Raw genomic sequence first — 115,343 nt, forward strand, 5'->3', positions numbered from 1 at the left:
AGGCACCGAGGGTACCGTAAAACTTGAACTCACCGATTCCCTTGGCAATAAGAGCGACATATATTTAACAGGCGTATCATCCACCGCCATGCAGTACTACGCCGTGAACGTCTCATCTATCCTGGGTAACGCGAATCTCGCTCAAGTTAAGAACGTCACAGTGGTGGTCGAGGGCGATAACAAGATAGGTAACTTGGCCATAGACTACATGAAAAACTCGTCCACCATACCGCCTGATCCGACGAAGTCTCTCATAAACGTCAATATCCCGGCCACCGACATATTCGTCCCATCGCCCATGATGATAAATCCCTCATCGGCCACAGGAACGATGGTAAGGACGGACCACGGCATGGCTATAACAGGATATAACACCTCCAGTGGAGTAAACGGCGGCTGGATAGGCTCTGACTTAAATTACACTCTAGCCCAGAACCTCTCGGGGACTACAATAGTTATGGGAGTCCAGGGAACAGAAGGTACCCTCCGCTTTGAGATCACCGACGCGTCTGGTAACAAGAGCTCCATATATTTAACAGGCGTCTCGTCTTCCAGCATGCAGTACTATTCGATTGACTTATCGAAGCTCTCAGGTAATGCCAACCTCTCAAGCGTAAAGGACATCGCGGTAATAGTCGAAGGCGACAATAAGACAGGGAACATAGCCATAAACTACACCCCTAAGACCATCACCACAGCCAATGACCCCACTAAGACCGGCGGTGACGTGAATATCCCCATTAACTCTCTCACAGACCCGGCTCCCGGTGTATTTAAGCCCACAGCCGTAATAGGAACTCTCACGCTCACCACCTACGGATTCGCGATAAATAACTACGATACAAAATCCGGCGTTAACGGCGGCTGGATAGGGGCTAACCTAGGTTACGCCACCTCAACCGATTTAACAGGTAAGACCCTTATAATAGGAGTGAAAGGCACCGAGGGTACCGTAAAACTTGAACTCACCGATTCCCTTGGCAATAAGAGCGACATATATTTAACAGGCGTATCATCCACCGCCATGCAGTACTACGCCGTGAACGTCTCATCTATCCTGGGTAACGCGAATCTCGCCACTGGCAGATGTAAATCTTCCGTCTCAAAGTCTTTATTCCCCCGGAATCACAAGATTCCCTGGTACCAACAACGTGACTGCAAACGTCGACGTTACGCAATATGGCCTTAAGCTTACTTACGATACAAATCCAGCTGTAGGCGAGATTGGAAGATTTACATCACCGACAAATATCGGTCTATCTATGACGCAGTGGCTGCTTATAGCAAAAGGTGATCTGGTTGTTACGGGCGTTAGTCAGCAAGATGCATTTGCCATGCTTGCAAAATCCATCACCGCGCTTAAAGATCTTCCTGCAGATCAGAAATGGAACGGTTTTTACTATTGGTATAATTTTGTTAATGGTGTGCCGCAAAAAGATCCTAATGCAGCCGTGCATGTTATCTCTCAGGCTGATAACGGTAATCTTGCAGCCTCGCTTGCTGCGGTTATAGGAGCGTACAAGGCTCAAGCTGACGCGAGCGCGGATCCCGCGGATCCAATAAAACTACTTGTGGATAACGCGCAGACCATACTTAACGGAATGGATTGGACCAAACTTACCGATACGACTGTAAATAAGATGTATCTTGCATTGAACATAGATTCCAGTAATGTCGCTACTCCTCAAGGATTTCCGGATGGAACGCCTTATTATGCGGATAATATATTCGACGAATTAAGGCTTGGGGTCATATTCGGTATAGTTCAAGATGGCATAAACCAGGCTATATGGACAAATCTCGAGAAGAAGAATACTACGGTTACGGTAGGGGGTGGAGCGAGTGTAGATACGTTGAAGTCTGGCAGCGGTTCCATGTTCCAGCCGTTCTTGCCGAGCATATTCTTCAAAGAGGCGGCCTGGTCGAGCGCCAATGGATCATTAAGCGGCTTTGGGGTTGCCTTAAGGAACTTCGCTATTGTCCAGGACTATTTCGCAAAGACCAATGGATTATCATCATTATTATCTGCTTCTATGAATCCGTATACGGCGGACGGATATGCAGCGTTCGGTGTCGCTGCTCTCGCGGCCTTCGCGCCGCCGCAGAATGTCAGCGCGCCTTATGCTTCAGCGCTTGCGTACCTTACAGACCCCTCAATGGCTATGAGCTGGCTAGGCGCTTTGAGCGGCGTTACCGGGATCGATACGCCGTTTGGTTTCAAAGACGCCATCGCTATTAACGGCAGCACAAGTAATCGTAAGCTGGCGTTGGACGATGGGATGATCGTATTGGCATTGCAGGGCGATACGGTTGGAAATTATGTTGAAAATTATTTTGCCAGTATCAATAAGTTGGATACCGTAAAAGGCCTTTATCAAAATGCCTTAAGCTTAAGCGGTCAATCGGTTGTTACGCCGCCAGCGTTGACCGCTGAGCAGGAGGCTCTGCGTAAGGCCCTACAGGCTAAGCACTTCCTGGCGTTTAAAGATATAGTTGATACTGCCACCGGATGGGTTTGCGACTATTTTAACATTCAGAGCGGCTGGTCGGCTGGAGGCATTGTCTATGATCAGCCTGTTAACTTAGGCGGTACGCAAAATATAATAGTAGGCGTAAAGGGCAACAGCCATAGGGTGAAAGTTGAGTTTAAAGACAGCTTGAATAATGCCGTCTCAGTCTATCTTGAAGGCGTCGACCCGAATCAGGAAAGGATATTTGCGATACCCACGTCCTTACTCCAGAGCATAGATCTTACTAAAGTCAAATATGTGACATTCGTTGTAGAGGCGGAGAACGCTACAGGTACGTTGTGGATCAGCAGAACGCCGAACCCTCTGTGGATATCACCTTCAACAACCCTGACAAGCCAGGATATCAATATTCCCGGACAGGGAGTGGATTATCCAGCCATCAATTCTCTGATTAACGTTACTACGGCGGAAGCCACTGAAAGAGGAATGAAAGTGGTGTACAATATTCCCGTCGGCGGCGTATGGGCCGGTGCGGGGTTTGCGTATAATGTGGCGGGAGTCGCGGCCTCCAGAGACTTAAGCGGCCTGACGAATCTGGTGTTTGGATTACAGGGCACACCGCAAAGGGTCAAGCTCGAAGTCAAGGATTCCGCTGGCAATTCAGTTTCCGTATATCTGGGCGGCATAGATCTTAACAATGAAAAGATCTGGTCTATCCCGACGTCGGATCTCACCGGCATAGACTTGACAAAAGTCGCTTATATGTATTTTATAGTCGAAGGCGATAACCAGAGCGGCACGTTATTTGTAAACAGGGTAAAAGCTACTCAGTGGATAGCTCCAGCTCCGATAGTTCCTGCTCCTCCGGCGCCGAACCTGCCTACGACAGGCAGGAATGTTTATGGTGTGGCCGATCCTGCGGCGACGGCATCGGTCAGTACGACCTCGACGGGCTTTACATTGACTTATAACACAATGCAGACGACTTGGGCCGCCGCGTCAATTAATTACACTTCGACAATAAATATGAGCAGCATCGATGCTCTGGCATTTAAAATAAAGGGCACTCACACAAGGATCAAATTTGAGATAATAGATAGCAGCGGTGTAAAATTTTCCCTGTATCTTACGGGCATAAGCGACGTTACAGAGCAGACATGGGTGGTCAACAAATCTCTAATAACCGGCATAGATTGGACCAAGATTACAATGCTTAACTTTGTTATTGAAGGCGTAGGTCAGGTGGGCACCCTGGATGTAACAGCTAATCAGTAATTCCTGGGTTGCGCTTGCGGAGATTCGTTTCACGAATCTCCGTTTCTCTATACATTCCGTATAATATCTGATATAATTGTAAAATTCATGGGGCTGTGGTGAAGAGGGATCACATCACAATGGCATTGTGAGGTCACGAGTTCGATTCTCGTCAGCTCCACCATACTCGTGCAGTTTAAGGAAAACCTAAATCGGTTTTCCTTAATGTTCCTTTCCCTTATGTTGAAGCAATGAAAGAAGCTTGCGAGCGCCGAGGTGCTGGAACTGGCATACAGGCCGGTCTCAAAAACCGGTGTCCTCACGGGCATGAGGGTTCAACTCCCTCCCTCGGCACCAATAAACTATGCGCATAGGATTACATGTATCGATTGCCGGGAAGATCTACGAGTCGCTTGAACGCGCGAAGGCTCTTGGCTGTAATACTATGCAGATTTTCAGCCGGAACCCGCGCGGGTGGCAGACTGGGAAGCTCGTCTCTTCAGATATTGTGCAGTTTAAGCGGCTAAAAAAAGAATTTGATATAAATCCGGTAGTGGTTCATATCCCTTACCTGATCAATCTCGCGTCTCCCGACGCCGGACTTTATAGAAAATCGATAGACGCCTATATTGAAGATCTCGGGCGCTCAGATGAGCTTGGCGCGGAATATTTCGTTACTCATCTTGGAAGCCATGTGGGAAGCGGAGAGACGGATGGCATTAAAAGGTTCGCGAAGGCCTTGAATGAAATAATGAATAAGGCGAAACCAAAGACGAAGGTGCTCCTTGAGAATACCGCGGGTTCAGGATCGATCATAGGCTATAAGTTCGAACAGATCAAAAGCATAATAGATGGCCTGGATGAAACCGAAAATATAGGCGTATGTTTGGATACCGCGCATACCTTTGAATCCGGTTATGATATTAAGACCAGGGCAGGCCTCGAATCCACGTTGAAAGCGTTTGATAAGCTTGTCGGTCTTCAGCGCATTAAAGTAGTGCATTTTAATGACAGTCTTTCCGGGCTTGGTTCGCATGTTGACAGACACCAGCATATCGGAAAAGGCAATATAGGTCTCGAGGGCCTGAAGCGCATAATAAATCATCCTAAACTTAAGGGCGCCGCGTTTATAATGGAAACCCCTAAAAATACGGATAGAGACGATAAGATGAACATGCGTTCGGCAAAAAAGATGATCAAGGACAGATGATGGACGAGAAACTATTTCCTTTTGATACGATAGAGCCGAAGTGGCAGCGGTTCTGGCGCCAGAAGAGGCTATTCAATGTAGATACCAATGATGCCGCGAACAAATATTATTGCCTGATGATGTTCCCATATCCGTCGGCGGCGCTTCATGTCGGCCATGGTCGCAACTATATCATAGGCGACGCGGTCGCGCGCTATAAGATGATGCGCGGTTTCAATGTGCTGACGCCGATGGGATTCGACGCGTTCGGCCTTCCGGCCGAGAACGCCGCCATAAAAGGCGGCATCCATCCCGAGACCTCCACCCTAAATAATATCAATACCATGAAAACCCAGTTTAACCGCTGGGGCGTCGAATACGATTGGGATAGGGAAGTCATCTCGTGCCTTCCGTCATACTACAAGTGGACACAGTGGATATTTCTGAAACTATACGAGAAGGGATTGGCCTATAAGAAGAAGGCTTTTGTCAATTGGTGCCCATCCTGCAAGACGGTGCTTGCGAACGAACAGGTCGTAGAGAACGCCTGCGAGCGCTGTTCCACGGAAGTGACACAGAAAGATCTGGAGCAATGGTTCTTTAAGATCACGGAGTACGCGGACCGGCTGTTGAACGATATCGATAAACTGACCGATTGGCCGGAGCGCGTGAAGGTCATGCAGCGCAACTGGATCGGCAGGAGCCGCGGCGTGGAGATAGATTTCAAAATGGAGGGATCCGGCGGGACCCTCAGGTGCTTCACGACCAGAGTCGACACCATATACGGCGCTACGTTTATGGCCATAGCTCCGGAGCATCCGATGGCCCTTGGTTTAATAAAAGGCGCTAAGGATGAGGCAAGACTATCGAAAGAGATACAGAAGATGCGCGATGTCTCCAGGATCGACCGCTCCGACGCGAAAATCGAAAAAGAGGGCGTATTTACCGGCCGATATGTCATAAACCCGGTGAACGGCAATAAGATGCCTGTCTATGTGGCAAATTATATCCTGATGGAATACGGGTCGGGCGCTATCATGGCGGTCCCTGCCCATGACCAGAGGGATTTCGATTTCGCGAAGAAATATCAACTTCCGATAACTATCGTTATAGATAATCCTGAAAACCCATTGAACGCGGGAACCATGAAAGAAGCATATACGGACGAAGGCGCTATGACTAACTCCGGACAGTTTAATGATATGCCTTCGCCTTCGGCCATAGAAAAGATAGCCGATTATTTCGAAAAGAACGGGTATGGAAAGCACTCGACGCAGTATAAGCTTCGCGACTGGCTTATCTCGCGCCAGAGATACTGGGGCGCCCCGATCCCGATAGTCTACTGCGGCAAATGCGGCACCGTTCCTGTGCCGGATAAAGATCTTCCGGTCTTACTGCCCCATGATGTGGAGTTCAGACCGACCGGCGAGTCGCCGCTCAGGGCGTCTAAGGAATTCGTGAATACCAGATGCCCGGCTTGCGGCGGCGCTGCCTCGCGCGAGACCGACACGATGGATACATTTGTCGATTCGAGCTGGTATTATCTACGCTATATAACGCCCCGGACGGATGATAAGCCGTTCGATACGGCCATCGTAAATAAATGGCTTCCGGTCGATCAGTACATCGGCGGGGTGGAGCACGCGATACTGCACCTTCTCTATTCCAGGTTCATAACGAAATTCCTGCACGATATCGGCCGCGTCGGGTTTGACGAACCGTTTAAGAACCTCTTCACGCAGGGGATGATCACGAAGAACGGCGTGAAGATGTCGAAATCTAAAGGTAATACCGTTTCGCCGGACGACCTGATCAACGAATACGGCGCGGACACGGTAAGGCTCTACACGCTATTCATAGGGCCCCCGGAAAAGGACGCCGAGTGGTCCGATAGGGGAGTCGAGGGCGCTTTCAGGTTCCTGGGAAGGGTTTGGCGGCTGACCGAGAAAGTGCGCACCTCTAAGGCGAAGGCCCCCGCGGGAGCGGGATTGTCGCAGGAAGAGACGAATTTACGGCGCAAGATCCATCTGACAATAAAGAAGGTGACCGACGACCTTGACGGCGGTTTTCATTTCAATACGGCGATAAGCTCTATAATGGAGCTGGTGAATGAGTCATACGATCTTATCGGCAAGGCCGAGGACGCCGGCAGTTCCATTGTTTTGCACGAAGCCGCAGAAAGCGTTATTGTGCTCCTGGCGCCGTTCGTTCCGCATATCGCCGAAGAGATGTGGCAGCTCATAGGGAAGAAGAACAGCATATTCCGTTCGCCCTGGCCCGCGTTCGACAAAGATGCGATAGTGGAAAATGTTATCACCATGCCTGTCCAGATAAACGGAAAGCTCCGGTCTACGATAGAGGCTCCAGTTGATATAAAAGAAGAGGCGTTAAAAGAACTTGCGCTCGCCGATCCTAAAGTCAGTAAATGGATATCCAGAAAAGTTGTTAAAAAATTTATAATTGTCCCTAAGAAACTCGTTAACATAGTAATATGACCGCCTAAGAGATATCCGGCATTCGATATGTTCAACCTGGAAAGACTGGAAAAGAAGTTAATAATATTTTTACTGGCCGCTCTTCTGGTCGGCACAGGTGTAATAATTTATAGAAGATCGTCTCCCGTAGGAAACTTACGCATAGAATCTCACCAAGCTTCGCCGGTCTCATCCGGCAAAGATATCTCCGAAAGCAGTAAAAAGATCAATATCAACAAGGCCTCTGTCGAGGAATTGACGGGCCTGAAAGGCGTAGGTCCGGTCCTGGCGGGCCGTATAGCGGAATACCGGCTGAAGAACGGGTTATTCGTTTCTACAGAAGACCTGAAGAAGGTGCCGGGCATAGGAGATAAGCTTTTTTCAAAGATAAAAGACGATGTTTCTTTAGAGTGAGGGCCGTAGATGAAACGCCCGATCCTTTACCTCCTGGTACCGTTCGCTCTCGGCATAGTTTCCTCGGCTCTTTTCAAGGCCTCCCCGGCCTATACCTTTTCCCTGACTGCGCTCTTCCTGCTGGTTTCGATATTATCCATTAAAAAGAACCTGCTTTCGCACACAGCGTTATATATAGCCGTATTTTTATTCGGTATCCTCTATTACCAGAATTCCATCATACTTCCGGGCGATCATATATCGAGATTCGCATCGGATACTCCTGTAAAGGTGTCTTTGCAGGGCGTTATCTCGGATGACCCCATAGTCAGCTTTACATCCTATCATAAAAGCAAAACTAGTTTTGTATTAAACGTGGATTCTGTGAAAGAAGGCGGTTCCTGGCGCGAATCGAGGGGACTCATCGATGTGGGTCTGTATGCCCGCGTTAAAGAACCGCTTCATTTCGGCCAGAAAATAATAATTGAAGGGATAATATCAAAACCCGTCGGGTTGAAAAATCCCGGGCTATTTGACTACACAAAATATTTAGCGATAAAAGATATATACGCTCGATTCAGAGTTAAAGAGGGAGATGCCGTAGAAATAGTAAGCGATCGTATTTCAAACCCCGTTAAGGCCGTGGCTTACCGCTTACGAAATTGGATGCGAACGGTTATGGATAAGCACTTCGAAGCTCCGTATAGCGGTTTTATCAAAGCTATAATGATAGGAGACAGGACCGATCTGAGATACAGCTTGAATAACGATTTCATAAAGACGGGGACGATCCACGCAATTGCCATAAGCGGGCTTAATGTCGGCCTGATCGCCGCGATCTTCCTGGGTGCGCTGGCGCTTTTCAGGCTGCCGAAGAAGATAAGCCTGGTCCTGGTTGCTTGCATAATGATTCTGTACACATTTATAGCCGGTTCAAGCCCGCCCATAGTAAGGGCGGTTATAATATTTATAGTATTTGTAGCCGGATATCTGATAGACAGGGAATCGGAGATGCTGAATTCTCTGGCATTTACCGCATTTATAATGCTTTTAGCGAGTCCTAAAGAGCTCTTTGACCCAAGTTTTCAATTATCATTCATATCGATTGCCAGCATGATAATATTCATGCCAAAAATAAACAGTTTCCTTGGGATAGATATGATCAAGCGTAATTCATTTTGGGGTAAATCCAGATTATACATATTGAGCGCTGTCTCAGTCTCCATCGCCGCGTGGCTCGGTACATGGCCGATCGTAGCCTTTTATTTTAACATCATATCTCCGGTGGCTTTGATTGCGAACCTCGTTGTGGTTCCGGCATTATTCTTATTGACCGCGGCCTCTTTTATATTTTTACTTGCGGACATCCTTTCCGAATTTTTAGCGGGGATTGTAGCCCATGGAATAAGCGCGTTTTGCGGAACTATTTTTACGGTAAACCATTTCCTCGCAGGCTTCCCGTTTGCCTATATACGCGTCGCCGCTCCGTCTCCGGAGTTTATGATTATTTATTATGCCGCGATATCTCTGATCGTCATGCCTCCCAGGGTCGAGTTTGGAAAACTCAAGCTTCGAAGGGCCGGGATGCTCATACTGATGTTGCTATTTTTTAACGGACTGGTATGGTCGGATGCCTTGGCGATAAAAGACGGGCTCTTAAAAATCACTTTTCTGGATGTAGGGCAGGGGGACTCAGCTCTCGTAGAGCTTCCCGGAGGGGAAAATGTGCTGATTGACGCCGGTTCGGGCGGCGATGAAGAGAGTTTCGATGCTGCCAGGTCAGTGGTGGCGCCGTACTTATGGAATAAAAAGATAAATAAGCTTGACGCTGTGATCGTGACACATTTTCACGAAGACCACCTTGGCGGAATTATATATATACTAGAGAACTTTAAAGTCGATCGCGTTATGGATAGTGGCGCCTCCTGTGAAAAAAGCGTGATATTTGACAAATATCAGCGCGCAGTCAAAACTAAAAAAATACGTCACGAAATAATGAGAGAGGGCGATGCTATTAATTTTAACGGCGGAACGATCTTTGTGCTTAACCCCGAGAAAAATAAGGAGATCGCCGACTGTAATGAAAATTCCCTGGTCCTGAAAATTCATTATAGAACTTTCGACGCGCTTTTTTGCGGCGACGCCAGCGGCTATGCTCTCGAAAGGATGACGGATAAATATGGAAATTTTTTGGGATCGGATATTATCAAGATACCGCATCATGGTGGGAATGTAGGAAGCGAGGCCGCTGTAAAAAACTTTTTTGACGCCTCCGGCGCTAAAATCGCGGTTATCAGCGTCGCTAAAATGAATAAATATAGGGCGCCGTCACAGAAGACATTAAAAGCTTTAACTGATTCAAATCCAATTATTTATAAAACTAAAGATAATGGTACTGTCATAGTGTCGGTGAATAAAGAGTCGTATGATGCGAAACCGTACCTGGAGGATAACTAGCTTTTTTCTACCTAACCTTGACAATATACATAAAATATGGTAGAGTAATATCGTAGTTAACAATCATAATGTTTCGCAGCATAGGAGAAATGGATAATAGAGTGGAGAATTTTGCAAACATAGAAGATAAGAGACGTTATAAGAGAGTAGACTCCAACGTTCCAATAAGGTATAAAAATCTCCGTGTAGCGACGGAGCTTCCCGCGGGCGCTACTTCAGTAAATTTAAGCGAAGGCGGAGTCTGTTTTCATACGAATAAATTTATATCATTGGCCTGCCGTCTGGTTGTAGAGATCTCTATACCTACCACATTGAAACCGATCAAGGCAATTTCCAAGGTCGCATGGATCAGAAGGATACCATCGACCGACCAGTATGAACTTGGAAATCAATTCCTGGAAATTAATAGAGAAGATAAGACCAATATCCTCAATTTTGTAAACCAGAGCCTGAGCTCTGCCAGCGTAAACCCTGACCTTCCCAAAACGATATAATCCTTTCATCACTTTCTTTTGACTACTCCGATAGCTGCATGGTATAATCCTACCTAATTATGAAAAGATTTATACCTATTATAATAATAGTGAACCTGCTGCTCTTACTCGTGTTACCATACACGGCCCGGGCTTATTGGGTCTGGACCCCCGAAACGAAAAAGTTTATAAATCCCAAGTACGCTGTTAAGGACACCCCAAAAGAACAATACGACTGGGCGATGGACTTTTATAACGCTAAAGACTATAAAAGGGCCGCTACAGAATTCGAGAAGCTTGTGAAGAACTATGAATATTCCGAGTATGCCGCTGAAGCTCAGTATTATGCCGGCCTGTCTTATGATAGCCAGGGTAAATATTATATAGCTTTTCAGAGCTACCAGAAAGCGATAGACAATTTTCCCCACGTAAGCAATATAGATGAGATAATATCCAGAGAATTCAATATAGGCAATATCTACGCGTCGAAAAAGAACCCCAAGGTGTTGGGCGCGGAGATAATGACGTCTTACGACAGAGCCGTCGAGATATATAAGAAAGTTGTCGAGAACGCGCCGTTCGGAAAACTTGCCGATGAGGCGCAGTTCAAAATGGCAGCGACCATGAAGGATGCCGGCAGGTATGATGAGGCCACGATCGCTTTCCAGAAGATACTCGATGATTACCCCTCTTCTAAGCTATATGAGCAGGCAAGATATGAGATGGCTAATAGCGCATATAAGGCATCTCTTTCGCCGGCATATGACGCCGCCCCGACCGATAAGGCCCTGAAAGCTTTCGAGGAATTTGCAGGTACCACTGCCGATGAGAAATTAACCAAAGAGGCGCATACGACCATAAAGCGCCTTAAGAACAAGGCGGCGGAAAAGTCATTCATGACCGCGGAGTTTTACGAGAAGCAGAAACATTATGTAAGCGCTATAATATATTATCAGGATGTGATCGACAGGTATCCAGACAGTATTTCCGCGGAAATAGCGGTTACAAGGATAAGGGATCTTAAGAGCGGCAACTATTCGCATAAGCCCGCGGCGGAGTTTGAGGCCGGAAAGAAGGGCTGGACTCCATGGTTCGGTAAAAGCGAAAAGAAAGTTAAGAAGATCGCGCCCCAGAAGACCGCGCCGGCCGCCATAGCGGCTCCCGCTGTTGTTACGGCACCAGCTGCCGCAGTAGCTCCTGTCGAATCAGCTCCTGTTACAGCTGCGCCTGTTGAAACGGCCCCTGCCGCTGTGTCACCTATCGCAGCGCCTTCTGAGGCAGCTACGCCGCCCGCTGTTGTGGCGGCGCCTGTTGGGACCGCTCCTGTTGTGGCTGCACCGGCGTCTGTTGCAGAGAAACCGGCAGAAGTTGTTAAGCCCCCGGCTAAGAAGAGATGGTGGGCTTACGGCCTCAACATCGATAAAAAGACTGAAAGCAAAACCGAAAAGTCCGATAAAAATAAGACTAAAAAAGGATGGGCGCCGCTCAATTTTGATAAGAAAACGGAAGGGACAAAAAAAGATGAATAAATGCCTTATGACGCTATCTTTAATATCGCTATTGGCCGTTTCCGGATGCGGGTACACGACGGCATCTTTACTGCCTCCCGAGTTTAAGACAATATGCGTGGAAAATGTCAAAAACAGTATCAATGTCGCCGCCGAACAGAGCGAGCTCAGAATGTACAGAGGCTACAGGCCCGGCATGGAGACCGATATAACAAAGGCTGTGATAGACAGGTTTCTGTTTGATGGGAACCTTAAGATAGCTCCCGAAGAGAAAGCAAACCTTGTATTGAAGAGCGAGTTGGTCGACTATAAGCGGGATTCCCTGCGTTATGACGCGAATGACAACGTGGAAGAATATAGAATAAAGCTTATAGTTAATATGCAGCTTGAAGATGCTTTAAACGGTAAGGTTCTCTGGACAGAGAAGGGGTTCGCCGGAGAAACCACATACCGCCTCTCAGGCAGTGGCTCGAAAAGCGAGGCCGCGGCGATAAATGATGCAATAGATGATCTTGCAAAGCGTATAGTAGAGAGAACTATTGAGGCATGGTAACTCCGCAAGTCTCGGTCTTTTTATTTATCGGAGACGATAAATACCTGAAAGAAGAAGCCTTAAAAGACCTGAGGTCGTCCCTCCAGGGAAAATCCCAATACCAATATGACCAAATAACATTCTATGGCGGTGAGCTTGAAGCGGGAGAGGTTTTCAGCCAGCTTAATACCGTGCCGCTTTTATCCGATAAGCGGCTCATCGTTATAAAGGATATAGAGAAGGCGCCTGATGAGTTCAGGAATAGTCTTATAGATTACATAAAAAAACCTTCAAAGTCCGCATATCTTATCCTGGAAGCTAAGAATGATTCCGTATTAAAAGATTATGATGAAGCCATTAAGCGGATCAGTGTCCGGTATCTTGGAATGCCTACGGGTTCTATGCTCATATCCTGGATGAAGAGCTATGTCGGCGAAAAAGGCAAAACGATAGACAATGGCGCCTCTGCCATATTAAAAGAACTCGAGGGTAATGATCTGTCTTATCTTTCGCAGGAACTGGACAAATTAGTTACATTTATAGGCTCGAGGAAAGAGATAAGCTCGGATGACGTGGAAGAGCTTGTCGGCAAAAGCCTGGTCATCTCCGCATTCGACATAACCGATGCGATAGGCCGAAGGAATATAACCGATGCCATAAAGATAAGTTCGAATTTGACCTCTAACGGCAAGAAAGAATATGAGATAATAGGTATCCTCTCCTGGCACCTTAAGAGGATGTTAAAAGCCAAGACCTTAAAAGAAAGGGGCGAAAATGACTATACTATTGCCTCTATTTTAAGGATCGGCCGGAGATTTCAGGATGAGTTTTTCAGGCAGCTTGCCGGATTTAATATGGGAAAGATAAGATCGAATATAGAGCTTCTGCTGCGGGCAGATCTGGATATAAAAAGATCCAAATTTAGCCCCGGAACGGTCCTGGAACTCGCTCTTATAAGGTTATGCCTTCTTTAGAGATGAGAATTTCTTCATAAGGCGGGTTATCTTTCTGGATGCGGTATTACTCTTTAAAACCCCTTTTGACGCGGCCTTATCTATTTTAGAAACAACCGTATTAAGCGCTTTTTTGGCTTCATCCGGTTTTTTGTCTGCTACGAGCTTTTCGAAGCCCTTGACAAGGGTCCTTATTTCGGTCTTTGTGGATATGTTCTTGAAATGCCTGAGTTTGGCTTTCCTGAGCTCTTTATACGCGGTTCTTTCGATTGGCACTTTTCGACTCCTTAGATTTGAAATATCTTTTATCAACTGAATTAAATCGTGTAATTATAACATTTAGGGTATTTGAGGTCAACCTTTTTATGAGTAATAAAAGTATGATGCGTTCGACAGGCGTTATCGGCTTCGCGACGGCCCTGAGCAGGGTGTTGGGCTTTATAAGGGACATTGTATTCGCGAATTTTTTCGGCACGAGCATGATCGCCCAGGCTTTTGTAGTAGCGTTCAGGATCCCGAATACGCTTAGAGACCTTGTCGGCGAAGGGGCGATGAATTCGGCCATAGTGCCCGTCCTTTCCGAGTATAAGGCCCTGGGAGATGAAAAAGAGTTCGTTCGCGCATCGAGGGTCCTATTCAATATATCGCTGGCAACCCTTTCGGTATTGACCGTTCTGGGTATAATATTCTCACCTGTTATTGTCCGGGTCATGGCGCCCGGTTTTATGGCCGATCCCGAGAAATTTCAGATGACGGTCATGTTAAACCGCATGATGTTCCCGTATCTTATTGTAATAGGGCTCACAGCGTACTCGATGGGAATATTGAATTCGCTTAAGCATTTTGCCGCGCCGGCATTCGGGCCGTGCCTGATGAACCTGTTACTGATCGTCTCGACAGTATGGCTATATCCGAGGATAGGCGTGATGGGCCTTGCCATAGGAGTGCTGGCCGGGGGAGCTGTTCAACTGGCATTGAATATGCCGTTCATGTATGGACACGGGATCAGCATAAGGTTAAAAGACGGGTTCAGGCATCCGGCCGTGAAGAGGATAGGGAAATTGCTGATGCCCCGCGCGCTCGGTTCCGCCGTATATCAGATAAATATATTCGTCGATACGATACTTGCTTCTCTCTCTTCAGTGGTCGGAGCAGGCGGTGTCGCGGCATTATATTACGCGAACAGGCTCATACAATTTCCGCTGGCCATATTCGGGCTTGCGCTTGCTCAAGCCGCGCTTCCTAAGATGAGCAGGGAATTCGCTTCGAACGATATAGAGCAGATGAAGGGGACTCTTTCGTTTTCTCTTCGGACAGTTTTCTTAATAATGACGCCCGCGAGTTTTGCTCTGGCCGTGCTTGGGCTGCCCATAATAAGGATACTATTTCAGAGGGGCGCGTTTACGGCCTATTCCACCTCCATAACCGAAAGCGCCCTCTTCTTTTACTCATTCGGATTATTATCATACGGCGGCATAAAGTTATTGGTTACTGCTTTCTATTCGATGCATGATACCAGAACCCCTGTAAAAACCGCCTTTGCGGCCGTGCTTATAAATATAACCTTTAGTCTGATATTGATGTGGCCCATGAAGCTGGGAGGATTAGCGCTAGCCACGAGCATAAGCGCAAGCTTCAACTTCATAACGCTCTACATTTTACTCAGGAATAAACTGGGTGACTTCGGTACTAAAGCCATAATCGATTCGTTCTTAAGAGTATTGGCCGCCAGCCTTGTTATGACGGCGGTCTTAAAAGCATTATCGATAATGCTGGCGCATTTAGGCCCTGTTGGTCTTTGTGTCACGATAGCGTCTGGTATGATCTCATTTCTCGCGGTCGGGTATATTATCGGCGTGAAAGAGATAAGAGGTTTTTCTACATGGATATCAGAGAGAAGGTAAGGGGGCTCCCCGTATCGCCGGGAGTATATATAATGAAGGACTCGTCCGGCAGTGTCCTTTATGTGGGGAAAGCGATAAATTTAAGGAAGAGAGCCTCTAGCTATTTTTATCCGCATCGTGCGCTTGCCGAAAGGACCAGGGTTATGGCCGGCAAGGTGGCGGATATAGCGTATATCGGAACATCGACGGAGGCAGAGGCGCTCATATATGAAAATAGCCTTATCAAACAGCTTGCGCCTAAGTACAACGTCGCGCTGAAAGATGATAAGAGCTACCCGAGGCTGAAACTTACCATGAACGAAGAATTTCCCCGTTTATTAATTACGCGCAAGAAGGCCGATGACGAAGCGCTCTATTACGGCCCTTATACAAGCGCGAAGCTTCTTAGGGAAGCGCTCGTAATGCTTCGCAGGATGTTTCCGCTCCGTACATGTGTCAGGATGCCCAAGAGTGTCTGTCTGAATTATCATATTAAGCAGTGTCCGGGCCCGTGCGCGAAGAAAGTGGACTGGAAGAGTTACATGGATACGGTTGCGGAACTTAAGTTATTCCTTGAAGGAGACAGGTCAGCCCTTATAAAACATCTGGCTGGGAAGATGATGGAGGCCTCAAAAAGAGAGGACTATGAAGAGGCGGGCCGGTTAAAAGCCAGGATAGAGGCCCTGAGCTCGATCAAAGAGAAAGCGATAAGCTATCTGCCTCGCGAGGAGGTTGAAGAGCTAAGGGACATGCTCGGCATAAAGGGATCGATCGAGATCATAGAGGCATTTGACGTGTCGAATATAATGGGTGAGGCCGCTGTAGGGTCTATGGTCTATTTTTATAAAGGCAGGCCCAGGAAGAGCGAGTATAGAAGGTTCAAGATAAAAAATGTGACGGGAGTGGATGATTATTCGATGATGCGCGAGATCGTAAGGCGGCGCTACTCTCGGTTGCTTAATGAAAACAAGAGATTGCCCGATCTTATCCTGATAGACGGCGGCAAGGGCCACCTGGCTGCTGCGTCAGTAGAATTGACGAGGTTGGGGCTCTCGGATATACCGATAATCGGTCTGGCGAAAGAATTTGAGCATATATATTCGAAAGAGAGGCCCGACCCGATAATACTGCCGAGAGATTCCAAGGCGCTGCACCTATTGGAGCGCATACGCAATGAGGCCCATCGCTTTGCTATCACATACCATAAGCATGTTCGCTCACGGAAGATATTACCGGGATTTAGGAGGCATAGATGATAAGCGATTTTGAACGCAAAGTGTACAGAGCGACCCTTGATATTCCAAAAGGCGAAACCCGTTCGTATAAATGGATTGCCGCACGAATAGGAAAACCCCGCTCGTCAAGGGCGGTTGGTAACGCCCTCAATAAGAATCCGTATTCTGGAATCGTGCCGTGCCATAGGGTGGTGAGGTCGGACCATTCCATAGGCGGGTTCGCTAAAGGCCCTGCTCTGAAGCGTAAGATGCTGGAGCGTGAAGGCGTTGACTTGAGCCTGTTTAAGCTGTTATAATCATCGAAAAGGAGATTTGCGCCCAAATGATAGAAGAGTTGAAAGAAGCCATCAAGACGATCGAAGAGAAGCTGAATAACCTAAGAGGTTATCTTTGACGTCGACCTTAAAGATAAGAGGATAAAAGAGCTCGAGGCCGAGATATCCGGCTCCGATTTTTGGAATGATGAGGCGCATGCCAAAGAAGTTATTAAGAATTTAAAGGACTTCAAATCTACAGCCGATCCCTTCCTTAAGATAGCAAATGAATTCAAAGACATAAAGGAGATCGTAAGCATCGCCGGGCCGGACGACCAGGAGTCTTTAAAACATTTCAGGGACGAGTTGACGAAGCTCTCCGGGAAGCTCGACCGCCTTGAGTTTAACAGCTGGCTTTCTGAGGATGCGGACAGAAATAATGCCATACTCAGCATAAATGCCGGAGCCGGCGGAACGGAATCCTGCGATTGGGCAGAGATGCTCCTCAGGATGTATTATAAATGGGCTGAAGGAAAGGGTTACACGATAGATACGATAGATCAGATGCAGGGCGAAGAGGCGGGGATAAAGAGCGTAACCGTTATGATAAAAGGGGATTATGCTTTCGGCCTTTTGAAGTCGGAATCAGGTGTCCACCGCCTTGTCAGGATATCGCCGTTCGATTCGAACAAACGGCGGCATACCTCGTTCGCATCGGTCGACGTAATTCCGGAGATATCGGACGATATCCAGATAGATATAAAAGAGCCGGATCTTAAAATAGACACATACAGGGCCGGCGGCAAGGGCGGACAGCATGTAAACAAAACAGACTCTGCGGTCCGTATCACGCACATACCCAGCGGTATCGTTGTCCAATGCCAGAATGAAAGATCGCAGTTTAAAAATAAGCAGGTCTCCATGAAGATACTGAAGGCGAAATTATACGAAAGGGAGAGGCAGAAGAAAGTGAAGAAGATCGAGAGCGCCTACGAGGCAAAGAAGGAGATAGCGTGGGGAAGCCAGATACGGTCTTATGTGCTGCATCCTTATTCGATGGTTAAGGACCATAGGACGGATTGCGAGACGGGTAACGCGCAGGCCGTCTTGGACGGGAAGATAGATAATTTCATAGAAGCATACCTTAAGATGACGAAAAATTAGAGGCGAAAATGGTAAATTTTATATTGAAGAAGATAATCGGCACACAGAACGAGAGAGCGCTGAAGGACGTCAGGCCGGTCGTCGAACAGATAAACTCGCTGGAGAGCGCGGTCTCGGGATTATCCGATACTGATCTCCGCAATAAGACGGCCGAGTTTAAGATAAAGATAGCGGAGAAGTATAAAGACTTGAGAGAAGAGCTCGAGGAGATTGACGCCGCTTACAAGGCGGCGACATCACCGGGTGAGAAGGAGAAATTCAGGCGTAAGTACAGAGATGTTAAGAATGGCATATTCGAAGAGGTGCTACCCGAGGCCTTTGCGGTCGTGCGCGAGGCATCTAAAAGGACCGTCAAGATGCGCCATTTTGATGTGCAGCTGATGGGAGGCTTGGTCCTGCATCGGGGGAAGATTGCCGAAATGGCCACAGGAGAGGGAAAGACGCTTGTCGCGACGCTGCCTGTCTATCTGAACGCGCTTACGGGCGAAGGAGTGCATGTAGTCACGGTGAATGATTATCTGGCCAAGAGAGACCGTAACTGGATGGGGCCGATTTATGAATTTCTGGGCTTGAGCGTAGGGACCATACAGCATGATATGGACCAGCGTTCAAGAAAAGAGGCCTATGCCTGCGATGTGACATATGGAACGAACAACGAGTTCGGTTTCGATTATCTCAGGGATAATATGGTCATACATAAAGACGACATGGTTCAGCGCCCTTTAAATTACGCGATAGTGGACGAGGTTGATTCTATACTCATAGATGAATCAAGGACTCCGCTCATCATATCGGGGCCGGCCGAAGAATCCACCGATAAGTATTATATAATCAACAAGATAGTGCCGAAATTGAAAGGCAAGACGATAACCGACAAGGAAGAGATCGAGGCAAAACATAAAGGGCTCGATATAGAGAAGGGCATAGATTATGTGGTGAACGAAAAGAACCATACGGTCAACCTTACCGAAGAGGGAGTGGTCCGCTGCCAGGATCTGATCGGCGTCAAGAACCTATATGAGGATATCCAGTCCGAGTGGGAACACCACATAAGGCAGGCCATAAGGGCGCATGCGCTTTATGAGAAAGACGTCGATTATGTCGTGAAAGACGGCGAAGTTATGATCGTCGACGAGTTTACCGGGCGCCTTATGCCGGGGAGGAGATGGTCCGACGGCCTGCATCAGGCTGTTGAGGCTAAGGAGAACGTGAAGATAGAGAGGGAGAACCAGACCCTCGCCACGATAACATTTCAAAATTATTTCAGGATGTACAAGAAGCTTGCCGGTATGACCGGTACTGCGGAGACCGAGGCCGTCGAGTTCGGAAGGATATACGGCCTTGACGTAGTGGTGATGCCGACCAACAGGCCGATGAAAAGGGCCAATCATCCCGATGTCATATATAAAACGGAGCGGGAGAAATTTAACGCGGTTTGCAATGAGATAGCCCAGCTTCATCAGGCCGGAAGGCCGGTCCTGGTCGGAACCATTTCGATCGAGAAGTCGGAGCACTTGAGCGGCTTGTTGAAGCGGATGAGCGTGCCGCACCATGTGCTGAACGCGAAGTACCATGAGATGGAAGCCGAGATAATCGCGAAGGCCGGACAGAAATACAGCGTAACGATCGCGACCAACATGGCGGGCCGCGGCACGGATATTGTGCTGGGCGAATCGGTCGCGAACCTCGGCGGCCTTCATGTGCTCGGCACGGAACGGCACGAGGCTCGGCGCATCGATAATCAGCTGCGCGGCCGATCAGGCAGACAGGGCGATCCGGGCTCGAGCCGGTTCTACCTCTCATTGGAAGATGATCTTATGAGGATATTCGGCTCGGACAAGATAAAGGCGGTCATGGAGAGGATGGGGATGGAAGAGGGACAGGATATCCAGCATCCTTTCATAACGAAGGCCATTGAGACCGCCCAGAAGCGGGTCGAATCGCATAACTTTGAAATACGAAAACATCTTCTCGAATACGATAATGTGATGAATAAGCAGAGAGAGGTAATTTACGATGAGCGCCGCAAGGTGCTTTTCGGCGATGACCTTAAAGAATATATATACGAGATAATGGAAGAGGTCCTGGATGGCGCGCTCGAGACATATGTAAATGAGAAGATGAGCGCCGATAACTGGGATTTTGAGGGATTTAGGCAATATCTGGATTCAAGATTCGCGCTTAAGACAGGAGGCCTGAATCTCGAAGAGATGAGAGTCCCGGAGATACGGGATGTTTTGCTGGAAAAGTTAAGAGCCTCTTACGAAGAGAAGGAGAAGGAGCTCGGTCCGGAGATGGCCAGATACCTCGAAAGGATGATATTGCTTCAAGTGGTCGATACGAGATGGAAGGACCATCTCTACGCCATGGATGCTTTGAGGGAAGGTATAGGCTTAAGGGCTTACGGCCAGCGAGATCCTTTGATAGAGTATCAGCATGAAGGCTACAATATGTTCATGGACATGATAAATCGTATTAAGGAAGAGGTGGTCGAATATCTTTTCAAAGTAAAAGCCGTAAAGGAAACAAAGAAGGAGTCTTCGGTGTTTGACTTCTCGAAACAGCAGCTTATGCATGAAGAGAAGACTCAGTTCGCTGATTCACTGGCACAAGCTGATCCCGAAGCCGCCGCGAACTATTCAGGGCAGTTGCCGGAACAACACACCGTCCCTTTCAAGAGAGAAGAGCCTAAGGTCGGCAGAAACGATCCGTGCCCGTGCGGGAGCGGAAAGAAATACAAAAAATGCTGCGGAAGATAGGAATGCGGATATTTCTTGCCACACTCTCTTCGACCCTGCTTATAATATCATTCCCTGATTACAATTTATGGTTATTTGCCTGGGCGGCCCTTGTGCCGCTATTCTTCGCTGTCGAAGGGCAAAAGCCGTTAAGGGCATTCGCGGCGGCCTATTTTACCGGGGTGTTGTTTTTCTTCGGGACCGTATATTGGCTGATACATGTAACTCTCCCCGGGATGGTAGCGGCCATTTTATACCTGGCTGTCTACTTTGGCATATTCGGGCTTATTATTTCGCCGGCCGTTTCCTGTCCATCGCACCTATCGTTATTTGTGATCCCTTCTGTATGGACGGCGCTTGAATATTTCAGATCGCATGTCTTTAGCGGCTTCGGATGGAATCTTCTGGCCCACTCTCAAAGTCACAATCTTCCGATGATACAGATAGCGGATACCGTGGGCAGTTACGGCGTAAGCTTTCTTATAGTCCTGGTTAACACCGCCATATTCTTCACTATTAAAGACATGCGGAAGAGGAAGTACTCGACGCTTTATCCAGTTATTGCCCTTGCATTCGTATTTCTTGCCGCCGGATACGGTGTATTGAGGTTAAATAATATCTTTACGGGCCAGCGGCTTAAGGTCGCCGTGGTGCAGGGTAACATAGCTCAGGATGAAAAATGGGATTCCGCGTTCCGGCAGTCGATAATAGATAAGTACGAGGCGCTGACCGCGGCCGCGGCAAAAAATTCTCCCGATCTTATCGTATGGCCCGAGTCATCGGTTCCTGGTTTTCTTGAGACAGAAGAAGACCTGTTTCAGCGGGTTACGGGAGCGGCAAGAAGTGCACATGCCGCCCTGCTGGTCGGAGAGCCAAGACAGGGATCCGGCGGCGAAGATGTCTATTACAACAGCGCCACGCTATTCGATAAAGACGGAAAGTTGTTGGACAGTTATGATAAGATCCATCTCGTTCCTTTTGGTGAGTTCATTCCGGCTAAGAATATATTTTCATTTGTAGAAAAATTCACAAAGGCGACCATAGGGGATTTCTCGCCCGGCAAAGAATATACGGTCTTTAAATTTATCGTGCAGCGGAACCTGAAGACCGACGATTATAATTGGAAGCTCGTAAAGAAGGTGAAGTTCGCCGCCCTGATATGTTTTGAGGATATATTTCCTGAGATTTCCAGACAGTTTGTGAAGAACGGCGCCAACTTTCTTGTAAATATCACCAATGACGCCTGGTTCGGGAATTCGTGCGCGCCGAATCAGCACGTTCAAAGTTCCGTATTCAGGGCCGTGGAGAACAGGGTCAACGTTGTAAGGGCCGCCAACACTGGAGTCTCCTGCTTCATAGACCAGAAGGGCAGGATCACCGGCTCGGTGAGTTCTGAAGGCAAGAGTACATTTGTCGATGGCTTTAAAGTTGATGATATTGTCCTCACTAATACAAGGACGTTTTATACGATTTACGGTGACCTATTTGCATATCTATGTATATTGGTTGCTGCTCTGTATCTATTTTCCCTCGCTGTGCCTCAAATCAAAAAACTGTAACGGCCCAGCCACCAGAATTACCCCCGTCGTTATTGCGATCCCGCCCGCAGTTTTCCTATAGGCGGGAGAAGCAATCTCAACAATGTTAGGCAGAAAAAAGATAGCTATCTTTCTATTAATTTAACATAAATATATGATATAATCTCTCTACATATGTTAATATCCAGGAAAGGCCATAGTTTTTTATATAGAGCTACAATATCAATTGTAGTCTCTATTTTTGTGATCAATGACTTAGCTTTCGGGAATCTCCTGCTTTCACAGGAGGCCAATAAATCTGTATTGGCCCCGCCCTTAGCTACAAAACTCCAGGGCGCTTTCCGTGATAGATGGGCGCTAATTGATATAGGTTACATTATCGGTAGGATGCTGGTACTTGCCAGAGATCACAAACTCCAAAACCCAAAAAGCATTCTGATCCCTGTCATTAAGAGCCATATCCGCGATGGATCCGGTGAATCTGAAATGCTGCTCCAAGGATACGATATTGATGGCATAGAGGAGATTAGGGAGGATGGAGAGATAGTAGGCTTTGGCCTCCCCGTCACAGAGAATGGTGTCATAATACATAAGCTTGTTTATAATCTGCAAAGCGGTGGCAACTTCTTAGAAATGAGTGATGGAACGAAAGTTTATGTGAGGACAGAAAAATATACAACTGCTTTTGTAAAAAGGCTGATAGCCCATCCCGAAAGAAAACGTGAAATTCTTGCGGGTTTAACTGATGCTCAGAAAGAAGAGGTAATGCATAGAGCAGTTGAAGCATTACAATCTCAAATCAGGCAAGTTCCGAAAGTATATTTTGAAGATCACATTAAAAACTATGTTATACGGCTCAAGATACTTGCTATCCTGGGTATTTTAGACGGCATAGCTGTATATCCAATGATGGGGATAGATGTTTTCCCCGCCCAGTTTTGCCGGACCGTCGGTATAAATAGCGGGAATTACATCGACTACATGTTTCATGAAATTGAAGTTACAAAGCCTGAAGTGTACAATGCCGCGGGAGTGGATCCCTCCATTATACGTAATTCTCTGATCTATGAAAAAGACGATATCCTCGATATAAATGGGATAATAAGCCATGTGAATAGAAATAGAATTTCCGGCGAGGACCATACGGCCTTGATCCTTAAGGGGGTCTCATGGCTGAAGAAATACGGATTTAATCCTAAATGGTCGCTTAATGCGGCAGAAACATGTAGGGAGTATTTGATTCCGCTGTGCGATAAACTGCTTAAGGCCGGCGACCATATAGTGGCATTTAACGAAGATATGGAATACTGCGACTGGTTGATAAAAACCGGAGAGTATGAAGAGGTGGATTTAGGTATCGATAAAGATATTCTGATGAGCCCTGATATGAAATCATTGGCGCAACCCGTTAATGACAAAGGTGAGCTATCCAGAGATGTATTTGAGGTAGGGGCTGATTTTATTGTTTTACGAAAGAAGCCGAAGATTTTGCCGCAACTCACATCAGGTAAAGGTGCGGCACTCTCGGAACATGTCGGCATAGAAGCTCCTCTGTTATCCGAAGACGGCAAGTCGGATGTAGGATCTACAGCTTTATCATTCGAAGATAAATCACAGGCAGAGTCATTTCCCGTCATAGAACGCGGACGCGTCAATAATATCGATTATAAAATATGTTGGGCGAATCCAAAAGGCAAAGTATTCAGAGAAGACCGTAACCCCATACGTCAAAAACTCATAAAATTTTTAGAAGACCCAGGAAGAGTCGAGGCTGTCTTAAAAAATATAGGCAGTGACATAACATATAAAGAAATTGCCGTTGTAAATATTCAATATTTGAGAGCGTCTGAAAGAATAGTGTTCAGGATAAAATTATCACTGATCGATGGGGTTACAAACCGCACAGGGTTTCATGTCAATAGGCCAATCTTCGAAATGGCTGTCAAAAGCGCAAGAACATCCAATATGAATCAAGCTGAAGTATTTAAGGGGCTCAAAGGGATGGGCTTCGCACCCGAGTTTGGTGAACTGTTTGATGACATTTACTATGAGGAATGGATAAAAGGCCCGACAGTCCACGCAGGCGCGAAAAATGGCCTGAACAGTGAAGAAATCCGAAAAATAACGGCTACATGGATGAAAGTCGTAAGATATCTGTCAAATGGTAACAGCTATACTCAGTATCCTATAGATGTTAACCCGTCAAATATCATGTATAGGAACATAAGTAAAGAACCTGAATTTGTCGTTGTCGATATCCTTGAACGTAGACCCAAATATAATAACCCCGCGCTTTTTATACATAGCATAGTGAAATTTTATATCTATGGAAAGGGTTTCGGTATAAAATCTATAATCCCCAACGATATTAAGCCTATCTTAGAAGGTATATATGAGGGCCTTGGTTATGACAAAGCCAAGACGACAACTTTCCTTAAAGATGCCTTAAATCTTTGCGTGAATAAATTATACGATCCTATGGTACGTTCTGCTATAGAAGAATTTCTCGTGAAACTAGAACTTGATAATACTCGTCCACCAACTGCTGCGTTTGCTGCCAATGGGGCATCTGTGCCTGATATGTTTATGAAAAAGTATATTTCGATTGTTAAAATATTCATGCATCTGGGGATCGTGCCGGTGGACTCCGTTGAGATAATGAAGACGGTTTATAGCCCGGGCGTGGGTGAAGTCTGCCGTCTCATTGAAAAGGACCCCTCCTTGGAAGAAGAATTATTCGGAGTGACACCTAAATCTTTTCCCGTCATTCATAAGGAGATTAGGAAGATCGTTATCTTTTCGGATGGTTCTGCTGTTTTAGGTATGGGGACAAAAGGGCCTCATGTTATGCGAGCTGTCTCAGAGGGCAAGAGGATGCTCCTTAAGTGGTTCGGCGGAGTCGACGCGGACATAGCCTTTGTCGACACAAAGAAGCTGTGGAAACTATACAAAAAAGAAAGAGATCCCAAGAAACGGGCATTCCTGGCTAAAAAGATTGAGGATAAAGTCTTTGGGTCCGTGAAAAGCTATGTAGAGCGCGTGAAGCAGAAGGAAGGGCTTAAAACAGTTGTCATGCTAGAGGATATAGCCGCGCCTGTCTGCTTTAGCTTAGAGGAGCGTTTGAATGGTTCAGCGATCCCTACCATTCACGATGATCAGCATGGCACGGCCATTGTATTTGCGGGAGGGCTTTTACGCGCGGCAAGAGAGACTGGCAGAGAAAATAATATAGGTGCGATGAAAATTGTTATAGCTGGTGCGGGCTCAGCCGGGATAGCGACAGCGAGACTATTACATCGTTTAGGATTTGGCATCGATTTAAAAAATGGCGGGAATATAATAATGTTGGATAGTAAAGGCGCCTTGCATTCAGGCAGGACGGACATAAACGGGGAGAAGTCAGAAATGGCGGCTCTTAATATTCAAGGATTTTCGGGGAATAATATGGAAGATATACTTAAAGGCGCCGATGCTTTTATAGGATTAGCCGAGCCGGGATATTTGTGGGGCAAGGAGAAGGTTTTTGAAGGCATGAATAAAGATAGCGTTGTTTTCCTTGGAGCGAATCCTAAGCCTGAAGCGGATCCTGCCGTGTTGAAAAATATGCCGAATATTAGGTTCATCGCCACGGGAGCATTTGGCTACCCCCAGGGAAGCACTTTTAATAACAGCTATTCTTTCCCTGCGATCTTTCGGGCGCTTAGAGATGCTCCTCCTACATTGGAAAATTTTGATATCATGAAGATAGAAGAATCCGCGGCCTGGGCAATCTCGCGCCTTCCTCTTTCGCGGGATGACTTAATTGCCGGCCGGCTTTTGCCTCCGACATTCAGTGAAGGCAAATTTAATACCGCCGTATTTGCGAGTATTTTTCAAGAGGTCTCCCACGAAATCGGATCGAACGTCAACGTAGAAAGCGTTTTACGAAACATAGAGGGGCAGCACATGAGAGCATATGCGGCATTAACTGAAAGTGAGCGGGAAGCTTTAGCGATTACAGCGGCGCCCGCTCCTGCATCGCCTGAATCCGAAAGCATTCACTCCACAAACTTCCAAGATATCATTAACTACATCCAGGCACAACCACAAAGCCAGCCTCTTATAATAGCCCTAGGTACAGACTGGATGAGAGGATATGAGAAGGGAAAAACTCAGTACAATGCCCTTAACCCGCTTATAAGCTCGATACGTAACTACTGTGAATCAAAGGGTATACCGTTCATTGTCGACGAAGATAACAATCTGCCTGGCCGAATAAATACTGAAAAAACAAGAGACGGCAAGTCAAACGCGAAAGTAATCGTGTTAGCTGGAAAAGATACGGTCAAGTTGCCTGAATTTGCGCCACTGAGGGATGATAAGAACGTTGTAGTAGGAATTAGTAAGCAGGAGCCTGCAACCGACGAATATATATATATCCGACTGATGGAGATGTTAACACTTGCTCTAAAATTATCCGTAGGCATAGAAACCATCCCCGATAATACTCCAATAAAGATTGTAAAAGACGATAAGCTCCATATATACATATTTATTCCTCCCGCCCAGCCAATGGATTACGAGAAACTTAAGGCTATCTACAGAGTCCAGGAGTTCGCGTAATCGTTTCGACATTTGTAGATAGTTCATGGTATATTGATAAAACATGGGTATCCCATCAAATAAAAAGAAGCTCCTGATAGGCTTCGTTCTTATCTCCGCTATATTTCTCTTCCTAAGGCTTAAAACATTAGGCCATCTCCTGATGTGGGACGAGGCATGGAATATCCTTTCATTGAGAGCGTTCCTGAGTAACGCTAAAGCGGATCCTTTCTACTGGGGATATTTTTTCCACCCTCCTTTTTACATGACTTTCGCGCGGTTCTTCGCGCCGTTTCAAGCGGGATTCGATATAAGGCTGGAGTCGCTTTCCTTAGTATTTTCATATGCGACGTTATTAGTCACCTATCTATTGAGCGCAAGGATAGGGGGATGGAAATACGCATGGATGAGCGGGCTCTTATTGAGCCTGATGCCCGCGTCAATAGGCTATGACACATGGATAAAGAGGGACGGCCTGGCATCGGTGTTATGCTACCTTGCCATTTTACTATTATTAAAGAGAAAATTCTTCTGGTGCGCCATAGCGCTTTCCTTCGCTTTATTAAGTAAGGAGAGCGCGCTATTTTTTATCGTTGCCGTCGTGCCGATATTGTTTCTATTGAAAGAGAGGATCACTATAAAAAAGATTACGGTAATGTGCGCGACGATATTTATCCTTACATCATGGTGGTATATATTATTTAGCTCTCTCACCAAAACAGTTTTTAAAATTTATTTTCAAGCAACAGATTATTATACATTGTGGGCAAATTCCCCTATATATTATTTCAAGAAATTACTGCCGGACCTGGGAGCGGCAATGCTTCTCTTTTTCATAATAGGAGCATTCTATATTTTATATCTGATATTCCATAATAAGCAATTCAGGTGGGGCATACCGCTCATCATTGTAGCGGCCGTATACATTCCAAGCTCTTTCTTCATCACGGCTAAGGCCCCGTGGCTATGTTTATCCGCCCGCCCGGCTCTGGCAATGGCCGCCGGCGCAGGGATGCTGCTCTTAATAAAGATGACGAAAAGATCGAGATTAATTTTAGCGATCCTGATCCTATCTTTTATGTACACTCTTTATACCGGACTGGCCTTCTCATATCCGCAATATCATATGGAAACGCATCCGAACGGTTGGCCGGGAGCAGACGCCTCGAAAAAGCTTGCCTGCTACCTCAATGAACATATGAAGGACGACGATAGATTGATGATCACGGAATTTGCTTATTGGAGCATGCCTGTCTGCGCAGTATTCTTATATTATTGGAAAGGATGCCCGATAGAGATAATAAAAGGGGAGCAGAAGGCCGAGAATGTAATAAAAGAGATAGCTATGAATAAAATATCATGGTTTGTGATAGCCGACTCACCTCATCCAACTCTCAATTTTCATCCGCTGGTAAAAGATGCAAGCAATTCAGTATTGGGAAAACCCGTTCCAGTCGGCTGGTCATATGTCTGGAATACAAAGAAATTATGGTCAAGTGATAAGTAGTTATTCTTAGCTATTCTAACCTGGTTAGATTTGCCAGGTTACCCCCACAGATTCCTGTCAAGGCTCCTGTAAGAGATCGCCTCCGAGATATGATGTGCTTCGATGACGTCTTTTCCGTCCAGATCGGCTATAGTGCGCGATACCTTCAAGATCTTGTCATAGGCCCTTGCGGAAATGCCGAGCTCCAGGATCGCGAGCTTTAGCAATTCCTCACTCTCTTTATCGAGCATACAGTATTTTTCAAGCTCGGCAGATTCCAAGCGCGCGTTGAAATATAGGCCATCGTTTTTGTAACGCGATCTCTGGATCTCCCGCGCCTTATCTACACGCTTTCTTATCTCTTCCGACGGCTCACCACGGCGCTTTTCCGTAAGATGCTCCATTTTAAGCCGGGGGACCTCCAAGTGTATGTCGATCCTGTCCAGAAGCGGCCCTGATATTTTTGAGAGGTAGTTCTGTATCTGCATCGGCGAGCAGTGACATTCCCGTTTCGGGTCCGTGAAGTAACCGCACGGGCAGGGGTTCATTGCCGCGACAAGCATAAACTTGGCGGGGTAGGTGAGTGTGTTGGCGACTCTTGCTATGGTCACCGAGCCTTCCTCTATAGGCTGCCTTAATGCCTCGAGTACGTTCTTCCTGAATTCCGGAAGCTCATCTAGAAAGAGGACGCCGTTATGTGAGAGGCTTATCTCCCCGGGGCTTGGATTAGTTCCTCCCCCGACAAGCGTGGCGTCCGATATAGTATGATGCGGAGAGCGAAACGGCCTGGTGCCCATAAGGACTCTATTTGTCGGAATCAGCCCGGCCACGCTGTGTATCTTCGATGTCTCGAGCGACTCTTCGATCGTCATCTCAGAAAGGATCGTGGGCAGCCTTTTAGCAAGCATGCTTTTTCCGGAGCCGGGAGGGCCTATTAAGAGGACGTTGTGTCCGCCGGCAGCCGTGACCTCGAGCCCGCGCTTGACGTGTTCTTGGCCTTTTACATCACGAAAGTCTATCTTATACTTTGAATTTCTCTTTAATAGTTGTTCGCTATTAGAAAACTCTCTTTTTATTTCGATCTTTTTGTTTATAAAGTCAACGACCTCTTTAAGCGTTCTGGCAGGGTAGACCTCGATATCTTTTACTGCAGCAGCCTCCTTTGCGTTATGGCCTGGCAGGATGAAATTCGTCTTATCCATAGATTTTAGTCCCAGGGCAATGGCAAGGGCGCCTTTTATCGACTTCAGCTTACCGTCCAGAGATAGCTCTCCGCAGAATATATATTCTTTCAACTCCGCGCATTCGATGACGCCTTCACATAAAAGCACCGATAGGGCGATAGGCAGGTCGAGATCCGCACCCTCTTTTTTTATATATGCCGGTGCGAGATTTATCGTTATCTTCTTAGCCGGAAATGAATACCCCGAATTTCTTATCGCGGCTTTTATCCGATCCCGGGACTCCCTTATCGCGGTGTCCGGCAGGCCCACGATATTGAAGGCCGGTAACCCTCCGCCGATGTCCGCTTCGACAGTAACTTCATAGGCATTGATCCCTAAAACACAGCTTGAATATATTTTCGCGATCATCGACACTCTCCTTATTAGTAATAAATTTCCTCTACAGCATTTTCAATGTGTTCTATCTTCTCCAATGCGTGTTGACAGTCTAATTTCACAGAGATCACATCTATCCTCCAGCTTGAATCGACGCGTCCGTATCTTTTTAAATAGAACAGGGCATTTTTTATGATATGAGCCTGCTTGACCCTCGTCACGGACAGGAAGGGTGGGCCGAGAGAAGAAGTAGTCCTGGTTCTTACTTCTATAAAGACTATTGAACCTTCGTGTGTTGTCACTATATCCAGTTCGCCGAAAGGCGTTCTGAAATTTACGCACTTAATTCTATAGCCTTTAGCTTTTAAGAACTCCAAGGCAAGTTTTTCGCCCAGGCTTCCTATCTCTTTTTTCTCCCGGCCCATCTATTTATCCTCCGTAGGCTTCCAACACCACCTTTTCTATCTCGTCCTTGATCTCCCGGCTTAACGGGATGACGGTGTTGTACCACTTACCATCCTTACCGGCCTCGCGAGGCATGCTCACGAAGAGGCCGTCCTTACCCTCTACCACCCTCAGGCCGTTTATGACCAGGCTATCCATGACCGACATGTCACAGAAAGCTTTTGTGGCACCCTCGCCGTCCAGCTTATGTATGCGCGTTACGGCAAGCTTCAGATCTTCCTTTACCATTTGATTCACCTCCTTTCAAATGAGCGCATTGCGTGCTCCCACTATATAAAGACGCTGAAAGTGCCAAAATTGTTGCAATTTATTTTAAAATAAATTGCATCCCGTGGGTTTTCCGCAAAGGGATTGCAAAATTCTCAACAATATTTTATTCCAATTTTGTCCCGAGCTCGCATCTAAGTGGCCGAGGGGCAAACTTTTTTAAAATAATTTTATCCCGGGACAGGGCAGAGGAGCGGGTTTTATGGGTTATGATCTCTTGTTGCGGTCTATATCAAGCGTCTCAAGGGCGTCACCTGCGCCTCTTGCGCCGTCTCTTTTCCACGCTTCATATATCATGACGAGCATTCTGGTAGATTTCGAGTCCGCTACCCACTTCATGCCCAAGAGTAGAGTAGCTACCAGCAACTGTATAAAAAATCGCGGGGTTATGAATGAGAAAGAGAATGATATTATGGCCAGCAGAAGGTAAATATTTATTTTTTTCATAGTAATTTCCCTCAATTTTTTAAATGGTCTCTTTTTGTCGAATGCAGTAACAGCTTCATGGGCCGCCACGATTATATTCAGACATTGATCGCAAGAGCTTAGGTGCTTTTCCAGCTGCTCCCGCTTATCTTTCGACAGGCCTCCGGCAAGAAAATCCGCAAGCACATACTCTGCAGGATGCGCGGTTATTTTTGTATTCAGATTGACCATATATCCTCCATATATAAAGACGCTAAAAAGGCCAAAATTGTTGCAAATTATTTTAAAATAATTTGCATCCCGTGGGCTTTCCGCAAAGGGATTGCAAACTTTTTTAAAATAATCATTTGAACTCCTCTAAATGTTTCTTCAATTTACCCTTAGCCCTTTTTATATAATTGGAAACAGTCCCTTTTGGCAGGTTTAATATATCGGCTATCTCTTCGTATTTTTTATCATGCAGGAGATTCAATTTTATAATGAGCCTTTCCTTGGGAGGCAGTCTCTCCATAGCTTCGTCTATTTTTTCAGAAAGCTCATCCTTGCCCAGCTCTTCAGGGGGAGTCGGACCGGAAGAGGGGATAAGCTCTATGAGCTCAGTTTCTCCTATCTTATCAGACAGAGAGACCATCTTTTCAGGTTCTATGCGCCGCCTATTACGCATATATTGCATCGCGGCATTGCCCGATACTATGGCAATCCAGTAAGGGATACTGTCAGGGTTCCTGACATTATTGAGTTTCTTACCTGCGCATATCGAGGCAAGGATGTCCTGCTGGATATCCAGTATTTCTTCATGACCCAGCGTAATGCCGCATCCTCTCAGCCGTTTTTCAATAGCCGTATATACGAGTTTTACGTATTTTTTAACGAATTGGCTGGTAAAAGGGTCTTTGTCCATGATGGCACTTTAGCATAAAATATGCTAAAAAGTCAAATAAATTTAATCTTTTATCAATTTAACATAATCGGCTAAATTACCCCATCATTTGACTTATTCCGTTTATATAGTATAATTACTGTAATATTGGCGGATTGTCTAAAAACGCAAGAGGAGCCACACATTGGCGGATACCGATAATAAAGATTCAGGGCCTTTAAACGAATATCTGGTAGATGGCAAATATTCGATAAAGGACCTTGTCGACATTAAAGGGCTGCGCCCTATATTCGAAATGCTGTCTGAATTGACCGGAGTCGCGATAGGGCTTAACTCATATCCGGATGAGGAGATCCTGGTAGCTACGGCATGGTCGGATATCTGCACAAAATTCCATAGAGCCAACCCCGAATCGGCCAAGGCCTGCCTTAAGAGCAATTTGGCTTTGAGCGGTAAACTGAAAAAAGCCGGCGACATTAACATCGAGTATTGCGATAACGGGTTGGTGGACGGCGGGACGCCTATAATAGTTAAAGACAAGCATATCGCGACGCTTTTCGCGGGGCAGGTCTTTTTTCATAAGCCCGATATTGAAAAATTCAAAGAGCAGGCCCGAGTTTTCGGATACGATACTGAGAGATACCTGGAAGCCGTTAATAAAGTAAGTGTTATTACGAGCGAGAGATTCAAGTCAGTCCTTTCATTGCTTGGCAGGATAGCCTCATTAATCGCGGAGTTGGGCTATAACAACCTGGAAGTCAAGAACAGAAATCTGGGGCTTCGGGATGATGTGCTCTACCGCGAGAAGGCCGAAGCCAGGATAATACATCTTAACTCCATCCTTAGAGCAATCAGCAGCGTATCCCAGCTTATGATAAAAGAAAAGGACAGGAGCGCACTTCTCGCAAAAACTTGCCGTATATTGGTCGATAGCAGGAATTACCGTCTGGCATGGATAGGGTTGATCGAAAATGGGACGTTTGAGATAAAGCCTGCTGCTTGCGCGGGCTTTGATGATGGATATCTTGAAAGTATTCATGTCACCTGGGATGATTCACCGAACGGCCAGGGTCCTACAGGTATAACCGTAAAGACAAGAAAACCGTCTATAGCAAACGATATTGCCACCGATCCAAGTTTCGCGAACTGGCGGGGTGAGGCGATAAGACGCGGTTATCGTGCTATGGTCTCAGTGCCCGTAGTCATGGAGGAGCGTATTTACGGTGTCATAAATGTATATTCCGATCACCCTAATGCCTTTGACGAACAGGAGGTCAGCCTGCTTGCCGAATTGGCCGGAGATCTGGGATTTGCTTTATACACCGCGGAGATCGAATCAGAGAGGCGGGAATCTGAAAAGGCCCTGGTTGTGTCGGAGGAGAGTTATCGTTCCATATTCGATTCGGCAAATGACGCGATCTTCATCCAAGACATAGAAACGGGCCGAATAATAGACGTCAACCAGAAGGCCTGCCAGATGTATTTGTACAGTGAGAATGAGATGCTGCACCGCAGCATAGGAGACTTGAGCCTTGGCGAGAGCCCGTATACACAGGAAGACATGATCAATGTAATAAATAAGACTTCCAGCGGAGAGCCGCAGCTGTTTGAATGGGTCGCGAAAGACAGGGCCGAGAGGCTCTTCTGGGTGGAGATCAATCTGAAACGGGCCGTAATAAACGGAAAATACCAGATACTGGCGATTGTGCGCGATATCACCGATCGTAAAAATACGGAAGAGAGATGGGAGAAGATACACGAGACATTCCTGAGCTTCGGGCCCGACCCTTCTGAAAACATTAACAAGCTTACCGCCTTGTGCGGAGAGATCATGGGCGCCGACTGTGCCATGTATAACAGGCTCGAGGGCGAAACATTGCATTCATGCGGACAATGGAACGTGCCGCCCGGGTTTCAGGAGATGGATATGGCTCAGGGCCATATCTGTTACGATGTTATTAAGAAAGGCTCCGATGATATAACCGTTATAAGCAATCTTCAGGAGAGCGGGTATGCCGAGACCGATCCCAACGTTAGAAGCTACAATCTCCATACATATGTCGGGCAGGCCGTAAAAGTCGGCGGCGAATATATCGGCACATTATGCGTGGTATACCAGCAGGATATCGAGCCTTCGGATGAAGACAAAGAGATAATGGGCTTCATCGCGCACGCCATAAGCGTCGAAGAGGAGCGCAAGAGCTCGGAAGAGATAAACCAGATGGCGCAGTTCGCGATCGAGCGTTCCGGCAGCTCTGTATTCTGGATAGGTCCGGATGCCCGGATCCTGCATGTCAATGATATGGCGTGCACATCCTTAGGATATTCACGCGAAGAGTTATTGGCCATGACCGTATCCGATATAGATCCGAGTTATTCCGGAGATGTCTGGCCGCGGCATTGGAAAGAGATCAAAGATCGCGGTTCCTTCCTTATTGAGACGCAGCATCGCCGGAAAGATGGCACTACATTTCTGGTGGAGGTCTCTGTCAATTATCTTGAGTTCCAGGGCAACGAATATAATTTCGCGTCCGCCCGGGATATAACAGAACGAAAGGCCCAGGAGGAAGAGCTGGTCAGGCGCGACTATCAGCTCGAGATCCTTTCGCGCACCAGCCAGCATATTAACGCGATCCTGGAAGTGCCGACGATATTGAGAACGCTGATAGCCGCGGCTATAGAGCTTGTCGATGCCACCGCCGGAACGGCGGGAGTGGTGGTGGGCGATAATGTGGTATTCAAAGAATACCACAAGGATGGCAAAATTTATTCTGTCGATTATACATTTAAGCCCGGCGAGGGCCTGTGCGGATGCATAACAAAGTCGTTGAGGACGTATATCTCCAATGACGTTGAACATGATCCCAGCGTGCTTCCTGAATTTAAGGAGATGCTCGGGCTGCATAACCTGATCAGCATACCGATATTGAACAGGGAAGGAAAACTGCTCGGATGCCTGGAGCTATATAACAAGAAGGATGCCAGGCAGTTCGATGCCCAGGATGTCTTTATGCTTCAAGGCATGGCGGCTGGAGCGGCCGTAGCGCTCGAGAACGCCAATATGCTCGTGCAGCGTAATAAGAGCCAGGAAGAGCTCGCGTGGCAAAAGATGTTTTATGAGAATCTTCTGAACGAAGCGAATATATGGATAGAGGTTGTGGATAAGGAAGGGAAGACCCTGCTGTGGAATAAAAAAGCTGAGGAGATCACCGGTTTTAAAAGAGAAGAGATCATAGGTAATCTGAAAAAATGGGAGCTGGAATATCCGGATCCGAAGCAGAGGGGCAGGCTTATTAATTTTGTAAAAAAGTTAATACCCTCAGGTAAAAATATAAAAGATCTCGAGACCGAGATAGCGACGTTGGTGAACGGTACGAAGACGATGTCATGGTCTTCCACGATAATCTGCGACAGCTATGGCAAGATAATAGGCAGCATGTTTCTCGGTAACGATGTTACGGAACGCAAGGCTATCGAGAAGGAAAGGGAATCCCTCAATAAAGAGCTTACCAAGACTAACAAGAGATTGAGCCAGCTTGCCCTGAAAGACTTCGAGACAGGACTGCATAATCACCACTATCTGATGGAAGCGATAGAGCCGGAACTCTATCGGGCCAAGCGTTACGTCCATCCGCTATCGGTGGTAATGATAGATATCGATTATTTCAGGTCCATCAACGACCTTTATGGCCACGAATTCGGCGACATGGTATTGAAGCAGTTTGCGACTCAGCTGAAAAAGATGGTGCGCCGCTATGACATAGTGGTGCGTTTCGGGGGAGAAGAGTTTATAATACTCTCTTCCGGCGCGGACAGGACAAGGGCCATTGCCCTCGCGCACAGGCTCATGGAAGCGTTATCCATCTACAATTTCGGCGACGACAAACATTCCGTGAAGATCAGGATGAGTATGGCGGTGGCATCATATCCGGATGACCCGATCGAGAACGGGATGGATCTCGTGCATCTTGCCGAGAAGCTGCTGGACAAGGCGAAGGAGGCCGGCGGGAACAAAGTATTTTCTTCGATAGACACTAAGAACGGCAAAAAACACGTACCTGTCGAAAGCGAGCCGACCGATATCCAGTATCTCAAAAAGAAGATATCGAGCCTTACGAAACGCGGAAGGCAGAGCCTGATGGAGTCTATCTTCGCTTTTGCCAAGACTATCGAGATGAGGGACCATTATACGGGCGAGCACGCTGATTCCACCGTCCACTACGCGACCCAGATAGCGAGGGCATTGAAGCTCGAACAGGAAGAGATAGACCATGTGAGGCAGGCTGCAATATTGCATGACCTGGGCAAGGTTGGCATAAGCGACAAGATCCTGCTGAAGAGATCCAAGCTCACCAAAAAAGAATTTGATGAGATTAAAAAACATCCGCAGATCGCGGCTGATATAATAAGGCCGATACAGTTTATGAAAGATATAATACCGCTCATTCTTTATCATCATGAAAAATGGAACGGTACCGGTTACCCTATGGGTATAAAGGGCCAGTCGATCCCCGTGGGCGCAAGAATAATATCGATAGCGGACGTTTACCAGGCGTTGACTTCGGACAGGCCTTATAGAAAAGCTTTCTCGAAGAAAGAGGCGATGAAGATATTAAAAGAGAACGTGGGGATACAATTCGATCCGAAGATAGTCAGGATATTTCTCAATATATTAAAAGGGGAAAAAGACAGGCGTCGTCCTGCGGTACCCGCAGGCAATGAACATGAGCATGAGAGGGCAAAGGGAAAGGTATGATAGGGGATATAGAAGAGAATGAATTGGTAAGGCAGAGGAAAGAGAAACTTAAGGCAATTACGGATTCCGGCGTTTACGCATACGGCGGAAAATTCCAGACAACTGCGAATATCGGGGGTTTGAGGGCTGACTTTGTCGAAGGCAAGACCATTGTCGCGGCCGGCCGTGTAATGGCGGTCAGGCTGCACGGCAAGAGCATGTTCTATGATCTGAAAGACTCCTCAGGCAAAATACAGGCGTATATAAAAGAAGACACCATCGGAGCCGATAACTTCGCCTCAATAAAGAACAATATCGATATAGGCGATTTCGTAGGAGTGTCCGGCGAGACCTTTAAGACGCGCACCGGAGAGCCTACGATCGTTGTAAAAGAGTTCAGGATACTATCGAAATCCTTGAGGCCGCTTCCGGAGAAGTGGCACGGCCTTAAAGATGTCGAGACGCGGTATCGTCAGCGTTACGTCGATCTTATAGTCAATGATGATGTTAAAAATATATTCATCGCCCGTTCAAAGATAGTAGCGGGTATCCGCAAATTCCTGGATTCGAAGGGCTTTTTAGAGGTGGAGACGCCGATGATGCAATCGATAGCCGGCGGCGCGGCAGGCAAGCCTTTCAAGACCCATCACGAGGCGCTCGACATAGATCTCTTCTTAAGGATAGCTCCGGAGCTTTACCTGAAGAGGCTTCTCGTAGGAGGATTCGAGAAGGTTTACGAGATCAATAGGAACTTCCGCAATGAAGGCATCTCGATAAAACATAACCCTGAATTCACAATGCTCGAAGTCTATGAAGCCTATTCCGATTGCGCGGGCATGATGAAGCTTACGGAAGATATGATCACCTCGCTTGCCCGTGATGTGCTGGGCAAGACGGAGCTTGAATATGGCGGCAAGGTCATCGATCTCTCGAAGTGGGAGAAAGTCTCCTTTGCGGAGCTGATGAAAGCGGAGTTCGGTATAGCCCCGGAAGATCCGCCGCAAATGTGGATAAAGAAGCTCAAAGATAAAGGCATAGAGATAGAAGGAAAAGAGGTCTCGAGAACCCAGGTGATCAATATAGTGGGTGAACTGGTTGAGCCCAAAGCGCATAACCACCCTGTCTTTGTCGTAGATATGTTTAAAGAAATGTGCCCGCTGGCTAAGACCAAGGCCGATAACCCCGCGCTCTCGGACCGTTTCGAGCTCTATATGGGCGGTATGGAGATAGCGAATGCCTATTCTGAATTGAACGATCCGATCGAACAGAGGAGCAGGTTAATGGAGGACCTCGCTGCCGCCAACGATAAGCGGCGGGTCATTGACGAGGACTTTGTCACGGCCCTGGAATACGGTATGCCTCCCGCGGGAGGCCTCGGTATAGGCATAGACAGGCTGGTCATGATACTTACGAATTCCCTATCAATACGGGATGTGATACTTTTCCCGCAATTAAAACCCCTCGCTCCCGGAAAATTTTAGGAGATTTAATGTCGACTCACTGGCAGCTTCTGGTAAGCCTGCGGTATCTCACTTCAAAGCATAAAGAGAAGTTCATATCCGCGATAAGCCTCATATCCATACTCGGAGTTGCCATCGGAGTGGCGGCGCTCATAATAGTGATAGCCGTTATGAGCGGGTTCGATGAGGACCTGAAGTCGAAGATTATAGGCACGTATGCTCACCTGGAAGTGGTATCCGACTATGGGGTCACTCCTTCAAAGGCCCTCACCGACAAGATTCTTGGTACTAGGAATGTCAGGGCCGCCGCGTATTTTTTAAATACCCAGGCGCTCATACGGCATAACGAAAGCGTCACAGGCGTTATCATTAAAGGCATAGAACCTAAGAATGAGATCCGGATAAATAAACTTGGTGACTATGTGAAGAAGGGGTCTCTCGATCTGGGCAATAGCGGCATAGTTATCGGAAGCGAGCTTGCCGATAAGCTGGGTGTTAAGCTGGGCGATTTTATATCCCTGATAGCGCCGTCCTCGATCGATCTGAAAAAGATAGCCTTCCCGGGGACATTTAAAGTCGAGGGCAGGAACTACAGGGTCTCCGGAATATTTACATCCGGCATGTATGATTATGATATGAACCTGGCCTATGTCAGCATTCCGGAGGCTCAAGGCCTTGCAGGCGTTGCCTCGGATATCGTTAGTGGAGTGGCCATCAAAGTCGATAACTCCGACGACGTCGATAGTACGAGGAGGGCGCTTCAGGCGATGCTGGGGCTCCCGTATGATGTGCGGACCTGGGTAGATATGAATAAGAATCTGCTCGCGGCGCTCAAGCTCGAGAAGACGGTGATGTTCATAATACTTACGCTTATCGTCATGGTCGCCTGTTTCAATATAGCGAGCGCTCTTATTATGACGGTCCTTGAGAAGACCAAAGATATTGGAATATTAAAGGCGATAGGCGCGACTAATTTCAATGTGATGGCTATATTCGCTCTTCAGGGCTCATTCATAGGGGTACTCGGGACATCATTGGGGACCGGCCTTGGCATAGGAATGTGTTATTTATTGAAGAGATACAGATTTATTACCCTTCCGAAAGAGATATATTATATCGATAAACTTCCGGTGAAGCTTGAGCAGTGTGATATACAGCTTATTGTGCTATCGAGCATATTGATAAGCTTGATCGCCACGATATACCCTGCGTACAAAGCATCGAAGCTCCAACCTGTGGAGGCGCTTAGATATGAGTAATATCATACTCCGGGCGCATAATGTCTCAAAGTCTTATTGTATGACCGGGACGAAGTGCGTCAGGGCTGTCGATAAGGTGAGCCTCGAGATAAAAAGGACTGAGTCTCTTTGCATTGTAGGCCCAAGCGGCGCGGGTAAGTCGACTCTTCTACAGTTACTCGGCGGATTGGACTTTCCGACCACAGGTAATGTCACGCTCGACGGCATCGACATATATAAACTCTCGGATAAGGAGAGGGCAAAGATCAGGAATAAGCGCGTCGGCTTTGTCTTCCAATTTTACCATCTCCTGCCGGAATTCAGCGCTCTTGAAAATGTGATGCTTCCCGCCATGATAGGCGGCAAGTGCGTGAAAGAGAAAGCCCGCGGGATATTGAAGTCGGTGGGGCTGGGGGACAGGGCCTTTCACAGGCCGGGCGAGCTTTCCGGCGGCGAATCGCAGAGAGTCGCGATAGCGAGGGCCCTCATAAACGATCCCGAAGTCCTGTTATGCGATGAGCCGACAGGTAATCTAGATTCAAAGACCAGCGAATCTATCTATCAGCTGCTCTTCGATATAAAGTCAAAGTCCAGCGCCGCGCTCGTAATTGTCACTCACGATGAAAACCTCTCCAAACGCACAGACTCAATCATCCGTCTCAAGGATGGCCACATCGTCAGCTAGCCCAGTAATTTTTGCCTTCGCCATTGACTTAATATTAGACGTTATATATAATAATTAGACTATATTATATTAGGGAAATTACGCTATGAAAATATATATGAACGGTGAGCTGGTGGAAAAGGAGAAGGCCGTTATCTCGGTCTTTGACCACGGCCTATTATACGGGGATGGTGTCTTCGAGGGGATACGCATCTATGATAATCTCATATTCAGGCTGAATGAGCATATCGACAGGCTATATCGATCCGCTGATGCCATTCAGCTTAAGATTCCTATGACGAAGACAGAGATGATCGAGGCCGTCATCCTGACCCTTAAGGCAAATAATCTGAGTAACGGTTATGTCAGGCTCGTTGTCACCAGAGGTCCGGGAGACCTGGGGCTAGATCCGAGAAAATGCAGGAAAGCCACTATCTTTATCATTGCCGATAAGATCGCGCTTTATCCGAATGAGTTCTACCAGAAAGGCCTGTCCATAGTGACGGCCGCTACAAGGCGTAATTTTCCGCGGTCTCTTGATCCCAGGATAAAGAGCCTGAACTATCTGAATAACATCCTGGCGAAGATCGACGCGATAAAGGCCGGCACCGAGGAAGCGATAATGCTGACGCACGACGATTATGTCGCCGAGTGCACGGGCGACAATATATTCGCTGTGCGTGGCGGCGAGCTCCTGACGCCTCCAGTGAGCGTGGGCGCTCTCGAGGGGATAACGCGTGACGCAGTGATAGGCCTGGCGCAGAAGATACATATACCGTTTTGCGAGAAGATGCTCAGGATGGATGACCTCTATAACTCAGAGGAGGTTTTTCTTACGGGCACTGCCGCGGAGATAATCCCCGTTATTGCCATAGATGGCCGCAGGATCAACGGCGGCAAACCCGGCGATAAAACGCTGAAGCTTATGGTGGAGTTTAAGAAACTGACTAAAACGGACGGAGTTAAATATTAAGAGAGGGGCGGCGAAATGCTCTGCAATATATGCGGTAAAAATGAGGCTACAGTACATCTTACGGAGATAGTGAACGATAAGATGACCAAGCTCCATCTGTGCGAAGCTTGCGCCAAAGAGAAGGGCGCGGAGATGGAAGAGCATTTTGGAATGAGCGATCTCCTTGCGGGCCTTGCGGACATGGGCGCGAATCTTGAGCCCGGGGTCCTCGATGATGTAAAGTGCCCTGTTTGCGGGTTCACATATCAGGATTTTAAAAAGGTGGGAAGGCTTGGCTGCGGAGATTGTTACGAGGCATTTAAAAAACAGCTGGACCCGCTCTTAAAAAGGATACATGGCGCAAATCGCCATGTCGGAAAGGTTCCTCTCATGGTAGGAAAGAACGTAAAAGAAAAAAGAACATTGCAGGAAATGAAGGTGCAGCTTGAGAAAGCTATAATGGCTGAAGAGTTTGAGGAGGCCGCTAAGCTCAGAGATATGATCAGGGATCTGGAGAATAAGAAAGCTGTTAAAAATGATAACGATAAATGATTTATTAAGACAGGATAGCGAATGGCTTAAGGGCACCGGCCCCAACTCGGATATAGTGATGTCGTCGCGCACGCGTCTGGCGCGAAATATCGAAAAGGCGCCATTCTCCAACCATGCGAACCCGAAACAGCTTGAGGATGTGCTGAACCAGGTCAAGGACGCGGCCCTTTCCGTTAACTTTCTGAAGAACGCGACGTTCTTTCGTCTTAAGGACCTTAGCGAGGTGGACAGGCTCTTTCTGGTCGAGCGCCACCTGATGAGTCCTGAGCATGCCAGAGATGCGGAATATAAAGGCCTTATAGTGGATCCCAAAGAGATCGTAAGCATAATGATCAACGAGGAGGACCATTTAAGGATACAGATTTTACAGTCAGGCTTAAACCTGATGGAGTGCTGGAGGATAACGGACGAATTAGATACGGAACTTTCTAAGAGGCTGCCATATGCCTACTCGCCGAAATGGGGATATCTTACGGCATGCCCAACCAATTCAGGAACGGGCTTAAGAGGGTCTGTGATGCTTCATCTTCCGGCCCTGGTCTTCGCCGGGCAGATAAATAAGATACTTCAGGCGATCGGGAAGCTTGGGCTTAATATCAGAGGGTTTTACGGGGAAGGGACCGAGGCGACGGGAAATATATTCCAGGTATCCAATCAGGCCTCAATGGGAATGACCGAAGAAGATTTGATCGATAGCATAAACAAGATAATAAACCAGACGGTCTACAGGGAGGAGATGACGAGGAAGTCGCTTATCCTGAAGAGTAAAGATGCCCTCACGGACCGTGTGTCGAGGGCTTACGGGACGTTAAAGAGCGCCCATATAATTTCGAGCAATGAGACGATAACGCTACTTTCCGCGATACGGCTGGGCATAGACCTTGGGGTGGTAAAAAATCTGGACAGAAGGATGATCAACGAACTTTTTATCCTGACCCAGCCGGCGCACCTGCAGAAGCTGGAAGGCAAGGCCCTGAACGCCAGTGAGCGCGACATAAAACGCGCGGACCTGATTCGCGAAAAGATCAAATAATTTTTATTACGGAGGATAACTAAAGATGCCGATGTTCAATCGTTTTACTGAGAGAGCCAGAAAAGTGATACTTCTAGCCAAAGAGGAAGCGAAGAGGTTCAATCATGACTATATAGGGACGGAACATATATTGCTGGGGCTGGTAAGGGAAGGCGAAGGAGTTGCCGCCGCGGTGCTGGCAACCTTCGGATTGAGCCCCGACAAGATAAGGCTGGAAGTCGAAAAGCTTGTGCAGCCCGGCCCCGCGACCGTTGTTTCAGGAGACCTTCCGTTCACGCCCAAGGCTAAGAAGGTTATCGAGCTTGCCATAGATGAGGCCAGGTCATTAGGACATAATTACATCGGAACAGAGCATCTGCTGCTGGGGCTTATCAGGGAGGGGGAGGGAGTTGCCTCTCAAGTCCTGATGAACTTAGGGCTGGAGCTCGATAAGGTCAGAGAAGAAGTTATGAACCTGCTCGGCTCAGAGGTCCCGGGATATGAAATGGGACAGAAAGTTTCGCAGGCGAAGACCCCGGCCCTTGACGCATTTGGCCGCGACCTGACGAAGCTCGCCAAGGATGATAAACTCGATCCGGTCATCGGCAGAAAGAACGAAATAGAGCGCGTGATACAGATATTATCAAGGCGCACTAAAAATAATCCTGTACTACTGGGAGAGGCGGGAGTGGGAAAGACCGCCATAGTCGAAGGGCTTGCCCTTAAGATAATAGCGGGAGAAGTGCCCGAGACGCTTAGAGAGAGACGTATAATTATACTTGATCTTGCGCTGATGGTTGCCGGAACGAAATACAGGGGCCAGTTCGAAGAGAGGATCAAGGCGGTGATGGACGAGATAAAGCGCTCTAAAGATATCATCATATTTATAGATGAGCTTCACACGCTTGTCGGAGCCGGCGGCGCGGAGGGAGCGATCGACGCGTCCAATATAATGAAGCCCGCGCTTTCAAGGGGCGAGATACAATGCATCGGCGCCACCACGCTCGATGAATACAGGAAGCATATTGAAAAAGACGCGGCGCTCGAAAGACGGTTCCAGACGATCATGGTCGAACCGCCGAGTGTCGATGAAACCATCGAGATATTAAAGGGCTTGCGCGACAGATACGAAGCTCATCACCGCGTAAAATTCACGGATGAGGCGATCGAGGCGGCGGCTAAGTTTTCAGACAGGTATATAAGCGGTAGATATCTGCCGGACAAGGCCATAGATCTCATAGATGAGGCCGGCGCCAGAGCGCGTTTATCGGTTATGACGGCTCCGCCGGACGTTAAGCATATCGAGGAGAAGGCTGAGAAGGTGCATCAGGAAAAGGAGGCCGCTGTAAAGAATCAGGACTTTGAGAAGGCGGCCAAGTTCAGGGACGAGGAGAGGAAGATCAAGGATGAATTAAATAAGACGAAGAGGGAGTGGAAAGAGTCTAAAGGAAAATTTGAGCCGAAGGTGGTCGGCGATGATATAGCGGTGATAGTCTCTAAGATAACCGGCATACCTATAGTCAGGATGGAGGAGAAGGAGCAGGATAAATTTCTCAAGATGGAAGAGATACTTCATAAACGCGTTATAGGCCAGGACGAGGCCATATCGGCGATAGCTCATGCCGTGAGACGTTCACGCGCCGGTATCAAAGATCCGAGAAGGCCTATAGGCTCTTTCGTATTTCTTGGCCCGACCGGTGTCGGCAAGACTTTAGTCGGGCGCGCCCTCGCGGAGTTCATGTTCGGCGACGAAGACGCTATCATACAGATAGATATGTCCGAGTATATGGAGAAGTTCAATGTCTCAAGGCTCGTCGGAGCGCCTCCCGGATATGTCGGATATGAGGAGGGCGGGCAGCTGACTGAAAAAGTGAGGAGAAGGCCCTATTCCGTGGTGCTGCTGGACGAGATAGAAAAGGCTCATCCCGACGTATTCAATTTACTTCTGCAGATGCTCGAGGAAGGCCGTCTTACCGATTCTTTCGGCAGGAAGGTTGATTTTAAGAATACCATTATCATCATGACTTCAAATATAGGCGCTGAGATGCTGAAGAAACAGGGCTCTATAGGGTTTAAGTCTCAGGCCGAGGATGTGACATACCAGTCGATGAAAGAGAGGCTTCTGGACGAAGTCAAGAAAGCATTTAAACCCGAATTCCTGAACAGGGTCGATGACATAATAGTCTTCAGGTCGCTCACGAAAGAGGACCTCATCCGGATCGTCGAGCTTGAGGTAAAGGATGTCGAATCGCGCTTGAAAGAACAGCACATCACGATAGAGCTGACCCAGGAAGCAAAAGAGTTCCTTATCGAGAAAGGATTCGACAGAAATTTTGGCGCTCGCCCGTTAAAGAGGACGATACAGCGTTTTCTGGAAGATCCCATGGCCGAAGAGATAATAAAAGGCACGTTCAAGAAGGGCGGTAATGTTAAAATATCCGCGAAGGTGGACCATCTGGTATTTGACTTAAGCTGAAGCAGGTAGTTGCTCATGCGCCATATAAGAACAAGAAGACGCTACAAGGTAATCTTAATACTGCTCTGTATTATATGCTTTACTGTATTCGTTGAAAACAGAGTCGAGGATCTGATCCCTCAGCTGAAGAGCCTTGCGGAAGCTAAGGTTGAAGACGCCCTCGGAGGCAAGGCCAGCTTCTCCATCGGATCGATAGACGGAGGCATAATTCATCCTATAGTGCTGAACGATATACGGATAAAGCGGATGGACGCTTCACAATTCGCTCAGAGTTTTGCGATAGACAGCATACGTACCAACTATTATATTAAAGACGTCATAAGGGCAGTGAGCGGTTCGGAGTTGTCGCCGCTTCTGGATAAAAATTCCACGACGTATGTGAAGTTCTCGGTTAAGAACGGCGACGTAAAAGGGTTCGTCGGGTTACATGGAGACCTCAGCGATTCGAGGATCGACGGGTACCTGACCCTGTTTCACGATGATAGGATAAATTTCAGCGGTTACATAAAGAATGGTAAATTCTACGCGGAGATCAAGCCCGGCAGACCCGGCATGGGATCGGTCAGGGCATTCGGAACCATATCTGCCGATAGCACGTTTATAGTGAATTTTAAATTTGACCACTTGAAGGTATCCGGGTTCGATATAGCCTGCGATGCCGTTTTAAAGAATGAATTTATAAAAAATTCAGATACGAATGCTTTGGACCGTATAGAGGGCGAGTTTGAAGCTCATAATCTGATATTGAACTTTAAGCCGTTTATCGATATCAAGACAAGCTATAAGATCATGCGCGATTCTGTCGAGGTGACAGACCTTAGTCTTGGAGAGGTATTTAAGGCTTATGGAAAAATCTCTCTGAAGAATCCGAGAGATATGGAGCTGACGCTTTTGGCCAATAATGTCAGCTTAAGCTGGCTCATGCTGACATTCGGCAAGAAAGAGGCGACATCGGCGCTTACCGGCACAATGAGCGGCAAATTTGAGCTCAAGGGGCCCCTCAGGAAGGTGAAGGTGACCTCCCATTTCGATATAAAAGGCGGAACGATAGGGGGCCTCAATTTCGATTATATGACAGCAACCCTGAACGGCGAACTTCCGTTTTTAAAGATAGAGGATTCCAGGATAACCAGAAATAGCGGATACTTTGCTCTCGCGGGCGAGCTTGATTTAAGGCGTCTCGGTAAGGATAATATGTTCGATAACGTAAAACTTGTCACCGATGATACGGCGATAACCTGGGACGAATGGAATTCAACGAAGAACAAAGACGGCCAGGAGCTTAATATGAAGAAGAATCTGGTCGGGCATTTCGGTTTTGGGTATAAAAAATTCGTAAAAGAGGATAAAATAGACGAGTCTCTCAGGGATTCGGATGAGGTGCATTTTGATTACAATCTGCAGGCCAATGACAGTATCAAGGTCACGGTAGGGCAGGATAAAGATTTTTTCGGTTTCGAACATAAGGACAAATTTTAAAGATGAAAAATATTATGTCGAAAGCATCGGGATTTACCGGAATGCTGGGCCGCAGGTTCCTGAATATGATAAGGTACGCCGGCGGCGTATCGGTGCTTATGGGGCAGACGCTCTTCTGGATCCCGATACCTCCATTGAGGCTACGCCATATAGTGGAGCAGATGTCCAGGATCGGCGTGGACTCTCTCCCGATAGTTTCAATGATAAGCCTTTTCACCGGTATGGTGCTTGCGCTTCAGAGCGCGTATCAGCTTCAACGTTTTGCGGCCGAGATGTATGTGGCTTCGCTGGTCGCGTTTTCGATGACCAGGGAGCTGGCGCCCGTCCTGACGGCGCTTATCATAGCGGGAAGGGTCGGAGCGTCGATCACCGCGGAGCTTGGCACCATGAAGGTGACGGAACAGATAGACGCGCTCGAAACTCTGGCGACAAATCCTGTAAAGTACCTTGTCGTGCCGCGTTTTATGGCCCTTGTGATAACGGCGCCGATCCTTACTTTGTATGCTGACTTCATCGGTATTGTCGGCGGATACCTGGTAGGTGTATACAAGCTCGGAGTATCTCATGCCATGTATATGAAGAATACGTGGGATCCGCTGAAATATAAAGATATATGGACGGGGCTCGTGAAGAGCCTTGTCTTCGCGATAATAATTTGCATAGTGGCCTGCTATGAAGGTATGAAGACCGAAGGAGGGGCTGAAGGCGTGGGCCGGGCCACTACGGCGAGCGTCGTCGTAAGCTTCATATTGATAATAGCGTCCGACTGTTTCATGACGGCGCTTTTCTATTTTATCGGAAGGTAATGCGGGAAATATGATAGAGATAAAAAACGTTCACAGGTCTTTCGACGGCAATCAGGTGCTGGATGGCGTAAACCTTACTATAAATACGGGGGAGACGACCGTAATCATAGGGCGCTCGGGTTGCGGTAAGAGCGTGCTCTTAAAGCATATCATAGGGCTTCTCAAGCCCGACTCGGGTCAGATATTGGTTAACGGTAAAGATGTGACGAAGATGGACGATAAAGAGCTTAGCGCCTTGCGTATGAAGTTCGGAATGTTATTTCAGGGCGCCGCGCTATTCGATTCACTGAACATATTTGAGAATGTGGCCTTCTCAATGATCGAACATACCACCACCGACCGCGAGACTATGAGAAAAAGGGTGAAAGAGTGCCTTGCGCTTGTCGGCCTTAAGGGGATAGAGGCTAAGAAACCTGCCGAACTTTCCGGAGGCATGCGTAAAAGGGTGGGGCTGGCGCGCGCTATTGCCAGATGGCCGCAGATAATGCTCTACGATGAACCGACCACCGGCGTCGACCCGATAATGGGAGACGCGATAAACGACCTGATAGTGGATCTTCATAATAAACTGAAGGTAACGTCGATCGCCGTTACGCACGATATGACGAGCGCTTACAAGATAGCGGACAGGATAGCGATGTTGTACAAAGGCAAGATAATAGTTGTCGGTACCCCGGAAGAGATCAAGAACACTAAGGACCCGGTAGTAAAACAATTCATTACCGGCGCCAGTAAAGGGCCTATAACTGAAGGTATGGATTTCGATTAACCGATTTCGTACCATTTAAAAGAGAGGTAAAATTCGGAGGTATTAATGGAGACGACGAAGGCATTTGAAATTAAGGTGGGCGCGTTCATACTAGCGGGCGTCGTGATAGGATTTCTGATAATTTTTTCGATCGGCGACATCAACCTGTCGAAAACAGGTTATAAGATAGCCGTGAAATTCGATTTCGCGAGCGGTATAGGGGCCGCGGCTCCTGTAAGGCTCTCCGGAGTCGGCGTGGGCAGGGTGGACGGCGTGAATGTTGTATATAGCGATAAGGAAAAAAAGTCATATGCCGAGGTGCGCGCCTGGATACAATCTGACGCGAGGATCGAAGAGGACGCCAAGATCACTATAAATACGCTCGGCCTCCTTGGCGAAAAATATCTTGAGATATACCCCGGCACACCGGGCGCGAGCCTTGTGAAAGACGGGGCTGTCCTCGTAGGGCAGAATCCGGTAGTCATGGAAAAACTTACGGAGAATCTGGTGGATCTCTCAAATTCCGTAACAACTATAGTGAAGCGCCTTGAAAACGGCGAGGGCACGATAGGTAAGCTTTTAGTCGAGGATGGAGTTTATAATGATCTGCGATCGATCATGGGTAACGTTAAAGATTTCAGCAGTGATCTTAAATCTACGGGTACGAATTTTAAAGATTTCAGCGAAGATCTTAAGAAACACCCCTGGAAGCTGTTAGCGAGGCCAAGGGGAGAATAAGGGCCGATGTCAGAGACATCGGCACTTAGCTTGTAATACGGCTGAATAAACTAGGAGAGAGCATGACGATAACATTTTTAAGGTTATTCTTTGTATTCTTGAGCTGTATAGTAGGTTATTATGTAGGGTCTCTGTTAACAGGTTTTAGCGCCAAAGGCTCTTATATGGGCGCCAGTATGGGAGGATTCGGCTCTCTCGCGATAATTCTGCTGGAGCTGGGCATGAAAAGGCTTTCGATAAGGAACCTTTCCGCTGCGGTCTTTGGACTCATCTTCGGGTTCTTCATGGCGTGGATCGTGACAAGCGTGCTTCGTCTTATCCCGATGTCGATAGAACTATTCGCATCGCTGCAGATAATAATGATATTAATCTTTTGCTATCTGGGTATGGTGATCGCGATGAGAGGGAAGGATGAATTCAATCTGATCATACCCTATGTCAAATTTGTGAGGCAGGATAAGAAAGACGATATAATTCTTTTGGATACAAGTGTTATTATTGACGGCAGGGCTGCCGACATGCTGCATACTAAATTCATCGAGGGCAGGCTGGTTATCCCGCGTTTTGTTCTGAGGGAGCTTCAGCAGATAGCCGATTCGCAGGATGCCTTGAAGCGTAACCGGGGGCGCCGAGGCCTCGATATATTGAATAAGCTGCAGAAGTCCACTGATTTCGATGTGCGTATCCAGGAAGAGGATTTTCCTGATGTAAAAGAAGTAGATGCGAAGCTCGTTAAATTGGCGAAGCTTCTTGGAGCCAAAGTATTGACCAACGATTTCAACCTGAATAAGGTTGCTGAACTGCAGGGCGTGACTGTGCTGAATATAAATGAGCTTGCCAATGCCCTGAGGCCGGTGGTGCTGCCGGGTGAGGTGATGGAAGTCAGGATCAGCAAAGAAGGCAAGGAGCATAACCAGGGCATCGCTTACCTCGATGACGGCACTATGATCGTGATCGATAACTCCAAACATTTAATATCTCAGTCTGTCAATGTCGTTGTTACGAGCGTGCTTCAGACCTCCGCCGGTAGAATGATATTCGCGAAACTTGAAGATCCAGCAAAGGCCGGCAGCGGAAAGCAGAGATGAGCTTAGCTCGGACGGTAGCGATAGTACCGGCTGCCGGTTACGGCAGCCGACTGGCCCTCAAGACCAAGAAACCTTTTGTTCTTCTGAAGGGAAAGCCCATTATAGCGCATACGCTCGAAGCGCTCGAAAGATGTAAGGCGGTAGATGAGATTGTAATAGCCTCCGAATCGTCCTGTGTTGGTAGATTCAAGGACCTGGTTAGAAGATACCGTTTCGGCAAAGTGAGCGGTATCGTCATTGGCGGCAAGACGCGCTTCGAATCCGTGAAAAATTGCCTGATGAAGATAGGCCCCTCATTTGATATAGTGATAGTTCATGATGGCGCGCGGCCGTTCGTAGATGATACCGCTATCTCCGAATCAGTAAGGCTGGCTCGAAAGTTCGGCGCCTGCATTGTGGGGACGCCTGAGACCGACACGGTCAAGCTTGTTGACAAGAGGCTTTTTATAAAGAAGACGCTTAATAGAAACAGAATATTCCGCGCCGAGACGCCGCAAGTTTTTAAATATGACATCATAAAAAAAGCTTACGCGACTACGGATAAGGCCAAAATAACAGACGACGCTGGCCTTGTGGAGCATTTAGGAATGCCGGTTAAAATCTTAATCGGAACGCGTAATAACATGAAGATCACCACGAAAGAGGACTTGAGATTAGCGGAGGCGCTATTATGAGGGTCGGCATAGGTTACGATATACACAGGCTGGTCGAGGAACGGAAACTTTTTCTGGGGGGAGTTGAAATACCGTATATTAAGGGGCTTCTGGGATATTCGGACGGTGATGTCGTTATGCACGCGATAGCGGACGCGATGCTGGGCGCTCTTGCCCTCGGCGATATAGGGCAGCATTTTCCCAATACCGATCCCAAATACAAGGGCATATCCAGCGGTGAACTGGTTAAAAAAGTGCTTATAATGGTTAAAGAGAAAAACTTTGTGGTGAATAACGTTGACACTATGATACTTGCCGAAGAGCCGAAGGTATTTCCGTTCAGAGACAGGATGGTCGAGGTATTATCAGCAGTATTGGGTGTCGCTAAAGATAGGATTAACATAAAAGCAACTACCGCCGAAGGCGTCGGCGCGATAGGCAAAGGCGAAGCGATATCCGCATATGCCGTAGTGACACTGGAAGAGAAGGAGTGACAATATGACCGTATGCATACATGTGGTATTTAATATTCTGCTGATCTTTGTCGCGTTCTGGGCCATTATCGCGATATCTTTTCGCGGAGAGATAAAGGCCGTTTTCGATCGCGATCCCGCGGCGGTTAATTTTCTCGAGGTACTGCTAACGTATTCGGGCCTTCACGCGATAATCTTCTACAGGATAGCCCACTCGCTCCGGCGATTTAAAATACCGTTCTTCCCGAGGTGGCTGTCTCAAGTAGGGAAGTTCTTTACCGGTATCGAAATACATCCCGGCGCCGAAATAGGCAGCGGGTTCTTCATCGACCACGGCATGGGCGTGGTCATAGGCGAGACTACGGTGATAGGTGATAACGTGCTTCTATACCAGGGCGTTACGCTCGGGGGAACTGGCTTGCAGAAAGGCAAGAGACATCCCACTATCGGGAATAACGTTGTCATAGGCGCGGGCGCCAAAGTCCTCGGCAATATAACTATAGGTGATAGCTCATATATCGGAGCGAACGCGGTTGTCATTAGAGATGTGCCGCCCAACTCTACGGTAGTGGGAGTGCCCGGACGCGTTACGAAACAGGACGGAAAAAAGCTGGATGTGAGCCTTGACCACATGCATGTGCTCGATCCGATACTTCAGGAGATAGACGAGCTTAAGAAGAAGATCGAAACGTTGGAGAAGAGGGGAGATTAAGCGCGCCGTGAAGGTATATAATTCGCTCACAAGGAAGAAAGAAGAACTTGTGACGATAGCGAAGGATAAAGTAGGCATATATGTTTGCGGCCCCACCGTATATGACGAACCTCATATAGGACACGCCAGGAGCGCTTACATATTCGATGTCATAAGACGTTACTTGAAGCACAAGGGCTACCAGGTGAAATTTGTGCGTAACGTCACGGATGTCGACGACAAGATTATCAATAAGGCTAAAGAAGCTGTCAGCCATCAGCCATCAGCTTTCAGCTTGGTGGAGGCCTCGAAAGAGGTCTCGAAGAAATACCTCGACTCATACCATCGCGACATGGATCTCCTTGGCATCGGCCATCCCGATAAAGAACCAAAAGCCACAGAGTATATTCCGAAGATGATACGGTTCATCGAGAACCTGATAGAGAGGGAGGCCGCTTATATTGCCGATGGAGACGTATATTTTGATATAAAGAAAGCGAAAGATTACGGTAAGCTCTCCAATCAGAATATAGAGAAGATGGAGACGGGCGCCCGTATTTTGCCGGGAGAGAAGAAGAAGGATGGCCTGGATTTCGCCCTCTGGAAAAGCGCAAAAGAGGGCGAGCCCTGTTGGGACAGCCCGTGGGGAAAAGGGCGGCCCGGATGGCATATCGAATGCTCGGTTATGAGCTCCGATATCCTTGGGGATGAATTCGATATACACGGCGGCGGTATAGACCTTATATTCCCCCATCATGAGAATGAAGTGGCGCAGTCCGAAGGAGCCGGCAAGGCTTTCGCGCGTTATTGGATGCATAATGGTCTATTAACTATCGATAGCGAGAAGATGGCGAAGTCCCTTGGCAATTTCATATCCATCCAGGATTTCATGAAGAAATATAAAGACGCGGATTATCTGAAGCTGTTATTCCTGAATACGCACTACCGCCATCCCGTCGACTACACCGAAGAAAAGATAGGCGAGATGAAGGCCCAGAAGGAAAGGTTCGCCATTCTTTTTGATAAGATCGACAGGATCGCGAAAGCGGCCCCGGGCCTCCGGGATGCGGCAACCCGGGCTGCGGGCGAGGGGGATGAATTCAGGAAGAAATTCGATGAGGCCATGGACGATGATTTCAATACGCCTCTTGCGCTCGCGTCGCTATTCGACATCGTGACATCCGCTAATAAATTGATGCAGGATAAAGACGATTTCACCCGGGGCGAGATAGAAGAATTATTGGCCATCAAGAAACTCATAGCGGACCTTGGCGCTGTGCTCGCGCTCGATCTCGAAAAAGACCTCACCAGACAAGACGTCGACGAGGCTAAGATCCTTCGGCTCATCGAAGAGAGAAATACCGCCCGGGATAATAGAGATTTTAAGACCGCGGATCATATACGAAAGAAGTTATCGGAAGAGATGGGCGTTATTCTCGAGGATGAAAAAGGCGGCACCGTATGGCGAAGAAGAACTTAAAGCGCGGAATATTTATAACGTTCGAGGGCATAGAGGGCTGCGGCAAGAGCACGCAGTCGAAATTGCTTTACGACAGCTTAAAGGCCGCCGGATATGCTTGCGTATATACACGCGAGCCTGGAGGGACATCTCTCGGTGAAAAGATACGGGAGATTATTTTACATTCGGACGGCATAAAGATATCGGACCTGTCCGAGCTCTTTCTCTTCGAGGCCGCGCGCTCTCAAATAGTAAAAGAGGTAATATCTCCTGCTCGTAAAGCGAATAAGATAGTCATCTGCGACCGTTTCAGCGATGCCACATTCAGCTACCAGGGCTATGGCGGGAAGATTCCGATAGAGATAATAAAAATTCTGGACCATGTCGCGACAGCCGGGCTAAAACCTGATCTTACGATACTTCTTGACGTGGATACGCTGACGGGCCTCGAGCGCGCCAAGCGGAAAGGCACCGACAGGATGGAGAAGAAAGATATTGCTTACCATAAGAGGGTGCGCTCCGGCTACCTGGACCTTGCCCGTCGTTATCATAAAAGAATAAAGGTTATCAGGACCTCCGGTACTATTGAAATGACCCGGCGTGCGGTGGCCTTGGAGGTGAAGCATGTCATTTAATCCACACGTGACCGAAGGGAGGAAGCCCCGCGGGGGCTTCACAGATATAAGAGGCCATGACGCGGCAATATCTTTTCTTAAAAGATCCGCCTGTAGCGGAAGGTTAGCGAACGCCTATATTTTCTGCGGTCCCGGCGGCATAGGCAAAAAGCTCACGGCACTCAATTTTGCGAAGATGGTGAATTGCCTGGAACCGAATGAAGGACTGGGGTGCGACAACTGCTCTTCCTGTAAAAAGATAGACTCGTTTAATCATCCGGATGTGCATTTAGTGGCCCCGGACAAGAAAGGCGCGTCGGTAAAGATAGACAACATCAGGGCTATCATAAAAGATATCGGTTTAAAATCGTATGAAGCGAAGACGAAATTTTATATAGTAGACTCGGCCGACAGCCTTACCGAGGAAGCGGCTAACGCGCTCTTAAAAACACTCGAAGAGCCTTCCGGCGATTCAACGCTTATCCTGATAACGGAAAACCCCAGACGGCTGGCTCCGACCATAAGATCGCGTTGTCAGTTCGTGAAGTTTCTTCCGCTCGATGCGGCGACCGTCGAAGAGATATTGGCTGTATCGCATAATGTGGATAGGGTGAAGGCGCGTGTGCTCGCGAAGATCTCCTGCGGTAGAGTCAGCGAAGCGCTTGAGTTGAACGATGAAGACTACTTTAATAAAAGAGAACATATAATAAAAACGCTCTTATCCAGAACTTTGTCGGATCTGGAGTTCGACAAGGTATCCAAGGTTGATATGAAGGCTATCCTGAACATAATGCTGACATGGTATCGTGACATACTGGCGGCAAAAGCTGGCGGCCAAGATTTTGTGAATATTGACAAAAGAGATCTCGTTTTAATCGAGGCGGGTAAAACAGGTTTCGAGAAATTGGATAATCTCTTAAAAGGCATAATTTCGACTCAAGGTTATTTAGATCAGAACGCTAATCCCAAGCTTGCCATGACGGCGCTGGGATTGATGTTGTAAGGAGCACATATGCATGAAGTGATACAGGTAAAATTAAGAGAGTCCGGTAAGATCACATATTTCTCTACGGGTGGGGTGATTTTTAAGGCCGGCGATTACGTTATAGTCGAAGCCGACAGGGGGCTTGATTACGGGCAGGTATTGTCAGAGACCGAGGCGATCGTCGATTCCGATCTCGAAGAGCCTTTGCGAAAAATTATACGTAAAGCAAACCCGTGGGACATGAACCAGGTCGACAAGAACAAGAAGAAGATAAGAGAGGTCATGGAATCCTGTTCCAAAAAGATAAAGGACAGGAAGCTCGCAATGAAGCTGATCTACGCCGAGTTCTCCTTCGACCGCTCAAAGATAGTCTTCTATTTCACCTCAGAGGGAAGGGTCGATTTTAGGGATCTGGTGAAGGACCTCGCAAGCGCTTTTAAGACCAGGATAGAGCTTAAGCAGATAGGCGTGAGGGACGAGGCGAAGATGCTGGGAGGCCTGGGCCCATGCGGAAGGGCGCTCTGCTGCGCGACTCATCTTAAAGATTTTGAGCCCGTGACCATAAAGATGGCGAAGGAGCAGAACCTGCCGCTCAACCCGACTAAGATATCGGGCCTCTGCGGACGGCTCATGTGCTGCCTCGGATACGAGTATAGTACGTATAAAGACCTGATGAAGGGCCTTCCACGAGAAGGAGAGATGATAAAAACTCCGAAGGGTAACGGCAAAGTGATAAGCATAAATGCGTTAAGACGCGCCGCGATGGTAGAGCTTGAGGATGGAAGCCAGATAGAAGTGCCATACAATAAATAAACTCCAGGGATAAGATGTCTAAAAAATACTACATAACCACTCCGCTTTACTATGTAAATTCCAAACCGCACATAGGGCACTCCTACACTCAGGTAGCCTGCGATACGCTGGCGAGATTCCTGCGCCAGAGCGCGCGCGACGTATTCTTTATGACCGGCACCGATGAGCATGGCGAGAAGATCGAGAAAGCCACGATCGCCGCAGGCCTTAAAGAAGGCGAAGAACAGAAATTCGTAGATGGGATCGTCCCCGTATTTAAGGGTCTCTGGGAAAAGCTTAATATCAAATACGATTACTTTATCCGCACCACAGACGCCTATCACATAAATACGGTACAGTCTTTCCTCGATAGGCTGTACAAGGACGGGAAGATATATAAGAAGGATTATAAGGGATGGTTTTGCACGCCCTGCGAGACTTTCTGGACCCATACCCAGAGTCCCGACGGTATCTGCCCCGACTGCAAGCGTCCGCTCGAGAAACTCGATGAGTCAAATTATTTCCTTAAGACATCGGAGCATCAGAAGTGGCTCATTGATCATATAAATAATAATCCCGGCTTTATAAAACCCGACTTCCGGAAGAATGAAGTGCTGGGATTTCTTAAGAATGAGGAACTCATGGATCTGTGCGTCACCAGGCCGAAGGCGAGGATGAGCTGGGGCATAGAGGTGCCTTTCGACAAAGACTATGTCACATATGTATGGTTCGACGCGCTCATCAATTACGTATCCGGGATAGGCTATCCGCACGACATGGAAAGGTTTGTGCAGATGTGGCCCGCCGATGTCCATGTAATAGGCAAAGATATACTGAGGCATCATGCTGTATACTGGACGATAATGCTGCATGCGCTCGGTCTAGAGTTGCCGAAGACGATATTCGCGCACGGGTGGTGGGTAATAAAGGGCGAGAAGATGTCGAAGTCGAAAGGTAATGTCGTAGATCCGATCGATATCGTTTCGCGGTTCGGAGTGGATCCGTACAGGTATTTTCTTTTGAGAGAAGTGCAATTCGGAATGGACGGGACATTCAGCGAAGAGGCACTCATCACCAGATATAACAGCGATCTTGCCAATGACATCGGGAATTTACTTAGCAGGACTCTCACAATGGCGGATAAATATTTTGCGGGCGTTGTCCCTGACGTATCAAATATAAAAATTAATAATTCCGCAGCCGAAGAGATAAGGACCAAAGCGATACAAGCTGCTCACGAAATGGAGAACTTGATTCCGAATTTCGATTTCGCCACCGCTCTGGCCAGGATATGGGAAGTGATAGGCTTATCTAATAAATTTATTGAGAATTCAAAGCCCTGGACACTTGCAAAAGAGAAGAAAGAGGACGAACTGGCGCTGGTGATCTACACGCTTTTGGAGGCGTTAAGAATAGTGGCCATAGAGATATATCCGTTTATGCCCGAAACCTCGGAAAAGATGCTCACGCAATTAGGGGTGAAAGAGAAAGCCGATAATCTATTTTCTAACGCAAAAATCTGGGGCAAACTTGCCAGTGGTATAAAAGTCAGCAAGTCCGGCCCACTCTTTCCGCGTATCAATACTAAGCATGATTAGTAGGAAAAAATAGGGACTGTCCCCAGACCGTAATCTAAGCGAGGTGGGGACTGTCCCATTTTTTCCAAGCAATCTTCTTCTAGCTATTGACATTCTGGTATTATATGATATACTTAAGTTAGGATAAAGGTTGTTATAAGTGTGTGTTTTTATGCAGTATCCCGCCTTAAATAAATAAATCAAAACGATTAACCAAAGGGGTTAGTGTAGCTATAATAACGTTTAACATGCTCAGGGTTTATTCATGTTAAGCGCTAAAAAAGATAGCTATGCTTCTATTGACTTAACCACTCCATATGCTATACTGAATACTATGTATATCTTCAAAATGCAGTATAGTATTCTATTTAGAGCTATAGCGCTATTTGTCGCATGTTTATTCCTGGCCAATGATATAAGTTGGGCTGTTCCTTCCAGTTATTCAAATTATTTAGAAACTACTACCACTCTTGCCGTAGAATCCAGGCTCAAACCTTTCTTCGAAAAACACGGTTTAGATTTCCAGAATATGTTTAGCGTATATTGTGTAACTGCTGAACTGCGAAACCTGATCATGAAGAGAGAAGTAAGAGATAGCGATATTGTAAGGCTGAACAGGAATTTACCCCAAGATGAAATCCAGATAGAAAGAGAAACCGTAAAATCCAAATTCATTAAAGCCGCTTCCTTTGAGTCTACCGGAAAAGATTACAAATACGCTATCCTCAATTTTAAAAAATCCGGAAAGCGGATTAAAATGGCATTTGTCGACAGTAAACTCGAAAGCAGTGAGCGATTAGAGCTCGGGATCAAAACCGAAAATGATATAGATCATTTTTCTAGTCCAGGCCTTGAGGGAGTCTGGTTTATTAATATTAAGCCTTCATCGAACTTCGGTTCTGGAAATGCAGCGCAGACCATTTATGAAATGCTATCTTCTTACGGTGATAAAGAAGACATTCTGTCTGATCATGGCAAGAGGGTGCTTGCCTGTATACGAGACGGCTCTGTTTCATCTGATATTCTAGGTTTTGATATCAATAAGCTTCGCGGCTCAACGTTGCCGCAGGCCATCGAGCAGTTGGTCTTGCCGGTGGAACATGGTGGCTTAAATAACGGCAAAAACTCTTTCTTCATATCGCCCGAAGAATATCTTGAAAAGAACCCACAATGGGCGTCTTCAAGATTTTCAATCTTCCCCAAATCGATTCGATTGGTAAAAGGTTGTAATAATGATTGCCTCTTTTGCCTGGCTGAGGGACGTAGATCTGTTCAGTCTCTACCTTACCCGATTGCCGCACAGCGCATTCTACGAACACATTTTAAAAGGGATGGTATGAGAGGTCGAGCAAGAGCTGTAGCCTATTACCACGGAGATGAGGATATTTTTCACTATATCGATAAAATATGCGGCGCCAATATAGCTGACCTGATCTCCTTTGAGCAAAAATTCCCGAGTCCAGTCCGATTTTATACCGAAATGTACACGGCGGGATATTCTCCGTTCGACCCTTCGATGGCGTATGTTAAAGATGCGATCGGACAATTACGGGGACAGAAGATCAATGAAAGAACGTACAGAATCTTTATCACATATCATCTATTCAGGCCTGAAATCGAAGAAGCGATTCTGCAAAAGGACAAAGGTAAGTTAATAAGGGCCGTGAGGGCGTATATGCGGATGTATAAAGAACTTTTTCTTTGCCAGCCCGGCCTGGAAGTATTGAATAGATCGGCTCTCGAAGAAGATGCGAACTCTTCAAGGGTCATAAAGACGATCGCCGCGATACAGGCTCAGGTGCTGAAGCATCTGAAGAATGAAGATGAGACTAAAGAAGCATCTCCGGTATTCTATGATAGATGTATTAATTGGACGCGAGGCCATAAAGCGAAATCCGAGTTTGAGCGCCTGCGTAAAGCCGAATCCGAAGATCCTGAACTGACCGCCTTTTTAGATAGTTTGGTTATCGAAGAAATTGTGGCAGGATGGGGCGCCCCGCCGAACGCCGGCCCTGAAAGCCCAGCACAGAAAGGTATGTCCACACACGACACGCCCTCTATAGATACTGGTAAGCTTATTGAGGCAAACGAAGCGTTATCAAGAGTTGAAAATTACCTCAGATCCGATAAAATTGTTATTTTTGGGGATATGCATCGCGGAGAACTAAAGCCACAGGATGATGAAGTTTGGGATCGCGAACTTTTTCTCGATTATGTTGAACAGATGGGAAAGCTCTCGATGAATTTTTCGGTTGCGCTGGAGTTACCTTATCAACTCGAAGATAAACTTAACGATCCTTCCGTTTCAGTAGAAGAATTTCTGGATGAATACTATAAACTTATAGCTAATGAATATTCTGATGAAATTACCAGAATAAATAGCGAAATACGAGGACCTTACTTATATCGGTTGTTAACTGCTCTGAAACACTTCAAGATACCCGTTATTCTTATTGGTGACATTAATGGCCAGCTCAATGGCGGGTTTACAACCATAGATAGAATAGAACAATCCAATGAAGATATGACGCGGAAACTTTTGGAAGGACGAAAGAAATATTCGAATGATTCTGTCTTAGTGATGGTAGGGAGAAACCATGTGGTGCCAAAGGTTAATCCTATCTGGCTCGGTGGGCGTGAGATAAATTCCATACCAGAAATGTTACGAGAGTCTGCAACCAATGTTAAATTAATCCGACCCGATGATATTCAACATGACGAAGAGGATTTGGCGAAATTTGACCTGGTCATAAAAGTCGATGGGGAGCGCCAAAATGAATACCTGGCAAGGCAGAAAGACATGTCTATGCGTGATGCATCTCCTATAGATAGAAACGGGCTCAGCTCTTTACTTTTTACGCGAAACCGAGATGGCGAGATATTTTTGAATATACCGGTTTTTGAAAAGATCGTTAATAGCGTTCATTCCAGCCGGGTTTTGGGTAGCGCGCGGTATTTATCTGATCTTGAGGGGTTTGTCCCGTTATCAAAATGTAAGAACGACATAGATATAATGCTATTTAATCAGATTGGCGCAAAAGATAAGAGCGCGATAATAGCCAAACTTGTTACGGAACTTGAAAAATATGGAATTGTGAAGATAGGACAAAATGGGGAATCCGTCACCGTAAGATTTCCCGGTTCCGAAGAGAACGCGGTCCTTCACATAACGGATCAATGGAATCTTAATACCATCATATACGATATTGTAAGATACCAAGGCAACTGTTTATCGATGCTGCAGAAAATAAGGGAAGGTGATATAGGGCCTTCCCTGTCGGATAAAACCGTAAAGATATACCTTTCGGTAAGCTACTATTTTGGCGATCCTGAGCTTTACAGAAGTAGGCTACGGGAGTTTTTGGACTGCAAAAACGAACATGAATTTGAAAAACTAAAAGACATTATATTCCGTCAGGATTTGGATACCCTTGCCGAAAGAATGCACAGTCTTTTGGACGAAGAGAAGCTGGGGGTGGTAAGAGAACGGATTAATATGAAAGAGCCTTTAGAGTCTTCAAGAATGGGTACAAATTCAGCTTTGGATCTGACCGCGCTTGTTAATAAGTTGGTCGAGGAAATAAGCTCAAAGCAAGCACCCGAGTGGATGGCTCAAGCTTATCGGCCCGGGCGAGTACTTGTCAGCGCAGAGCGCGAAGGGAATGACACAATTGACGCCAAAATTAAACAGGCCAAACAGCATATTATGCTGGCCACACAAGACCCTATTTTGCAAGCCAGGGCCGAACAAGCATTAGAGTTATTACGCCGACATCCACGAGTGCCTGAGCTCATGATTTTAGAGTTTGAAGGAGTTGCTCACCGTTTGATCAAACTTATTACAGGAAACGAACAGGCTTATCAGGAATACAAGAGAAAGCTGGATGAGGCGATCCAGCCTCTATATCTACAAATCCGTGATCAGATTCTCAAAATTCCAGATCGAAAGGAAGCGCTTCGTACTGCAGTAATTTACGCCGGTATTGTAAATCTTCTGGATATTACACATGCGGCTTCTATACAGGAGATAGCTGATGGCCTAGGGGTAAAAATCGATTTTAGTAAAGGATTGCCTTCGCCTACAGATATTCAATATGTGCTCAATAAAGTATATGAATATGTTGTCAATGAAAAGGCTATTATTATCGATGAACTGGAAGATTTTCTGGCCCGTCTGGAAAAAAATCCGCCGGGAGGAACGATCCTTTACTTTACCGATAATCATGGAGAGTTCACTTTCGATCAATTAGTTATCGAACAACTTCTCTTAGCCGGCTATAAGGTTGCCGTAGTTAGCCGCGGCGAGACCGTACGTGATGACGTAACGCGGGATGAGGCTACCACGCTTTTGAAAGCTAACCCTAATTTTAGAGCTTTTTTTGCCGACGGCCGCCTAACTGTAACAACAGACGGTTCCTACTTTCTCGGGGCAGATTTAAATCAGTCCACCCAGCACCCTGATTTTCTTGCCGCCTGGCGTCAATCCGTTGGATATATTTCCAAAGGTGCCGGGAACTTCCACACATTATTTGGTCAGCGCCTTTCTTTGCCTGGCCTTTATATTCGCATGATGAAAAAGTCACAAAATTCGTATCAACTTCTTGAAGAGGCACGCGGCCTGACATTTTCTAAAAAAACGCCGTATGATTTAGCATTAGTTTATCAGCCCGAGGTCTCTTCAAATGGAGTGTCCCCGCGCCCTGGATGGGCTCCGCTTGCTGGAACCGACGAGTCGACTATCTCTCGTTACGGTTTTCAAGGGAAGCTCATTGCGACGGATCTTGACGGGCTCTTTGAAAAAATCGGTGACATGGTTGCGGAAAAAGATGGCAGGCTCTTAGCCGTGGACGGGCTGGCTTCTGCGGGGAAAACGACACTGGTAAAAGGCAATAACGCGCTTCAGGTTAAAGGGCTTAAAACATATCTGGAAAACCGGTTTGGCCGGCCGGTCATATGTCTTGAAAGAGATTGGTTCTTGAAAAGTCGAGAAGAACGAAAAGCTGTTTGTGCCCACCTGCATCCCGATGAAATTTTTACAGAAGAAGCAGAAACACATTTTGATAATGAAGCCTATGTGCAAAAACTTACCGAAGTCCTTGAGTTTTTAAATACAAAAGGGCCTCCGGGAGAAACATATCAACTGAAAGGAAAGGCTTATAATTGGATTTCCGAAAAAGTAGATGCCGATCTTTCCGATATGGGTTATGTTCCGCCCATTCCCCGCAACGCCATAGTGATTGTTGAAGGACAACATACTCTTGCAAAAACAAATCCAGGCTTTTTTGACGTGAAAGTATTTGTCGATGTTGCGGATACTGGTAAGACTCTCGAGAGGGCTGTCCAAAAAGAAATGGGAAGGGATGAAGTTCGCCGGCGAAGCGCGGATGACATCAGAAAAAGAATGAGGCAAGTAGACATCCCATCTTCTCGGGCGCTTCAGGAGCGCGGAAATTACATGGAGCATATGGACTTTGTTGTTATGAACGATGACCTTAGCCGACCGTTGATTTATCAATCCATGGGAGGAGACGCTCTGCTGAAGGCAAATGAGGGCGATGTATCCTTGCCAATTTCTGGGAAAATTTCGCCTGCCGGGTCGATATATAGCGTATTCGAATATCTTTGCGAACATAATATAACGGATAAGTACCATGCTATCAGTGGCAACATACTGGCAAAAGCCGTAGGAGAGGAACATGTGGTAAGGCAGAAAGCCCTATCTCCCAAAAGCATAGAAAGGGACCTGAGAGCATTATTGCGCCTGCGTCTTATTAAAAAAGGACCCAGGATCGGCACTGCTAAAGACGCGCCATATTATGTTCCGGAAGCTGTTAAGAAGAAGGCCTATAGAATACTTCCTGTCCTTGAGCAATTCAGAGGCCGCGATCTCCGGCCTACAATACCCCGCCTTGATGATGTTTATAAAAATCAAATATTACCAATTCTTACAGAGTCCGATATCGGCAGCGCTACGCTGGCGTTCCGGTTAATGAATGCGTTGACATATGCAGATGTAAAAGAAGATTTTAATGTCATGGTTACTTATAAATGCCCTTTTAATTGCTCCCATTGTCTGGCGAAAGACGCACTAAGGGTTGGCAAGGGAAAGGATGCTGAAAAAGGCCAGTTGTTCGCGTTATTCGATCAGCTTAAAGGATTTAAGAGGATACACATCGTTGGTCCGGGTGAACCTCTGGCATATGGTAAAGATAAACTGCTAAAGCCCGGCATCAGTAAAGATTTTCTCGAGGTCATTCGATATGCCGCGGAACGTATAGAGGAAATTCGCATTGTCACTAACGGTTATCTTTTTCCGGAAGATATAGATGAAGCAAGGCGATTTTTCGCGCAATTCCCAAAAAATATATTATGGCAACTTTCCGTTGATAAATTTCATGAAGAGCAGTTTGCGCGTATGCCGGGCAGGGACAAAGATTCCCTTCAAAGAGTGGTAAAGGTTATGGAGCAATTAGCCGAGGAAGGTTTAATAAAGACCGCATATATAGCGCGGATCGAGCCGGGCGAATCCAGCAGGAATCTTATAGGGTATTTCGATTTGGAGAGTAAATATTATTCCGACTACAAGAGTATTTTTATAAACAAGGTTGTAGCTCAAGGCAGCGCCATTGCGAATATAGCTACTGCGAAGCCGCTTGATAATGAGGACGTTAGAAATCACGGCTTTGTTCCCAGTAAGCTCTTTCCTTTTATTGACACCGAGGGCAATTTCGTTACATCAGATCATGTGGCGTATATGACGGGAAATCAGAGAAAAGAGCTATCAAAGAAAATTCCTAAGAGAGCTATGGTAGTAGGCAATATCAATTCTTCTCCATTAGGGAAGATCATCGCGGATAGACTCATATTTGGTAATTACAAAGACTGGATTTACATAGAAGAACTTGACCGGGTTACCTTTAAAGATGTGGTAAGAGCCCTGATACTCTATCAAAATGGGGATAAGAAGACGGCCATGTCAACCATGTTAAGTTTATTCAGGAAAAGCATAGAAAGCCCAAAGGAAATATTAAAAATCACCCACCATCTCACGGATCGCTTAAAAGACATCTCACTAATAAATTTTATCGAAGATTGTGAAAATAACGGGATTACTATTATTGAAAGACAGGGAAAGAATAAAATTGATTTAGCTATGGCTGTGGGGATATTTCAGAAAAGGACAGACGTTTACCGTGACTTTGCAGAAGCGTTCGCTGAAGAGTATGAGGCTGAAGAAAGTAAGATACCTCTTCTTTATTTTTATGGTCCCTGTCCGATTTATGGTGTCTCATCAGGGTACTTTCAATTTCGAAATGATAATGAGAGATTCTTCTCCGGAAGAGATCGCGGTTTTTATATTTCTATGCGCACAGGTTCGCCCGATGTTATTGAGGAACGTTTTATTAAAGATATGGAACTTGCCGCGGATGGTATTGTGCACCATCCTGTTGGAGCGCTATATGATAAAAGAGATAGAAACTATCATTATGTAGTGGTGGAAGAAAATGGCGTAGACGTAGATGATGCGACTGAAATCAATGAGTTTGTCAGTGAGGCAGTTTTAGTGAACTACCACAAAGATAGTAAAATAGGCTGGAATATTAAAAAAATAGGCGAATTTGCGGCAAAGCTCGATAAACACAATGTTAGTATAACAGCTAATGACTGCCGCAGATACAATACTATGCTATTACAGCGTAACAATGGCGATATTATGCTCTGGGGCCATTACACAGTTAAACGTGATCCTTGGGCGCCTAGCGCAAAAGACATGTTTAATGAACTGTTTCATGAAACACTTGAACGCGCATTTTCTCCGAAAGATAATAGATTAAAGTATTTAATGAAAATAGTGGACACCAATTTTATAAAAGGATATAACTCCGAATTTAATAAAGGTGGCATAGTGCGCTCGAAGGATATTATGCCACAGCCGCTCTTGGTATCAGTCCAAGAAGAAGCGTCCAAAATACATGCTGAAAATCTTGAGCATACCCCAGCTATACCGGATAAGACAATAATATGCCACATCATCGCGGGTTCGATACTCCCTGCAGGGCAAAGAAATGTGCTAAAGACGCTTGAACAGAATATGAGAGATGAGAAATACAGCGAGAAAGTGGTGTCGCTATCAGTCGAAGATTCGGGCAGCCCGGAAGAGTTTATGAAGGAATTGGAAATCATAAAGGCCCGCGAGGAAGCCAAATATCCAGGTTATAAAGTCCAATTCGACGTCGCCTGTCCTGATAAAGATCTTGTGAGTGCGATACAGGACAAAGGAATGCGCGCGCTCGCTTTCGCTAAAGAAGGAGACGGTGATATAGTCCAGGTTGAAGGCATTATCTTGGCCTTGCGGGCTCTCCAGACAGGAAGCATAGATAATCTTATTAAGGTTTACAAGCTTCTCACAGGCAAAGAATTCTCGCCAGGTACGAATGATATCAATGAATTAGCAAGGATGATGCTATTTATCCTGCCTGTTCGAAAAGTAGATCTTAACGCCCTCAGTGCACTGAACAAAATTATAGAAGAGAATATCAAAACCGCGGCATAAAGAGTCCCCTTATTGCTTTTCGTATAGAGTTAGCATATAATTGTATCTATTATGCTGATAGATACACATTGCCATCTCGACTTCAAGGATTTCGATCCTGACCGGGATGATGTCATAAATAGAGCATTGAAAGCCGGCGTGATGAAGATAATCAATGTCGCCAGCTCCATCGAAGGGTCACACCGCTCCGTCGAGCTTGCCAATAAATACGATATGGTCTACGCGACTGTCGGTGTTCATCCGCACGACGCGAAATCTGTTACCGATAGCGCTATCTCCGAACTCAAAGCGCTTGCCAAAGATAAGAAGGTGGTGGCGATAGGCGAAGTCGGATTGGATTATTATCGCAACCTTTCCCCCAAAGAAGACCAGGCCTCCGCTTTTAAGAAATTCGTATATCTTGCGCTCGATCTCGATCTGCCGCTTATTATCCACGCGCGGGAAGCCGATCGCGATGCGCTGGATATGCTGAAAAGCGAGAAAAGAGATGCCTTGCGCGGCGTCATACACTGTTTTTCTGGCAATGCCGATTTTATGAAAGAATGCCTCGACATAGGATTCTTCATATCCTTCACCGCCAATATAACTTTTAAGAAAGCCGACGATTTAAGAATGGTGGCGAGGGATATTCCGCCGGAGAGGCTCTTGCTGGAGACAGACGCGCCGTTCCTCGCGCCGCAGGCGATGCGCGGCAAGCGCAACGAGCCGGCGTATCTCACTCATCTCGTAGGTGAATGGTCGCGACTCCTCGACCTCTCCAAGGATGATGTTGCCAGGATCACTACACATAACGCAAATTCACTGTTTAAGCTCAAACTGGACGAATCATCGAAGATCGCTTATGAGATCAGGGATTCGCTTTACTTCAATATAACCAATAGGTGCACCAACTCCTGCGATTTCTGCGTGAGAAATCAGACCTCTTTTGTCAAAGGCCATAATCTTAGGTTGGATGAAGAACCGTCCGCTGAAGAGATAATAAAAACTATAAACCCCGCGAAGAAATATAAAGAGATAGTATTCTGCGGCTATGGTGAGCCGACCATGCGCCTGGACGTGATAAAAGAGGTTGCTGGCGCCCTGAAGGCCCGCGGGGGCGTTAAGATCAGGGTTGTGACTAACGGACACGGAGATCTGATAAATTCCAGAAATATCGCCAAAGAGCTTGCGGGGCTTGTGGATAAAGTTTCGGTGAGCTTGAACACCGATACGGCTGAAGCATATAACAAATACTGTAAGCCTGAATTCGGCCCGGACGCCTATGGCGCCGTGATCAATTTCATAAAAGACTGCGTAAAAAATAAGATCGAAGTCGAAGTGACGTGCCTGGACCTGCCGGGGGTCGACTTAAAGAGATGTGAAACGATAGCGAAAGAGCTGGGTGGTATATTCCGTCCCAGATCGCTCGGGGTGGTCGGATGAGCAGGCTTTCCGGTTTTCTTAAAAGAGAGCGGCTCTACATACTTCTTCTCGTATTTGTAACGATAGTGACTGCGTTGATATTGTTTACGCCGTCTGATAAAGTCAAACCTTCAGTCAATGTCGCAGATAAGCCCGCATCCGTAATGCCGGGAGAGAAGGCTTCAAGTGACCGCGAAGCCGTAGAAAAGGCATTGGCCAAAAATAAATATCTCTCTTTCACCCTCACTCTAATATCGCTTCTTGTGATTGCGCTATTTTTGCTGGGGGTCATAATAGACACGCTTCTTATATTATCCCGGTCAGAGAGAAATAAGGCTGATATAAGCACTTATAAAGCGCAGAAAGCAAAGTGGGGAATATGGGACGTTTTCAAAGTCGTCATTCTCTATCTTTTCTTCGTATATATACTACTGATCTCCGAAACTTCTCTTGTACGCGTCTTTAAGATGCTGAAGGATGATAACTTCAGGATGATCTTGAACACATCAATAATGGACATCCTTGGCATTGCTTTCATATTAAATTTTGTTGTCGTGCAGTACAAAACGGGTCTTATATCGCTGGGATTATCGGTAAAGAACTTTTTTAGAAATGTATATTACGGGATCGTCGCCTATATAGCGCTGATACCCGTCCTTATAGGCATAATATCGGTGATAGCCATCGTGATAAGCCTGACAAAATACTCTCCGCAAAAACAGGCTGTAGTGGAGCTGTTCTTCAAGGAGAAGGACGTGTCGTTTTTATTATATACGAGCCTCTTCGCGGCTGTGGCCGGCCCGATAGTCGAGGAGATATTCTTCAGGGGGTTTCTTTACAGCGCTATAAAAAAATATATCGGGATATTCTGGGCGACGCTTATTTCTGCAGCGTGTTTCGCGCTTCTCCATGCGCACCTGGTCGGGTTCCTGCCTATACTGGCGCTCGGCATTCTTCTCGCATATTTGTATGAGAAGACGGGGACTCTTGTGTCGTCGGTCACTGTACATATGATACATAATATTGGAATGGTGCTTTTAGTCTTTCTTGTAAAGCAGCTGGGAGTCTATTGATCGATGCCAAAGGTGGCGCTTGCGCGGTGCGAAGATTACGACCTGGACAATGTATATAATGCCGTAAAGAAGTCTATAGATCTTCTAGGCGGTATCGAGAAATTTGTAAGACCAGGGATGAATGTGCTTCTCAAGCCCAATCTGTTGACTGCCAAGGCCCCCGAAGACGCGGTCATTACTCATCCGGAGGTTGTAAGGGCCGTTGGCAGGCTCGTACAGAAAGCTGGCGGCGTAGTGTGGGTCGGAGATGCGCCCGGCGGATATGGTAAAAATATTGACGAAATATTTGAAAAGTCAGGCTTAAGGCATATCGCCAGCGAAGAAGATTTCGAGCTTGTGAAGTTCACGACCGCGAACTTCGTCGATGGTATTCCGATAGCGAAGCAGGTCTTCGACGCAGACTTTATGATATCGATACCAAAGCTCAAAACCCATTGCGTAACGGTAATGACAGCGGCTATCAAGAATACATTTGGCACGGTGACGGGCCTTTACAAGGCCGAGTGCCATTCCCGCGCGCCGAGAGAGAGGGAACTGGCTGAGATACTGGTGAAGGTGCACTCGATATCGAAGCCGGGGCTCACCGTGATCGATGGCATAGTCGGCATGGAGGGCGATGGGCCGTCCGGCGGCAGTCCAAAGGCGATGAGCGTTGTTATGGCTGGCGAGGATGCGGTAGCGATCGATTCCTGTATCGCGAAGATGATCGGTTTAAATCCGCTCGATATAGAAGTCACAAAGAAAGCATATGAAGCGGGGCTGGGCGAGGCAGACCTTTCGAAGATAGAAATAGCCGGGGACAGCCTCGAAGGTTTCATTGTCAAAAATTTTAAGCTTCCGCAAACTATGCCCTTAAATATTATACCGAGGCCTATATTGAAGTGGCTCTTAAGCATGGTAGGTTTTAAGCCTGTTATCGATGAGGGGGTATGCGTTCGGTGCGGCCTTTGTAAGACGGCATGTCCGACAGATTGTATAAATATCGAAGAACACGCTTGCGGTATCGATTATAAAAAATGCGTCAGGTGCCTGTGCTGCCACGAGGTCTGCCCTTATAAGGCGATCTCGATCAAGCGCAATTTGCTGACCAAATTAATATGGGGATAGAAATGTTTACTACTAACAATAGGAGAGGCGAGATGAAAAAAATTATCGTGTTATTGGCGGCGTGCGCATTGCTGAGCGGCTGCGCGACGCCGGGCGATGTCTGGAAAGAGTTCGTAGGCGCCTCCACTAAGGGGATTGAACAAGCAAGGGCGGACGCCATGACGAAGGTCTTCGATTACGATTATAAGACGTGCTATGAAAAAGTAGAAGCGTTTGTAAAAACGATGCCCAATGTATCGATATACTCGAAGGATAAGGGTATGATAGCAATATATGTGATCAATCCCAATACGACGCCGGCCGGTATCTTTTTCAAGGAGATAGATTCAACCCATACGCAGGTGGATGTATCATCAGAGAGCACGCCTACTAAGGAGTGGGTGGCTAATAGCATCTTTTCCGAAACAGTTCTGAAGCAGGAGAAGTCGGATATAAAATTCTGATAACAGACAAGGAGATCGGATGCCGGTAGAGACGATCAATTGGAAAAATGGGAAAATAAGATTTATAAACCAGGCTCTACTGCCCGGACAGATGAGGTTCGTCGATTGCGATAATACGGCGAGGCTCTGGAAGGCGATAAAGACTCTCGAGATACGAGGCGCTCCAGCCATAGGTATCGCGGGCGCGCTTGGGGTAGCACTGGGAGCCAATGCTTCAAAAGAGAAGCGTCCGGACTTATTTTTGCGTTCCTTGCGCAAAAATATAAAGTATCTCGCGTCGTCGAGGCCTACCGCCGTGAATCTATTCTGGGCGCTGGCAAGAATGGAACGTGTCGCGGAATCCAATCTTCATAAACCGGTGGATGCGATAAAGAGATTACTGCTAAAAGAGGCGCTTCAGATACTTGAGAATGACAGAAAGAGCTGCAGGGCGATGGCCCGTTATGGCACGCGCCTGGTGAATACCGGCGATACGATCCTTACTCACTGTAACGCCGGCGGCCTTGCCACGGCCGATTATGGGACCGCTCTCGGCGTATTATTCGAATCGAAGAGGCTCGGTAAGCGCATAAAGGTTTATGCTGACGAGACGCGGCCGTTACTGCAGGGCGCGCGCCTGACAACCTGGGAGCTTCTTCATGAAGGTATCGACACCACGCTCATATGCGATAATATGGCGGCGAGCCTTATGGCCAAAGGCAGGATCGATAAGATATTTGTAGGGGCGGACCGCATAGCTTCTAATGGCGACGCCGCGAATAAGATAGGCACATACTCTCTTGCGGTGCTTGCGAAGTATCATAAAGTGCCTTTTTATGTGGTGGCGCCTGTCTCGACATTCGATCTTGGCATTAAGACGGGCAGAGAGATCCCTATTGAAGAACGTGACGGTGATGAAGTAAGGACTGTCATGGGTAAAAGGGTGGCTCCGAAGAATGTGAAAGTTTACAATCCCGCGTTTGATGTTACGCCGAACGGGCTGATAAGCGCGATAGTTACCGAAAAAGGGATATTTAAAAAACCGTACACAAAGACTTTAACTAAACTGCGAAGTAAATAGTCAGGGCCGTTGTATGAAGATAAAGGATGTTGGCGAGATAAAGCTGATCGAGCGAATCTCTAAAGGGATAAAGCTGGACGCCTCGGTGATAAAGGGTATCGGCGACGATACTGCCGTTATGGCCTGGCCCGGCCAGGCTACGGTGGCGGGCAAGTATCTGCTCTACACTTGTGACATGCTTGTCGAAGATGTCCATTTTACGCGCCAGCGGACTACGCCTTTTCAGATAGGATGGAAAGCCATGGCCCGAAACCTGAGCGACATAGCGGCGATGGGAGGTGTGGGGCGGTACGCGGTCGTTTCGATTGGCGTGGATCCCGGGAAGGGCCTCTCTTTTGTCGATGAGGTTTATAAAGGCATCAAAGCCGTTTGCAGTAAATTTAAAGTCAATATCGTCGGCGGAGACATGTCAAGGTCCAAAAAGACAATTATAGATATATCGCTTATCGGAGAAGTTGAGAAACGGAAACTTGTGACGCGCTCGGGAGCGAAAAAGGGAGACCTTATTCTAGTTACAGGGTCTTTTGGCGGTTCCATAAAACGTAAGCATCTGAATTTTACTCCGAGGATAGATGAGGCGAGACAACTTGTGAATAATTTCAGGGTCAACTCGATGATCGATGTGACGGATGGCCTTGTTCTGGACCTCTCCCGAATACTCAAAGCAAGCCGCATGGGCGCCAGGATACACCAAAGCCTGATCCCGGTATCTGAAGATGCCGAGTCTTTTGAGAGCGCGATCACCGATGGGGAGGATTTCGAGCTTCTATTCACGATGGGCGCCAATGAAGCCCGGCGTTTCTTTAAGACGGGCTTCGCGAAGATGAAGACGCCGGTCACTCTTATAGGCGAGATTACCGGTAAAAGAGACGGTTTTACGCTGGTCACAGATGATGCTAAGGAGAAGAATATAAAACCGATAGGATATCTGCATTTTTAGATGTTATTAATATCAAAAAGCGTTGAAGAGACGATCAAAACGGGAGAGCGCCTCGCCCGAAAATTAAAGCCGGGCGACGTTGTTGCTCTCATAGGCAACCTTGGCGCCGGTAAGACGGTCCTGACTAAAGGTATTGCTAAAGGCCTTGGCGTAAAAGACGTCCGCTATGTTAATAGTCCGACGTTCGTCACAATAAAGGAGTATAAGGGAAAGATACCTCTGTATCACTTCGATATTTATAGGCTGAATAATGCGAATGTTCTGGATTCCGAAAGCTATGAAGAATATTTTTACGGTGACGGAGTGACTGTGATAGAATGGGCCGATAAGATCCGCGGTATCCTGCCGAAAAAATATATTGAAGTGAAATTATCCGTGGCGGGCGAAGGCAAGAGAAGAATTGAGATAAAGACGAGATGAAGCTTTTAGCTATAGACACATCCACTGATTATTTAAGCCTCGCCGTGATGCGTGATGATAGGGCTCTTGCGCGCATACACAGGAAAGTCCCCAGAAGCCATTCAAGCCTCTTGATGCCGACGATTGACAGTATCCTTAAGAGATCAAAAACCGCTATCAAGGATCTGGACGGATTCTGTTTAAGTATCGGCCCCGGATCATTTACAGGACTGCGCATAGGAGCGGTGACTGTTAAGGGCCTGGCGTTTGTAACGAAGAAACCGATCGTCGCGGTGCCGACGCTTGACGCGATTGCCATCAATGGGAAGAGGTTTTGTGGTATAATATGTCCGGTGCTTGATGCGAGAAAGAATAAGGTCTACGCCGCGATCTACAAGTCTGATGGTAGTAATGTAAAGAGAATCTCGGCCTTTCTTCTGGTTAAGACAGCCGATTTATTGAAGAGGCTGGAAAGATACGATGACGTGCTATTTTTAGGGGATTTTGCCGAAAGGATCGTAGGCCTCTTACCAGGCGCTAAGATAGCGGCGAAATCCTGGCAGCCGAGGCCCGAGGTTGTCGGAGCGTTAGGCGCGGACTATTTTAAGAAGGGAAAATTTATCAAAGTCGAAGATCTGGAACCTCTCTATATTTATTCGAGAGAGTGCGATATAACCGGCAAATGAGAGATTTAGCTGTAAGAACAAAAAACGGTGTTACTCATACCCACCATCGCCCTACCTGGGCGGAGATAGACCTGAAAGCTATCGAATACAACTATAGGCAGGTCCGTAAGCTGGTCGGCAAGGGTGTCAATATAATGGCCGTTGTAAAGGCCAATGCATACGGACATGGCACGGTCGAGGTCTCTAATGCGCTTGAGCACGTCGGAGTCGACTATCTTGGCGTTGCGACAACAGATGAGGCTGTGCGTTTAAGGGATTACGGCATAAAGAGCCCTATTCTCGTTCTGGGTTCGGTCCTTCCTCCCGAAGTCGGTGTTGCCGTTGAAAAAGATATTACTCTCACACTTTGCGATGAGGAGCTCTTCGGCGCCATAAGAAAAGAGTCGAAGAATGGCGGCAGGTTGAAGGTCCACATTAAGATCGACACCGGTATGGGCCGCGTCGGAGTCTGGCATGAAGACGCCCTTGACTTTGTAAAGAAAGTCTCTTCGGAAAAAGACGTGATCTTAGAAGGGATCTATACGCACTTTTCGAGCGCGGGGCGCGACGATTTCTTTACCGCTTACCAGATAGAGGCATTCGAGAAGCTGCTCTCGTCTGTCGAGAAGAATTGGATAAAGATACCTCTCAGGCACGCCGCGAATTCCATAGCGACCGTCGATTTTCGCAGAGCTTACCTTAATCTCGTCCGACCCGGGCTTGTCATATACGGGATGTATCCGAAGCATACGTTTCCCAAGATAATAAAGCTGAAACCCGCGCTGGAGCTTAAGACAAAAGTGGTATTTATAAAGGACACCCCTCCGGGCCGTTCTATCAGTTATGGCCGCACATTCATCACGCAGAAGCACACGAGGATCGCAACCCTTCCGATAGGCTACGCTGATGGTTACGGCAGAAAACTCTCCAATAAGGGCGAGGTCTTGATAAGGGGCCATAGAGCCCGCGTGGTTGGCAAGATCACGATGGACCAGACCATGATCGATGTCGGGCACATAAACGGAGTAAGGGTGGGTGATGAGGTTGTGCTAATAGGCAAGCAGGGCAAAGAGGAGATAAGAGCCGAAAACCTTGCCCGCACAGCCGAATCGATAGCCTACGAAGTCGTTTGCGGCATATCAAACCGTGTTCCCCGCGTATATAAGCGCTAAAAACCCCCGCAAATAGCCCTATTTTTTAATCATTTGACAATATATGAGCTAATATTATATAATCTAAGCTCTATTTAATTATTGACATGGGAGGATCTATGCGTAGCGATAAGATTAAAAAAGGTATCGAAAGGGCAGGCGCCAGGAGTCTTTTATATGCCACAGGCATATCCAAGGAGGATATGGCCAAGCCCTTTATAGGCGTTGTCACTTCCAGGACCGATCTGATCCCGGGTCATATTCATATGCCCAGATTGGAGCGTTTCATTGAGCGCGGCATAGCTGCCGGAGGCGGTGTTCCATTCTTCTTTGGCGTTCCGGGAATATGCGATGGCATAGCGATGGGACATGGCGGTATGCGGTATTCCCTTGCCTCGCGCGAGCTGATAGCCGACATGATAGAATGTGTAATGAAGGCCCATTGCCTGGACGGGCTCGTCTGCCTGACTAACTGCGATAAAATTACGCCGGGTATGTTAATGGCAATAGGGCGGCTCAATGTGCCGGCTATAGTCGTAACTGCAGGGCCCATGATGAGCGGCAACCTGAAAGGCAGAAGGCTGTCGCTGGTCAAAGATACGTTCGAAGCTGTGGGAAGATGTAAGAAGGGCGATATCTCACAGGATGAGCTTGCTACCCTAGAAATGTGCGCATGTCCCGGGGCAGGTGCCTGCCAGGGGCTCTACACGGCCAATTCGATGGCATGCGTGACCGAGGCACTCGGCATGAGCGTTCCGGGGTGCGCTACGGCGCTTGCGGTATCGGCGAAGAAGGATAGGGCCGCTCAGGAGTCGGGCGAGAAGATCGTGAATCTGGTGAGGCGCAATGTCCTGCCCAGAACGATCTGTCGCCGCGAGGCGTTCGAGAACGCCATAAAGGTCGACATGGCGCTCGGTGGCTCCACAAATACGGTTTTACACGTGATTGCGGTTGCGAAGGAGTTCGGAGTGGAGATCCCTCTCGACATGTTCGACAAGATCTCCAGGTCGACGCCGCATATCACGAACATATTGCCCGGCGGCGAGCATTTTATGGAAGATCTGGAATCAGCCGGCGGCATTCCGGCCGTCATGAAGCGCATGAAGAATCAATTGAACGATGTGATGACGGTTAGCGGCAAGCTGATAAGCCAGATCGCTAACGAGGCGCAGATACTCGATGAGGACGTGATACGCGACTACAAGACGGCTTATCACAGCGAGGGAGGTATAGCGGTATTAAAAGGCAACCTGGCCCCCGAAGGCGCCGTTATAAAGCAGACTGCGGTTTCTGAGGCGATGATGAAGTTCAAGGGCCGCGCCCGTGTATTCGATTCGGAAGAGGCCGCCATGCAGGCTATAATGGCCGGCAAGATAAAGAAGGGCGATTGCGTCGTTATCCGTTACGAGGGTCCGAAGGGCGGACCCGGGATGAGGGAGATGCTCTCTCCGACGGCGGCCATTGTCGGCATGGGACTGGCAGATGACGTCGCGCTTATTACGGACGGCAGGTTCTCGGGCGGGACACAAGGGCCGTGCATAGGTCATCTATCGCCTGAGGCGGAAGTCGGAGGCCCGATCGCCATCGTTCAGGAAGGCGATGAGATAATTATAGATATTCCGGCCAGAAAGATAGAATTAAATATTAGTGCTTCGGAAATAAAGGCGCGTCTCGCGAAATGGAAAGCTCCGGAGCCGAAAGAGAGCGAAGGATACCTGGCGCGTTACCGTAAGGCGGTCGGTTCCGCGTCCGAAGGAGCGGTGCTGAAGGCATGAAGATGACAGGCGCGCAGATTCTAATAGAGTGTCTTAAGAAAGAGAAAGTCGAAGTGTTGTTCGGCTATCCCGGCGGACAGGTATTGCCGATATTCGACAAATTATACGACGCTCCGATAAAATTTATTCTCGTCCGGCATGAACAGGCCGCTGCCCACGCCGCGGACGGCTATGCCCGCGCGACGGGTAAGACAGGCGTCTGCATCGCGACCTCGGGGCCCGGCGCGACTAACCTGGTCACGGGCATCGCGACAGCCTATATGGATTCGATACCGATGGTGGCCATTACCGGACAGGTCAAATCATTTCTGATAGGTAATGACGCTTTTCAGGAGGCCGACATTACGGGAATAACCAGGCCCATTACAAAACATAATTACCTGGTCGAGGACATTAAGGACCTGGCGCGTATAATGAAAGAGGCGTTCCATATAGCTTCGACGGGCCGTCCCGGGCCTGTGCTTGTCGATATACCGTCCGACATACAGATGCAGGAGGCTGAATTCGAGTATCCGGAAAAGGTTTCGATACGCGGTTACAATCCGACTTATGCCGGCCATCCCGGACAGATTAAGAGGGCCGCTAAAGCCATCTCGGATTCGAAGAAGCCTATACTTTATGTCGGCGGAGGAGCTATAATATCCGACGCTTCAAAAGAGGTTACGGATCTTGCGATAAATAACGAGATACCTGTTACGATGACCCTTCTCGGGCTGGGGGCGTTTCCGATCACTCATGAGCTGTCGCTGGGCATGCTAGGTATGCATGGCACCGCGTACGCAAATCATGCGATAATGGACTCTGACCTGATAGTGGCTGTGGGCGCCAGGTTTGATGACAGGGTGACAGGGAAGCTCGATGCGTTCGCGCCGCATGCAAAGGTTATTCATATCGATATCGACCCGGCCAGCGTCTCGAAGAACGTTGATGTCGATATCCCGATAGTCGGCGACGCGAAGACGATCCTGCGGGAATTGAATAAGCATGTGAAGAAGCCGGATACGCAAGAATGGGTAAAGACGATCGCGGAATGGAAGAAGAAGTATCCTTTGAAATATAAAGAGGACGACGCCTTAAGGCCTCAGTACATATTGGAACAGATATTTGAGGCGACGAACGGCAATGCCATAATTTGTACGGAAGTTGGCCAAAACCAGATGTGGGCGGCGCAGTTCTATAAGTTCACAAAGCCCAGGACGATGCTGTCATCGGGCGGGTTGGGGACGATGGGCTACGGTTTTCCAGCAGCTATAGGCGCGCAGTTGGGCGTGCCGGCAGCGCAGGTCTTCGATATCGCCGGAGATGGTTCGATACAGATGAATATACAGGAGCTCGCTACGGCGGTTGCGAATAAGCTGCCGGTGAAGATAGCTATATTGAATAATTGCTATCTCGGCATGGTGAGGCAGTGGCAGGAGCTATTCTATAAGCACAGATATTCATATACCTGCCTTAACGGTACTGAGCCTGATTTTGTGAAGCTTGCCGAAGCCTACGGCGCGGTCGGCATGCTTATCACGAAGAAAGAAGATGTGCGGCCGGCTATAGATAAAGCGCTTAAGATAAATAATACGGTCATCATGGACTTCCGTATCGAACAGGAGGAGAATGTTTTCCCCATGGTGCCGGCGGGCGAAGCGATCAACAAGATGATAGGCGGAGGCCTGGCCTAAAGATGAAACATACGATATCGATCCTTGTGGAGAATAAATTCGGAGTGCTCGCGCGTATATCCGGGCTCTTCAGCGCACGGGGTTTTAACATATCGAGCCTCGCGGTAGGCGAAACCGAGGACCCTACGGTGTCGCGCATGACGATAGTGGTCGAGGGCGATGACAAGACCCTGGAGCAGATAAAGAAGCAGTCGAATAAGCTCATCGACGTTATAAAGGTCATCGATTACAAAGAAGGCGATTTTATCGACAGGGAACTTATTCTTGTGAAAGTCTCGATAAGCCCGAAGACGAAGAAGGAGGTCATGGAGGCGATAGAGGCTGTGGGCGCCAAGATAGAGTCTACTTCTGATAAGTCTCTGTGCGTAGAAGCGACCGGAGATCGGGCCAAGATAAAGACGCTGCTCGAGTTATTAAGGCCTTTCGGTATACTGGAGGTCGTCAGGACCGGAAGGATAGCGATGGATACGACGGGTAAGGGTTTAAAGGCTGACGGAAAGCCTGAAGTCAACGAATAGAAAGGGGATAGTAAAGAAATGGCAAAGATTTATTATGATAAGGACGCGGACCTGAACATCTTGAAGGGCAAGAAGATAGCTGTAATAGGATATGGCATACAGGGCCGTGGTCAAAGTTTGAATTTAAGAGATTCCGGACTCGACGTTATAGTGAGTGAGATCCCGAGCTCAAAGAATTATGAGATAGCAAAGAAAGACGGGTTTAATCCGGTGCCGGCGGATGAGGCTTCAAAACAGGCCGATATTGTTCAGATATTGACAGAAGACCATGTCCAGGCAAAGGTTTACCATGATTTGATAGCGAAGAACATGACGAAGGGGAAGGCTCTTCTCTTCTCCCATGGTTTCAATATACGCTTTAAACAGATAAAGCCGAATAAGAAGATCGACGTATTCATGGTGGCCCCTAAGGGGCCTGGTGCTCTCTGCAGGAGGATGTACGAAGAGGGCAAAGGCGTTCCATGCCTTATAGCGATATACCAGGATGCGACGGGCAATGCCAAACAGATCGCGCTTGCTTATGCCAAGGGCATAGGCGGGACGAGAGCGGGCGTTATCGAGACGACGTTCCAGGAAGAGACCGAGACGGATCTCTTCGGCGAGCAGGCGGTACTCTGCGGCGGAGCGAGCGAGCTCATAATGGCGGGTTTCGACACGCTGGTCGAGGCCGGTTACCAGCCCGAGATAGCGTATTTCGAGGTCCTGCACGAGCTTAAGCTGATCACCGACCTGATCCAGGAATACGGGATAAGCGGAATGAGGCGCAGGGTTTCCAATACGGCGTGCTATGGCGATGTGTCGCGCGGCAAGCGCATTATCAACGAGAGAACGCGCAAAGAGATGAAGAAGATGCTGAAAGAAATAGTCTCCGGCAAGTTTGCCAGAGAGTGGATAAGAGAGAATGAAGAGGGCAGACCTAGCTTCAATAAGATGCTTAAAGAAGGAGATGCTCATCCGATAGAGAAGGTCGGCGAAGACTTAAGAAAGATGATGCCTTGGATGGGTAGCGGAAAATAATGAGTAATGAGAAGATAACGATATTCGATACGACGCTCAGGGACGGAGAGCAGTGCCCGGGAGCCAGTCTCGACATTAAGGCGAAGCTCGAGGTAGCGAAACAACTCGCTACCCTCGGCGTCGACATAATCGAGGCGGGATTCCCTGTCTCCAGTCCCGGAGATTTCGAATCAGTGAAGATGGTGGCCAGGAATGTGAAGGGGCCGATCATTTGCGGACTGGCACGCTCTATGGAAAAGGATATCGATGCGGCGTACGGCTCCGTGAAATTCAGCTCCCGGCCCAGGATCCACGTTTTCCTGGCTACTTCAAAGATACATATGAAATATAAGCTGAAGAAGGCGGAGGACGAGATCCTGAGGCTTGCGGTGGCCAGCGTAAAGTACGCGAAGTCGAAAGTCTCCGATGTCGAGTTCTCCCCCGAAGATGCTTCCCGGACGGAGAGGCCGTTTCTCTATAAGGTAGTGGAGGCTGTCATAGATGCCGGCGCCAGCACGGTGAACATCCCTGACACGGTAGGATATACCACGCCTTTTGAGTTCGCGGACCTGATCCGCAGTATTAAAGAGAACGTGCCGAATATCGAAAAGTGCGTTATCAGCGTCCATTGTCATAACGACCTCGGACTCGCTGTTTCTAATTCCCTGGCGGCCGTTTTGAACGGCGCCCGCCAGGTGGAGTGCACGATAAACGGCCTGGGCGAGAGAGCGGGGAACGCGTCACTCGAAGAGATCGTTATGGCGATAAAGACGAGGAACGACATATTCAAAGGGTTCTATACGGATATCCATACGAAAGAGATATATAAGACCTCAAAACTTGTCTCGAAGCTTACCGGTATACTGGTGCAGCCGAATAAGGCTGTCGTGGGCGCGAATGCTTTTGCCCACGAGTCCGGCATACATCAGGACGGAGTGCTGAAAGAACGCATCACCTATGAGATCATGAAGCCTGAAGATGTCGGGTTCGAAGAGTCGAAGATCGTGCTCGGCAAACATTCGGGCCGGCATGCCTTTGACTCGCGACTGAAGAGGCTGGGCGTGGATCTGAAGAAGGACGAGCTCGATAAAGCGTTCGAGCGCTTCAAGGTGCTTGCCGATAAGAAGAAAGAGATATTTGACGAAGATCTGGAAGCGATCATCGATGAGGAAATATTGAAAGTGCCGGAAAAGATACATCTTCTGCATTTTCATATATCCTCCGGTGACCGCGTTAAGCCGACCGCAGAGATAACTATAAAATACAACGGCAAGATCATTGAAGCGGGCTCTACCGGAGATGGTCCTGTGGATGCCTGTTATAAAGCGATTGACAAGATAACCGGCATTCCCGGGAAGCTCATGGATTATCAGATACGCTCCGTTACCAGGGGTAAGGATGCTCTTGGGGAGGTATCGGTAAAGGTTGAGTCGAAGGGAAAGATATTTTCAGGCAGAGGCGCTAGCACGGACATAATAGAAGCCAGTATAAAGGCATATGTCAATGCTATCAATAAACGCGCTATTGCCGGTTAACGCTTTTTAACCAGGTACTGAAAATTACCTAAGGTAATTTTCGTAAAGGTCCGCTTCGGTCACAAAAATCGATCAAGCGGACTTTTTGGCTAATTATGGAAAAAAAGATATACGGAATAGTGGGTTACCCTGTGAAGCATTCGCTCTCTCCGGCGATGCAGAATGCCGCATTTCGCGAGCTTAAGATAGATGCCGAGTACCGTCTGTTTGAAGTTCCGGGCTCGGACCTCGAGCGGTTCCTTGATGACGTAAGAGGCGGGAACGATATCTCGGGACTTAACGTGACTATACCGCATAAGATAAAGGCCAAAGAATATCTTGAACGCAACGGTTCTCTGGACGGGAACGCCGTAAGGCTCGGCGCGGTAAACACGATAAAGGTATGCGACGACGGGACTTTGCGCGGGTTCAATACGGACGGGCCCGGTTTTTACCGGTCGCTCGTCGAGGACCTTAAGTTCGAGCCCGAGGGCAGGAATATTTTCGTGCTCGGCTCAGGCGGCGCTGCCAAGGCCATCGTTATGTATCTGGGTAACGCTCCGAAGAGCATATCGGTATTCGACACGGACGCGAGGAAGGCCGCCGAGCTCGCCTCCCATTATGCAAAATACTTCGATCGTAAAAAACTGAGGATATTATCGGACGCTAAAGAGGTCGGAGGCGTTATCGCGAAGTGCGATCTTTTAGTGAACGCGACGCCTATAGGGATGAATGAGTCGGATCCCTCGCCCGTATCGAAAGAGTTACTGCGCCCGGGACTATATATATATGACCTAGTTTACAATAGGCCTCACACGCAGCTCGTGAAAGACGCCAATGCGGCGAAGGCTCACGCTTTAACGGGACTCGGTATGCTATTGTATCAAGGCGCGGCGGCCTTTGAGATATGGACCGGCGCTCAAGCGCCGGTGGCTGTTATGAGGCGCGAGTTAGGAAAAGCGCTTAAGGAACAGGGCAAAGCCTGATATGGGGAATTATTTGGACAAAATATTTGTTTTTATGATCGGCGCTGGTATTGGCAGCTTCCTGAACGTTTGCATACACAGGATGCCCAAAGATAAGTCGATAGCATTCCCGCCGTCGCATTGCCCGAAATGCAATAAGGGCCTTTATTGGTATGACAATATCCCTCTCTTTAGCTATGTGATCCTTCTGGGGCGGTGCAGGTTCTGCCGGCAGAGGATATCGTTACGATATCCGGTAGTAGAGCTCGCTACGGCGCTCATCCTGACTGTGTTATTTGTCATATTCGGCATGACTTCAAAATTCTTCGCGTATTCGACTATGGCATGCGCCCTCATAGTGGCGACGTTCGTGGACTTCGAGATCCAGGAGATACCCGACCAGGTTTCGTTAGGCGGCCTCGCGGCGGGCATAGCGCTCTCTTTTCTGTTTCCTTCGATCATGGACTCGGTAAGCAGGATGCACGCTCTTGCGGGTTCGCTTGCCGGTGCCCTTACTGGAGGCGGCAGTATATTTATCCTGAAAATATTCGGCACCCTTGTGTTCAAAAATAAGATCAAAGAACTCGGTATCGGGAGCGCGATGGGCGATGGGGATATCAAGCTGATGGCCATGATAGGGGCATTTTTAGGATGGAAGCTTGTCTTGTTGACATTTTTTATAGCGCCTTTTTTGGGTTCCGTGCCCGGGATTATTTCAAAGATCAGGAGCGGTTCCGAAACCATTCCCTATGGGCCGTTCCTTTCGATGGCGGCCATGATATCGGTTTTTTTCGGCAATAAAATTTTAAGTATGTTTTCATACGGTCTTTTTTAAAAGAAAAAGAAAGAGAGGCTTTATGCTCAGATATTTGACAAGCGGTGAATCTCACGGGAAAGCTATGATGGCGATACTGGATGGCATGCCCTCGGGCCTTCGCATTGAGGAGTCGGCGATCAATAACGACCTCTCCCGCCGCATGCGCGGTTATGGCAGGGGAAGACGGATGAAGATAGAGGCCGATAAAGTGCAGATACTCTCGGGCCTGAGGAAGTCGGTCACGATCGGAAGCCCGATCGCGCTAATTGTGAATAATGTCGACCACTCCATAGATAAGCTGCCGGCCGTTCTATGTCCGCGGCCGGGGCACGCTGATCTATCAGGCGCTCTTAAATACGATCTGAGGGATATGAGAAGCGTATTGGAGCGCGCCAGCGCCCGAGAGACCGTAGTAAGGGTCGCTGTCGGGGCCCTTGCGAAAACGCTCTTATCGGAATTCAAGATCGATATCGCGAGCCATGTCACTGTTATAGGCGGCGTAGAAGCCGAGACAAAAGACCTGGGCTTTAATCATCTCGTCTCGATTTCGGAGAAGTCGCCTGTCCGTTGCGCCGATCCCGATGCATCAAAGCTGATGTGCGCCGAGATAGAGGACGCTATGGAAGAAGGCGATACGCTCGGGGGGGTGTTTGAGGTAATTGCAAGAGGAGTTCCTGTTGGGCTCGGCAGTTATACGCAGTGGGACAAACGCATAGGTTCGCGTATAGCTTCCGCCATTATGTCTATCCAGGCCGTCAAAGGCGTCGGTTTCGGCGCCGGCTTCGAGATGGCGCATCTCAGGGGTTCACTGATACATGACGAGATATTCTACGACAAAAGAAGGGGTTTCTTCAGGACGACTAATAACGCCGGCGGCATAGAGGGCGGCATGACGACAGGCGAGGCTATCGTGGTTAGGGCCGTCATGAAACCGATAGCGACACTTTCGACGCCTCTTGAGAGCGTTAATATAAAGACTAAGAGTCCGGTGAAGGCGAGTGTCCAGCGGTCGGATGTATGTGCGGTTCCCGCGGCGGGCGTGGTCGGAGAAGCGATGGTCGCGATAGAGCTCGCTAACGCGATGATAGAGAAGTTCGGCGGCGACTCGCTGCGTGAGATGAAGAGGAATTACAACGGCTATCTCGAACAGGTCAAAAAGTTCTAACTATGAATATAGTGCTGGTCGGGTTCATGGGAACGGGTAAGACGACGATCGCGATAGAGCTTTCGCACAGGCTCGGCATGAAGTACGTCTCGATCGACGATCTTATTGAAAAGAAGGAACGCCGCACCATAAACGAGATATTTACGAAGAGCGGAGAGGACTATTTCCGCGATGTCGAGAGCGCTGTCATAAGAGATGCCGTGTGCATGGACAACCTCGTGATCGATACCGGCGGCGGCGCCGTGATGCGGGACGAGAATGTGGCATATATGAAGTCGAACGGCGTTATCGTATGCCTTACGGCGGACGCGGATGTGATCATGGAGAGGACCAAGAAATACAAACACCGCCCGCTCCTTAACGTCGAAGACCCGAAGAGGAAGATACGGGATCTGCTTGCCAGGCGTTCGCCGTATTACGCGAAAGCCGATCATACGATAGATACCGGCAAATTTACAGTGAGACAGGTCATCGATAAGATAGCGGAGATAGCGGAGGCGAGATTGAAACGGAGAGAGGGGCCAAAGGATGAATCCTAAAGCGAGATTATGGATAGGCGCGACGCTTCTTATCGTCATATTGATCAATTATGTCCTGATAGGCGTGCCACTTATGTCGAAATCGCATTCGATCCAGGGAAAAGCAAAGGCTATTCTTATCAAGCAGGCTAAGTCGACAGGGCTCTTTAATAACTCTGATGACGAATATCTCCTCGATATCTTTCGCAAAGAGAAGTCGTCTATAGATACGAAGATAACTATACTGAATGCAGTCGCCGCGACGCTTGCTTTTTTCGCGGCAAGTTGGACAGTATTCGGGCTGATCTTTAAGAGGAAGTGAGTAAGAGAAGGTTATGGCAATAAGAAAAATAACGATAGACGATGCTGAGTATCCGAAGCTATTGAGGAATATACACAAACCGCCGAAGCAGCTCTATGTAAACGGCAGCCTGCTGGAGACGGACGAGGTGGCGGTGGCTCTGGTGGGGTCGCGCAGGGCATCGTTATACGGCCTCGAGATGAGCGAGAAGCTTGGATATGAGCTTGCGTCGAGAGGTGTAACGGTTGTGAGCGGCATGGCGCGCGGCATAGATACCGCGGCGCACAGAGGTGCGTTGAAGGCTAAAGGCAGGACCATCGCTGTTATGGGAAGCGGCCACGGGCATATTTATCCGTCCCAAAACAAAAAGCTTTATGAAGAGATTGTGAAACAAGGCGCTGTCCTTACCGAATTCGAAAATGATATGGAGCCGCTGGCATATAATTTTCCGCAGCGTAACCGTATCATAAGCGGCCTATCGCTCGGCGTCGTGGTTATCGAAGCGGCGAAGGACTCAGGTGCCCTGATAACGGCAAGCCTTGCGGCAGAACAGGGGCGCGAAGTCTTCGCGCTTCCCGGCAAGATATCGTCCAGTACGAGTTCAGGCACTAACTCTCTGATAAAAGACGGGGCGCGGCTGGTTCAGTCGGTTGACGATATTCTGGAGGAATTACGGCTTCACGAGATAAAACCTCTTGAGCCCGGAGAAAAAGACGGCATAGGCGACAGGATAGAGAAGATGACAAAGGCGTATCTTTACAATTCACTTACCGGCAATGAACGAAAGGTATATAAGGCTATGTCGGACGAGCCGATGTATATAGACGATATTGTTGCTAGCTCAGGCATCGACCCGGCGAACGCGTCGAAGGCATTATTAAGTTTACAATTAAAGAAACTTATACTGGAAGTTCCAGGCAAGCAGTACGTTAGAAAGGAAAATTAATGTCAAAATCATTAGTAATAGTCGAGTCTCCGGCAAAAGCCAAGACTATCAATAAGTTCCTCGGAGATAAGTATGTCGTAACAGCCAGTATGGGGCATATAATCGATCTGCCGAAATCGAAGCTTGGCGTGGATGTCGAGGACGACTTCAAGCCCGAATATATCGTGATGAAGGACAGGAAGAAGAACCTGACAGCGCTTAAAAAGGAAGCGAAGGGCAAAGCCGCGATATATCTGGCGGCCGATCCTGACAGGGAGGGCGAGGCCATAAGCTGGCATCTGCAGACCGCCCTCCAGGAGAAGGACAGGAAGTTCTACCGCGTCGAATTCGACGAGATCACTAAAGAGGCTGTCACGAACGCCTTTAAGCATCCGAGAGATATCGATATGCATCTTGTCAACGCCCAGCAGGCCCGCCGTATCCTGGACAGGATAGTCGGCTATACCTTAAGTCCGCTCCTATGGAAGAAGGTGTCGAGAGGATTATCCGCGGGAAGGGTGCAGTCGGTCGCGGTCCGCCTGATAGTCGAAAGAGAGAATGAGATAAATAAGTTCAATCCCAAAGAGTACTGGGATGTGCTGGCCGATCTCAAGCGTAAAGGAGACGAGCCTAAAGATAAATTCACCGCAAAACTGGATAAATACAAAGATAAGAAGATAGACGTAGTGGCTAAAGACGAAGCCGACAGGATCACGGCCGAACTTAAACGTTCCGCATTTGTAGTCGGCGATATAAAAGAGTCCAGTAAGAGAAAGAGTCCTTATCCGCCATTTACCACATCGAAGCTTCAGCAGGAAGCCTTCAATAAACTGAGGTTCTCAGGTGCGCGGACAATGAGCATAGCCCAGGGCCTGTACGAAGGCGTCGACCTGAATGGGGAGGGGAGCGTCGGGCTCATTACATATATGAGAACCGATTCGGTGAAGATCTCAAAAGACGCGCAAACCGACGCGAAGAAGTACATACTTGAAAAATTCGGCAAAAAATATTATCCGGAAACCCCCAATGTCTATAAGTCGAGGAAATCCGCTCAGGAGGCGCACGAATCCATAAGGCCGACGCTGCCTCTCAGGGAGCCTAATGCGGTAAAAGATTGCCTGACCCCGGATCAGTTGAAACTCTATACGCTTATCTGGAACCGTTTCGTGGCCAGCCAGATGACTCCGGCGGTATATTCGCAGATTTCCGTGGAAATTAAAGCAGGGGACTATCTCTTCAGGGCCTCCTCGACCAGGAGCGTCTTCGACGGTTATACAGCTGTGTATGAAGTTGAAAAAGAGAAGGATGAATCCGATGAGGAGGCCAGGGCAAAGCTGCCCGATCTTTCAATTAACGATCCGCTTGATCTATTGGAGCTCGTCCCAAGCCAGCACTTCACAAAACCGCCTCCAAGATATTCCGACGCATCGCTTATAAAGGTACTGGAAGAGCTTGGAATAGGCCGTCCATCTACATATGCGCCGATCATACATACGATCACCACGCGTGATTACGTTACAAGGGAAGCCGGCTATTTCCGTCCGACGGAGCTGGGAGGCATCGTCACGAAACTTCTGATGGAACATTTCCCGAAGATCCTGGACGTAGAGTTCACCGCGAAGCTCGAGGATGAGCTTGACGGTATCGAGGAAGGCGAGACCGACTGGGTGATGGTGCTTAAAGGTTTCTACTCACCATTCATTCATTCCGTGGAGCAGGCGAAGATCCAGATGAAAGATGTGAAAAGAGAAGTCATCGCTACGGACGAAATCTGCGCCCTGTGCGGCAAGCCGATGGTTATAAAGTGGGGCCGTAACGGCAAGTTCCTCAGCTGTTCGGATTACCCGACATGCAAGAACGCCAAATCCATAACGACCGGCGTCAAATGCCCCACCGGCTGCGGCGGCGAGCTGGTCGCCCGCAAGTCGAGACGCGGCAGTTTCTTCGGCTGTTCCAGTTATCCGAAATGCAATTATATCAGTAAAAAGCTTCCTCAGGATACTGAGGAAAAGGCCGAAGACAAGGTGCTGGAATAGATGCAGAGGTATATAGATAAGTTCATGAATTATCTGAAGGTCGAAAAGAATGCCTCGGAGCATACTATTATAAACTATACTATCGACCTGAATGTCTTTAAGGCCTTTCTCGGCGATAAAGAGATCGAAACGGTGGACCATCTGGCCTTGCGCCGTTATCTGGCGGAACTTCGAGCGAAGAATTATTCAAAGAGGACCGTCGCCAGAAAACTCGCTTCCTTGAGAAGCTTTTTCAGGTTTCTCTTCCGTGAAGGGCATATAAAAAAGAACCCTATAACCGCCGTCCTGACACCAAAGCTTGACAAGAAATTGCCGGTATTTCTGGACACAGCAAAGATAGATAGGCTTCTTTCTGCGCCTACGGATAAGGATCTTGCGGGCTTAAGAGACCGGGCGTTATTGGAGACATTATATTCGACCGGAATCCGCGTCAGCGAGCTGGTGGGTCTTGATCTCAGCGATATAGATTTTATAAGCGGAGTCATAAAGGTGCTCGGTAAGGGCCATAAGGAGCGGGTTGTACCCATAGGGGAACCGGCATTGGCTGCTATAAGAAAGTATGTCGATAAGAAGGCCGATGAGAAGGTTAATGACAAGGATGCCGTATTCTTGAATAAATCCGGCGGCCGCCTCACGGATCGAAGCGTCAGGCGGGTATTGGATAAACATATTAAGACGTGCAGCATATCCGAAAAAATATCGCCGCATTCGCTCAGGCATTCCTTTGCGACCCATCTCTTAGATCGCGGCGCGGACCTGAGGAGCGTTCAGGAGCTTCTGGGCCACATGAACCTGTCGACGACGCAGATATATACGCATGTTACGATGGAGCGGCTTAAGTCGGTATACGATAAAGCCCACCCACGGGCGTAGATTTTTCGGCTCAAGCGTAAGTCTAGAGCCTTCGGGCACTTGCTTTCGCTCTTTACGAGCATCCCTCGCGTGGTGGTACTTCGCAGGGACGCAAAATTTCCCCTGCGAGGAAATTTTGCTCGGAAAGATCGCTCGCTCTTTTTGGCATACAAGAATACCCGGGCCAAAAATCCGTGCCCGCTCGCGACTTTCGACGCCCTGCTTAGCACCACCCCGCGAGGGATAGCTGAGTAGCAGCGAAAGTATCGCCCGAAGGCTCTACTATTCGAGTGAGCCGAAAAATCTCCTGGCGGAGTAAGTAGAGAGTGAGATTGGAGCAGTGACCTGTAATCAGGTCTAGGCAGGCGGGGGCCAGTAAAAACCTAACGAAAGAGGGCATGTTATACGATATAGCGTTTTTCATATTCGCGGTGTTTTATATACCGACTTTGATATTTAAGGGGAAGCTGCATAAAGATTTCCTCGAGCGGTTCGGTGTCTACAGTGATGTCCAGAAGGAAGCTCTCTGGCGCGCGAAAGATGTTGTATGGATACAGGCGGTGAGCGTGGGAGAGGTCGCGCTCTGCAAGAGTTTTATTCCGGCGCTTAAAAAGGAATTTCCCGCAAAATCGATAGTCTTGTCCACGATAACAAGGACCGGCAATGATCTTGCGAAGAAACTTTTCTCAGGCGATGCCGTTATAATCTATTTTCCGCTCGATTACTCGTTCATAGTAAAGAGAGTCGTAAATAGGATACATCCAAAACTCTATATAATGATAGAGACCGAGATATGGCCGAATGTATTGAAGGAACTGCATTATAAACATGTGCCGGCGATTTTGATCAACGGCAGGATTTCGGACCGCTCTTTTGGAAAGTATAAACTTGTAAGAATATTTTTATCCGATACGCTCGATAGGATAAACTCATTCTGTATGCAGTCGGATATCGATGCCGAAAGGATAAGATGCCTGGGCGCCGCGCCCGATAGAGTTAAGGTCACCGGCAATATGAAATTCGACGCGGATATTATGTTGAATAGCGCTCACGACGCGGATATTAAAGAATTATTCGCCCTGAAAGACGGTGACGAGGTCTTCGTCGCGGGTTCGACTCACGGCGGCGAGGAGGAGACGGTGGTATCGGTATACAGGGAGCTCATAAAAGACTTCCCGAAGCTAAAACTTGTGATAGCCCCCCGCCATATCGAAAGGGCGACTGAGGTTGAGAATATCGTAAAACGCTCCGGCCTGGACGTGGTGAGAATGACGAAGAAGCAGGGTAGTTCTACGCCTCGCGTTTATGTTATTGACGCGATCGGCCATCTGAATGACGCCTATTCCATGGCCGAGATCGTTTTTATCGGAGGAAGCCTTATTTCTCACGGAGGGCAGAACCCTATAGAGCCGGCGCTTTTCGGGAAACCGGTGATATTCGGCCCTTATATGTTTAACTTTAAGGCCATCGCATCCGCTCTGCTGAAGAATAAAGGCGCCATCCAGGTTAAGGACCGGAAAGAGTTGCTTATGAAAGCCGATTATCTTTTGAAGAACAAAGATGCGAGGACGGCTCTCGGCAATAATGCCAGGAACACAATATACGAAAACCGCGGCGCGGCCTCGCGGAACCTCGAAGCCGTTAAAGAGCTTGTGAATGGTTAAGTTTATATATTCATTGATGACGGACAAAAGGCGCGGCGTGGTATGGGTGCCCTTTAAAGCGGCGCTATACCTGTTGTCTATTATTTATGGAATTGCTATCTTCTGTAGAAAGATATTATACGGGTTAAAAATATTTAAGGCGCACAGGGTCTCCCTTAAGGTAGTCAGCGTCGGCAACCTTACGCTCGGCGGCACCGGTAAGACGCCTTTTACGATAGCCCTCGCAGGGCTGTTGGAAGATGAGTTGCGTTCCTCGGCGGCCGTTCTGATCCGCGGTTATGGCTGGGATGAGCAGGCGCTTCTCAAGAAAAACCTGCCCGATACGCCGATACTTGTAGGAGAGGATCGCGTTAAATCGGCGCATAAAGCGATAAGGCTCTACGGCAGCCAGTTTGCCGTCCTGGATGACGGTTTTCAGCACTGGGAGATCAAGCAGGACCTCGATATCGTGCTGGTCGATTCAAGGAACCCATTCGGGAATAATCGTCTCTTCCCGCGCGGAGTTCTTAGGGAACCCAAGAACGCTTTAAAGAGGGCACAGGTGGTAGTATTTACCAAGGTAAATAAGAAGGCCGCCGGTCTGGATATCCTCAAAGACGAGATAAAGAAGATAAACGGGGATATTATTTTTCTGGAGGCCTCTCACAGGCCCTCGCATATATATGATCCGAAGGCTCGGAAGGATCGCGGATTATCATTCGTATCCGGCAAGAGGGTGGCCTTAGTGTCCGGCATAGGCGACCCCGCGTATTTTGAAGAGACGGTGAAGGACCTCGGAGCGGTGGTCCTTGACCATATGATATTCGGCGATCATTACAATTTTAAAGAAAAAGATATAGAGCAGATTATAAAAATGTGCGGCGTGAAGACGCCCGATTTCCTGATAACGACCGAGAAGGACGCGGTGAAGTTCGCGCGTATGAGCTACTCGTTCGGAAAATACACAATGATGACGCTTGCTATCCGTATGGATATAACTAGCGGCAGGGAGCAATTAATTGATAGACTTCGCAGCGTACGTATTAGTTAGGGCCTTAAACGTAATTTTCAGTGTCTTGCCCGTGAGTTTTGCCTTATGGCTCGGGCGCCGCTTAGGAATAGTTGCCTTCTGGGTCAATAAGAAGAGAAGATTGATAGCTTACGCGAATTTGAAAGCGGCGTTCGCGCATGAGAAATCTCCCCGGGAGCTTCGCGCTATAACCAAGCGTGTGTATCAGAATATGGTTCAGACTTTCATGGAAGTGTTGAACCTTACCAAAATAAATAAAAAGTATGTCGACAAATATATCGATATCGTCAACATCGAACGCATACAAAATGCCGCGCAGTCGGGGAGAGGCACGATCCTGCTCACTGCGCATTTTGGCGACTGGGAACTCTCCAGCCTGGTGAGTTCCGCTGTCGGATTTCCCATCGCGGTCCTTGTGCGCGAGCAGAAGATGAAACGTTTAAACGAACTGCTGAACCGTTTAAGGGAGTCGAATGGCTGTAAGGTGATAAGGAAAGGGATGGATGTAAAGAACCTCATAACGATGCTCAGAGAAAAGAAGATCGTGGGGATACTCGCCGATCAGGATGCCGGCAGGAACGGTACGCTGGTGGACTTCTTTGGCCGCCCCACATCATCTCATTCGGGATCGATGGAGATAGCGAGGCGCACAGATTCCATGGTACTGCCCGCGTTCATAGTGCGCACTAAGGGGCCGTACCATAAACTTTATCTCGAAGAATATATCGATTTCAGAAATACGCAGTCGCCGGATGCGGTAAAAGAGAATCTTCAGAAGTATATGAAGCTGCTCGAAAGATATGTGAGAGAATATCCCGATCAATGGTTGTGGCTTCATAAGAGATGGAAGTCCACGCCCGTCAGGACTGTACTGGTCCTGAGCGATGGCAAAGCGGGCCATCTCAACCAATCGCTTGCGATAGCGCGCCAGATACAGAAGGTCAGGATCACCCAGGGCTACAAAGAGGCGGACACAAGGATCGTAACCGTCGATGTTAAATATAAGAGTAAGTTTACCAGGGCAGTGCTTACCGCGGCCGCTAAATTCGCTACCTGGAGATGCCATGGCCTGATGAAGTGTATGAAGGCCTGTCTGGAGAAAGGGTCGTACGATACACTGATGAGGACATATTCAGAATATGTCGTCTCCTGCGGTTCCGTGACGGCCCCCGTAAATGTCTTTATGGCGAAGGAGAATAACGCGGAAAATATCACAATAATGAAGCCCAGCATTATAAATTTAAGGCAATTCAGCCTTGCGATCATTCCGAAACACGATAAGCCGCCCTTAAAGAAAAATGTCGTGACGACAACGCTTGCCCCGAACCTGATAGACCGTGACAGTATGCGTGAATACGGCGCGCGGCTTAAGGATCAGGTGAATATTGAAAAGAACATTGTGCTGGGAGCCCTGATTGGCGGCAGCAATCCTGAATTCACGATGACTAAAGATATGGCAAATAAAGCGATCTCGGGGCTTATCGAATTCTGCAAAGCCTATGACGCGGACCTTCTGCTTACGACATCACGGCGCACGCCGAAAGAAGTGGAAACGCTCATAAAGGAGAGGTTAAGCAAATACAGGTTTTGTAAGCTCATCGTGATCGCGAATGAGAAGAATATGGAAGGAGCCGTAGCGGGTATACTAGACCTTTCGGATATAGTGACAGTCTCCGGCGAGTCGGTCTCTATGGTTTCAGAGGCGATACATTCCGGCAAGAAGGTCGTCGTCTTCGATCTCGAAAAGAATAATAAGCGTATCACAAAGTATGAACGTGTCCTGGATTCGCTGGAACGCGAGGGTTATGTTAACTGCGCGCATCCCGCGGATCTCGGGACGAGGCTCGATAAGGTCTGGAGGACCGTGCGCGCCATCAAGAAAGTCGATGACCGCGACAGGACTATTGAGGCGGTCAAAAAATTGCTGTAAATTTTTCAATCCACGAAGAAATAATTTGAAAACAAACTTATGAATATACTGCAGATATTACCGACACTCGATATAGGAGGGGTTGAGACGGGGACGATCGATCTGGCGCGGTATCTCGTGAAGAACGGTCATAAGGCGATCGTCGTTTCAGGCGGCGGCCGCCTTGTAAAAGAGCTGGAGGCGATCGGCTCGCGCCACTATATGCTTCCTGTGGGCAAGAAGTCGCTCTTTAACATCATCCGAATGGTCAATGAGCTTTCCGACATAATACGCAGGGAGGATATCGACATAGTTCACGCGCGTTCGAGAGTTCCGGCCTTAATAGCGTATTTCGCATGCAAGAGAACGAACCGGGTATTGATAACGACCGCTCACGGATATTATACAAAGCATCTAATGAGCGAGTCTATGGGGTGGGGTAAGTTCGTCATCGTCGCTTCCAACATAATGGCGAAACATATGGCCGGTCCATTCAACGTGCCGTATGACAGAATAAAACTGATACCCCGCGGCGTGGACTTGAGCCAATTCACTTTAAGGCAGGAGAAGCCCGCCGGAGCGAACGAATTTGTGATAGGCATTGTATCGCGCATAACACCTCTTAAAGGGCACTCGGACTTCATAAAGGCCATATCGCTTATAAGGGGTCAGATACCGGGTCTTAAGGTCCTGATAGTAGGGTCCGCGCCTAAGGACAAATACAGGGAGGATATAGAACTGCTTATAAGGCAGCTTGGGCTATCGAAGACGATAGAGCTTACCGGCGCCCGCCAGGATGTGCCTAAGGTCATGAGCGGACTGGATATGCTCCTCTCCGCCACGGTTACGCCGGAGGCGTTTGGCCGCGTGATAATAGAGGCTCAGGCGATAGGGGTGCCTGTGGTAGCGACTAATGTGGGAGGCGTCGTCGATATCGTTGAGAATGAAGAGACCGGATTACTATGCGAACCTCAGAATCCCCGCGATATGGCGGATAAGATCCTGAAACTCTACAGAGATAACGAGCTGGCCAGGCGCATGGTTATAAAGGCCAGGAAGCGAGTGGAGGAAGATTTTAATTCCGATAAGATGATGCAGAGGACTTTGGCCGTATATGAGGAAGCGATAAAGACGCAAAACATTCTCATTATAAAGATGAGCGCCATAGGCGATGTTATATTGAGTATACCGTCCCTGCGGGCAATACGGGCGAAATATCCGAACGCCAGGATCAAGGTTCTGACCGCCCTGTCATCCAGAGAGGTTCTTGACGGATGCCCGTATATAAATGACCGTATAGTCTGCGATTTTAAAGAGAGGCACAAAGGAATTAAAGGATTGTGGTGGCTGGCTAGAGAGGTCCGGAAAGAGTGTTTCGAGATAGTGATAGATCTTCAGAATAATCGCAAGAGCCATATACTGGCGTATCTGAGCCTGGCGGGTCTAAGATATGGTTATGACAATGGGAAGCTCTCGTTCCTTTTAAATAGAAAGATAAAGAATGATGCTCCACATCTCGATCCAATAGAGCACCAGTTCAGGGCGCTTAGGATGGCTGGGGTGAAACCCGCTGATAAGCAGTTAGCTTTATGGCCTTCGGAGCGCGATAAGGCCTGGGCGAAGAAATTTCTGGAAGATAATTGGGTGAGACAGGGTCAGAATCTCATCGGTATAAATGTCAGGGCTTCTACCCGTTGGGTGAGTAAAAATTGGCCCTCCGGCCATATAGTAGAGTTATGCGATCGCTTGGCAAAAGAATATAATGTGCGCGTTATCCTTACGGGAACCGATGAGGATGTTGAGTACGCCGAAGCTATAGCAAGCTCCGCTAGGTCGAAACCCATTATATCGGCAGGCAAGACGACTGTCATGGAGCTTGCGGCGCTTATAAAGTGCTTTAAGGTCTTTCTGACCCCTGATTCGGCTCCGATGCACATAGCGTCAGCTATGGGCACTCCTTTCGTAGCGTTATTCGGCCCGACGGACCCCGCGCGCCACGTCGCGCCTTCTGGGAACTGCGTTGTACTCTGCAAAGCCAGAGAAGTGAGATGCAGTCCGTGTTATAAATCCGAATGCCGCAAGAAAGTCATCTGCATGCGCAAGATAACGGTGGATGATGTTCTCGAAGCCGTAAAGGTTTTTTTGCCGCGGCAAAAAGAAGGGGACGCGAAGTGAAGGTACTGCAGGTGACAACGCACTTCAATATAGGCGGCATATCCGGGTACATACTGGCTTTGTCCAGGGCCCTTGAGGCCAAGGGGATCGAAGTGATAGTTGCCTCATCCGGTGGAGATCTTGAGAGCGGCCTGGCTGAATGCCGTATACCGCATCACCGTCTTGGAATAAGGACAAAATTTGAATTCGGCCCAAAGACGATACTGTCGGGTTTTAAGATCGCTGGAATAGTCAGGGATGAAAAGATAGACATAATACATGCGCATACACGCGTTTCGCAGGTTGCCGCGAGCTTAGCGTCGATGATTACGGGTGTGCCGTATATCACAACATGCCACGGATATTTTAAGAAAAGGGCTAGAGGCTTTCTGGATACATGGGGCCTCAAGGTTATCGCGATAAGCGATGCTGTAAGGAAACACTTGAAAGATGACCTGGGTGTCGCTGAATCAAGGATCGCTTTAATCTACAGCGGTGTCGACGAAGGACGATTTTCGCCGCGTCTTTCACAGGGTGAAATTGATATGGTGAAGAGGGCCGCAGGCTTAAGGGAGGGCCCGGTGATCGGGACTATTGGCAGGTTATCCTCCGTTAAGGGGCAGAGGTTTTTCATTATGGCGATGAAGGATATCATTGCTGAGAGGCCCGATGCGCAAGCCCTGATAATCGGCAATGGCCCTGAAGAGGCGGTTCTGAAAGCCCTGGCTGGGTCTCTGGGGATCGACGGCTCCGTTAAATTCATAGAATCCTGCACAGGCACATATAAGTATTTGTCGATAATGGATCTCTTTGTATTTCCGTCAATAAAAGAGGGCCTTGGCATAGCGCTTCTCGAAGCGATGGCCTCGGGGAGGGCGTGTATCGCGTCTCGAACCGGCGGAATAGAGGATATAATTACAGACGGTTTTGACGGCCTCCTCGTTGACGTCGGAGACTCATCCGGTATAGCCAGCGCCGTGATACGTCTTTTGAAGGATGACGTTTTACGCAAAAAGCTGGGTGAGGAAGCCCTTGCGCTTGTCCGGAGCAAATTTACGCTCGATTCCATGGCCGATAAAGTTTCGAAATTATATAAGGAAACGGTAAAGAGATGAAGAAATTTCGTATAATAGCAGTTTCAGCCGTCTTCCTGATAATAGGCTCAGCCGCATTCGTGTTCATGAAGACGGCGTATGTTGTGCCGGTGCTCATGTATCACGCAATAGATTATAATGATAAAGTGACCAAGCTGTCGGTCAGTCCCGAGAGCTTCGAAAAACAGATGAAGTTCCTGCATGAAAATAAATATAATGTCGTGACGCTCGAAAAGCTCGTCTCGTATATTAAAAATAAAGATAAAATTCCGCCGAAGACGGTAGTCATAACGCTCGACGACGGTTTTTATAATAATTACCAGTTCGCGTATCCCGTATTGAAGAAATATGATATTCCGGCAACGATATTTGTCATAGTCGAAAAGATAGGCCAGCCGGGTTGGCTCAGCTGGAAGGATATTAAAGAGATGTCCGATTCAGGGGTTATCACAATAGGAAGCCACACGCTATCGCATAAGTGGCTTACGGATCTGGGGACGAAACAGCTCAAGTCCGAGCTGTCGCTCTCGAAGGCGATGCTTGAAGAGAAGATCGGTAAACCGGTAAATGTGTTGTGCTATCCTATCGGGGCGCATAACCAAAGGGTGGAGAGAGAGGCAGGCCTGGCCGGTTATACATGCGCTGTTGCGACCAATCCAGGGCGGTTTTCACCTATTGATGACATATATTCCATAAAGCGCATAAAAGTATCCCGTACCTCTGATAACCTATTTGTGTTCTGGTTAGAGGCGAGCGGATATTATACATGGGTGAAGGAGCGCAGAGACAATTGAGTAAGCGGATACTGATAGTAAATGTCAACTGGGTCGGCGACGTGTTATTCTCGACACCGTTTATAAGAGCCGTGCGCGAGGCGAACCCGGACGCTTATATCGCATGCCTGTTGCATCCGAGATGCAAGGAGATACTGGAATCCAATCCCAGGCTTAATGAGATAATAGTATACGACGAGGAGGGCGCCCATAAGAGCCTTTTCGGTAAGTGGGCAATTATAAAAGAATTGAAAGAGAAGAGGTTCGATACGGCATTCCTGCTCCATCGTTCATTCACGAAAGCCCTGCTCACATATCTGGCCGGAATAAAAGAGAGAGTAGGTTATCCGACCAAGAATAGAGGCGGTATTATCACGCATCTGGTTGAAGAGCCGTCCGAGGAACTGCACAAAGTCGAATATTTCCTGAACATCGCGCGCGCCTGCGGCATCGACGTCAAAGATTCTTCATATGAGTTCTTCGTTCAGGATCCGGACAGGAAGTACATTAAAGAATTGATGAGTCAATACGGTGTGACCGATAAAGATATAGTTGTTGTTCTCTGCCCTGCGGGAAACTGGCCCCCCAAGAGATGGCCGGTCGAGAATTTCGCGCGGCTGGGCGATGAGTTGGCGGAAAAATTCGGGGCGAAGATCGTGCTTTCCGCCTCAGAGAAGGATTTAAAGCTCGCTGAAGAGATAAAGAGTGTGATGGCGTGCAACCCGGTGATTACGGCGGGCAAGACCAACCTGAAGCAGCTCGGAGCGCTCTTGGAGCGCGCGGACCTCGTGGTGGCCAATGACACAGGCCCTATGCATATGGCAGTCGCGGTCGGCGCGAAGACGATCGCGTTATTCGGCCCGACATCCGCGCGTCTTACGGGCCCGTATGGTAAAGGCAGTTATCGGGTCATATCCAGAAATGAATCCTGTGAAGTGCCGTGTTACGATATCAGATGCACGGATAACGCCTGCATGTCGGCTATAAAGGTTGAAGATGTTCTTAGCGAAGCGAATGAGGCACTGGCGAAGATATGATAATAGATAAGGCCGAAGTAAAACGCATACTTGTAATCACCTTAAGCAACCTGGGGGATATAATCCTCACGACTCCCGTCATCGCGTCTTTGCGGCTCGAGTTTCCCGATTCAAGGATAGACGTTCTGGTCGGGCCTGTCGGCAGGGAGGTCTTTGAAAAAGATCGGAATATATTCAAGGTTATCATATATGATAAACATATGCCGATCGCGGGGAAGAGAAGACTCCAATTGAAATTGAAGAAATTGAGTTATGACCTTGTCGTGGATCTCAGAAACACCGTCTTTGGCCTTTTGATAGGTCCGAAATACAGGACGGCAACGATACAGCATTTTCCTCCACACATTGTTCATAGTGTAGACAGGCATCTGCATAGGCTGAAGTCTCTCGGTATAAAAAGCCATGAAAGGCGGACATATATACATATTATGCAGGAGGACGAAGCATATGTGTCGGGCCTTCTTAAGGCATCAGGGGTGCGGGAGAAGTTCATAGTTATATCCCCCGGCGCAAAGAGCCACCTGAAGCGCTGGACGCAGGAAGGCTTCGCGACTGTTGCCGACAGGCTTGCCGATGAATGCAAGGCGGATATCGTCTTTATCGGTTCCAAAGAAGACGAGATGATCGTGTCCGGCGTAGTAAAAAAGATGAAACATAAGCCGCACAATTTTACGAATAAAACCAATATAAGGCAGCTTGGTGATCTATTAAAACGCTCAAGATTACTGATAACCAATGACAGCGCGCCGCTTCATCTCGGATGCGCTATAGGCGCCAGGGTGCTGGCGATATTCGGTCCGACCGACCCCAAAAAATATGGGCCCATAGGGGAGTTTGACGTGGTTATCAATAAGAAGCTGTTCTGTTCGCCGTGCGAAGATGCCGTGTGCAAATCCAATTACGAGTGTATGTCGCTGATAATGCCCGGAGACGTGTTTGAATCGGCAAAGATGATCGTTGAGGGATATGAGTAAGAAGATATTGATAGTCAGGCTTGACAGGATAGGCGATGTGGCGCTTTCAACGCCTGTTATAAAGGCGTTGAGAGATGCCCATCCCGATAGCTATATAGCGATGATGGTCCTGCCTTACGCGCGCGAGATAGTCGAAGGGAATCCATATCTCGATGAGGTCATAATTTATGATAAGGGTCGCGGTCATAAAGGAGTCGTAGGTAATTATAAGTTTGTGCGGGAATTAAAGAAAAAGAAGTTTGACATCGCCATAATATTGCATCCGACTGCCAGGACTCATATGGCGCTCATGTTCGCGGGCATACCGGAGCGCATAGGCTACGATAAGAAGGCCGGATTCCTTCTCACAAAGAGGATCCCGCACACAAAACAGTTTGGCATGAAACATGAGATAGATTATTCACTGGATATTCTCAAATATATAGGCATAAAGCCTTCGGCGAGGGAGCTCTGCATGCCGATCAATAGCGTCTCTGAGCGAAAGATAGAGGCCATGCTTAAGGAGAATAATATTAAAGATTCCGATATTATTGTAGCGGTCAACCCGGGCGCAAGCTGCGCGTCGAAATGCTGGAACGTAGAAAAATTCGCTAAAGTCTCCAACCGCCTGACGGAGAAATACGGCGCCAGGATAGTCGTAATATCGGGATCGGCCGATAAGGTTCTCGGCGACAAGCTTGCCTCGCTTATCACTACTGGCTGTGTCAACCTATCCGGTAAGACCGGCATTGGTGACGTTGCGAGCCTCTTGAGGCGTGCCAGGCTCTTTATTTCTAATGACTCAGGGCCAGTTCATATAGGATGCGCCGTAGGCGTAAGCGTTATCGCGATATTTGGCAGGGGTGACCGCGGACTTTCTCCCAAGAGGTGGGGGCCCATCGGTAAGCATGATGCGGTGCTGCATAAGAGCGCAGGGTGTGAAATCTGTTATGCGCATAATTGCAAGTCAGCCTTCAAATGCCTTGATTCGATAACGCCGGAAGAAGTGCTTGCCGCCGCGGAAAAGATTTTAGGAAGCGGAAAAAAGCAAGTAGAAACAAAAGAGACCTTCTAACTTCGAAGGTCTTTTTGTAGGTGATAGGCCTGGATTGCTTTCGCTATCGTGCCATCTCCTCCAGTATTTCTACTTAAAGTATGCCACAAGATTTTGGTTTCTACAAGACCTCGGGCGAAATATTTATGGTTAAGAAAATAGTTAGAATTTCATTATGGCTTTTATTTCTTTACATAGTAGTGTCCGCATTTATTGAACTGACGAAGGGGATAAGGTGGTGATATGAAGATAGGGATGATAGGGCTTCCACAGGTTGGTAAGAAGACATTGTTTGAGCTGCTCACTGCCCATAGGCCGACGGAGGCCGAGATCGCATCGCTCAAGCCCATTAAAGGCGTAGCGGAAATACTGGACGGCCGGTTTGACAGGTTATGCTCGATCTATAGCCCGAAGAAAAGGGTGCGCGCGAGGATCGATATAGAGCTGATCCCGAAAATCGAAAAAGATTCGATCGCCAAGGGCGACGTATTTAAGGACATAAACGACCTGGATGCCATCTGTCATGTCGTGAGGGCTTTCAAGGATGATTCCGTATATCATGTAGAAGGTTCGATAGACGCAAAGCGTGATATAGATTTTGTTAATGCCGAGCTTATTCTCCATGATCTTATCTTTATTGAGAAGAGAGTGGAGAGGCTCGACAAAACTATAAAGCAGACGAAGGAAGAGGCTGCTGTGAAGGAGAGGGAGGTCCTCGGAAAACTGAAAGAACATCTCGATAAGAGCCTGCCCCTGCGCACCTTTGAATTGAGCCCTGAGGACAAGAAGTTTATAACAAGTTATCCGTTTATATCCTTGAAAGAGATGTTCATAGTCCTGAATGTTTCCGAAGACGCGCTTAAGGATACGAAACTGCGCTCGGAGCTTATAAATGAGCTTAAAGAAATTAAGATAGACGTGATGCAGGTGTCGGCGAAGGTCGAAGAGGAGATAATGGCGCTTGAGTCCGAGGCGGAGAGAAGAGAGTTCATGCAGTCGCTCGGTATAACGGAGCCTGCAATCAACGTAATGACGCAACTCTGCCTGAGGACGCTGAATCTGATCTCTTTCTTTACCGTAGGCCCGGACGAGGTGCGTCAGTGGAACGTGAAGAGGGGCTCCTCTGCCCCAGAGGCGGCCGGAGTTATACATACGGACCTTCAGAGGGGATTCATCAGGGCCGAGGTGATAAAATACGGCGATCTGATAAGCCTCGGATCTGAAGAGAAAGTCAAGGAGACCGGCAAGTTTTACCTTAAGGGCAAAGACTACATTGTCGAGGATGGTGACATATTGACCATCCGGTTCAACGTTTAGGGAACGGAGGCGAAAATATCTCTCCAGCTATCGTCGGATGGCGGAACTTTCGGGCGATGCTGGAGCGAGCGGCAAGCGGAAGCATTGCCCGAAAGTAAACGCCGGACTGTAATATATAGATGATATTTTCGCTGTAGTGGATAGCATTTGACGTCGTTATCGCGCATATGTTAGAATAACGCAGATTTCGAGAGGAAGACCTATTATGAAGAAGCCAAAGCACAAGATAGACCTTAGCAAGGTCAGGACCATCCCGCTTAATGCCCGCAAGTGTAAAGTCTCTATAAGCGATTTTGCGAAAAGAGCCGAAAAGGGCGAAAGTTTTAAAGATTTTTACGATTCGCTACCCAATATACTTGCGGTCCAGGACCTTAAGGCGCTGGTCGATGCCGTAATCTCCGCATACAAGAAAAAGAGGATGGTGATCATCATGATGGGCGCGCATGTGATAAAGTGCGGCCTTTCACCGCTCATCATCGACCTGATGAAGCGAGGGGTCGTAAAAGCCGTCGCGCTTAACGGCGCAGGGGTGATCCACGACACGGAGATAGCTCTGATAGGACGCACGAGCGAAGATGTCGGAGAAGGCATTCTCGACGGCTCTTTCGGCATGGCGAAGGAGACGGCAAATTTCATTAACGGGGCTATAAATTCAGGGTTCACCGGAGGAACGGGCATAGGCGAGTCCGTAGGCAAAAAGATAGTGGAGTCAAAGCTTCCGCACAGGAACCTGAGCATCCTGGCCAACGCGTATGAGTTGGACGTTTCCGTCACCGCCCATGTCGCCATAGGCACCGACATCATACATCAGCATTATTCCGCGAACGGCGCTGCGATCGGAGAGGGCTCGCTTCTCGATTTCAAAAATTTCATATACAGTGTCTCCAAACTCGAAGGAGGCGTACTTATAAATCTGGGATCGGCCGTGATACTGCCCGAGGTCTTCCTGAAGGCCATCACCGTAGCGCGTAATCTCGGCAATAAGGTCGATACTTTAACTACCGCTAATTTCGATATGATAAGACAGTACAGGCCGTACCAGAATATATTATCCAGGCCGACTTCGAAGGGCGGCAGGGGTTATAATATAATAGGCCATCACGAGATAATGGTGCCGTTAATGTACCGCTCTATAATAGAAAAGATATGATATGAGGACGAAGAGTTTCAGCGATTTCAAAAAAACTATAGCTAATTTCAAAAAATCGAGCGTACTTGTCATAGGCGACCTGATGCTCGACGAATTTATTTGGGGCGAGGTGACTAGAATATCTCCGGAGGCTCCCGTTCCGGTCGTATGGGTAAAGAAAGAGAGCTTTATGCCGGGGGGCGCGTCGAATGTCGCCAATAACCTGAGGAGCCTTGGTGCGGATGTCCATCTCGTAGGCGTGGTAGGCGATGATGAAAACGGCGCTATATTAAAGGGAGAGCTTGAACAAAAAGGTATAAGGACGGCAGGTATCGTTACCGACGATTCAAGGCCCACCATACTTAAGACGAGGGTCGTCGCGCACCATCAGCAGGTCGTTAGGATCGATAAAGAGAATAAGGACAGGCTGAAAGACACCGTGATAGACAAGATGTCGGCTCATATCAAAGGCATGATAAAGAATGTAGATGCGGTCATAGTGGAAGATTACGCCAAAGGCGTTATCACGCCGGCGCTCTTAAAAAAGATAATACCGCTTGCCAGGCATAATAAGAAGATCATCGCCGTGGATCCCAAGGAAGAACATTTCAAATATTATAAGGGTATCAGTGTTATCACTCCCAACAATCATGAGGCCTCGAAGGCTGTCGGTTTTGAAATAAAAGACGATGCGACTTTGAGGAAAGCGGGAGCAAAGCTCTTGTCCAAGCTGGGATGCAGGATAGTCCTTATAACTCTGGGCGAGAACGGTATGGCGGTATTCCAGAAGAATAAGCCGATGGAACAGATACCGACGGTTGCTCAGGAAGTATTCGATGTTTCGGGGGCCGGCGATACGGTCATCGCAAGCTATGCCCTGTCGCTTGCCGCCGGCGCGGATCCGATCGTTGCGGCGCACATATCGAATTGCGCCGCCGGAATAGTGGTCGGAAAAGTGGGCATAGCGGTTGTGTCCCCGGACGAGCTTCTTGAGAGGATCAGGAAAGAACTGTTTTGATAGGGAGGTCTATAAGTGAAGGCAATAGGAGTCATCCCGGCGCGTTGGGGCGCCACAAGGTTCGAAGGCAAGGTGTTAGCAAACCTGTTAGGAAAGCCGGTTATCCAGCATGTCTGGGAAAATGCGAAGAAGGCCAGGACGCTGGATGATCTGATCGTGGCATGTGACGATGAACGTATACTCAAGGCCGTCGAAGGTTTCGGCGGCAAGGCAGTTTACACTTCGCCGAGCCAGCCCTCGGGCACGGACCGCCTCGCCGAAGTAGTGAATGAGATGGATGTCGACATAATCGTCAATATTCAGGGTGATGAACCGCTTATAAGGCCTATCATGATCGATAATCTCGTGATGGCGCTTCAGGATGAGAAGACCGTTCAGATGGCGACTATAATAAAGAAGATCGACGACGCCTCCGAGCTTACCAATTCAAATGTCGTTAAGGTGGTAGTGGATAAGAACGGGTATGCGCTCTACTTCTCAAGATACGCGATACCTTATAACAGGACGAGTGAGGTGGACCCGAAGAAGAGGCCCGTCTATTATAAACATATCGGTGTTTACGCTTTCACGAAGGATTTCTTATTTACCTTTAAATCACTGCCGCACTCATCTTTAGAGAATGCTGAAAAGCTGGAGCAGTTGAGAGCGCTTGAATACGGATATAAGATAAAGGTAGTTGAGACAAAGTTCGATACTGTCGGGGTGGACAGGCCGGAAGATTTAAAGAGGGCAGAAGAGGCTTTGCTGCGTGAGCATGAAACTCAATAATACGGCAAAAGAAGTTACTGTAGGCAGCATCAGAATGGGCGCCGGCAATCCGTTAGTCCTTATAGCCGGGCCATGCGTTATAGAGTCGGAGGCAAGCGCCTTGAGACATGCCAAGGCCTTGAAGGCGATAGCCAGAAAGGCCGGCATCCCCTTCATCTACAAAGCAAGTTACGATAAGGCAAATCGGACATCGATCACATCTTACAGAGGTCCCGGAATCAAGAAGGGCCTCAAGATACTTAAAAGAGTAAAAGAAGAATTGGGCCTGAGTGTACTCTCCGACGTTCATTCCGGAGAGGAGATAAAAGAGGCGGCGAAAGTTCTCGATATCATTCAGATACCGGCCTTTCTCTGCCGCCAAACCGACCTGATACTGGATGCGGCAAGGACAGGTAAGGTGATAAATATTAAGAAGGGACAATTCCTCGCGCCGTGGGATATGAAGCATGTCGTGAAGAAGATAGAGTCTGTGGGCAATAAGAAGATACTGCTTACGGAGCGCGGCGTCAGTTTTGGGTATAATACGCTTGTGAGCGATTTCAGATCGCTGTTGATAATGAAAGAATTGGGATACCCTGTGGTATATGATGCCACTCACTCCGTACAGTCGCCAGGGGGCATGGGCGAGAGATCCGGCGGCGATCGGAAATATATTCCCTATCTTGCCATGGCCTCGGTCACATGCGGCGCCGACGCTGTATTTATGGAGGTTCACGAGGAGCCGGAGAGCGCTCTTAGCGACGGCCCTAATATGGTGAAGATGAGCGAACTTGAAGGATTGCTGGTGAAGCTTGTGAAGATAGAGAGGATCGTCAGATAATGCCGAGAGCCATAGCCAAAAAAGTCCTGAAGATAGAGGCGGACGCGATAGCCGGCCTGATACCGAGGATCGACGCCAATTTTGAGAAGATCGTAAAGCTCATCTATAAAGTGGAAGGCCGTATCATAGTGACCGGTATGGGTAAACCCGGATTCATCGCCCAGAAGATATCGGCCACGCTCTCTTCGACCGGTACTCCGTCGCTATATCTGCATCCGGCGGAAGCCCTGCACGGCGATCTCGGCCGCGTTACTAAAAAAGACCTGATACTCGCGCTTTCGAACAGCGGAGAGACAGAAGAGATCATAAAGTTCCTGCCGATCGTGAAGAAGATAGGCGCAAAACTGGTTTCAATGACGGGTAATACCCGGTCTACACTCGCGCGTTTTTCGGATTACACGATGAACACTTCGGTGAAGAGAGAAGCGTGCCCGCTGGGACTCGCGCCGACTACATCTACTACGGTGATGCTCGCTATGGGTGATGCGCTCGCGGTCGCGCTTTTAGAAAAGAAGGGATTCAAGGAGAAGGATTTCGCGTTCTATCATCCGGGAGGAATCCTCGGTAAGAGGCTGCTGCTTACCGTGGCGGATATTATGAGAAAAGGGCATGATAATCCTATTGTAAAAGAAAATGCCAAAGTAAAACAAGTGCTATTAACAATAACAAAGTCGAGGGCTGGCAGCGCGAGTGTTGTTGATCGCAGAGGCAGGCTTGTCGGCATATTTACCGATGGAGATCTGAGGAGGCATCTCGAGACCAACCCAAGGCTGATCGAATGCGAAGTGAAGTATGCTATGACGAAGAACCCGACAGTGATAACTAAAGAGAGATTAGCCGCGGAAGCTTTTGACATACTGAGATCAAAAAGGATAGATGAGCTGCCTGTGGTCGATGATAAAAAGCGGCCCATAGGCCTTCTGGATGTGCAGGATATACTGAAGGCAGGGCTTGTATGATTAGCCAGGATCTTCTGGATAGGGTAAAGAAGATAAAGGTTCTGATCCTGGACATAGACGGCGTCATGACGGACGGCCACATCATCTATTCGATATATGGCGATGAACTTAAGTTCTTTGATGTGCAGGACGGGTTCGGTATAACGCTTTTACTCAGGGCCGGCATAAAGAGCGTGATAATCACCGCGAAGAAATCGAGAATAGTGAAATTAAGGGCGCGCGATATGAAGGTGGCAAAAGCTTACCAGGGCTATACGGTCAAGCTGAAAGCCTTTAATCATGTTATAAAGAAATTCAAGGTGAAACCCGAAGAAGTCTGTTTTATAGGCGACGACCTGATAGATATACCTGTCTTGAAACGTGTCGGGCTGGCTGTCGCGGTTCCCAACGCAGTAGAGGAAGTGAGGCAGTGCGCCCACTTTGTCACATCGAGAGCCGGAGGCCACGGAGGTGTCCGTGAGCTTTGTGATCTCATTCTCAAGTCCCAGGGTAAATGGGATCTCGCCACCGATAAGTACTTCAAGTAGTATTTTTCCGCTCAAGCGGTTACTATAGCGCATCCAAGGATGGGGGAGGATGTTTAGAAAAGCGTTATTTTTTACTATAGTGATTATAACGGTATGTATCTTCAGCGCAATCGCCAAAGAAAGCACAGATATTGAGAAAGCGGAGGCTTGGAATCCTCCTTCCACCGGCCCTTTAAACACACAGAGCGCGCCCCTTTTAAAAGCCAAAGAATTAGTTATCCAGCCGTACTTCTTCTATTACCGCGCCCGCGGTATATTTAATGATAAAGGGTCTTATAAATCATTTAAAGACGGCAAAAAGGCCTATCAGTATGTGGGCGATCTCATTCTCTATTATGGTGTAACCGACAAATTAGAGATAGATCTCGAAGGGTTCTATTATTGGAATTATAAAGAACTTGCGCCGAACGTTAACGCGAATGACGGGGGTTTTGGAGATTCATATGCATATGCCCGATATTGCCTGGTCGAAGAGACGACCCAGGAGCCGTGGATGCCGTGCATAACGGCACTCGCCCAGATGAGATTTCCAACAGGTACATACCAAAAGGGAAGCCCGGGGAAGCTCGGCACCGATATAACGGGAACGGGTTCTTATGACCAGGGCTACGGGGTCATCCTGACAAAGAAGATAAAGCCTTTCATCCTGCACACGGACTTTATTTATAACATTCCGATGCGAACAAAGATCAATGGTGTTAAGATCAATTATGCTGATTACGTGAATCTGGATTACGCAGTAGAATATATTTTACCGAAAGGATTCAGCCTGATGCTGGAGACCAATTATCTCTGGCAGGGCGATCAAAAGAGAAACGGAACTCTTGCTCCCGATACAGATTCAAGTTCGCTTTTACTGGTTCCCGGAATAGGGTGGTCATCTGAAAAGGTGAAGGCGCTCCTATGTTATCAGAGAACCATAGCCGGCAACAATACTAATGTGAATGATTCGCTCGCGTTTACAATGATATACACATTCTAGGCGAAAAGAGAGGATATATGCATATACCCGATGGATATCTGGGGCCCGCTACCTGCGGTTTTTTTTACGCGATAATGGTCCCGATATGGGCCCTGGCTTCAAAGATAGTCAAGAAGACGCTTAATGCGAAGCAGGTGCCGCTTCTAGCCATAGGCGCGGCATTCAGTTTTGTCATTATGATGTTCAATGTGCCGATACCCGGAGGAACGACAGGGCACGCTGTAGGAGGTGTGCTGGTCGCTATCCTTATAGGCCCCTGGGCGGCGTGCATAGCTATCACGGTTGCTTTGGCAGTGCAGGCGCTTCTTTTCGGAGACGGCGGTATCACCGCTCTCGGCGCGAATTGTTTTAATATGGCATTTGCGCTGCCGTTCGCCGGCTACTATATATATAAAGCAATCAGCTATAACTCTCCTATAGGTTCAAACAGAAGGGTCATCGCCGCGGGTATTGCCGGTTATATCGCTGTAAGCGTCGCGGCCTCTTTGACCGGATTCGAATTCGGCATTCAGCCGTTATTGCATAAGACAGCGTCCGGACAGGCGTTGTATTGCCCTTATGGGTTGAATGTGGCGCTGCCTGTCATGCTGGGAGAGCATCTTTTAGTATTCGGATGGATAGAGGCCCTCGTGACGGCGCTTGTCGTCAAATATCTGCAAAAACAGGATCTTGGTTTACTTGGAGACGGGAGAGGGTGATGAAGAAGAACACTGCCAGGTTATGGATCGGACTGGTGATATTAGTTATCCTGTCTCCTCTTGGAGTAATTCTCCCAAAATATTTTAAGGCAGGAACCGCCTGGGGGGAGTGGGGCGCAGATGAGATGCGCAAGCTTGTTGGTTATATCCCTTTCGGTTTTGATAAGCTTTCAACTATGTGGAATGCGCCGCTGTCCGGCTATATTTTTAAAGGCTGGGATGAGAAGGGGTTGGGACATTTAAGTTTGTCTTATTTAGCCTCTGCGATATTAGGGATAGCCATTACAGTGGCGATCATGTTGTTTTTGGGAAGAATCTTAACAAAAAAACGATAAAAATTTCAGAAACAGTAGCATATTCGCGGTAATTTTGGTATCATAATACCTTATCATGGACCTCAAGAAGACCCCTCTTATATATGAGCACGAACGTCTGGGCGCGAAACTTGCGCCGTTTGGCGGCTGGCTCATGCCGATACAATATTCCGGTATAATAGCCGAACATGTCTGGACGCGGAGCGAGGTTTCGCTCTTCGATATCTGCCATATGGGCGAATTCGTAATACGCGGCGAGCCTGAGAAGAGCGGATTCAACAATATTGTTACTTTCGATCTAAGGACGCTCCCGATATTCAGTTGTCGTTACGGCTTTACACTGAATGATGCGGGCGGTATCATCGATGATCTGATTGTGTATAGGACGGCGGAGAACGAGTGGATGGTGGTGGTCAATGCCGCCACTATCGATGGCGATGAAGCTCACTTTCGTAAGCATTTATCCCGGAGTACAGATTTTCAGAATGTGTCATCCGCATTGGGGAAGCTGGATTTGCAGGGCCCTCGCTCATTAGATTCATTGAAGAGACTTGCGGGGCCCGGCGTAGCGAACCTTGACTACTATAAATTAGGTTATTTCAATGTTTTGGGCGAAAAAATCATTATCAGCAGGACCGGCTATACAGGGGAACTCGGATATGAGCTCTATATATCCGCCGATAAGGTGAAGGAGCTTTGGAAGAAACTCCTTGCGGATGGCCGAGTAAAGCCGGCGGGGCTTGGGGCCAGAGACACGCTTCGCCTGGAGATGACTTATCCGCTGTACGGCCAGGACATCACGGCCGATACCACTCCGCTCGAGGCGGATAAAGGAAAGTTCGTAGATCTTAATAAAGACTTTATCGGCAAACCTGCGCTTTTAAAAAAAAGCAAGCCGTCGAGAAAGTTGATCAGTTTTATTGCGGAGTCGCGCCGCTCGCCGCGGCATAATTACAGGATATTGGTGAACGGCAAAGACGCAGGTGTGGTCACAAGCGGTTCATTCTCTCCCAGCCTTTCATGCGGCATCGGTATGGGATATGTCGATCTTCCATGCGCTCCCGGGAGCCGGATAACGCTTAAAGAGAATGACGTCGAGATAGGGGCTACGGTAACGAAAGGGCCGTTTTATAAAAAGGGTACCGCAAAAATATCGGAGGATTCGCATGCACATACCGGATGATCTTTTATACACGAAAGAACATGAATGGGTAAGAATCAAAGGTAAGACCGCTGCTATCGGCATCACCGATTATGCTCAAGGGTCATTAGGTGATATCACATTCGTAGATATAGCTAAAGCGGGAAATGCCATTGAGCAGTTTAAACAATATGCCACGGTCGAGTCGGTCAAGGCGGCGTCCGATGTGTATGCGCCGGTATCCGGCAAGATTTCAAAGATTAACGGAGAACTTGCCATCCATCCGGAGCTTGTCAACCAGTCGCCGTACGATAAAGGCTATTTCGCGGTAGTTGATATAAATAATGACAAGGATCCCTCGAGGCTCATGTCTGCCGCAGAATATAAAAAATATGTAGAGGGATTGTCTTAGATGAACTATGTCCCGCATACCGACAAGGATAAGGCCGATATGCTGAAGGCTATAGGCGCCAAGTCGGTCGAAGACCTGTTTAAAGATATCGCTCCGGCGCTTAGGCCGAAATCGTTCGATATCCCCGAAGGTAAATCGGAGTTCGAGGTCTGCCGCTACATTAAGTCGCTTGCCTCGAAGAACGCCACAAACCTTATCAGTTTCCTGGGCGCCGGTTTCTACGATCACTATATTCCCGCGGCGGTCGATGCTCTTGCATCGAGGTCAGAATTCTATACCGCATACACTCCGTATCAGCCTGAGTCGTCTCAAGGATGGCTTCAGGCGATCTATGAATATCAGACAGCCATCTGTGAACTTATGGAACTCGATGTCTCCAATGCGTCGCTCTACGACGGTGGAACGGCGCTCTATGAGGCCGCCATGATGGCGGTAAGGCTCACCGGGCGGAAAAAGATCATCGTGGACCAGGGTGTAAACCTTATTTACCGGACCATGCTCTACACCTATACGTCCAACCTGTCTATAGAATTTGTTGAAACGCCGGTCGTTCACGGCCAGAGCTCCCGCGAAGCGGTATTGAAACATCTTGATAGCAATACCGCCGCTGTTATACTGCAGAATCCTAACTTTTTCGGCGCAATCGACGATTATACCGATATAGTGAAGAAGAGCCACGAGGCAGGCGCTATCGCCATACAATCGGTATATCCGATATCGATGGGCATGCTTAAAACTCCCGGCGAGATGGGATTCGATATCGCCACCGGCGAAGGGCAGAGCCTTGGGATACCGCTTTCATTCGGCGGGCCGTATTTAGGGTTCATGGCCGCCAGAAAAGAGCATGTCAGGCAGATGCCGGGCAGGATAGTGGGCGCAACGGTCGATATGGACGGGAAGAGAGGATACGTGCTTACTCTGCAGACGAGAGAGCAGCACATAAGAAGGGAAAAGGCGACCTCAAATATCTGTTCCAACGAGGCGCTCTGCGCCTTGCGCGCGGTCATATATCTTTCGCTTATAGGCAAGACGGGATTAAAGGAACTGGCGCAGCTTAATCATGACAAGGCGGAATTCGCCAAAAGCGTCCTTGAAAAGATATCCGGGGTGACGGTGAAGAGAAGTTCGCCGACGTTTAATGAGTTTACCATATGCCTTCCGAAGAATGCCGATGATGTGGTACACAAGATGGTCGAGAAAGGTTACGCGGCAGGTTTTCCCTTGGGCAGGTTTTATAAAGGAATGGAAAATTATCTTCTCTTAGCGGTGACCGAGAAGAGGACGAAGGAAGATATCCTCAAGTTCGGGGATAGCCTGGAGGCCGTATTATGCGACTGATCTTCGAGAAGAATGTAAAGGGCCGGCGCGGCCTTAAGATCCAGGCATCCGACGTTCCGGCGACTTCCGCGCTGGAGGCTAAATATCTCCGGAAAGATCCGCCGGACCTTCCGGACATTTCGGAACTCGACGTAGTGCGCCATTACACGAATCTGTCACGGCTCAACTTCTCAGTCGATACTAATTTTTATCCCCTGGGCTCCTGCACGATGAAGTACAATCCGAAATTCACCGAAGTTCTCGCGGGCCTGGAAGGTTTCACCGCGGTCCATCCTCTTCTACCGCAGCTTTCAGGCGGCGGCATCCTGACGCAAGGTTCTCTCGAAGTTATCTATAATACAAAAAAACTTCTTTGCGAGATAACGGGTATGGCCGGGTTTACTATGCAGCCGCTTGCCGGAGCTCATGGGGAGTTGACGGGCGTTATGCTGATAGCCGCCTATCACAGGCACCACGGATTGCGGAGGAAGTATGTTATAGTTCCGGACTCTTCACACGGCACAAACCCTGCGAGCGCGGCGATAGCCGGTTATCAGGTCATAGTGATACCGACAGATAGCGATGGTTACATGAATATAGCGGAGTACAAGAGGCGGCTGAACGATGAAGTGGCCGCGGTCATGCTTACGTGTCCTGACACTCTGGGCATATTCAATCCACGTATTAAGGAGATCACCGATCTTGCGCACGACGTGGGGGCGTTGATGTATTATGATGGAGCGAATCTGAACGCCGTTCTGGGCAAGTGCCGCCCGGCGGATATAGGGTTCGATGTAATGCACATTAACCTTCATAAGACATTTGCGACACCTCATGGCGGCGGCGGCCCGGGATCCGGACCGGTAGGCGTGTGCGAGAAGCTGATAGATTTTCTGCCGATCCCGCGCATAGTTAAGCGCTCCGACGGCACATTCGCCCTCGATTATCACAGGCATAAGTCCATAGGATATATAGCGCCGTTCTACGGCAACTTCGGCGTAATATTGAAGGCATATGCCTATATGCTTTTATTGGGGAAGAAAGGCCTTATAGAGGCATCGGAATCCGCGGTCCTCAGCGCCAATTATTGCAGGGTAAAACTTAAAGGCCATTACGATATACCTTTCGACAGGATATGTATGCACGAATGCGTCCTATCCGCCTCGAAACAGATCAAAAACGGCGTGCATGCCCTCGACATCGCCAAATATCTTATCGATATGGGGTATCATCCTCCTACAATATACTTCCCGCTGATAGTCAAAGAGGCGATCATGATAGAACCCACAGAGACAGAATCTAAAGAGACGCTCGATGAATTTATCGAAACGATGATAGCGATAGCCAAACTCGCCGAGACAGATCCGCAAGCTGTAAAGCGCGCGCCGCTTACAAGGTCCGTGAAGAGGCTCGATGAGACTAAGGCGGCCCGAGAGCCTAACTTGCGCTGGCGCGCCTAGAGTCAAAAGATGAGCGTATCCTGGCGGATCATCGATACCGGGCCCATGGATCCTGCCGCTAACATGGCATTCGATGAGGCTATCCTGCAGGGATATCAATGTCATTCTTCTCCTCCGACGCTGCGTATTTACGGATGGAAAAATCCGGGCCTTTCGCTCGGGTATTCACAGGATCCTGAGCAGGAGCTCGATATCGAGTTCTGCCGAAAGGTATCGATGCCGTTCGTGAGAAGGATTACGGGCGGCGGGATCATATTACACGGTAACGAACTCACCTATAGCCTTGTCTGTTCAAAGTCCGACCTTAGCATTCCCGCGCATGTATTGTCATCATATAAGATCATCTCTTCGTTCTTGATTGCATTTTATAATGCCTTAGGTATAAAGGCCCGGTTTGCGTGCGATGTCGTGAAGAATGAAACGCTTTCGGAGCCTTCGGCAATATGTTTTGCGGCAAAAGAGAAGTATGATATAGTTTCAGGCGGTAGAAAGATAGGCGGCAGTGCCCAGAAGCGGACGCGCGGCGTAATATTTCAACACGGCAGTATTCCTTTCAATTTCGACAGGGGGCGGGCCTTGTCCTTTTCGAGAGCGGAGCTTCCTCGCGGTAGTGAATACGATGCGGTCTGTCTGGAAGAAGTTCTGGGCCGTGGTGTTAATGCGGCAGATATGTCTAAGGTCATGATAAGAGCGTTTACAGAGTCATTCGATATTAGGGCCGAGGTGGGCGGGCTTTCAAGCGCAGAAGAAGAGTGTTTCTCGAAGCTGAAAACGATGAAATATGAAAGCTCCGATTGGAATTTTAACAGGATAGATAGGTTGCGAGCATAATGATGGATAGAATAGAAAGAAATATAAAACGGCCCTTCTGGATAAATAAAAAGATCAATCTTAGAGATTGCGCCGATGTGAAGAAGAAACTCGGTAGTCTGGGTCTCAATACCGTCTGTGAAGAGGCGCTTTGCCCGAATATAGGGGAGTGTTTCTCTAAGGCTCAGGCCACGTTTCTTATCCTGGGAAAGATATGCACCAGGCAGTGCTCATTTTGCGGAGTGAAAAAGGGCTCTCCGTCACCGGTCGACCCCGATGAGCCCGCGAAGGTGGCAGATGGGGCGCGGCGACTGGGCCTGAGACATGTGGTTATAACAAGCGTTACGCGCGACGACCTGCCAGACGGCGGAGCGCAGGCCTTTATCGATACCATATCGTGCCTGCGCAGGCACGAACGGAAAATCGTGATCGAGATATTGACGCCCGATTTTAATTTTGACAAATCCGCGATACAAAATGTAGCTATGGCCGAGCCGGATATCTTCGCTCACAACATAGAGACTGTGCCGCGGCTGTATATGGAAGCGCGTAACGGCGCGGATTACGACAGATCGCTCAGGGTGCTATCATATATAAAGGAATGCGATAATGCCATGCATGTGAAATCAGGCATCATGTTGGGCTTGGGTGAGCGCGAGGATGAGGTGCTTAGCACCTTCCGCGATATCGCCGGAACCGGATGTGATTTTTTAAGTATCGGGCAGTATCTCGCGCCAAGCAAGAATCATCTGCCGGTGAAGGAGTACGTATCTCCCGATAGATTCAAGCGGTACAAAGAGGATGCATTGAAAGCAGGTTTTCGCCATGTCGTAAGCGGCCCATATGTACGAAGCTCGTATTCGGCATCGGAATATCTGGAATCGGAAGGGGCACCGGTCAATGGCAGCTGTCAATAGCAACAGGTTCATAGAGCGGTCGATTTCCGGTACGGTCTCTTTCTTGAAAGAGTCCGTCTTTTCGGATGAATACGCATCGAGAAAAGGCCTCCTGCAGTCCATTGATCCGAGGATGAAGCTTGTGACATTCGCGCTCTTGCTCCTGACGGTCTTGTTCACTAAAAGTATAGCAACGGTCTTTTATCTTTATGTCGTATCGCTTATATTTACCTATTTATCGAAGATCGATCTGGCCTTCTTCCTTAAGAGAACCTGGATATTCATTCCGCTATTCTCTCTCTTTATAGCTATTCCGGCGTTATTCAGTGTCTTCACTCCGGGGGAGACGATATCGGGCTTTAACGTCTTCGGATTACACTTTATTATTACGCGACAGGGATTATACGGCGCTTCATTATTTATTATGCGCGTTATAACTTCCGTATCTTTTGCTGTACTACTTAGCATCACCACGAAACATTTTGAACTTTTGAAGGTATTACGCATATTCAGGGTGCCTCAAGTCTTTGTTATGATACTGGGGATGTGCTACCGGTACATCTACTTATTTGCAGAAGTTGTAGAAAATACTTACCTCGCGATAAAGAGCCGCGTGGGGACAGCGATGCATTACAAGAAAGGCCAGCATATCGTAGCATGGAGCATGGCATCGCTCTGGTATAGGTCGTACCGGTTTAATGAGGAAGTGTATAGCGCGATGCTCTCGAGAGGGTATAGGGGAGAGCCCGTCATCTTCAATGATTTCAGGATGAGGTCAAGGGATTGGCTGTGGTTAGGTTTCGTGGTAATAATATGCGCTGTGCCCATATATCTGGCGCGTTAAAATAAAGGCTTGATGGATCATGAGTGATGCTGTATTTCAGTTAAGCGATATTCACTTCTCGTAC

95 protein-coding genes and 2 tRNA genes (1 of these 97 running past the window's edge) are annotated in these 115,343 nt (G+C 48.0%); 91 read left to right on the forward strand and 6 right to left on the reverse strand.

The window, feature by feature from the left end; all coding sequences use genetic code 11:
- From NTY76_04385 to holA, 12 genes are all read left to right on the forward strand, one after another.
- The coding region (locus NTY76_04385; protein ID MCX5678328.1) for a hypothetical protein at positions 1-1,189 on the forward strand (1,189 nt) is incomplete at its 5' end.
- 73 nt (positions 1,190-1,262) lie between these two features.
- Positions 1,263-3,746, forward strand: a complete 2,484-nt coding sequence (locus NTY76_04390; protein ID MCX5678329.1) for a hypothetical protein — start codon at positions 1,263-1,265, stop codon at positions 3,744-3,746.
- 89 nt (positions 3,747-3,835) lie between these two features.
- Positions 3,836-3,909, forward strand: a tRNA-Ala gene (locus NTY76_04395).
- A gap of 86 nt (positions 3,910-3,995) precedes the next feature.
- Positions 3,996-4,082, forward strand: a tRNA-Leu gene (locus NTY76_04400).
- A 7-nt stretch (positions 4,083-4,089) separates the two neighbouring features.
- Positions 4,090-4,935 (forward strand): deoxyribonuclease IV, encoded by an 846-nt coding sequence (locus NTY76_04405; GenBank protein ID MCX5678330.1) that lies wholly within the window; start codon positions 4,090-4,092, stop codon positions 4,933-4,935.
- Positions 4,935-7,409 (forward strand): leucine--tRNA ligase, encoded by a 2,475-nt coding sequence (gene leuS, locus NTY76_04410; protein ID MCX5678331.1) that lies wholly within the window; start codon positions 4,935-4,937, stop codon positions 7,407-7,409. The genes NTY76_04405 and leuS overlap by 1 nt, the downstream gene beginning before the upstream one ends.
- 27 nt (positions 7,410-7,436) lie before the next feature.
- Positions 7,437-7,802, forward strand: coding sequence for a ComEA family DNA-binding protein (locus NTY76_04415; GenBank protein MCX5678332.1), 366 nt, complete (start codon positions 7,437-7,439; stop codon positions 7,800-7,802).
- A 9-nt stretch (positions 7,803-7,811) separates the two neighbouring features.
- The gene (locus tag NTY76_04420; GenBank protein MCX5678333.1) at positions 7,812-10,238 is read left to right on the forward strand and encodes a DNA internalization-related competence protein ComEC/Rec2; all 2,427 of its coding nucleotides are present in this window, start codon (positions 7,812-7,814) and stop codon (positions 10,236-10,238) included.
- An 89-nt stretch (positions 10,239-10,327) separates the two neighbouring features.
- Positions 10,328-10,732, forward strand: coding sequence for a PilZ domain-containing protein (locus NTY76_04425; protein MCX5678334.1), 405 nt, complete (start codon positions 10,328-10,330; stop codon positions 10,730-10,732).
- 59 nt (positions 10,733-10,791) lie between these two features.
- On the forward strand, positions 10,792-12,240 hold the full coding sequence (locus NTY76_04430; protein MCX5678335.1) for a tetratricopeptide repeat protein: 1,449 nt from the start codon (positions 10,792-10,794) through the stop codon (positions 12,238-12,240).
- Entirely contained in the window at positions 12,233-12,772 is a 540-nt protein-coding gene (lptE, locus tag NTY76_04435; GenBank protein MCX5678336.1) for an LPS assembly lipoprotein LptE, read from the forward strand. Before NTY76_04430 ends, lptE begins: the two co-directional genes overlap by 8 nt.
- Entirely contained in the window at positions 12,766-13,725 is a 960-nt protein-coding gene (gene holA, locus NTY76_04440) for a DNA polymerase III subunit delta (protein ID MCX5678337.1), read from the forward strand. Before lptE ends, holA begins: the two co-directional genes overlap by 7 nt.
- On the opposite strand, the gene rpsT is transcribed toward holA, so the two are convergent.
- The gene (gene rpsT / locus NTY76_04445; GenBank protein ID MCX5678338.1) at positions 13,711-13,980 is read right to left on the reverse strand and encodes a 30S ribosomal protein S20; all 270 of its coding nucleotides are present in this window, start codon (positions 13,978-13,980) and stop codon (positions 13,711-13,713) included. The genes holA and rpsT overlap by 15 nt on opposite strands.
- A gap of 89 nt (positions 13,981-14,069) precedes the next feature.
- On the opposite strand from rpsT, the gene murJ reads away from it, so the two are divergent.
- From murJ to NTY76_04485, 8 genes are all read left to right on the forward strand, one after another.
- Positions 14,070-15,608, forward strand: a complete 1,539-nt coding sequence (gene murJ / locus NTY76_04450; protein ID MCX5678339.1) for a murein biosynthesis integral membrane protein MurJ — start codon at positions 14,070-14,072, stop codon at positions 15,606-15,608.
- Entirely contained in the window at positions 15,587-16,843 is a 1,257-nt protein-coding gene (locus tag NTY76_04455) for an excinuclease ABC subunit UvrC (protein ID MCX5678340.1), read from the forward strand. Before murJ ends, NTY76_04455 begins: the two co-directional genes overlap by 22 nt.
- Positions 16,840-17,118, forward strand: coding sequence for an MGMT family protein (locus tag NTY76_04460; GenBank protein ID MCX5678341.1), 279 nt, complete (start codon positions 16,840-16,842; stop codon positions 17,116-17,118). Before NTY76_04455 ends, NTY76_04460 begins: the two co-directional genes overlap by 4 nt.
- A 26-nt stretch (positions 17,119-17,144) precedes the next feature.
- A protein-coding gene (gene prfB, locus NTY76_04465) for a peptide chain release factor 2 (protein ID MCX5678342.1) occupies positions 17,145-18,240 on the forward strand; the annotation gives its coding sequence in 2 pieces (ribosomal slippage) (positions 17,145-17,210 and positions 17,212-18,240; 1,095 coding nt in all).
- 8 nt (positions 18,241-18,248) lie between these two features.
- Positions 18,249-20,999, forward strand: a complete 2,751-nt coding sequence (gene secA, locus NTY76_04470; GenBank protein ID MCX5678343.1) for a preprotein translocase subunit SecA — start codon at positions 18,249-18,251, stop codon at positions 20,997-20,999.
- Entirely contained in the window at positions 20,984-22,537 is a 1,554-nt protein-coding gene (gene lnt / locus NTY76_04475) for an apolipoprotein N-acyltransferase (protein MCX5678344.1), read from the forward strand. The genes secA and lnt overlap by 16 nt, the downstream gene beginning before the upstream one ends.
- A gap of 282 nt (positions 22,538-22,819) precedes the next feature.
- Positions 22,820-27,118, forward strand: coding sequence for a hypothetical protein (locus NTY76_04480; GenBank protein MCX5678345.1), 4,299 nt, complete (start codon positions 22,820-22,822; stop codon positions 27,116-27,118).
- Between the two features lie 43 nt (positions 27,119-27,161).
- Positions 27,162-28,604, forward strand: a complete 1,443-nt coding sequence (locus tag NTY76_04485; protein ID MCX5678346.1) for a hypothetical protein — start codon at positions 27,162-27,164, stop codon at positions 28,602-28,604.
- Positions 28,605-28,642: 38 nt separating this feature from the next.
- Here the strand turns inward: NTY76_04485 and NTY76_04490 are convergent, their stop codons facing one another.
- From NTY76_04490 to NTY76_04510, 5 genes are all read right to left on the reverse strand, one after another.
- Complete coding sequence (locus tag NTY76_04490; protein ID MCX5678347.1) at positions 28,643-30,175, reverse strand: YifB family Mg chelatase-like AAA ATPase; 1,533 nt, start codon at positions 30,173-30,175, stop codon at positions 28,643-28,645.
- 14 nt (positions 30,176-30,189) lie between these two features.
- Positions 30,190-30,567: a YraN family protein gene (locus NTY76_04495; GenBank protein MCX5678348.1), complete on the reverse strand. Its 378-nt coding sequence runs from the start codon at positions 30,565-30,567 to the stop codon at positions 30,190-30,192.
- Between the two features lie 4 nt (positions 30,568-30,571).
- On the reverse strand, positions 30,572-30,835 hold the full coding sequence (locus NTY76_04500) for a SpoVG family protein (GenBank protein ID MCX5678349.1): 264 nt from the start codon (positions 30,833-30,835) through the stop codon (positions 30,572-30,574).
- A gap of 246 nt (positions 30,836-31,081) precedes the next feature.
- Positions 31,082-31,531 carry a zf-HC2 domain-containing protein gene (locus NTY76_04505; GenBank protein MCX5678350.1) on the reverse strand — a complete coding sequence of 150 codons (450 nt, stop codon included), beginning with the start codon at positions 31,529-31,531 and terminating at the stop codon, positions 31,082-31,084.
- Between the two features lie 112 nt (positions 31,532-31,643).
- Entirely contained in the window at positions 31,644-32,201 is a 558-nt protein-coding gene (locus NTY76_04510; protein ID MCX5678351.1) for a sigma-70 family RNA polymerase sigma factor, read from the reverse strand.
- A gap of 163 nt (positions 32,202-32,364) precedes the next feature.
- Here NTY76_04510 and NTY76_04515 point away from each other — a divergent pair, with 163 nt between their 5' ends.
- From NTY76_04515 to NTY76_04865, 71 genes are all read left to right on the forward strand, one after another.
- Complete coding sequence (locus NTY76_04515) at positions 32,365-36,936, forward strand: PAS domain S-box protein (protein MCX5678352.1); 4,572 nt, start codon at positions 32,365-32,367, stop codon at positions 36,934-36,936.
- Positions 36,933-38,396, forward strand: coding sequence for a lysine--tRNA ligase (gene lysS / locus NTY76_04520; GenBank protein MCX5678353.1), 1,464 nt, complete (start codon positions 36,933-36,935; stop codon positions 38,394-38,396). The genes NTY76_04515 and lysS overlap by 4 nt, the downstream gene beginning before the upstream one ends.
- A gap of 8 nt (positions 38,397-38,404) precedes the next feature.
- Complete coding sequence (locus NTY76_04525) at positions 38,405-39,634, forward strand: lipoprotein-releasing ABC transporter permease subunit (GenBank protein ID MCX5678354.1); 1,230 nt, start codon at positions 38,405-38,407, stop codon at positions 39,632-39,634.
- Complete coding sequence (locus NTY76_04530; GenBank protein ID MCX5678355.1) at positions 39,627-40,298, forward strand: ABC transporter ATP-binding protein; 672 nt, start codon at positions 39,627-39,629, stop codon at positions 40,296-40,298. Before NTY76_04525 ends, NTY76_04530 begins: the two co-directional genes overlap by 8 nt.
- 85 nt (positions 40,299-40,383) lie before the next feature.
- Entirely contained in the window at positions 40,384-41,250 is an 867-nt protein-coding gene (gene ilvE / locus NTY76_04535; GenBank protein MCX5678356.1) for a branched-chain-amino-acid transaminase, read from the forward strand.
- Positions 41,251-41,265: 15 nt separating this feature from the next.
- Positions 41,266-41,781: a UvrB/UvrC motif-containing protein gene (locus NTY76_04540; protein MCX5678357.1), complete on the forward strand. Its 516-nt coding sequence runs from the start codon at positions 41,266-41,268 to the stop codon at positions 41,779-41,781.
- Entirely contained in the window at positions 41,765-42,814 is a 1,050-nt protein-coding gene (locus NTY76_04545; protein ID MCX5678358.1) for a protein arginine kinase, read from the forward strand. Before NTY76_04540 ends, NTY76_04545 begins: the two co-directional genes overlap by 17 nt.
- 31 nt (positions 42,815-42,845) lie before the next feature.
- Positions 42,846-45,269: an ATP-dependent Clp protease ATP-binding subunit gene (locus NTY76_04550; GenBank protein ID MCX5678359.1), complete on the forward strand. Its 2,424-nt coding sequence runs from the start codon at positions 42,846-42,848 to the stop codon at positions 45,267-45,269.
- A 15-nt stretch (positions 45,270-45,284) separates the two neighbouring features.
- Positions 45,285-46,748 (forward strand): hypothetical protein, encoded by a 1,464-nt coding sequence (locus NTY76_04555; GenBank protein MCX5678360.1) that lies wholly within the window; start codon positions 45,285-45,287, stop codon positions 46,746-46,748.
- Positions 46,749-46,750: 2 nt separating this feature from the next.
- The gene (locus tag NTY76_04560; protein MCX5678361.1) at positions 46,751-47,554 is read left to right on the forward strand and encodes an ABC transporter permease; all 804 of its coding nucleotides are present in this window, start codon (positions 46,751-46,753) and stop codon (positions 47,552-47,554) included.
- 10 nt (positions 47,555-47,564) lie between these two features.
- Complete coding sequence (locus NTY76_04565; protein ID MCX5678362.1) at positions 47,565-48,323, forward strand: ABC transporter ATP-binding protein; 759 nt, start codon at positions 47,565-47,567, stop codon at positions 48,321-48,323.
- 45 nt (positions 48,324-48,368) lie between these two features.
- Positions 48,369-49,040 carry an MlaD family protein gene (locus NTY76_04570; protein MCX5678363.1) on the forward strand — a complete coding sequence of 224 codons (672 nt, stop codon included), beginning with the start codon at positions 48,369-48,371 and terminating at the stop codon, positions 49,038-49,040.
- A gap of 62 nt (positions 49,041-49,102) precedes the next feature.
- Complete coding sequence (locus NTY76_04575; GenBank protein ID MCX5678364.1) at positions 49,103-50,128, forward strand: PIN domain-containing protein; 1,026 nt, start codon at positions 49,103-49,105, stop codon at positions 50,126-50,128.
- Positions 50,125-50,802, forward strand: coding sequence for a 2-C-methyl-D-erythritol 4-phosphate cytidylyltransferase (gene ispD, locus NTY76_04580; GenBank protein MCX5678365.1), 678 nt, complete (start codon positions 50,125-50,127; stop codon positions 50,800-50,802). Before NTY76_04575 ends, ispD begins: the two co-directional genes overlap by 4 nt.
- The gene (ispF, locus tag NTY76_04585; GenBank protein MCX5678366.1) at positions 50,799-51,275 is read left to right on the forward strand and encodes a 2-C-methyl-D-erythritol 2,4-cyclodiphosphate synthase; all 477 of its coding nucleotides are present in this window, start codon (positions 50,799-50,801) and stop codon (positions 51,273-51,275) included. Before ispD ends, ispF begins: the two co-directional genes overlap by 4 nt.
- A gap of 67 nt (positions 51,276-51,342) precedes the next feature.
- Positions 51,343-51,966, forward strand: a complete 624-nt coding sequence (gene cysE, locus NTY76_04590) for a serine O-acetyltransferase (protein ID MCX5678367.1) — start codon at positions 51,343-51,345, stop codon at positions 51,964-51,966.
- A 7-nt stretch (positions 51,967-51,973) separates the two neighbouring features.
- On the forward strand, positions 51,974-53,425 hold the full coding sequence (cysS, locus tag NTY76_04595) for a cysteine--tRNA ligase (GenBank protein MCX5678368.1): 1,452 nt from the start codon (positions 51,974-51,976) through the stop codon (positions 53,423-53,425).
- On the forward strand, positions 53,407-54,039 hold the full coding sequence (tmk, locus tag NTY76_04600; protein MCX5678369.1) for a dTMP kinase: 633 nt from the start codon (positions 53,407-53,409) through the stop codon (positions 54,037-54,039). The genes cysS and tmk overlap by 19 nt, the downstream gene beginning before the upstream one ends.
- Entirely contained in the window at positions 54,029-55,021 is a 993-nt protein-coding gene (gene holB, locus NTY76_04605) for a DNA polymerase III subunit delta' (GenBank protein ID MCX5678370.1), read from the forward strand. The genes tmk and holB overlap by 11 nt, the downstream gene beginning before the upstream one ends.
- A gap of 9 nt (positions 55,022-55,030) precedes the next feature.
- The gene (locus NTY76_04610) at positions 55,031-55,816 is read left to right on the forward strand and encodes a stage 0 sporulation family protein (GenBank protein MCX5678371.1); all 786 of its coding nucleotides are present in this window, start codon (positions 55,031-55,033) and stop codon (positions 55,814-55,816) included.
- A gap of 14 nt (positions 55,817-55,830) precedes the next feature.
- Positions 55,831-57,393, forward strand: a complete 1,563-nt coding sequence (gene metG, locus NTY76_04615) for a methionine--tRNA ligase (GenBank protein ID MCX5678372.1) — start codon at positions 55,831-55,833, stop codon at positions 57,391-57,393.
- 244 nt (positions 57,394-57,637) lie between these two features.
- Positions 57,638-65,926, forward strand: a complete 8,289-nt coding sequence (locus NTY76_04620) for an ARMT1-like domain-containing protein (protein ID MCX5678373.1) — start codon at positions 57,638-57,640, stop codon at positions 65,924-65,926.
- Between the two features lie 51 nt (positions 65,927-65,977).
- Entirely contained in the window at positions 65,978-67,348 is a 1,371-nt protein-coding gene (locus NTY76_04625; GenBank protein MCX5678374.1) for a YchF/TatD family DNA exonuclease, read from the forward strand.
- Complete coding sequence (locus NTY76_04630; GenBank protein MCX5678375.1) at positions 67,345-68,400, forward strand: CPBP family intramembrane metalloprotease; 1,056 nt, start codon at positions 67,345-67,347, stop codon at positions 68,398-68,400. Before NTY76_04625 ends, NTY76_04630 begins: the two co-directional genes overlap by 4 nt.
- A gap of 3 nt (positions 68,401-68,403) precedes the next feature.
- Positions 68,404-69,507: a DUF362 domain-containing protein gene (locus NTY76_04635; protein MCX5678376.1), complete on the forward strand. Its 1,104-nt coding sequence runs from the start codon at positions 68,404-68,406 to the stop codon at positions 69,505-69,507.
- A 32-nt stretch (positions 69,508-69,539) separates the two neighbouring features.
- Positions 69,540-69,950 carry a hypothetical protein gene (locus tag NTY76_04640; protein MCX5678377.1) on the forward strand — a complete coding sequence of 137 codons (411 nt, stop codon included), beginning with the start codon at positions 69,540-69,542 and terminating at the stop codon, positions 69,948-69,950.
- Between the two features lie 19 nt (positions 69,951-69,969).
- Positions 69,970-71,010: an S-methyl-5-thioribose-1-phosphate isomerase gene (gene mtnA, locus NTY76_04645; GenBank protein ID MCX5678378.1), complete on the forward strand. Its 1,041-nt coding sequence runs from the start codon at positions 69,970-69,972 to the stop codon at positions 71,008-71,010.
- 13 nt (positions 71,011-71,023) lie between these two features.
- Entirely contained in the window at positions 71,024-71,950 is a 927-nt protein-coding gene (locus NTY76_04650) for a thiamine-phosphate kinase (GenBank protein MCX5678379.1), read from the forward strand.
- The gene (gene tsaE / locus NTY76_04655) at positions 71,951-72,370 is read left to right on the forward strand and encodes a tRNA (adenosine(37)-N6)-threonylcarbamoyltransferase complex ATPase subunit type 1 TsaE (protein MCX5678380.1); all 420 of its coding nucleotides are present in this window, start codon (positions 71,951-71,953) and stop codon (positions 72,368-72,370) included. It begins immediately after the preceding gene.
- Entirely contained in the window at positions 72,367-73,035 is a 669-nt protein-coding gene (tsaB, locus tag NTY76_04660) for a tRNA (adenosine(37)-N6)-threonylcarbamoyltransferase complex dimerization subunit type 1 TsaB (GenBank protein MCX5678381.1), read from the forward strand. The genes tsaE and tsaB overlap by 4 nt, the downstream gene beginning before the upstream one ends.
- The gene (gene alr, locus NTY76_04665) at positions 73,032-74,186 is read left to right on the forward strand and encodes an alanine racemase (protein ID MCX5678382.1); all 1,155 of its coding nucleotides are present in this window, start codon (positions 73,032-73,034) and stop codon (positions 74,184-74,186) included. The genes tsaB and alr overlap by 4 nt, the downstream gene beginning before the upstream one ends.
- Before the next feature lie 98 nt (positions 74,187-74,284).
- A complete protein-coding gene (ilvD, locus tag NTY76_04670; GenBank protein ID MCX5678383.1) occupies positions 74,285-75,940 on the forward strand; it encodes a dihydroxy-acid dehydratase in 1,656 nt (551 codons plus the stop codon).
- On the forward strand, positions 75,937-77,613 hold the full coding sequence (gene ilvB / locus NTY76_04675; GenBank protein MCX5678384.1) for a biosynthetic-type acetolactate synthase large subunit: 1,677 nt from the start codon (positions 75,937-75,939) through the stop codon (positions 77,611-77,613). Before ilvD ends, ilvB begins: the two co-directional genes overlap by 4 nt.
- A 2-nt stretch (positions 77,614-77,615) precedes the next feature.
- Entirely contained in the window at positions 77,616-78,131 is a 516-nt protein-coding gene (gene ilvN, locus NTY76_04680) for an acetolactate synthase small subunit (protein ID MCX5678385.1), read from the forward strand.
- 18 nt (positions 78,132-78,149) lie between these two features.
- Positions 78,150-79,148, forward strand: a complete 999-nt coding sequence (gene ilvC / locus NTY76_04685) for a ketol-acid reductoisomerase (protein MCX5678386.1) — start codon at positions 78,150-78,152, stop codon at positions 79,146-79,148.
- Entirely contained in the window at positions 79,148-80,662 is a 1,515-nt protein-coding gene (locus tag NTY76_04690) for a 2-isopropylmalate synthase (protein MCX5678387.1), read from the forward strand. The genes ilvC and NTY76_04690 overlap by 1 nt, the downstream gene beginning before the upstream one ends.
- Before the next feature lie 95 nt (positions 80,663-80,757).
- Positions 80,758-81,627, forward strand: a complete 870-nt coding sequence (aroE, locus tag NTY76_04695; GenBank protein ID MCX5678388.1) for a shikimate dehydrogenase — start codon at positions 80,758-80,760, stop codon at positions 81,625-81,627.
- Between the two features lies 1 nt (position 81,628).
- Complete coding sequence (locus NTY76_04700) at positions 81,629-82,441, forward strand: prepilin peptidase (protein MCX5678389.1); 813 nt, start codon at positions 81,629-81,631, stop codon at positions 82,439-82,441.
- Between the two features lie 22 nt (positions 82,442-82,463).
- Positions 82,464-83,588 carry a chorismate synthase gene (gene aroC, locus NTY76_04705; GenBank protein MCX5678390.1) on the forward strand — a complete coding sequence of 375 codons (1,125 nt, stop codon included), beginning with the start codon at positions 82,464-82,466 and terminating at the stop codon, positions 83,586-83,588.
- 2 nt (positions 83,589-83,590) lie between these two features.
- Positions 83,591-84,127 carry a shikimate kinase gene (locus tag NTY76_04710; GenBank protein MCX5678391.1) on the forward strand — a complete coding sequence of 179 codons (537 nt, stop codon included), beginning with the start codon at positions 83,591-83,593 and terminating at the stop codon, positions 84,125-84,127.
- The gene (locus NTY76_04715) at positions 84,117-84,428 is read left to right on the forward strand and encodes a hypothetical protein (GenBank protein MCX5678392.1); all 312 of its coding nucleotides are present in this window, start codon (positions 84,117-84,119) and stop codon (positions 84,426-84,428) included. Before NTY76_04710 ends, NTY76_04715 begins: the two co-directional genes overlap by 11 nt.
- Positions 84,429-84,441: 13 nt before the next feature.
- Positions 84,442-85,353, forward strand: coding sequence for a DNA-processing protein DprA (gene dprA / locus NTY76_04720; GenBank protein ID MCX5678393.1), 912 nt, complete (start codon positions 84,442-84,444; stop codon positions 85,351-85,353).
- A complete protein-coding gene (gene topA, locus NTY76_04725) occupies positions 85,353-87,368 on the forward strand; it encodes a type I DNA topoisomerase (GenBank protein ID MCX5678394.1) in 2,016 nt (671 codons plus the stop codon). The genes dprA and topA overlap by 1 nt, the downstream gene beginning before the upstream one ends.
- Positions 87,369-88,241, forward strand: a complete 873-nt coding sequence (gene xerC / locus NTY76_04730; GenBank protein ID MCX5678395.1) for a tyrosine recombinase XerC — start codon at positions 87,369-87,371, stop codon at positions 88,239-88,241. It abuts the gene before it with no gap.
- A 377-nt stretch (positions 88,242-88,618) separates the two neighbouring features.
- A complete protein-coding gene (locus NTY76_04735) occupies positions 88,619-89,884 on the forward strand; it encodes a 3-deoxy-D-manno-octulosonic acid transferase (GenBank protein ID MCX5678396.1) in 1,266 nt (421 codons plus the stop codon).
- Complete coding sequence (gene lpxK / locus NTY76_04740) at positions 89,877-90,914, forward strand: tetraacyldisaccharide 4'-kinase (GenBank protein MCX5678397.1); 1,038 nt, start codon at positions 89,877-89,879, stop codon at positions 90,912-90,914. The genes NTY76_04735 and lpxK overlap by 8 nt, the downstream gene beginning before the upstream one ends.
- Complete coding sequence (locus NTY76_04745; protein MCX5678398.1) at positions 90,883-92,823, forward strand: ELM1/GtrOC1 family putative glycosyltransferase; 1,941 nt, start codon at positions 90,883-90,885, stop codon at positions 92,821-92,823. Before lpxK ends, NTY76_04745 begins: the two co-directional genes overlap by 32 nt.
- 39 nt (positions 92,824-92,862) lie before the next feature.
- Positions 92,863-94,977 (forward strand): lipopolysaccharide heptosyltransferase II, encoded by a 2,115-nt coding sequence (waaF, locus tag NTY76_04750; protein MCX5678399.1) that lies wholly within the window; start codon positions 92,863-92,865, stop codon positions 94,975-94,977.
- Positions 94,974-96,071, forward strand: a complete 1,098-nt coding sequence (locus NTY76_04755; protein MCX5678400.1) for a glycosyltransferase family 4 protein — start codon at positions 94,974-94,976, stop codon at positions 96,069-96,071. Before waaF (NTY76_04750) ends, NTY76_04755 begins: the two co-directional genes overlap by 4 nt.
- Positions 96,068-96,844 (forward strand): polysaccharide deacetylase family protein, encoded by a 777-nt coding sequence (locus NTY76_04760; GenBank protein MCX5678401.1) that lies wholly within the window; start codon positions 96,068-96,070, stop codon positions 96,842-96,844. The genes NTY76_04755 and NTY76_04760 overlap by 4 nt, the downstream gene beginning before the upstream one ends.
- Entirely contained in the window at positions 96,841-97,860 is a 1,020-nt protein-coding gene (gene waaF / locus NTY76_04765; protein MCX5678402.1) for a lipopolysaccharide heptosyltransferase II, read from the forward strand. The genes NTY76_04760 and waaF (NTY76_04765) overlap by 4 nt, the downstream gene beginning before the upstream one ends.
- On the forward strand, positions 97,857-98,834 hold the full coding sequence (locus NTY76_04770) for a glycosyltransferase family 9 protein (GenBank protein MCX5678403.1): 978 nt from the start codon (positions 97,857-97,859) through the stop codon (positions 98,832-98,834). Before waaF (NTY76_04765) ends, NTY76_04770 begins: the two co-directional genes overlap by 4 nt.
- Complete coding sequence (gene waaF / locus NTY76_04775) at positions 98,827-99,888, forward strand: lipopolysaccharide heptosyltransferase II (GenBank protein MCX5678404.1); 1,062 nt, start codon at positions 98,827-98,829, stop codon at positions 99,886-99,888. The genes NTY76_04770 and waaF (NTY76_04775) overlap by 8 nt, the downstream gene beginning before the upstream one ends.
- A 222-nt stretch (positions 99,889-100,110) precedes the next feature.
- Complete coding sequence (gene ychF / locus NTY76_04780) at positions 100,111-101,184, forward strand: redox-regulated ATPase YchF (protein MCX5678405.1); 1,074 nt, start codon at positions 100,111-100,113, stop codon at positions 101,182-101,184.
- Between the two features lie 205 nt (positions 101,185-101,389).
- A complete protein-coding gene (locus NTY76_04785; protein MCX5678406.1) occupies positions 101,390-102,334 on the forward strand; it encodes a hypothetical protein in 945 nt (314 codons plus the stop codon).
- 1 nt (position 102,335) lies between these two features.
- Entirely contained in the window at positions 102,336-103,331 is a 996-nt protein-coding gene (gene rfaE1 / locus NTY76_04790; protein MCX5678407.1) for a D-glycero-beta-D-manno-heptose-7-phosphate kinase, read from the forward strand.
- A 15-nt stretch (positions 103,332-103,346) separates the two neighbouring features.
- On the forward strand, positions 103,347-104,099 hold the full coding sequence (gene kdsB, locus NTY76_04795) for a 3-deoxy-manno-octulosonate cytidylyltransferase (GenBank protein ID MCX5678408.1): 753 nt from the start codon (positions 103,347-103,349) through the stop codon (positions 104,097-104,099).
- The gene (kdsA, locus tag NTY76_04800) at positions 104,086-104,919 is read left to right on the forward strand and encodes a 3-deoxy-8-phosphooctulonate synthase (GenBank protein MCX5678409.1); all 834 of its coding nucleotides are present in this window, start codon (positions 104,086-104,088) and stop codon (positions 104,917-104,919) included. The genes kdsB and kdsA overlap by 14 nt, the downstream gene beginning before the upstream one ends.
- On the forward strand, positions 104,919-105,878 hold the full coding sequence (locus tag NTY76_04805) for a KpsF/GutQ family sugar-phosphate isomerase (GenBank protein MCX5678410.1): 960 nt from the start codon (positions 104,919-104,921) through the stop codon (positions 105,876-105,878). Before kdsA ends, NTY76_04805 begins: the two co-directional genes overlap by 1 nt.
- Positions 105,875-106,405, forward strand: coding sequence for an HAD-IIIA family hydrolase (locus NTY76_04810; GenBank protein ID MCX5678411.1), 531 nt, complete (start codon positions 105,875-105,877; stop codon positions 106,403-106,405). The genes NTY76_04805 and NTY76_04810 overlap by 4 nt, the downstream gene beginning before the upstream one ends.
- A 49-nt stretch (positions 106,406-106,454) precedes the next feature.
- A complete protein-coding gene (locus tag NTY76_04815; protein ID MCX5678412.1) occupies positions 106,455-107,387 on the forward strand; it encodes a transporter in 933 nt (310 codons plus the stop codon).
- A gap of 17 nt (positions 107,388-107,404) precedes the next feature.
- Positions 107,405-108,085: a cobalt transporter CbiM gene (gene cbiM, locus NTY76_04820; protein MCX5678413.1), complete on the forward strand. Its 681-nt coding sequence runs from the start codon at positions 107,405-107,407 to the stop codon at positions 108,083-108,085.
- Complete coding sequence (locus tag NTY76_04825) at positions 108,085-108,420, forward strand: cobalamin biosynthesis protein (protein ID MCX5678414.1); 336 nt, start codon at positions 108,085-108,087, stop codon at positions 108,418-108,420. The genes cbiM and NTY76_04825 overlap by 1 nt, the downstream gene beginning before the upstream one ends.
- Positions 108,421-108,472: 52 nt before the next feature.
- Positions 108,473-109,582 (forward strand): glycine cleavage system aminomethyltransferase GcvT, encoded by a 1,110-nt coding sequence (gene gcvT, locus NTY76_04830; protein MCX5678415.1) that lies wholly within the window; start codon positions 108,473-108,475, stop codon positions 109,580-109,582.
- On the forward strand, positions 109,566-109,952 hold the full coding sequence (gene gcvH / locus NTY76_04835; protein MCX5678416.1) for a glycine cleavage system protein GcvH: 387 nt from the start codon (positions 109,566-109,568) through the stop codon (positions 109,950-109,952). Before gcvT ends, gcvH begins: the two co-directional genes overlap by 17 nt.
- The gene (gene gcvPA, locus NTY76_04840; GenBank protein MCX5678417.1) at positions 109,953-111,290 is read left to right on the forward strand and encodes an aminomethyl-transferring glycine dehydrogenase subunit GcvPA; all 1,338 of its coding nucleotides are present in this window, start codon (positions 109,953-109,955) and stop codon (positions 111,288-111,290) included.
- Positions 111,281-112,729: an aminomethyl-transferring glycine dehydrogenase subunit GcvPB gene (gcvPB, locus tag NTY76_04845; GenBank protein ID MCX5678418.1), complete on the forward strand. Its 1,449-nt coding sequence runs from the start codon at positions 111,281-111,283 to the stop codon at positions 112,727-112,729. Before gcvPA ends, gcvPB begins: the two co-directional genes overlap by 10 nt.
- Before the next feature lie 9 nt (positions 112,730-112,738).
- A complete protein-coding gene (locus NTY76_04850; GenBank protein MCX5678419.1) occupies positions 112,739-113,560 on the forward strand; it encodes a lipoate--protein ligase family protein in 822 nt (273 codons plus the stop codon).
- A 2-nt stretch (positions 113,561-113,562) separates the two neighbouring features.
- A complete protein-coding gene (gene lipA / locus NTY76_04855) occupies positions 113,563-114,456 on the forward strand; it encodes a lipoyl synthase (GenBank protein MCX5678420.1) in 894 nt (297 codons plus the stop codon).
- The gene (gene cbiQ / locus NTY76_04860; protein ID MCX5678421.1) at positions 114,440-115,279 is read left to right on the forward strand and encodes a cobalt ECF transporter T component CbiQ; all 840 of its coding nucleotides are present in this window, start codon (positions 114,440-114,442) and stop codon (positions 115,277-115,279) included. Before lipA ends, cbiQ begins: the two co-directional genes overlap by 17 nt.
- Before the next feature lie 19 nt (positions 115,280-115,298).
- A protein-coding gene (locus NTY76_04865) for an ATP-binding cassette domain-containing protein (GenBank protein ID MCX5678422.1) crosses the window boundary here: on the forward strand, positions 115,299-115,343 show its start. Its footprint extends 771 nt past the window's final position; only the first 45 of its 816 coding nucleotides appear in the window; its start codon is at positions 115,299-115,301; its stop codon lies off the right edge, out of view.

It is taken from the genome of Candidatus Omnitrophota bacterium (assembly GCA_026387175.1).
Classification (GTDB): Bacteria; Omnitrophota; Gorgyraeia; order 2-01-FULL-45-10; family 2-01-FULL-45-10; genus CAIMPC01.

Coding starts and splice junctions, on each gene's coding strand:
- NTY76_04390 (MCX5678329.1), top strand. CDS start 1,263: ATGACGCAGTGGCTGCTTATAGCAAAAGGTGATCTGGTTGTTACGGGC.
- NTY76_04405 (MCX5678330.1), top strand. CDS start 4,090: ATGCGCATAGGATTACATGTATCGATTGCCGGGAAGATCTACGAGTCG.
- leuS (MCX5678331.1), top strand. CDS start 4,935: ATGGACGAGAAACTATTTCCTTTTGATACGATAGAGCCGAAGTGGCAG.
- NTY76_04415 (MCX5678332.1), top strand. CDS start 7,437: ATGTTCAACCTGGAAAGACTGGAAAAGAAGTTAATAATATTTTTACTG.
- NTY76_04420 (MCX5678333.1), top strand. CDS start 7,812: ATGAAACGCCCGATCCTTTACCTCCTGGTACCGTTCGCTCTCGGCATA.
- NTY76_04425 (MCX5678334.1), top strand. CDS start 10,328: ATGGATAATAGAGTGGAGAATTTTGCAAACATAGAAGATAAGAGACGT.
- NTY76_04430 (MCX5678335.1), top strand. CDS start 10,792: ATGAAAAGATTTATACCTATTATAATAATAGTGAACCTGCTGCTCTTA.
- lptE (MCX5678336.1), top strand. CDS start 12,233: ATGAATAAATGCCTTATGACGCTATCTTTAATATCGCTATTGGCCGTT.
- holA (MCX5678337.1), top strand. CDS start 12,766: ATGGTAACTCCGCAAGTCTCGGTCTTTTTATTTATCGGAGACGATAAA.
- murJ (MCX5678339.1), top strand. CDS start 14,070: ATGAGTAATAAAAGTATGATGCGTTCGACAGGCGTTATCGGCTTCGCG.
- NTY76_04455 (MCX5678340.1), top strand. CDS start 15,587: ATGGATATCAGAGAGAAGGTAAGGGGGCTCCCCGTATCGCCGGGAGTA.
- NTY76_04460 (MCX5678341.1), top strand. CDS start 16,840: ATGATAAGCGATTTTGAACGCAAAGTGTACAGAGCGACCCTTGATATT.
- secA (MCX5678343.1), top strand. CDS start 18,249: ATGGTAAATTTTATATTGAAGAAGATAATCGGCACACAGAACGAGAGA.
- lnt (MCX5678344.1), top strand. CDS start 20,984: ATGCTGCGGAAGATAGGAATGCGGATATTTCTTGCCACACTCTCTTCG.
- NTY76_04485 (MCX5678346.1), top strand. CDS start 27,162: ATGGGTATCCCATCAAATAAAAAGAAGCTCCTGATAGGCTTCGTTCTT.
- NTY76_04490 (MCX5678347.1), bottom strand. CDS start 30,175: ATGATCGCGAAAATATATTCAAGCTGTGTTTTAGGGATCAATGCCTAT.
- NTY76_04495 (MCX5678348.1), bottom strand. CDS start 30,567: ATGGGCCGGGAGAAAAAAGAGATAGGAAGCCTGGGCGAAAAACTTGCC.
- NTY76_04500 (MCX5678349.1), bottom strand. CDS start 30,835: ATGGTAAAGGAAGATCTGAAGCTTGCCGTAACGCGCATACATAAGCTG.
- NTY76_04505 (MCX5678350.1), bottom strand. CDS start 31,531: ATGGTCAATCTGAATACAAAAATAACCGCGCATCCTGCAGAGTATGTG.
- NTY76_04510 (MCX5678351.1), bottom strand. CDS start 32,201: ATGGACAAAGACCCTTTTACCAGCCAATTCGTTAAAAAATACGTAAAA.
- lysS (MCX5678353.1), top strand. CDS start 36,933: ATGATAGGGGATATAGAAGAGAATGAATTGGTAAGGCAGAGGAAAGAG.
- NTY76_04525 (MCX5678354.1), top strand. CDS start 38,405: ATGTCGACTCACTGGCAGCTTCTGGTAAGCCTGCGGTATCTCACTTCA.
- NTY76_04530 (MCX5678355.1), top strand. CDS start 39,627: ATGAGTAATATCATACTCCGGGCGCATAATGTCTCAAAGTCTTATTGT.
- ilvE (MCX5678356.1), top strand. CDS start 40,384: ATGAAAATATATATGAACGGTGAGCTGGTGGAAAAGGAGAAGGCCGTT.
- NTY76_04540 (MCX5678357.1), top strand. CDS start 41,266: ATGCTCTGCAATATATGCGGTAAAAATGAGGCTACAGTACATCTTACG.
- NTY76_04545 (MCX5678358.1), top strand. CDS start 41,765: ATGATAACGATAAATGATTTATTAAGACAGGATAGCGAATGGCTTAAG.
- NTY76_04550 (MCX5678359.1), top strand. CDS start 42,846: ATGTTCAATCGTTTTACTGAGAGAGCCAGAAAAGTGATACTTCTAGCC.
- NTY76_04555 (MCX5678360.1), top strand. CDS start 45,285: ATGCGCCATATAAGAACAAGAAGACGCTACAAGGTAATCTTAATACTG.
- NTY76_04560 (MCX5678361.1), top strand. CDS start 46,751: ATGAAAAATATTATGTCGAAAGCATCGGGATTTACCGGAATGCTGGGC.
- NTY76_04565 (MCX5678362.1), top strand. CDS start 47,565: ATGATAGAGATAAAAAACGTTCACAGGTCTTTCGACGGCAATCAGGTG.
- NTY76_04570 (MCX5678363.1), top strand. CDS start 48,369: ATGGAGACGACGAAGGCATTTGAAATTAAGGTGGGCGCGTTCATACTA.
- NTY76_04575 (MCX5678364.1), top strand. CDS start 49,103: ATGACGATAACATTTTTAAGGTTATTCTTTGTATTCTTGAGCTGTATA.
- ispD (MCX5678365.1), top strand. CDS start 50,125: ATGAGCTTAGCTCGGACGGTAGCGATAGTACCGGCTGCCGGTTACGGC.
- ispF (MCX5678366.1), top strand. CDS start 50,799: ATGAGGGTCGGCATAGGTTACGATATACACAGGCTGGTCGAGGAACGG.
- tmk (MCX5678369.1), top strand. CDS start 53,407: ATGGCGAAGAAGAACTTAAAGCGCGGAATATTTATAACGTTCGAGGGC.
- holB (MCX5678370.1), top strand. CDS start 54,029: ATGTCATTTAATCCACACGTGACCGAAGGGAGGAAGCCCCGCGGGGGC.
- NTY76_04610 (MCX5678371.1), top strand. CDS start 55,031: ATGCATGAAGTGATACAGGTAAAATTAAGAGAGTCCGGTAAGATCACA.
- metG (MCX5678372.1), top strand. CDS start 55,831: ATGTCTAAAAAATACTACATAACCACTCCGCTTTACTATGTAAATTCC.
- NTY76_04620 (MCX5678373.1), top strand. CDS start 57,638: ATGTTAAGCGCTAAAAAAGATAGCTATGCTTCTATTGACTTAACCACT.
- NTY76_04625 (MCX5678374.1), top strand. CDS start 65,978: ATGCTGATAGATACACATTGCCATCTCGACTTCAAGGATTTCGATCCT.
- NTY76_04630 (MCX5678375.1), top strand. CDS start 67,345: ATGAGCAGGCTTTCCGGTTTTCTTAAAAGAGAGCGGCTCTACATACTT.
- NTY76_04635 (MCX5678376.1), top strand. CDS start 68,404: ATGCCAAAGGTGGCGCTTGCGCGGTGCGAAGATTACGACCTGGACAAT.
- NTY76_04640 (MCX5678377.1), top strand. CDS start 69,540: ATGAAAAAAATTATCGTGTTATTGGCGGCGTGCGCATTGCTGAGCGGC.
- mtnA (MCX5678378.1), top strand. CDS start 69,970: ATGCCGGTAGAGACGATCAATTGGAAAAATGGGAAAATAAGATTTATA.
- NTY76_04650 (MCX5678379.1), top strand. CDS start 71,024: ATGAAGATAAAGGATGTTGGCGAGATAAAGCTGATCGAGCGAATCTCT.
- tsaE (MCX5678380.1), top strand. CDS start 71,951: ATGTTATTAATATCAAAAAGCGTTGAAGAGACGATCAAAACGGGAGAG.
- tsaB (MCX5678381.1), top strand. CDS start 72,367: ATGAAGCTTTTAGCTATAGACACATCCACTGATTATTTAAGCCTCGCC.
- alr (MCX5678382.1), top strand. CDS start 73,032: ATGAGAGATTTAGCTGTAAGAACAAAAAACGGTGTTACTCATACCCAC.
- ilvD (MCX5678383.1), top strand. CDS start 74,285: ATGCGTAGCGATAAGATTAAAAAAGGTATCGAAAGGGCAGGCGCCAGG.
- ilvB (MCX5678384.1), top strand. CDS start 75,937: ATGAAGATGACAGGCGCGCAGATTCTAATAGAGTGTCTTAAGAAAGAG.
- ilvN (MCX5678385.1), top strand. CDS start 77,616: ATGAAACATACGATATCGATCCTTGTGGAGAATAAATTCGGAGTGCTC.
- ilvC (MCX5678386.1), top strand. CDS start 78,150: ATGGCAAAGATTTATTATGATAAGGACGCGGACCTGAACATCTTGAAG.
- NTY76_04690 (MCX5678387.1), top strand. CDS start 79,148: ATGAGTAATGAGAAGATAACGATATTCGATACGACGCTCAGGGACGGA.
- aroE (MCX5678388.1), top strand. CDS start 80,758: ATGGAAAAAAAGATATACGGAATAGTGGGTTACCCTGTGAAGCATTCG.
- NTY76_04700 (MCX5678389.1), top strand. CDS start 81,629: ATGGGGAATTATTTGGACAAAATATTTGTTTTTATGATCGGCGCTGGT.
- aroC (MCX5678390.1), top strand. CDS start 82,464: ATGCTCAGATATTTGACAAGCGGTGAATCTCACGGGAAAGCTATGATG.
- NTY76_04710 (MCX5678391.1), top strand. CDS start 83,591: ATGAATATAGTGCTGGTCGGGTTCATGGGAACGGGTAAGACGACGATC.
- NTY76_04715 (MCX5678392.1), top strand. CDS start 84,117: ATGAATCCTAAAGCGAGATTATGGATAGGCGCGACGCTTCTTATCGTC.
- dprA (MCX5678393.1), top strand. CDS start 84,442: ATGGCAATAAGAAAAATAACGATAGACGATGCTGAGTATCCGAAGCTA.
- topA (MCX5678394.1), top strand. CDS start 85,353: ATGTCAAAATCATTAGTAATAGTCGAGTCTCCGGCAAAAGCCAAGACT.
- xerC (MCX5678395.1), top strand. CDS start 87,369: ATGCAGAGGTATATAGATAAGTTCATGAATTATCTGAAGGTCGAAAAG.
- NTY76_04735 (MCX5678396.1), top strand. CDS start 88,619: ATGTTATACGATATAGCGTTTTTCATATTCGCGGTGTTTTATATACCG.
- lpxK (MCX5678397.1), top strand. CDS start 89,877: ATGGTTAAGTTTATATATTCATTGATGACGGACAAAAGGCGCGGCGTG.
- waaF (MCX5678399.1), top strand. CDS start 92,863: ATGAATATACTGCAGATATTACCGACACTCGATATAGGAGGGGTTGAG.
- NTY76_04760 (MCX5678401.1), top strand. CDS start 96,068: ATGAAGAAATTTCGTATAATAGCAGTTTCAGCCGTCTTCCTGATAATA.
- NTY76_04770 (MCX5678403.1), top strand. CDS start 97,857: ATGATAATAGATAAGGCCGAAGTAAAACGCATACTTGTAATCACCTTA.
- waaF (MCX5678404.1), top strand. CDS start 98,827: ATGAGTAAGAAGATATTGATAGTCAGGCTTGACAGGATAGGCGATGTG.
- ychF (MCX5678405.1), top strand. CDS start 100,111: ATGAAGATAGGGATGATAGGGCTTCCACAGGTTGGTAAGAAGACATTG.
- NTY76_04785 (MCX5678406.1), top strand. CDS start 101,390: ATGAAGAAGCCAAAGCACAAGATAGACCTTAGCAAGGTCAGGACCATC.
- rfaE1 (MCX5678407.1), top strand. CDS start 102,336: ATGAGGACGAAGAGTTTCAGCGATTTCAAAAAAACTATAGCTAATTTC.
- kdsA (MCX5678409.1), top strand. CDS start 104,086: ATGAAACTCAATAATACGGCAAAAGAAGTTACTGTAGGCAGCATCAGA.
- NTY76_04805 (MCX5678410.1), top strand. CDS start 104,919: ATGCCGAGAGCCATAGCCAAAAAAGTCCTGAAGATAGAGGCGGACGCG.
- NTY76_04810 (MCX5678411.1), top strand. CDS start 105,875: ATGATTAGCCAGGATCTTCTGGATAGGGTAAAGAAGATAAAGGTTCTG.
- NTY76_04815 (MCX5678412.1), top strand. CDS start 106,455: ATGTTTAGAAAAGCGTTATTTTTTACTATAGTGATTATAACGGTATGT.
- cbiM (MCX5678413.1), top strand. CDS start 107,405: ATGCATATACCCGATGGATATCTGGGGCCCGCTACCTGCGGTTTTTTT.
- NTY76_04825 (MCX5678414.1), top strand. CDS start 108,085: ATGAAGAAGAACACTGCCAGGTTATGGATCGGACTGGTGATATTAGTT.
- gcvH (MCX5678416.1), top strand. CDS start 109,566: ATGCACATACCGGATGATCTTTTATACACGAAAGAACATGAATGGGTA.
- gcvPA (MCX5678417.1), top strand. CDS start 109,953: ATGAACTATGTCCCGCATACCGACAAGGATAAGGCCGATATGCTGAAG.
- gcvPB (MCX5678418.1), top strand. CDS start 111,281: ATGCGACTGATCTTCGAGAAGAATGTAAAGGGCCGGCGCGGCCTTAAG.
- NTY76_04850 (MCX5678419.1), top strand. CDS start 112,739: ATGAGCGTATCCTGGCGGATCATCGATACCGGGCCCATGGATCCTGCC.
- lipA (MCX5678420.1), top strand. CDS start 113,563: ATGGATAGAATAGAAAGAAATATAAAACGGCCCTTCTGGATAAATAAA.
- cbiQ (MCX5678421.1), top strand. CDS start 114,440: ATGGCAGCTGTCAATAGCAACAGGTTCATAGAGCGGTCGATTTCCGGT.